The following is a 115343-nucleotide window of genomic DNA, read 5'->3' on the forward strand; positions in this document are numbered from 1 at the left end:
CTCAGTTCACCGAGGAGCAGTATTTCATCACTTTGCAGCGTGCCTGGGAGATGGAAGAACTCGTCACCAAACACGTAGCGATCATGGACAAGTACGATCCCGAAAAGAAAATCGACCTGATCGTCGACGAATGGGGCGGATGGTACGATGTGGAAGAAGGTACCAACCCCGGCTTCCTCTATCAGCAAAACACCATGAGAGATGCCATGATTGCAGGCATGACACTCAACATATTCAACAACCACGCGGACCGAGTCAAAATGGCCAACCTCGCTCAAAGTGTCAACGTGCTACAAGCCGTGATCCTGACGAAAGAAGAAAAAATGATACTCACACCGACCTACCATGTCATGAAAATGTACACGGTACATCATGATGCAAAACTGCTCCCGCTCAAAATCCAAAACAACGCCACTTACAAAAATGGGGCAAACGAACTACCCGCGATATCCGCTTCGGCGTCCGTCGATCAAGCTGGAATCACACATATTTCGCTAGTCAATATCGACGCTCGCCAGTCTCAGACAGTGAGCATCCCACTATCGGGAGTTAAAAAAGCAGATGTCTCAGGTAGTGTTTTGGCTTCTGCTAAAATCCAAGACCACAACTCCTTCGACAAGCCAAGCAAAATTCAACCTGTTGATTTCAAAGAATTCAAGGTTAAAGGCGGGCAACTTGAAGTGACGTTGCCTCCTGCCTCTGTGGTAGTATTAGAAGTAAAGTAGAGTATTGTCCCTCCAAAAGCGATCGTCTCAATTTTTGTCTGTTGATACCGATTGCTTTTGGAGGATTTCTCTATCAGTTTAGCTTTCTTACTCTGTGATAACTGCTTGAATTTTCGTTCTCATATCCGCCGATCTCGCTTGGCTGTTCTACCATTATGTAGAAATAGCACAACCAGAAAAATGCCTTACCCTAACCAAAACAAACCTAAAAACTGATTGAGAATATAATATTCACAGACTCCTATTAGCACCGTATGAGGATCACGAAACTATACATCTGAAAAAGTGCTCTAAACCGATAACCATGGAGTAATCAAGTCAATACATACTGCTATGTATATTTTATTCTAGGTATATCCACTAAAACGTTTTCTCACGAATGACTTTGCCGCGTTTATTGAAGTACTGCCAAGTACCTGAAGCTTCATTCTCCTCGTATTGACCTTGGGATTCTAGGTCGCCATTGTCACTGTAGTATTTGGCAGGACCGTTCGCTTCTCCTCCGACGAAGGTCTCTTCGGACTGAAGTGTTCCATCAGCGTAGTAGGTGTACTTGACTCCATTGCCATTGCTAAATGTGCCTTTGGGCAGTTTTGCCCCCTTCCCTGTATAATAGTCACTCACCTCTAGCAAATAGCCGTTCTTCCAGTGTTCATCTTGCTTCAGTTGGCCGTTTTGGTAGAAGTGCCCCCATAGCCCGTTTTTCAAGTCCAACTTGAAGCTACCGATGGATTTGAGTTTACCTGACTCATAATACTCCATCCATTGATCATTTTTCTGATCATGTAGATATTGCCCTTCTAGTTCCAGCGCACCCGATGGATAGAAATACTTCCAATGCCCATGCTTCAAATCATTTTTGTAATCTCCGATAGAGTAGACGCTACCCGTTTCGGTCATGGTCATCCACACATCGGTCTTTTGCCCCGATTCATATTTTCCTTTGACACTCACTCCCCCAGTCGGAAAATACTCCTTGTACTGACCGTTGAGCGAGCCGTACTGATACGTTGCCCTTATATAGGGCATGCCACTCTTATAGTTTTCTTCATAGGCACCATCGAGATAGCCATTGGTATAGTGCTGACGAATCTCTACTTGTCCATTCGAATGATAAAAAACCCATTCCCCAGCGGATAGTCCGTTTTTGTATCGCTGCTTAAAAGTCGGTCTGCGGTACTCATCAAACTCCACCCATAAACTGTCCTTTTTTCCATTGGCATAGTACCCTTGCAGCGAAGGACTACCATCAAAGTGATACTCTGTGTACTGTCCTTCTAGTTTGTCGTTTTTGTATCCTGCTTGTAACAGCGCCAGCCCAGTACCTTGTTCGTAGATGATGAAAGCACCATTCTTTTGCCCATTTCTGAGCATGATCACTTCGTCCACCTGATTGTTTTTGTAGAGATACCACGTACTGTCAGGGACGCCATCCACATAGTACCCACTGGCTACATAGGCTCCCTTTGGACTTTTGAATATCCAAAGTCCTTGCTTGAATCCTTTGATCACTTTTCCTGATTTGATCAAAGTAGTGTCATTGATCACCTTCTTATAAAAGTCCTGGGCGAATGAAGATTCTGCTACGAATAAAAGTGCCACTAATACGGCGCGCTGAATGATATGCATATAAGCCAATTGATTTATTACTCCCTATACGAGCAAATTGTATGCTAGGGTTAAACAGTTCTTCATTACCACCGGATCAGTGCTGACGCCCAAGTAAACCCACTACCGAATGCTGCTAGACAAATCAAGTCCCCATCCTTCACTTTGCCAGCATGCATGGCTTCACTAAGCGCTAGTGGTATAGATGCCGCTGTAGTATTGCCATACTTTTGGATGTTGTTAAAGACTTTCTCATCGGGTAGATTCATTTGCTTTTGGATGAACTGACTGATGCGCAGATTGGCCTGATGAGGAATCAAAAGATCTATTTCATTCGCTCCAAGATTATTAGCGATCAAAGCTTCATGAATCACTTCCTGAAAACGTACCACAGCATTCTTAAAGACGAAATTGCCATTCATGTGTGGATAGTAACGAAGATCTTCTGGGTCATTTCTTTCGATATAATTAGGAATCCAGTCAGTAGTCGCAGGCCCTATCAAAGCAAGCTCTTCTGCAAACTGCCCTTCGGAATGAAGGTGCGTAGATAAAACTCCTTTGTGTTTTTCATCTGTGGACTGCATCACGACCGCTCCAGCACCATCTCCGAATATCACCGACACCCCTCGACCTCTGGTCGTCATGTCCAGCCCACCACTGTGCACTTCGCTACCTACTACGAGTACAGTTCGGTACATGCCTGTCTTAATAAACTGATCTGCGACCGATACCCCGTAGATAAAACCCGAACACTGGTTACGAACATCCAGAGCACCTATTTCTTTTTTGAACCCCAGCTGCTGCTGCAACATCACTCCTGGGCCAGGAAAGTAATAATCAGGACTCAGTGTAGCGAATACGATAAAATCTATATCATCCACTTCGATCCCTGCCTGCGATATCGCCATCTGTGCAGCTCTGGTCCCCATCCGAGAGGTCGTGTCTTCACCTCCTGGCACCACATGTCGGCGCTCTTGGATTCCTGTTCGCTCTTGGATCCACGCATCATTGGTATCCATAAGTTTTTCCAAATCGGCATTTTTGACAACATGGTCAGGCACATAATGTCCCGTTCCTATGATCTTTGATTGCTTCATATCGATATATCTATTGGCCTAATAATCTAGTCTTATGCTTAAGTTAGTTCAGATTTGGGCAATAGCCAACTGTCCTATTCGAAGAGCGTATAGTTACCGAGTTGATCCACCTGTGCCTGAGGCTTGATCAAATCCGCAGAGTTATTGGTCAAAGAAGTGATGTGTGGTGAAACGGGATGATTGGTCAGCTTCGGAATATTCGTCAGCATGTCCATCAGTTCATCAGGAGAGCTATAGTCATCGAGCCATTTTTTCTCCATATCCTTGGACAGCACGGCAGGCATGTTATCACCGAATTCCGTCACACCAGAATAGTTAGGCACTTCGATAAACTTAAAGGTATAGTTGATCTTCCCATCCATATCTTCGTATTCCTCCCAGATGCCTGGTAAACTAATCAGCTCCTCATCGGTAGCATAAAAATAATGAGGTGTCATGCGCTTCTTGCTGTACTGCTTCCATAGATAAAAACCATTGACAGGAATGACACATCGTCTGTCCATCAGAGCAGTTTTCAAGGTCGTCGATTTGGTAAGTTTATCTCTTTCGGCAGACAGCAGTTTTGGAGAAATGCTCTTGTTGTTAGACCACTGCTTGTTTGTTCCCCAAAAGAAAAAAGAAATTCCTTTCTTGGACTTATTGGCAATGATAGGTAGCTGCTGCGCTGGTGATGCATTGTAGTTAGGGACGGTAAACTCCTCTCCCTCCAGACCATAGCGCTGGTTGATATCTTTAAAATCTGAAAATATGGCGTACCTATCGATCATGAATTAAACTTGCTTAGAAATAAAGTCAAATGCGCGCTGTTCGGACCAGTAGACACCCTGTGTACCTTTGGTACTAAAACCCACATGACCACCAAATTTAGGCATCTCAAAATAAACATTGTCTGATGTTTCGAAATTTGTTGTGTTGTAGCAACTCTCGGAGAGAAAAGGGTCGTTCTGTGCATTGACCACTAAGGTCGGGATTGTGATATCTGGCACAAAATGTATCGCACTGCAACTTGAATAATAGTTGTCTGCCGTCCCAAAACCGTGCAATGGAGCCGTCAAGAAGTCGTCGAATTCATAGACACTCTTAGATAAAGCTACTTTGTCCAGATCTACCAAACCGGCGAGTAAGTTCGATTTCAATCGTACTTTTTCTTTCAGTGATTTCAAAAAACGAGCAGAATAAACCGTGTTGTGCGACTTGTCTATTTCCTGAGCACACCCTGCCAAATCCAATGGCACTGAAAACACCGCAGCTGACCGAATCTCCTCAGGCGTGTCATACTCCCCTAGATACTTCAAAGTCAAATTTCCTCCGAGACTAAAGCCAGACAGGCTAATCGCGTCAAACCCCAAACGTATTGCATACTGTACTACTGCATCGAGATCATCGCTAGCTCCACTGTGATAAAAACGCTCTTTTCGATTGGGAGAGCCACTACATCCTCTATAGTTCCATGCGATCACATCCCAGCCCTCAACATAGAATTTATTGACCATCCCCAAAATATAAGGGCGCTGACTATCTCCCTCCAGACCATGGGACACGATGAGTAACTTTCCCGAATCTCTACGATACCAGTCTAGATCCAAGAAATCTTCGTCCTGAGTAGCCATCCTCAAACGAACAGGCTCTACTACCGTCCGAACCCTACGCAGTGTGCTCGGTACGATTGTCTCCATATGTCGGTTGACGAGCCATCTTGGCTTTTTATAATCAGAATATAGAATTAGTGGCATTTGAAAAAACTACTTAGTTGCAAGCCTCAAATTTAAATTTTTTAAAATATAGGCTTTATGATTTCGAAAACTATACGAAATACCATTGCCCACAAGACGAAATCCAATTTTAGCCCATGATATATTTGAAATAAGGGGCTTTTAAAGCTAATTTAGCGGCTCGATTTTTAACTAATCAAAAACATGGCAGAAGTAATAAAAATGCCAAAGATGAGTGACACCATGGAAGAAGGTGTGATCGCGTCTTGGCTCAAAAAAGTAGGAGATACAGTAAAATCAGGAGATATATTAGCAGAAGTGGAGACCGACAAAGCTACCATGGAACTAGAATCTTACGATGATGGTACTTTATTGTATATCGGAGTTGAAGAAAAAGCTTCTGTCCCTGTCGACGGTGTGATTGCAATCATCGGTGACAAAGGCGAAAATGTAGACGACTTGGTAGCATCTATTGGTAGTGGCGAAAGTGCTGCGAACCAAGAAGAAAAATCTGAAAGCACTGAAGAAACTAAAGCCGAAGCACCTGCTGCTGAAGCGATAGACACCTCTGGCATCAACGCTACAGTTGTCAAAATGCCAAAAATGAGTGACACCATGGAAGAAGGTGTGATCGCAGCATGGATCAAGAATGTAGGTGATGACGTCAAATCTGGTGATATTCTAGCAGAAGTCGAGACTGACAAAGCAACTATGGAACTAGAGTCTTATGACGATGGTGTCCTACTATATACTGCTGTAGAGGCAGGCAAAGGCGTACCTGTAGATGGCGTGATTGCTATCATAGGAGAAAAAGGCGCTGATTACGAGACCTTATTGAAAGCTGAAGAAGCTAACTCGGCAGCACCTGCAGCTGAAGCTGCTCCAGCAGAAAAAGAAGCTCCAAAAGCCGCTGCTCCAGCAAAAGCAGCAGCTCCTAGTGCGGCGCCCGCTCCTGCTCCATCAAACACTAATGGCAGAGTGATCGCTTCTCCCTTGGCAAAGAAAATGGCCGAGGAAAAAGGATTTGATATCGCCAAAATCCCTGGATCAGGTGACGGAGGACGTATCATCAAGAGAGACGTAGAAGCTTATGTACCTGCTGCTTCTCCAGCCATCGCTGGTGCAACTAGCGCAGCAGCTGTAGGCGTAGAAAGCTATGAAGACATCCCTGCTACGCAGATGAGAAAGGCGATTACAAAAAGTCTCAATGCAAGCCAATTCGGTGCGCCTCACTTCTACCTCACCATGGAAATCGACATGGACAAAACGATGGAAGCCAGAGCAAGCATCAACGAGATCGCTCCAGTGAAAATCTCATTCAATGATATCGTGATCAAAGCAGTCGCTGCAGCCCTCAGAAAGCACCCAGCAGTCAACAGCTCATGGATCAGCGAGACCAACAGCATTCGCATGAACCACCACGTCAGTGTAGGAGTTGCGATGGCAATCGAAGACGGTCTGGTTGTACCAGTAGTGAAATTCGCTGACAACAAATCTCTTGCTCAGATATCTGCTGAGGTCAAAGAATTTGGTGGAAAAGCAAAAGCGAAAAAGCTCGGAATGGACGAAATGCAAGGCAACACCTTCACCGTGTCTAACCTCGGTATGTTCGGTATCTCTGAGTTCACTTCTATCATCAACGCACCAGAATCGTGTATCCTCGCAGTAGGTGCGATCAAGGCGACTCCAGTCGTGAAAAATGGTGAGATTGTACCTGGCAACATCATGAAAGTGACGTTGACATGTGATCACAGAACGGTAGATGGAGCAGTAGGATCAGCATTCTTGCAGACACTCAAAGGCTTCATCGAAGACCCCGTTAGAATTTTGGTGTAAACCATAAGTATAAAATTGTAAGCGGCTGTTTCGATCACCATCGTGTATTTGAAACAGCCGCTTTTTTATTTCGTTCACTTAGATCTAAACACAAAACACATGTCAAACTATCCCAAAATAAGATCTACCACAGTATGCGCCATCAAGCACAACGGCGAAGTAGCCATTGGCGCGGATGGACAGGCTACACTCGGTAATACAGTAGCCAAAAGCAACGTCAAAAAAATTCGAAAACTCCAAGACGGCAAAATCGTCACAGGGTTTGCTGGCTCTACGGCTGATGCATTTACACTCCTAGAGCGGATGGACGAAAAGCTCAACTCCTACGGTGGCAACATGAAGCGTGCCGCCATCGAACTCGCCAAAGACTGGCGCACCGATCGCTACCTCCGCAAACTAGAAGCCATGCTGATCGTCGCTGACAAGGAAGAAATACTCATCGTATCAGGAACAGGAGATGTCCTAGAACCCGATCACGATATCGCAACCATCGGGTCAGGTAGTATGTATGCGCAATCTGCTGCCCTCGCCATGAAAAAACACGCCGGCGACAGAATGACCGCCGAAGAAATGGTCAGAGAAAGCCTCAACATCGCCGCAGACATCTGCATCTATACCAACCACAACCTTGTGGTAGAAAAAGTAGGTTAACCTGATCCTCAAATCAGAGCGAAAAGAAAGGAAGTCAAATTGGCTTCCTTTCTTTTTTGCGTTAATTTGGTAAGGATGAAACTCCAGCTCAGATCGATAATAACCCTCCTGCTAATCTTACTGCACGGTACTGCATTGGCCCAATCGGTCGCTAGGCAGTGGAATGAACTACTCCTCGAATCGATCAGAAATGATCAGGCACGTCCTACTGTCCATGCACGAAACCTGTTTCACATCTCTGCCGCGATGTATGATGCATGGGCTGCTTACGAAACCAGTGCTTCGACCTACTTTTTAGGCCATGAGCACAGGGGTTTTTACATCTCTTACGAGGGAACTAATATTCCATCAGGGATGACTCAAAAAGAAGCACAAGAGATTGCTCTAAGTTATGCAGCTCACCGTCTCATCACGCACCGCTTCAAAAACTCTCCAGCAGCCTCTACCACCCTACAGCGACGATACGATCAATTGCTTAGCCAAATAGACTCAAGTAACCCGAACAACCTAGAAGACTACAGTACAGAAAGCTACACCACCGATCCGCACGACTTAGGCAACTATATCGCCGAACAGATCATCGCTCATGGACTAAATGATGGCTCTAATGAAGCGCATAACTATGCCTGTAGATTCTACGAAACAGCTAACCCAGCCATGTTCCCGGATGGCTATGGAACCAACCGCATTGCAGACCCCAATCGATGGCAACCGCTGAGTTTCGACGAGTTCGTCGGTCAATCTGGCCTGAGCGAAGGAGCCAGTACACCAAAGTTCGTCGGTCCTGAGTGGGGACAGGTGATCCCCTTTTCCTTGGACGAATCAGACCTAAATATAAAAAGACGCGATGGTCACGAATACCTCGTCTATATGGATCCTGGCAATCCAACCTACTTGAATTTAGCTCCGGACGATACCGCATTGCAAAACTACCAATGGGGGTTTGGTCTAGTTGCACAGTGGTCGTCACATCACGACCCTACTGACAGTGTCCGCTGGGATATTTCGCCAAATTCCATAGGTAACATTCCTCTAGACCAGCTCCCAAAAACTTTAGCAGATTATCCCGGTTTCTATGATTTTGAAAATGGAGGAGATATAAGTCAAGGCTACTCCACCAATCCAGTCACAGGTCTACCCTACGAAACACAGACAGTATTACGTGCAGACTATACGCGTGTATTGGCAGAGTTCTGGGCAGACGGTCCAGACTCAGAGACACCACCTGGTCACTGGTTCGTTCTGCTCAATCACGTCAATGACCATCCAGATTTCGAGAGAAAATACAAAGGAGAAGACCAGCCCATGGATGCATTAGAGTGGAATGTAAAATCTTATTTTGCACTAGGAGGAGCCATGCATGACGTAGCGGTCACCGCTTGGGGAATCAAAGGCTACTACGACTACATCCGTCCTATCTCCGCCATACGATCCATGGCCGAACGAGGACAGAGCAGCGACGCATCGCTCCCTAACTACCACCCCGCTGGGATACCGCTGATACCTGACCAAGTAGAGATCATCGCTGCATCGGACCCCATCAATCAATTTGGGAATTTTGAAAATGAGATTAAAATCAAGGCTTGGAAAGTCCCTGGGAACTACTACGAAGGAGCTGACGAAACCAAACGTGTCGATTGGATACCTGCGACCAGGTGGCAACCTTACCAGCGCCCTTCTTTTGTAACACCTCCGTTTGCAGGATATGTTTCTGGACATTCTACGTTTTCAAGAGCCGCAGCGGAGATACTTTCTTTACTCACTGGTAGCGAATACTTCCCCGGTGGCATGGGAGAGTTTGTCGCTCGAAAAGACAATTTCTTGGTATTCGAAACTGGCCCTAGCGAAGATCTCACACTCCAATGGGCACGATATCAAGATGCCTCAGACCAGTGCAGCTTGTCTCGCATCTGGGGAGGAATCCATCCTCCAGTAGATGACATAGCCGGCAGACGGATCGGTTACCGCATTGGTCACCAAGCTTTCGCTTTCGCCGAACGGTATTTTAATGGAGAGATTCCTACTGAAGAGCAAACCAGTTCTTCGCGTATCTCGTATGGCCCCAACCCTGTCCGTAGTAGTGACAGAGTACTGACAGTATATTTCGAACATCCTGACGAGCTTCAAAAAACTATTTCGCTCTACGATACTTATGGAAACACCATCATGACGCAAAAAAAAGACTATATCCAAAGCCTCACCCTTCGTACAGATGGTCTGACCGAAGGCGTTTACATCCTAGCCATAGCCACCTCTGACTATACCGAGAAAGTTAAATTGGTGATCGCTCCATAAAACGTTATGACAAGAAATCCTCTCGTACTGGACTAAACGCATCGATGAGAATCCCCTCTTCAAGACACTCCACCCCGTGTGGCGTATTGGGTGGGACGAAAAAAGAATCTCCTCCATGCATGATTTTGATCTCGTCTCCCATGGTGAGCTCAAAGGAACCGCTCTCTACATAAGTCACCTGGGTGTGTGGATGATCATGAATGGCACCTATCCCGCCTTGTTGAAACGCCACCTTCACCATCATCAATCGGTCGTCATAGCCCGTAATTTTCCGACGAATCTTGTCATCGATCACTTCCCAATCTTGCTCTTGATCAACGATGAATTTATCACTTTGAGTTTTTTTCATACTCAAAGATAGCATGACTGTAGAGTATCACCCTTTTATAAACATCAAAAAGGAGAACCTTACATGGATTCTCCTTTTCAAATCTATTGACACCAAAATTTATTTCTCAGAAATAGAGATGGCTCTTGGGATCCCTTTTCGAACAGCATTGTATTGTTCCTTTTCTTCGGGAACTTCTTTGTTCAAATCCATAAAGTTCTTGCCAAACATGGATTGAGTTCTCTCTTGATAGATTTGATTGAACCCTTCTTGTATATAGGCTAAGTTCTGAAGATATGATTTGTAGCTGTCTTCATCCTGAAATTTTGCCTGAACCACATAATTACTTCGTTCCTCGGCAACTTCACTCGTCACGAAATCATAGACCTCCTGCTGAACTGTCACTCCCCTGTCCTCTCCCATTTCTACTCTCAATATATGGAGGTCATGCTTAGCGATATAGGCCGCATCTATCTCTGGCAACTTAACCCCATGCTCATTAGGTGCTCCTGGGAGTGGGGGCAACAGCATGGCGGATTCCATGATTTTTCCCGTAGTGGTCTGCCCAAGATATAGAACCTTTCTTCTATTAGCCCTTCTGAGTTCTGTCTGCACATCTCTCACCAGTTTCATAGGTTGCTGTGCATCTACGCTTAAAATGATGATCCCCTGCTCGGTTATTTTTTCGGCAACCGAAAGAGCCATGTCAACTACCTGAACATCCTCATCATCAAGGGTGATTTTATCCTCGACAATCGTAATTTCTACTGCGTCCTCACTGGGTAAATAGGAATAAAAAGGAACATCTGGAAGTATAGGCAAGTTGACACCTTTTGCCTCTATGCTTGCCACTGAACTTTCATTCTCTATGATGCTTGTTTCATCCATTGTGGAATTGCACTGGACGATCAGTACGCTAAAAACAATTGTACTTGCGATGGCTAGGGCTACTTTTACTTTGCCCGACCAGCCTGATTTTTGATTTTTCATCATGGTTATTCTTTTTTTGATAAATGATAAATTGAAATTGTGTACCAACCCGTATGAGTTGTTGCTGATCAATTGTCTCAAAAGCAAAGACTGGTACTCAACCAAGGAATAACCCGCATTCATTATTTTGTTATCTGCTATATATTCATGTGTTGTTTTTAGGGATTTAATCAGCTGCCAGATCACAGGGTTGAACCAGAGAAAGGCCGCCAAAAGTTGAACAATAATTAAATCTATGGAGTGTCTTTGATGGACATGCGTACGTTCATGTGCCAAGATCTGGTCAAACTCCGTCGAGCCGATCATAACCTCGTGTACAAAGACAAATTTCAAAAACGAAAAAGGTGCGATAGGATAGGCGACTTTGACCAGTGTCAAGTCATCCATTTTTTGGAGTGGATACTGCCTGATCAAACCAAAGACCCATCGAAAAGTCCAGAAAGTTCTAGAGAGACAAACCACTACACCAATCAAATAGATGACAACAAAGACCTGCTGAGACAGTTGCCACCAATTGATACCTGACCAGATGCTTACTGAAGTCACTTCTGACACGACATTGCCTGATAGATGATCAAAAGACCACAACTCAAAAGCATCATAATAAGCCTTTCTGGCTTGACTAACTTCTAATATTGGTGCTTTGACCGCAGGCAATTCATCTGTACCAAAATCAAAACTAAGTAATGGAAAAATGAGGCTGACCAGAAGTATCGTAATCAAATAAAATCTATTGAGTGAAAAAAAGGTCTCAGGCCTCAACACCAAATGGTAGAGCAGATAAAACCCGACCAAAATCAAGCTAGACTCCAGTAGATATATTAAAAACCTATCCATTTTTCTTGGCCTTTAGTTCTTCCAGCATCCGCATCGCTTCATCCAGTTCCTTTTCGTCCAGTTGTTTACTCTCCGAGAAGAAACTCAGCACTTTAGAAAGGGAGTTGTTGTAATAATCAGAAACCAGACGTGACATCTGGCCTTTGCTATAGTCTTCCTTACTGATCAATGGATGATACTGGTGTGAATTGCCATAAGCTGTAAACCCAACAATTTCCTTTTGTACCAAGACCCTAACAATCGTCGAAACAGAGTTGTAAGGAGGTTTTGGGTTGGGGTATTCATCGATGATATCCTTGATAAAACCTTTTTCAATACCCCAGAGAATCTTCATGATTTTCTCTTCTGCCTTAGTTAAAGTCGTCATTGCTTTATGCGTTTGTTTGAATCAGCTAAACAATGATACAACTTATTTTTAAGTTAACAAACTTACTTTTACGTTTCTCAACTTAAAAGTAAGTTTGTTACAGAGATTAGGACAGAAATAATTAAAAACCTTATGCTGAATATCGTGTCATAAAAGAAAAAAATGACAGCTTAAAACCTGTCAACAAAACATTTTTGTTATAAAACACATTTAAAAACAAAGCAATAAGTATCTTAAAGAGATAGTTTAGACTAACCAAGAAACCATGCTATACGAAAATGAAGTCTTGATGCTTCTAATCAGTGTCATAGTCCTAATATTTGCTATCATCTATTTCAAAACCCTATCAAGAATACCCCATTGGAGGTACTTAATGGGTAGCTACGCATTGCTCATGCTTGGTTGGTTGTTCACCATACTCGAAGGTTTCTTGTTCCATCTCCTATTTGATTACCTAGAACATATCTTCTACATGCTAGGATCACTTTGCATCTTCTTGTGGATTTGGAAATCCACCCAATCATCATCCAAAGCCTAACTTGATCATGACGCATGTAATAGATTCCATATCTCTAATTTTGATCACTATTTCATTTATTATCCTCATTAGAGAAAGGAAAAAAATCACTGAAATGGACGGTCTCCTTTTCGGTTCACTTTTAATTCTACTGCTTGCTTATTTTGCTCTATTATTCTTTTATATAGAAGAGTTCGAAGACATCCTCGGTGCATTGATTCCTGTCCTTTTTGCTTTCGTATTTTATTCCATTATTCAGAAACAAAACGCGGCTAAAATTGAACAAAATGAAGAAAGGTTAAGGCTTGCCATAGACGCTACTAGAGCAGGGCTGTGGGATTTAAATTTCGCCACGGGTCGACTCATCATATCCGATGCATGGTTTGATATTATAGGATACCATCCTTCTGAACTTCGCCCCCTAAATCAAGCCAAGTGGAAGAAACTTGTACATCCTGAAGATTACGCTGCGGCACACCCTCTTTTTGTCCAGCATCTCAAAGGGCTCAACGAATTACACGAAGCTACCCTCCGCATCCAACACAAAAATGGAAACTGGCTCTGGTTTCAGTCTAGGGGTAAAGTCATAGCGCAAGACCAAAGCAACCGTGCCGTCAGAATGACAGGAACCCTCATTGACCTGAGTAAGCAAAAAGAACTTGAAATCTCGCTAAAAAATCAGCTAGCAGAGAACCAAAAACTCTTTGATGAAAACGTAACACAAACTACCCAACTCGCTGACAATGAAGAGAAATACCGTGTATTATACGAGAGCTCTCTCGATGCTATTATCCTGATCAAAGACAGGTGCTATGCAGCATGCAACCCCAAATCCTATGAAATGTTTCAATGTGAGCCGGGGTATCTGATCGGTCGATCACCTGACAAATTCAGTCCAGAGTTCCAGCCCGATGGCCAAAGATCTAAAGACAAGTCAGATGTGATCTTTGAAAAAGTTTACAAGGGTGAACCACAAATTTTCGAATGGGTACACCAGCGACCAAATGGGGAGCTATTCGATGTTTCTGTCCGACTCAATCTCGTCGAGCTAGACAATGAACAGTACATCCAAACCGTACTCCATGACATCACCGAAAAGAAAAAAGTCGCTTCTGAACTCGAAAACTACAGGGAAAATCTCGAAATACTGGTCGAACAACGTACCGCCGAACTAACCCAAGCCATGAACGACCTCCAGAACACGCAAGCGCAACTGATCCAGTCCGAAAAAATGGCATCCTTAGGGATACTTACCGCTGGTGTAGCACACGAAATCAACAACCCTCTCAACTTCATCATGGGAGGGTATCGTGGACTAGAAATCTACCTCAACAACACAGAACTACATACAGACCCAGATCTCAAAAAGCTGATGGGGAGTATCAAAATAGGTGCAGACAGAGCAATCAAAATCGTCAAAGGCTTAAACCAATTTAGCCGAAGCAAAGAATCCTTTGACGAGAAATGTGACCTACATGCCATCCTCGAAAATAGCCTCACCCTCCTCACCAACGAACTGAAAGATCGGGTAGAAATAGAAAGAAATTTTAACGAACAACCGCTCATTATCCTCGGCAATATTGGAAACCTACACCAAGTCTTCATCAACATCATCCACAATGCCAGTGATGCCATCGCCGATACTGGAAAAATTATCCTTAACACACGACAAGAAGCCGATCAAGTCATCATTGAGTGTATCGACAATGGTGATGGTGTCAGCGAAGAAGACCTCCCTCAACTCACAGTCCCATTCTTCACCACCAAAGAACAAGGAAAAGGCACAGGACTTGGGCTCTCCATCAGCTATGGTTTCATCCAAAAACACAACGGCACCCTAGCGTTCGAGTCAAAACTTCATGAAGGTACCAAGGTGACTATTACGCTACCGTATCCATCTAAATAAGCGCCGTATATAAAACCTAGCTTCTTAAAAAGAAAAACGAAACGACGGTTTCACGATAAACTGATAGCTGTCGGGCAGTGTCGTATCGTTGAGCCGCCAGACAAAATCCACACGCGCAATCTTAAAGATATTTTCCAACCCAAACCCTACCTCGTAGTAGGGGTCGATGATTCCTACTGTCTGCTGTGGCAAGTCATAGGAACTGCTCCTGTTTTGAGCAGACAGGCTACCCCAGTAGCCCTTAGCAAAAACAAAGCTGCGCCACTTCAATCGATTGATCAGCGGTATCTTGTCCATAATCAATCCGTCAAAGTGCTGCTGAATATGGGCAGTGACATAGCGATCGGCCACATATTCTAGGTAGTGCATTAGGTTGAAAGCCATGTCGTCATATAGCACGAGCTGATTAGCAAATGGCGTATTGAGATATGGATAGGGAACAGTTCCCTCGGTCAGCCCTACCTCTACTCGGTAGTGAAAATAGCCCAGGCTTTTAGTTCGCAGATATTGGCTGAGTTGGCCTGTCAACTTATGATAAGAAACATTCCCTCCAAAGCCACGATCAGCATACAGCCACTGTAGCCCAAGGTCTGGAAACCTCCTAAACTCCTTTTTCATATCCGGCCGACTGTAAAAATCCCCGTCCAGGTTATCATTGAGCCAACTCATTTTGAAGGTCACCTCTAGACCACTGGCACGATAGTGCTGCGCTGTATGCGTCTGTCCCATTTCATAAAACTGCACGGTATCCGTAGGACTCATCATAGCATCAAAATACCCCAAACGCGCCACCATTCCTGTCATCAGATCTCGCTCCAAATAACCAGACCATCGTTGCTCATAGACACGAGAGACGGTATTGCCAATCTGCACGAAAGAGGTCAAAATGTGATCGATAGGTAGCGCATTGACACTGCGACCGAGCTGAATGATGTCGTCCTTGAAACGAAACCCGACTCGTGTATCGTCCGCCTGCCCCAAACGCCAGGCTGCTTGTAGACCATACTTCCACCGCTCATCACGAAAACCATAGGCACCGTACACCGAACCGGACAAAGGGAAATCAAGCTTTTCTCTAGTTCTAAAACCGAACTTCAACCGAGAATCCTCTACATAATTATTGCTGTAGAAGGTATAAAAATCTCCAATTTCCATCCACCGCCACGGCACATAACCTGTCGCTACTCCTACCACGATATTCTTTCGGGAGACAAAAGCGGGGTCTTGCTTCAGCTCCTTCACCATCTGCTGTACGCCTTCCTCTTGCAAGCTAAGTGTACCGACTCGGTTGGCCGCCCAATAGGACTCGTCATAGTCCCCAGCACCCGCCTGCTCTTCTATCACCTCTACTCCATCGTAGGCCTTTTTGTACGCTGCTGTATCGATCACATAGTGATCAAACACCGCTCGTTTCCTCCCAAAAAACCCGGTCAGGTCAGACGAATTTTCCACAACTGTATAGTCTCCCAGCACATTGGATTCGGCTAACATCCACTGCCCACTACCCACCTCACGATAATTCTGCTCTACCTGATAGCTCCGCACAAAATTGACATTGGCCATGATGTCAAAGCGCAAAGAGATCGACTTGATCGCATAACTCGCAGAGTCCACCGTCATCTGGCCTTTAAAGGCTAAATCTCGTGCACGCTTCGGCAGAAACTGTAGCGTGTATTCTTTGTCCTCTCCAGTTCCTGTACTGTCCAGGTAGTACTCATAGTGCAGCTGATAGTTATCAATCAGCGGACTGGGAAAATTCTTCTCCAAAATCACCATATAATTCTCGTAGACATTGGGGGTAAAGTATAGTTCTTCCACAAATTCAAGAATTCTAGGCCCAGGTAGCCCTGTGACCTGCTTGGCTCTGACCAAACTTTTGCGTTTGAGCGGAGACTGTCGGTAGTAGTGTTCGGATTGCTTTTCGACCAATAGCACGGGCAAGAAGCTCACACCATCTCCAGTAGTGTCCGCTTTGTCCCAGATGTAATCAAAAGGCCGCAACAAGAAATTATTTTTCACCTTCTCGGTGAGATGGTTTAGGTCAAAACGAATATTAGAATACTCTTCGCAGCGATAGTTTTGGAGTCGGTCTGGATTGTTCGAATTCTTATGTGCAATAATTTGATCCATGACGATGTATGCTGGATTCTCACCAGCGGTCACGACCAAATCATCCATGACTTTCATCTCAGGCTCTAACATCACTTCGATTTCGGTATGCTGCGTGACTACCACCTGCTGCGTTATATAACCCAAGGAAGAAACGACCATCGTATCGGTAGGTAAATGATCACTTTTGACCTGCAATTGAAACTCACCATCCAGCCTGCTAGACGTTCCAATTTGCGTTCCCTTCAGGAAAACATGAGCAAAAGGGACTGGCTCTCGTGACGTTTGCTCCAGTACTCGCCCACTGATCGCGGTAGTTTGCCCCAGCAGACACCATGACTGACTGATCAGGCCTAGAAACAAAGCAAGAGGACGTAGATAAGTTTTCAATTGGATCAAGTAGATTTTAAAAACAAGGATCGGTTAGTTTTACCAAAAAATAAATCTATGCTGATAAAACACCAGGTCAAAGATTACTTTCATATTTTCAAGCACACAGCTATGGGGATGGATATCAAAACTTGGATTAGGGTGCTCGCTCAGTATCGTTTTGCGATCAACTGGTATTTGCTACCCAAAGCGTTATTCATCACACTGATTGCTATCCTAAATACCCCATTTCAGCTGATCGAATATTTGTTTTTTGATCGAAAAATCAAAGCTACGGTTGTCAAGCGACCTATTTTCATCCTAGGGCATCACCGCAGCGGCACGACCTACCTTCACAACCTCATGAGCACGGATCCACAGCTAGCCTTCTGTACGACCAATGATGCTCTGGTGCCACACCTCATGCTAACTACTGGCAAGATCACAGAAAAAATCGTAGACCTGTTCATGCCCGCCACACGTCCTCAGGACAATGTGAAAGCAGGTGCTAAACTCCCTACGGAGGAAGAATTCGGGATGGCCAATATGAGTACCACATCCTTCACCCATGCGTTTTATTTTCCGAAATATATTCAGGAGATATTTGACCGCACGGTCACATTCGAGGGGGACTATAATGATAATGGCAATCAATGGAAAAATAATTTACACTACCTCATCCAAAAGCTGACCTACAAAAACCAAGGCAAGCAACTCGTCCTCAAAAGCCCCTCCAATACCGCCCGAGTCAAAGAAATTCGTGAGCTATATCCCGATGCACTTTTCGTACATATCCACCGAAACCCTTATGAGGTATTTCAGTCCAATACTGCACTCTACAACAAGATTTTGCCCATTCTCAGTTTTCACACCACGACTACTGAGGCAATCGAAGCATTCATAATCCGCTCCTACACTCTGCTTCACCGAAAATATCTAGCAGACCAATCTGATATACCCGACAGTCAAATCATAGAGGTGGCTTACGAAGATTTTGTGCGTGACCCGATGGAGCAACTACAGTCTATCTATCAACAATTACGTTTAGAGAATTTCGATCAAGCAAGAACCGTGATCAAGCGGGAAGTAAAACAATCCAACAACTATCAAAAAAACCAACACCTAAGCCTCTCTCCTAGCCAAATCAAAGCCATCAATACACAGTGGCAATTCTTCTTTGAAGCCTATGGATATGAAATGATTTAATCGAGCCTTCTCTTTGACACCTTAGAAGAAACTCAGCTCATCTTCTTCTCACGCACAATCTTCCCACTCGCCGTATGTTCGATTTCTTCCACGATTTGTACACGCTGTGGCACTTTATAGGATGATAATTTCTGACGGCAGCTGCTCAATAATACTTCGATATTCAAGCCCTCACTAGCCACTACATCTGCCACGACGACCTCACCAAATAACGGATGCTTCTGACCATAAACTCTAGACTGATGAATCTGTGTATGCGTATTGAGTACCTCTTCCACTTCCGTGGGAAACACCTTGTTGCCATGCACAATGATCACATTTTTTTCTCGGCCTTTGATCGTCACGACTCCTCGCTTATCCTTTATCGCTAGGTCTCCAGTCATAAAATAGCCATTTTCTAACCGTTCAATTTTACTATGGGGAGATTGAAGATAGCCATCAAACATACCAGGCCCTTTGATACCCAATCGACCGATTACATCGACTGGCAGTTTTTGCCCCTCTTCGTCAAGAACACTAACTTCATACGCCGCTAACGCTTGACCGACCGCATCAGGGTGCGCAGAAGCATCCACAGTGTTGACCATCGGTAGCCCTACCTCTATAATCCCAAAAGCCTGATGGACGGGCAAGTGATATTTGTCCTCGAAGGCTTTACAAACAGCATAGGAAGCACCTGTCGTCGTGGACACCACATAGCGCAGTGATGGCAACTCTCGTGGTTCGGGATAGGCCCCCAGCAGCTTAAGATGCATTGGCGCACAGTAGAAAAATGTCACTTCATGTTTGGTCACGCTATCGAGTATCTCCTCTGCTAAGAAATCATTGTTGATGATGATCGTCGCGCCATGCCGAAGATACAGCACGATGGAAACAATGAAATGATACGCCATCGGGAAGACCCAAAGAACACGATCATCCTTCGAAATCTGGAGCGCTATATTGGCCGCTTCTATTCTATCCCAAACGGCCTCATGACTAATCACCACGCCCTTGGCAAGACCTGTCGTACCAGAGGTAAAACGCACAAAGGCAGGATTGGCAAACCGAGCCAACTGCTCCGAACGAATTCCTTTTTGAATCCAAGTCAAGGAAAAAATTGTATCACCAGCAACTGGTTCAGCTGTGATTCCTTCCTGAGTCCAGCGATTGTTTTCGTCACTCAGTACGACTTCTATTTCTGCCGTCACTATTGACTTGTTTGTCTCGGCAGTCTTCTGCTTATGAAATATCGGCATAACCACCGCATCACATGCGATAGCCGCATATAGACCGATGATGAAATGACGGTTATTATCCGTCAACAAGCCTACGAATACACCTTGACCTATACCTGCCTGACGCAGCAGCACAGACAGTTGGTCCGTCGTCTGTAATAACTCCGCATAGCTGAGCGCACCATATTCATCCATGATGGCCGTCTGGTTTGGGTAGCGAGTAGCGGTCTCTTGTAGCGATTGATATACGTTGTACATGGGGGTCAATACTAACTAAAAATACGATGGACAGAAAACAGATGCGGTTATAGTTGCTGAGAGGCTAAAGTTCCCGCCTCAAATCCAGTCTGCAGACAGGTGCCAATCACACGTGCACTGGCGATGGCACGGTCGGTGGCGGATATGTTTTTTCCTCCGAGGAATAAATTATCCAAACGATAAGAGCGCAAGCACTCAACGGGAATCTCAAAATAACCATGATCCGAAATATGGGTCAAATCCACCCGACTATCTTGATTCCACTCCTCTATGGGCCAAGTCCCTTTGATATTTGCAGAATCAAATTTCCGTCCTGACAATACATCTTCCTCTGTCAAAACATACTGTCCTCTGGATCGCTGCTGTATCCGAATACCCACCTGCGGATAAATCTTCTCCAACTTAGCCGCTGCAAAACTAGGAACACACTTCACCAGCCAGTCAAACAATCGCACGGACCATTCACTGCCCTTTTGGTTCAAAGCATGCTGAGAGACCTCATCAGTAATCTCATGAGGCAGCGTAAACTTGACACTGGCAGTGCCATCCTGCAAAGAACCTGGCACGAGCGAAATCGTTTTGAGTACAGCTGCATAGGCAGCGTTCTTGTCTTGCACCACAGATTTTTTGATGGAAAACTCTAACGAATATGCTTCTGATGACGTCAACCCCGATACCGCAAAAACCTGAGAAGCCATCTGATACCGCTCCGATTTGAGCATCTCCAACCCCGACAAATCGGAGAGCACCCCACGTCCACTGCAGTCTACATACTGATTCGCATGGATTTCGAACTGCTCCCCCTGACGATCAATCCTCACATGAGTAAGCTCTGTCTCGTTCGTTTCGGTAGCAATTACTTCGGCTTCTGTCCAAACTTTCACTTGCTGACTTGCTAATGTTTTTTGAAGGTATGCACTGAGCTGTTCCACACGATAGGGTGCGACAACTAACCCCTGATGGTAATCCATCGGTTCTAATTTTAGCGCCGCTACTACTTTCTTTAAGAATGGGTGATCGACAGGTAAAAAGTCTTGCCCCTCTTTGTGATGATGGTATGCACCGCAGATCGTGCCGACGTTGCTATGCACAGCATTGCCCCCTACTGCCTCGTGTCTATCAACGAGCAGGATATCAGTCCCTGCTCTGCTAGCAGCCATCGCCGCTGCAAATCCCGCTACGCCTCCCCCTACGACCAATATGTCCGTTTCTATCTTTTTCATCCCTGCGATTCATCCATCAATAGCTCTTGCTGGAGCTGTTTTGCCATCCCCGAATACTCAGCATCTGAGAGTGCCTGTGTGTGATACAAGATCATCAATTTCAGTGATCCACGAAAATTCATCATCGCAAAAGTCAGACCTGGTGGGTAAGCATTCGCAGGTAGACTCAGGGCATTGATGACACGCTGCCCCATAATCGTCTCTAGGTCTGAAGGATGATCCGCCGCTACGGTAAACAAAAAACTGGCAATAGCATTGCCTCCACGACGCTTGACCAAATAATAATAGAGACTCAGCGGCAGCCATTTCATGAAATCCATGAGATGGTTATAAGACTCGTGAGACTTGTGTTTGATCTGATCTCTCATTTGATTATTGATCGCATCAACACAGCTCTCAATGCTACTCATCTGTTTCTTTTTCAATCGATAAAAAAGAAAAGATAGCCGATTGCCGATGATCGGGCCTAATGCGCCCTTTCGTCTATTGTCTCGAGGGACGGGAATCCAAAAATTGTGAACCCCATCCCCTCGCTGTACCAGCACCGACTGCACCGCTCGTGCGATACATGCCAAAAAGAAAGCACTCCGCCCAAACCGTGCACCGCTATGCAAAGCAGCTGCTTCTATCTGTCTCACCTGTTTCGGATCAAAATCCAACACGCTCACACGCTCTTGAGAATTTACATCATACAACGGAGGACTAATCATGGAGAGCCTCGGACGAGAAGTATAATCGATAAAGAATTTAGCCTTCGTTGCTTTCCAAAAAGCAGACAAGTTATAAACGGGCGCTTGATAAGACATGAGCAATGCTGGATCAAAAGAATCATCCGAGCCCAAGAGCCTCTTCAAAAACAACACCGCTCCATAACCATCCATCAACAGGTGATTCCAAGAAAGTATCACCGTCGAGCGACCATCACTACGTGCAACAGTATCGAGAGACAAACAACCTACATCCGCACCCAGCCTTCTGTCCAAAACCACCTGAGGAATCAGCTGATCCGTTACGAAATGTTCGATTCGGGTAGTATCCTTACTTCGGAGGTGCCACTTAGGGATACCCAAAGCCTTTTCCTTTTCGTAGCGGAGACTAGATAGCACTTGAAAATACTCGTTGGAAATAATACGATCCGCCAAGGCTTCATGATCTAACACTCCCTCCAGATCGATCACATAGTAGCAAGTGTTGCCAGCAATATCATTTTGGTTGTACTGCTGTTCTAGTGCTAGAAGGAAAGTATCAAAACCAGTAAGCGGAAAGGTCTGCATCGGTCTATTGGGAGTTGCTAGCGCACGTGGCTAGTGTCTGAACCGTACGGAAATTTTGAGGCAACATACTCTTCTCTCCTATAGTAATCCCATGTTTTCGCTCCAAAAACAACACCAACTCCACCACAGAAAATGAATCAACCCCTGCCTCTGACAAAACTGTGTTTTGATCTAGCTCCACCGACGGGTCGACGATCTCCTTTTTGATAAACTTGATTAAATCCTCTTTGATTTGCTCCTCAGTAATTCTTCCCATCTCGTCGTGTCGTGTTAGGCTAGGCTTCTTTTGATTTTGTGAAAATAGTAAGAAAGCGAAACGGATAAAACAAAAAACAAAGTCAATTTAAGCACCTGCCATTGAATCTCTGCCCAACCACCCGACTTGATAAATAACTCGTAGTACCCCTTGAGTGCCCAGTTGAGTGGAGAGATATTGGCGATCTGTTGCATGTGTTCTGGCATGATATTGAGCGGCACCCATATCCCGCCTAGCGCCGACATGATCAGTACCGATATCCCACCAAATATCGCCGACTGCTGCGGCGTATCGAATACCGTCCCGATCAAGAAGCCATAGCCCACTGCGGTGACAGACACGGCCAGTGTTAGCACAGCCAGCGCGCCCCAATGCGTCCCGATATGCAGAATAGGCAGCCCCATCAGCGGCAATAGAAATTTGCCCAATGCCAACACGATCAGAAACTGTAGCAATGCGATACAGATATAAGTGATAATCTTGCCAGACAGGATCATAATATACGAGCCGGGAAAAGTGTGCATCCGCACATAAACGCCCGTCGTGCGTTCGCTAATCATACTACCCGCCAGCGGTAGCACGATGAAAAAGATCGAGAATATAGCCCAAGCCGGTACATTGTGCTGTACAGCATTCGGTTCGTAACTCTCCGCTGCACCCGCCGCTGCACTAGACTCCTCAAATACAAAGAAATCATCGTCTGGGAACTTCACTTCATTGCTAGTACCGAGTACGCCATTAATTTTGCTCGTCACGATCTGAAAAAACACCTTAGTTTTGATACTCGCGATGACTTCTTTGAGTCCGCTCGACATGGCCATCACGAATGATTCTCTCGCCAATGGGTCGGTGATGATCTGAAACTCTACTTGGCTAAACGCCTGCTCCACACTAATCGCCGAATCTCCATCGAGATAACTGTCCATCATCTGGCCTAGTTCAGTCCTGAGTCGCTCTGTCGCACCCGATGGGATGATCAGCGCAATGAGGTACTCCCCATGCAGCACCTTTTCTCTGACCTTATCGATACTAGCAAATTGCTCACCGTGATCCAGCGTCAGATCACACATTGGATTCTCCGCAAAACCTCGCTCTATCGCATAGCCCAGGCTATCCAAATCATAGTTGACTAGGAGCACAGGAATACCTGACTCGTTGAGACTTTTATACGCTTCATTTTGAATCAAAGTCATAATGACCACCAGCATCATCGGCATTAGGAATAGCACCGTGATCCCTGTGCGGTCATGCGCAAGTAGCTTCAACTCTTTGATACAGGTAGCTATCACTCTATTCATCAGTCCCTAATTTTCTTCCCTGTATGTTGCAAAAACAACTCTTCTAAACTACGACAGTTGGCAACCGACACCATCGTCTCTGGTACCCCTGTGGTGATGAGTTGCCCCTCGTCTATGATAGCCACCCGGTCACAAAACTGCTCTGCTTCTTCCATGTGATGTGAGGTATAGATAATCGTCGTGCCTTCTTGTTGATTGAGCTGTCGTAGTTGAGCTAGGATTTCCTTGCGAGCATGCACATCTATCCCCACTGTAGGTTCGTCTAGCAGCAGCACCTTTGGCTGATGCAATATACCAGCGATGAGATTGATCTTCCGCTTCATCCCTCCTGAGTAATTTTTCACAGCTTGTCGACGGTTTTGATCGAAACCAAAGTCATCCAGACAAGACTGCACACGTTCTTTGAGTTTCGTCCCTTTCAGTCCATACATCCGACCGATAAACAGTAGATTATCTTCCCCTGACAAAGTGGGATACAAAGCGATCTCCTGAGGCACTACTCCAATGATCTGCTTGATACTTTTCAGATTCGAGGCAATGGACATACCCGCTAAAGAAACCTCCCCATCACTGGGATAGATCAACCCACATAGAATAGAAAAAAAAGTCGTTTTACCTGCTCCATTAGGCCCTAACAAGCCGAATACCTCGCCAGAGGATATCTTCAGATTGATCGCACGCAAAGCATCCTGACTCGTGCCTCGGTAGTGTTTCGATAGGTTTGATATGACAATACTGTGGGTATCTAACATGAAAATGCATGGGTTCACTTGCGTTTCACCACGAACATAATAAAACCCCAGCTGAGTAGAAACAAATATTTTGCTCCGCAATAATTTAATCGCAGTATCATACACTAATGACTATGGTACTACGATCGTTATTGCTCCCTTGATGACCTTGGCGTGTACCTCCGTCACGGCATCTATCACCTCACCATCGACTTGTAGCGTCTCGGGCTTTTGGGTCGTTATAGTCACTTCACTCGTTTGGTAAATGGCAAAATACTCTGAATCTTCCAACTCCCCCACAAAACTGTGCCATGTGAGGGCGAGCAGCTTGTACCACGGAAGGGGCTTGAAAACACATACCTCCAGTAGCCCATCACTCAAGTCACATCGCGGATTGACCACTGCACCTGTACCATAACGAGAAGCATTGGCTATCACCACCATTTCGGCTTTATGCCTACTACTAGTACTTTCTGTCACGATTCTAAAACGACCGGCTCGACGATTTGCCATTTTTTTAACAAACGAACGAGCATACCCAAGCTTCCCTCGCTGACCTTCTCTTTCAAATTCCTTGATCAAGTCTGCATTGAAGCCTAAATCACAAAGGTGAAGAGACAGATGTTCATCATTGATTCGAATGGCATCTATCGTGATCGTTTTGGGATCAAGGAGTAGCTTTAGGTTTCTATCCCATTCTTCAGGAATCTCAAATTCGGATGCCAATCCATTAGCTGATCCTAGTGGAAGAATGGCCAACATCCTAGTAGAACCGATCAGTTGCTCGGCAACTAAAGTGACCGTGCCATCGCCACCGCCCGCCACTACGATCGATGGCTGGTATTGGTCAATGGCTTCTCGAATATTCTGCGCATCGGACTCTCCAGTCGTCTTCATGATATCGAAAGACAATTCATTCCTTTCACAAAAACGGGCAATGACACGATCCAAGTCATCTTTGTCAGACGCACCTGAAATCGGATTGATCACAAACAAAATTGAAGCTTTACTCATAAGAGTTAAAAACGTTTTATTTTCGTATTAATAGGAAACCAAACTACATCCACATCGCAATATTCCACAAAATCGGCATTCGCTTTACGCTTTGGCTCAAAAAAAAGCTAGGGATTATTCACCCCCCGACGATTGTCCCTTATCGTGGATATGGCACACGTCACCTCGTCTACATCAAAGGACAGGTGTTAGAAAACCGTCCCGAAATGCTATCTCATGTGATGGACAAAAAACGAAAGAATCTACGCCACATGATTGCGCGCTATCTCAGTACAGCCATTCCAGATATTCAAGTAGAGATCTCTTTCTCAGGCCAAAAAAAGATCATCAAGACTGACGAGTGCGGCTATTTCATGAACTGGTTCGAGGTAGATCATCCTTTAGATCATACTGGCTGGCAACCCGTAGATTTTTGCATCCATGATACGTCTGAGACGAAACAATGTATCAAAACTGGTGAAGTCCTGATCGTAGATACCGATGCTCCGTTTGGTATCATCTCGGATATCGATGACACGGTATTGGTATCCCATGCCACACAGTTGCTGCGCAAGCTCCGACTGATCCTCACTAAAAATGCCAAAACCAGATTGCCATTTGTTGGTGTCAAAGAATTCTATCAGGCACTCACAGGGAACAACAGTGCCAATCCCATCTTCTACGTCAGTAGCAGTGAGTGGAACCTCTATGACTTCCTCGTGGATTTCTTCGCTACCAAACACTTACCTAAGGGGCCTTTCTTATTACAAGAGTTTAAATCTGGGATCAAAGACTTAATCAGATCTGGTGGCGGCAGCCACATGCACAAAACGCAAAAAATTCATCGACTGATGAAACTCTACCCTAGTTTATCTTTTGTACTCATCGGAGACAGCGGGCAGCGTGACCCAGAGATCTACGCAGATATCGCAGCGCAATATCCTGCAAGAGTCAAAGCCATTTACATCAGGGCTGTGGGCAAGAAAAAAGAACTGGATAAAAAACTGGTTAAACAAACAGCCAAAGAGGGAGTCGAAATGGTGCTAGTACATACGACCGAAGAAGCTTATACACATGCTCTAAAAGCAGGACTGATTCAATCAGAGGTCAATGAATGATAAATAAATAAGAAGAAAAAAACAGTCCTACAGCTGCACCATTCCTTGGTCAATTCTAACAGTTTTCAGCTTGCTATAGTTGTACACTAAGAGAACCGTAGAGGATTTGGCTAGTACTGAATCCAAGTCCGTATCCCGACATCTGTCAACTACCTGAGTTGTACTAATTCAAGATACCAAACATATAACCTTCAATATCTGTTCCTCTTTGCTCTCTTCTATACTTCTATGCTGTTTAAGCCAAGAATGAATCGAAGACCGGGTACAAAAACACTATTTAAACGCCCTAGAGAAGCTTTTTTCATGCACTTCGCAAACACCTGTAGTTGACGCTCCAAACACAGGTGTTTGGAGCGTCAACTACAGGTGTTCAAGCGGGCAATCACAAGTGTTTGTTTTGAAGACCACGTGTCTCCTTTGGTGCCATCTAGTTTTTGACCGCAATTAGGCATATTACCCCCTCAAAAACACCACCTGAATCCTCCACCAAAAATTGAACTATTCAAAGAACCCAACCCCTATTACTGATAAAAAAATGTAAAATGTACCCAGAGGTGATAGTCCTTATATAATAAAAAGTCACCATGAACTTATTTATCCATTTTCCTTCATCTCCCAGTCTTTACTCATTCACCATGTGGCTTGATGAGCCGTGCTAGAATCATACGCCTATTTTAATAGCCTATTGTTTCCGAATAGATACTATACTTCCTTGCGTATTGAGTCCATTTTTTAATATTTGAGATTCTCGACCAAACACTCCATCTACAGCCACTCAGTATAATTCTACTTTTAGTTTAACCAAATACACTGATCTGTTCAATAATCTTCGAACCAACCTATCCAGAAGCTTTGGATTACATTTGAAAATCTCGAGTTGTACTGTCACGTTGGTGGCTTCTATTAAACCAGGCTGCCTTAAAACAAAAAAGGGTCGAATTCAAATGAATCCAACCCTTTGGTGACCTTGTCAGGATTCAAACCTGAAACCTCCTGAGCCGTAATCAGGTGCTCTATTCAGTTGAGCTACAAGGCCATTTATTTTTAATGAACCAACGACCTAGGCCGCTTTCCATTTTTTCGAGGTGCAAATATACTTGCTCTATTAAAAACAATCTTTATTCTGTGATAAATTTTATCAGGAAACTTAAAATTGCTAATGAACCATAATGCTGTAGCACCATCCATCGGTTTTGTTTATCCATCCACCATAGTACAACCCATGGTTTATAAAACAACCCCACTACTATAGTAACAATCGCTAGGTAAAAAAAGAAGCTAGCCAAGTAATGGATTGCTTCCATGACTCCTTATTACAGCGAACGTTTAACCTCTCGCTGCTCATAGCCCTCTATCACATCGCCAATCTTGATGTCATTGAAGCCTTTGATACTGATACCACATTCGTAGCTATATTTCACTTCTTGAACATCATCTTTGAATCGCTTCAATTGACCAATCTGTCCTTCGTAGGTCACGATACCGTCTCTAATCAGTCTGATATTGTTAGCACGTTTCACATAACCATCCGTCACATAACATCCCGCTACTGTACCTACTTTAGATATCTTAAAGACATCTCTTACTTCGATATTACCGGTAATGATTTCCTCAACGGTTGGAGCCAATAGACCTTCCATCGCATCTTTCACGTCGTTGATCGCATCGTAAATGATAGAGTATAGTCTGATCTCGATTTCATCTTTCTCAGCAATCTTCTTCGCCCCACCAGATGGTCTCACTTGGAAACCAATGATGACTGCATCAGAAGCAGATGCTAATAATACATCCGATTCGGAAATCTGACCTACACCTTTGTGAATGATATTCACTTGTACTTCGCTCGTAGAGAGTTTCAAGAGTGAATCTGACAATGCCTCTACAGACCCATCCACATCACCTTTCACAATCACGTTCAACTCCTTAAATGATCCAATAGCCAAACGACGACCGATCTCATCCAAAGTAATATGTTTCTTCGTACGGATGCTTTGCTCTCTCACGATCTGCTCACGCTTGGTCGCGATCTCACGCGCCTCACGATCCGTATCCATGACGTTGAACTTGTCACCCGCTTGGGCTGCTCCATCCAATCCTAGCATCTGCAACGGAGTAGAAGGGCCTGCCTTTTTCAATTTTTTCCCTGTATGGTCGAACATCGCCTTGACCTTTCCGAAGAAAGAACCTGCTAAAACAACATCTCCTACATTCAAAGTACCTGACTGAACCATCATCGTCGTGACATATCCACGTCCTTTATCCAAAGTCGCTTCGATCACAGACCCTACAGCTTTCTTATTTGGATTAGCTGTCAATTCAAGCACTTCTGCTTCAAGCAATACTTTCTCCAACAGGTCTTCAATACCTTGCCCTGTCTTCGCAGAGATTTCTTGACACTGATATTTACCACCCCAGTCTTCGACCAAGATGTTGTTTTGAGAAAGTGCTTCTTTAATTTTATCTGGGTTAGCTTGAGGCTTATCCACCTTGTTGATCGCAATGATAATCGGCACACCTGCGACTTGCGCATGGTTGATCGCTTCCTTGGTCTGAGGCATAACGTCATCATCTGCCGCTACCACGATGATTACAATATCGGTAATCTTTGCTCCCCTAGCACGCATCGCGGTAAACGCTTCGTGACCCGGTGTATCAAGGAATGCAACACGCTTGCCCGATGAAGTCATTACGTCATAGGCACCAATATGCTGAGTAATCCCCCCTGCTTCGCCTTCGGTCACACTCGCATCCCGGATATAATCCAGCAATGAAGTCTTACCGTGATCGACGTGTCCCATAATCGTCACAATCGGAGCTCTATCTATAAGCGTACCTTCTTCATCCTCCTCTTCCGCAACGTCTACTTCATCGTCATGCGTCGTAAACTCAACCGCAAAACCGAATTCGTCCGCAATAATCGTGATCGACTCTGCATCCAAACGCTGGTTAATAGAGACGAACATCCCTAGAGACATACATGTGGAGATAATATCATTGACTGACACTCCTAACAAACTCGCCAAGTCATTTGCAGAGATAAACTCCGTCACTTTCAGTGTCTTAGAATCCTCCTGCTCTTGCAATAGCCTCTCTTCAGTAGCTTCGGCTACCGCACTACGCTTGTCCTTTCTATATTTTGATCGACTAACATTAGCGTTGGTCTTGCCTCCACTCAGCTTAGCGAGTGTAGCCTTGATCTTATCCTGAATCTCTTTATCGGTAAGCTCTTCCTTGACAACTTTTTTCTTGTCTCTACTGAACTTTCCACCACCACGCTGAGGACCTCCTCCTTGCCCTGGGCTACCGCCTCTTTGCTGTGGAGCGCCTGGCCCACCACCTGGCTGTGTCTTAGACCTACTGATACGTTTTCTAGGACGTTTTTTATCGCCATCCTTCTTGGCATCAGAGGATGCCACAGGCTTGTCTGATTTCTTTCTAGTCTCTGGCAATTCAATTTTACCAAGTACCTTCAGACCTCTTAATGAATCGGCTTTCGCAGCTATCGTTTTGTTTTCTTCAGGCGCAGCTTCCTCTGCTGGCTTTGGAGCACCCTCCTTAGTTGTTTCAGCAGCTGCTTTTGGAGTTTCAACTTTAGGTTCTTCCTCTTTCTTCTCCTCAGCTTTTGGTGGTTCCACCTTAGCCTCTTCTTTCTTCTCCTCGACTTTTGGTGCTTCCACCTTAGGCTCCTCTTTCTTCTCCTCGGCTTTTGGTGCTTCCACCTTAGGCTCCTCTTTCTTCTCTTCGACTTTTGGCGCTTCGGCCTTAGGCTCCTCTTTCTTCTTTTTGCCTTTATCCAAATCGATCTTTCCTACGACCTTGAACCCTTGAAGTTTCTCTGCACCTGAAAGAGTAGCAGGTTCTTCTTTCGGTTTTTCCTCCGCCTCAGGCTCTTCTTTTTTCACCTCTTCCTCCTTAGGAGCAACTGGTTCAGGCTTAGTATCGGCCGTATTATCTTTGATTAGGATTTCTTCTTCGCGTGATTTCTCCTCAGGGACAGAAGGAGACCCCGCCTTGATCACCACGTTTTCGGTAGATTTAGTACCTATCGTTAGCGTAGAAGCCTCTTCCTTTTCATTCGCCGAGTCGGCGTATTCTTTGGATAGTATATCGTATTGCTCAGACGATATCTTCGTGTTCGGGCTACGCTCCACCTCGAATCCTTTTTCATTCAAGAATTCAACGACCGTGTCTATTCCCACGTTCAGTTTTCGAGCCACTTGATTGAGACGAATCATTTTACCTTCTGCCATATGCTAATTTACTATCCTTCTATTCTTAATCCTTAACTTATTGTTCAAATTCCTGTTTTAGGATATCGAGTACCGCCTGAATTGTTTCTTCTTCTAGGTCAGTTCTTCTTTGAAGCTCTTCAACAGTCAAATTTAAAACACTCTTAGCAGTGTCCAAACCTATCTTTCTCAATTCCTCGATCACCCACTCTTCGATTTCGTCGGAGAATTCGGTCAATGCCACATCCTCGTCTTCTACACCGTCAAGTTCTCTGAACACGTCGATTTCCATATCTACCAGTCTACTCGCCAGCTTGATGTTTTGACCACCTTTACCGATTGCAAGAGATACTTGATCTGGTTTTAGATATACAGAAACTCTTTTACTTTCTTCCTCTATCTTAATAGAGGAAATCTTAGCTGGGCTAAGCGCTCTAGCTATATACAAATCCATGTTTTCAGTATAGTTGATCACATCGATATTCTCGTTTTGCAACTCACGCACTATACTGTGGATTCTTGATCCTTTCATTCCTACACAGGCACCTACTGGATCGATACGGTCATCATAAGACTCTACCGCTACTTTGGCCCTTTCTCCTGGTTCTCTAACTACTTTCTTGATCGTGATCAAACCATCGTATACCTCTGGTACTTCACTCTCAAAAAGTCTCTCCAGAAATGTTGGAGATATTCTTGATAAGATAATCCTAGGGTTGCCATTGACAATCTCTACACGATCAACGATCGAGCGTACCGAATCTCCTTTTCTATATCTATCCTTGTTGATTTGTTCTGATTTCGGGATCGTCAACTCATTGCCTTCACCATCGATCAAAAGCACTTCACGTCCCAATACCTGATACACCTCTCCGACGATAATTTCGCCTACGAGATCCTTGTACTTTTGGAACAGAATATCTTTTTCTAAATCCTTCACCTTTTGAATGAGGGTCTGACGTGCAGTCATCACCATTCTCCTACCAAAATCGATCAATTTCACCTCTTCGGCTACCTCTTCTCCGATTTCAAAATCAGGTTCTATCTTCTTAGCTTCGCTCAAGCTGATTTTATCATGATCCCAGATATCTTCAGAGTTATCGTCCACGATCTCTCTAAACCTCCATATCTCAAGGTCACCTTTATCGGCATTAATGATAATGTCAAAATTATCATCATATTCAAATTTCTTTCGGATCATCGTCTTGAATACGTCTTCCAGTATTCTGATCATGGTTGGTCGATCGACGTTTTTGCTTTTCGCAAAATCCGAAAATGATTCAATTAATATAGAACTATCCATCTTTTTATTTGAATGAAACTAGAACAATAGTTTTACTTATTTCACTAAACTTTATCTCCCTGTTTTCTACTACTTTTTTCTTCTTATCAGTAGTCACTACCAATGTAATGGCATCCTCGCTAACCTCAGTTAACTCTCCTTCTACCTGTGACTGATCATTCAGGTTTACACGAACAGACTTGCCAATGTTCTTGACATACTGTCGGTGCATTTTGAGTGGATGATCCAATCCTGGCGAAGAAACCTCCATCGTCAGTGGATCTTGCAAATCCAGCTCCTCATCTATGCGACGAGATATCGTTCTGCTAATCTTTGCACATACTTCGATCGGTACACCTTGATCCCCATCGATCAAAATAATCACTTTGCCCACTGCCGACGATCCTTTTTTGATGATATCAACAATAAAAAGATCCTTTTGATCTGCAATGCACTCCTGTGCCCAACCCTCTATATGTTTGACTGCCTCGTCCACTTATTATTTTTAGTATAAAAGAAGAGGGGACTGGTGTCCCCTCATTCCCTGAAAACGGTATTTCGATGCAAAAATAGCTTAATATTCCGTGAAATCAAATAAATAGTTCGATTATGAAATAAGGCTCTATGCTAAACTCTTCAGAGATTTTACTTCCAATAGAAGTTTTACCAAAACGAATGGTCTCGGTATCAATTTTGCTCGTACTTAGAGAGCAAGTCAATGAGCTTGGTAAGCAATAAATATTTACACGTAAGTAGCAGCTTGTATCCCGATAAAACACTATATTATATCTAGGACACCCAAAACTGCCTCTCGAAAAAATTCCCACTTACAGAAATGAAAGAAGTTAAAACAGACATCCTGATCACCGCACCTATCGAACTACTTTGGAAAATATTTACGGATTTCGACTCTTATAAAGACTGGAACACCGTCATGAGTATAGAAGGTCAAGCGCAACTTGGGGAGCATCTGAAACTATCTATCCAACTAGGTAACAAATTGTCAATCTTTAAAACAAAGGTCGTAGAAGTGAGTCACGAGCAGACATTCGAATGGACAGGTAACCTCGGCCACAAAAGGATATTTTCGGGTCAACACTACTTCCACTTTAAGCCCGAGGGAGAAGGTCAAACGCGTCTGACACATGGCGAACGATTCTCTGGCATCTTTAGTCATCCCATCGTCAAAAAAATAGAGACAGACACACGAAACAGCTTCGAAGCATTTAACCTCGCACTTAAAGAACACGCAGAAAACTTGGTCATTTAACATCTCTCCATTTATTATGCATGCCGAATAAACTTACGCTAGCTTCTTAATCAGACCCTCATTTTGTACATTTGGAGACTAATTAGCATGATTTATGACAACTTACGCCCAAGTTTTACTCATTGCTATCCCCATATTCATGGTACTGATGCTGATCGAGTGCATCTATGGATGGTTCATTAAAAAACAAACGTTTCGGAGTTTTGACACCATCGCTAGTCTCAGCTCTGGAATCACTAATCTAGTCAAAGACATCTTAGGGCTGACACTTATCATCGTTGGGTACAACTGGATGTACGAACATATTGCACTTACACACATCAAAGCCACTTGGCTGATCTACCTCATCAGCTTTATTCTCATAGATCTAGCGGGCTATCTGAAACACTACCTTTCTCACCGAGTCAATTACTTCTGGAACGAACACGTCATACATCACAGTAGCGAAGAGTTCAACCTAGCCTGTGCTCTGCGCCAGCCAATATCTAATGTATTCAGCATTGGTGCATTTTTATTGATACCAGCAGCCCTAATCGGTATGCCGCCAAAGGTGATCGCGACAATAGCTCCTATACATCTCTTTCTACAGTTTTGGTATCACACCCGTCATATAGGCAAACTCGGATGGCTCGAATACCTGATCGTTACTCCCTCTCAGCATCGGGTGCATCACGCCATCAACCCCATCTACCTAGACAAAAATATGGGGCAGATATTTCCATGGTGGGATCGACTATTCGGGACATTCCAAGAGGAACTCGAAGATGAGCCATGTTTCTATGGAATTAAAAAACCAGCAGAGACTTGGAATCCAGTCCTCATCAACTTCCAGCATTTCTGGCGCCTCGCGCAGGATGCATGGCGCACACATGATTGGAAAGCCAAATTCACCATTTGGTTTAAGCCCACAGGTTGGCGACCAGCGGATGTAACTCAGAAATACCCTATACATATCATCGATGATCCTCGTGAGCAGGTAAAACATGAAACAAATGCCTCACTAGCCATGCACATCTGGTCGTGGATACAACTAACTATCGGCCTTGCATTCTTAACCATGCTACTCATTCATTTTGAATCCATAGGTTTTCCTATGTTGTTTGTTTACGGGGGATTTATCGCCTTACACATCTTTGCTTACAGTATGCTGATGGATTTACATTCACTAGCACCATTCCTAGAGTTGGTTAAGTGCCTCACGGGACTTTATTGGATATGGGACACTGGCGATTGGTTTGGATTGAATGAAATCACTCCTCAAGGAATTTATCTGATATCCGCATATCTTTTGCTTTCACTTTTGGCAGTGTCCTATTTCGCAAATACCGAAACAAAACCAAGTACGCCACCAGTCAGACCAACTCAAATCGCCTAAGTGCTAATGCTTTGTAGCTTCGGATAGACTTATTGATCGGTTTTTGAATGATCCTTCCTAACTTCGGGGTTCGAAAGAACCTGAGAATAATGCGTAAAATAGCCTTTATAACAGGAGCAACATCTGGAATCGGCAAAGCCATAGCTGAAACACTGGCAGATGATTTCGCTCTAATACTATGTGGAAGAAGACAGGAGCGTCTAGACACCTTACAGCAAGCCCTAGAAAAGAAAACAGATGTGATCACCCTCTGCTTTGATGTTGGGATCAAAACCGAAGTGCAAGACGCCATCGCTACTCTACCCGAACCTTGGAAAAAAATAGATGCGCTGATTAATAACGCGGGTAACGCTCACGGACGAGCCCCATTACACGAAGGAGACATAGACGACTGGGAGGCCATGATAGACTCTAATCTCAAAGGTCTTCTTTACGTCACCCGAACGATTCTGCCCGACATGGTCACTAGAAATGCAGGGGACGTAATCAACATTTCTTCTATCGCCGGCAAAGAAGCGTATGAGAACGGAAACGTCTACTGCGCCACCAAGTTTGGCGTGGATGCCTTAACCAAAAGCATGAGACAGGAGCTCGTGACACACAATATACGGGTTATGTCCATCAATCCAGGACTCGTCCACACAGAATTCTCCAGTGTGCGCTTCAAAGGAGATGAAGACAAAGCAGAATCCGTATATCTAGGTATGGAACCACTACTCGCGCAAGATATTGCTGAAGTGGTTCAATTCGCACTGAACCGCCCTGCCCATGTCAACCTAGCCGATACCACAGTACTGGCTCGTGCGCAAGCCAGTGCGACCAAAGTCCATAAAAACAACTAAGGATGACCAAAATGAATTGGAAATCGCTGATGTCTGCACAGCGTTTGGGCGAAGCAAAAAAAGTCCCTTCTGTCACGGCCAACCAGCTAAGGAGTGCCTACGAAGCTGACTATGACCGCATCATTTTTAGCCGTCCTTTTAGAAACCTACAAGACAAGACGCAGGTATTTCCGCTACCCGATCAAGACTTTGTACACACCCGACTGACACATAGCCTAGAGGTATCCAGTGTAGGTCGTTCGCTGGGCAAAAATGTCGGTGCGAAAATACTCGAAAAGCACCCTGACTTGAATCACCTAAGCCCAAGCGACTTTGGTGCAGTCGTGGGTGCAGCGGCTCTTGCGCATGACGTGGGGAATCCGCCATTTGGACACTCTGGTGAGACTGCTATATCTGACATTTTCGCACATCATAGCCTATCCGAAACGCTCAAGTCCAAAATGACCACTGCAGAATGGCGTGATTTGACAAGTTTTGAAGGCAATGCTCAGGGATTTCGTCTGCTGACTAGAAATCAAAGACAAGGGTTGAAACTTACCATGGCTTCTCTAGCTGCATTTACCAAATATCCGTGCTACTCTTCTTTTGAGCAAAAAGAGAAGGGAAGAAAAAGCCAAAAAAAATACGGATACTTTCAGGCCGAGCAAGACATGTTCCGCGACATGGCACAAAGCGTTGGCCTGACTCAGTTGGACGACTATGTATGGGCACGACATCCTTTGGCTTTTTTGGTAGAGGCAGCCGATGACATATGTTACAGCATCATCGATCTGGAGGATGGCTTTGGACTGGGACTCGTTAGTTATACCGAAGCACGGGACTATTTAGCTCAGATACTAAAAGGTAAATACATGCCTGACAAGCTAGAAAAAATCCCTAGCGACAAAGAAAAAATCGGAGTGCTTCGTGCAGTAGCGATCCAAGTCCTAATCGAGGAAAGCACGCAGGTGTTTTTGGAGAACGAAGAAGCGATATTAGCAGGAACATTTGACCAAGCGCTAACAGACCTTATCCCATCAACTCCTGTTCTGCAAGAGATCAGTAACTTTTCGATCCAAAATCTCTACCAAAGTCGTCAGGTATTAGAAAAGGAAGCTGCAGGGTTTCAAGTAATCGATGGCCTACTAGAAATCTATATTCTAGCGGTGTATTACAAATACTACCAATCCGAATCCTACTCTGGTCGACACAAAAGCGCTTTCAAACTACTCCCCCAAGACACAATATACAAGCTCGATCATGAAGCAAATACGCCTTACGAATCTATGCTGCTCATTACTGATTTCATATCCGGAATGACAGACAGTTCTGCGATCAAACTGTTCAGGATTATCAAAGGAATTGATTTAAATTAGACGTAACGAACAAAGAGAAAAACCATGAATCAACACTGGCAGCGTTTCGCATACCCCGCTCTAGAAGACATTCGAGAAGCTCGTGACCAGAGTCATCAGGCTATCCAAAACGTCTCCGCAGTAGGTCGATCTTTTTTACCTCCAAGTGAACAGGACGAAAATGCGAACCTCGAATGGGACAACAAACTACAACGACTCGTGGGCAGGTGGGTGACTGGTGAACATACCTTTCGTTCATCCATCAGTATTCGAGACTTTATGGTATATCTGGTGAACGAGAATTTCGAAACGATCTCTTCTATCTCCATGCAAGGTGCCAAACAAACCGATATCATGGTCTGGCTAGAAAAGCAAATTGTCGATCTAGGAGCTGATTTCTCGAAAATAAATCTAGCCTACCCATACGAACTTCCAGCATATCCAACTGCAGCAGGAGCAGCCTTCGGTGTGAGCAATCCTATGGCCAGTGAAGAGCTCAGTCGACTCTATCACAATGCGGATTTGATGCTCCGTCACATTCTATCTAAAGAAAATAAAACCACGGAGATCAAATGTTGGCCTCACCATTTTGACATAGCAGGTTCTATTATACTACTAGACACTGGAGATCCCGAAACATCCAAACAAATCGGTGTAGGTATGTCTCCTGGAGATGAACACTATGACGAACCCTATTTCTACGTCTCCCCATGGCCCTATCCAGTCAAGGAACTGCCAGACATCTCTGCTACGCAAGGGCACTGGCACAGCAACAACTGGATCGGTGGAGTACTACGCTATTCGGAACTAAATCAGCACGATCTGATTCAAGATCAGATCAGAGTCATCAAGACATTCTATAGCACTACGATAGATATCCTTAAGAACCTTTAACCTTTTGAATCTACTTCATTGATCAAATACTCCGTCATCGTACCCGTCTATAATCGACCACAGGAAATGAAAGAACTGCTAGACAGTTTGGCTGTACAGCCTCGCTCGGATGTGGAGATTGTAATCGTAGAAGATGGCTCCTCCGACAAGTGTGATTTCCTTCTCGATCAATATGAATTGAACATTAGTTACTTTTTCAAACAAAACAGCGGGCCTGGTGATAGTCGCAATTTTGGGATGTCCAAAGCACAGGGCGAGTACTTCCTATTCTTTGACTCTGACTGCCTCATACCTCCAGACTATTTCGACAAGTTAGATAAGGGGATCAGAACTTATCAGCCAGATGCCTTCGGAGGGCCTGATGCAGCACATGAATCCTTCTCTGATGTGCAAAAAGCCATCAACTATGCTATGACCTCCTTCTTTACCACAGGAGGAATTCGTGGTGGCCAAAAACAATTAGACAAATACCAACCTCGCAGCTTCAACATGGGACTGACTCGTGAGGTATATGAACGTGTCGGCGGTTTTTCGGACATACACCCAGGAGAAGATCCTGACCTAAGTTTTCGTATCATGGCCGAAGGTTTTAACGTCATACTATTGCCAGAATTGATTGTCTATCACAAAAGGCGTATTGATTTTTCCAAGTTTGTCAAACAGGTGTACAAATTCGGAGTAGTTCGTGTGATTCTAAACAAGTGGTATCCCTACTCCAAAAAACTAGTGTATTTCTTACCCACTACCTTTCTAATTGGAGTCACAGGACTGCTACTACTCAGCATCGCATTCCCGGCATTTTTAATTGCTCCATTCATCTACAGTGGGCTGCTATGTCTAGATGCGCTTTCACGTGGCAACTCGCTTCGCGTAGCTGTCATGGCGGTTCCCGCCGCATGGATACAATTGTTGGGATACGGCTTTGGATTTCTAAAGTCTCTCTGGAAAGTAACTCTTTTAGGTCAACATGAACGCAGTGCCTTTCCTCATTTCTTTTTTGACAAAAAAAGCCTTGACTAAACAGTCAAGGCTTGTTATTGAAGCCGTTTTCCTATCGTCTACAGGAATCAAGCTATGAGAAAAATTATCTTAACTATTTTCGTATCACGAACTCTGTTTTCGCGACATTAAGCTCTTCTATTACTTTGTAGGCTAGGTGCTCCTTATCACTTGTGAACTCCATCAATATGGATAGTGAACTCGGGTCAGTACTAGCCGTTTTCAAAGCGCGGAAACTTGTCTTGCTACCATATTCGTATTGAGCAGTGGTTGTATTGTACCAGATAAGATGCATGGGATAGTGGTTTGGTGAGGTTAAAAAATGAATGATTAAATCGTATCAACTACTAGCCAAATACTCTTCCATTTCGTGGTTCACTAGGTTAAGCTGACGTAGCACCTTGCGTGCAAGGTTGGTTGAGTGCTGATTAAATTTCATCACGATAGCCAAAGACGAAGGCTCATTGACCTGAGACACTTCACTTATAAAATCCTGAGAGCTGCCGCAGTTGTATTTCTTACTTTCCGAATTGTACCAAATGATCTTCATAGGTTTTGCGTTTGAGTTTGATTCAAAGCAACACCAATCCTAAAAAAGAATCCTGCCAATAAAGTTAAATAAACTGCCAAAACTGATTTATTCACTCTATTGGCAGGAAATTGAAGGCTTAAACTAATCTTCGTTGAAATTGACCGTATCTACTACGTACTCACCATTGACTTTTTTCAGTAGTAGCACCACGCGGTAGCTCTTCGCTCTGGTGGTGTATATGCCGATATTATACTTGAGGCCTTCTGGCGAAGTGCCTTTGTGTATATACTCGAAACTGGTTGGTGGGTTTTGTTTGAAGAAATCTCGAAGCATAGGTTCTGCCTGTGCTCTACTATAGTTGGCGCCTACATCGTTAATCTTTACTTCTGTCACATGATTAAAATATTTGATCAACTCTTTGGCACTCCCTGCATTAAAAGCCTGATCCACATAATCCGTGGTAGTCTGTGCATGACTGCTGAGCGTAAAAAACAAAATAACAAATACACTTAGACAAAATCTAATTTGAAATACTGGTGATTTATAGCCTATAGCATTTGCTTTTATTGCTCTCACTGCCTCATGGCTTCCATGTAATAGATTCTTCATCATAGGGAAATTTCATCAGCTAATATAATGCCAATATAACGGATTCTTGATTTTATCACAGACACAAAAAAGGTGATAAGCGTATAGCAACTGTCCTTATCACCTTTTCCCAAAATCTACTTTACAGCGACCAAAGAAGTACCTTCCATCTTTGGCACCACGTCATACTCATCGATCTGAGTACAAAACCTGATATCCTTGGTAATGTTCAACTTGTTCAAACGCTTAGCATGCGCAGAGTCTGCTACAGTCTGTTGCAAATCATTTTTGACAGCCTCCCAGTACTTCAATGCCATGTGTGGCGTGTCACACCCCAGCGCATGAGTCGACTGGAGTCGCTCGATCAGCGCTCCTGCGTAGAGCGTATCCTCCATGTTCGTTTTACCTTTCCATCCAGCACAGTGCACGACGACATCTTTATTTTGCGTCTTGATATATTCTGCCACGCTGGTTAGGTTCAAGAAAGACCCTACCAAAATCTGATCTGCCACAGCAGATTTTTCGATCGCTACAGTACCATTCGTCGTGGTAATCACGATAGAAGCCCCTTTGATATTATCCTTCATGTAGTTAAACGGAGAGTTGTCCAACGGAAATCCTGCTATCTGCTCTCCTCCACGCTCTGCTGCACAGAGATAGCCTTCTTTGGTGAGGTACTCTTTGGCTACTTCCAGTTTTTCTACGGGAATAATCTCCTTAGCACCGTGCGCTAATGCGGTGGTCATCACAGATGTCGCTCTGAGAATATCCACCACGACTACAATTTTCCCTTCTAAATCATAGAGGTCTATCAGTTTCGGTGATAGACATACGTCAATACTATTACTCAATTTTCTACTGCTTATATAATGGAAGCTTCGTCACCTTAGCTTTTAATGATTTATTTCTCACTTGGATAAAAATCTCTGAATCAGCCTTATGATGTCCTACTGCGACATAACCCAAGCCAATACCAATATTCATCAAGGGCGACATGGTACCAGAAGTTACGTTTCCAATCACGTTTCCTGCTGCATCGGCAATCTCATATCCACCTCTAGGGATCCCTTTGTCTTCCATGATGAACCCTACCAATTTACGATCAACCCCCGACTCCTTTTGTAGAAGGAACGTGTCGCTGTTAGTGAACTCCTTGGTAAATTTAGTGATCCATCCTAGTCCAGCCTCTATCGGTGACGTGGTGTCATCGATATCATTGCCATAGAGACAAAATCCCATCTCCAGTCGGAGTGTATCGCGTGCCCCCAACCCAATTGGCTGAATATCAAAATCCTTCCCCGCTTCGAAGACTGCTTTCCAGAGTTTCTCTGCATCGGCATTTTTCACATAAAGCTCAAATCCTCCCGCGCCAGTATAGCCTGTAGCAGAAATAATAACCTCCGCTACATCGCCTATCTCACCAGTCATGAAGTGATAAAACTTAATATCCGAAAGATCAACTTCCGTGATCTTCTGTAGCGCTTCCACGGCCTTAGGTCCCTGCACTGCGAACAATGAATACTCGTCCGATGCATTGGTCATCTCTACACCCTTCGTATTGAACTGGCTGATCCAGTTCCAATCTTTTTCTATGTTAGAGGCGTTGACGACCAACATGTATTTCGTCTCTGACATACGATAGACGAGTAGATCATCCACGATACCTCCGTCTTGATTGGGCAGGCAGGAATATTGCGCTTGTCCGTCGACTATTTTTGAGGCATCATTGGTCGTGACCCGTTGGATGAGGTCGAGTGCTTCAGGTCCTTCCAAAAAGAACTCTCCCATATGGGACACATCAAATACGCCTACGCCTTGACGCACGCACAGATGTTCCGCCTTATCAGAGCTATATCTTACTGGCATGTTAAATCCTGCAAAAGGAACCATCTTTCCTCCTAAGGCAACATGCAAATCATTTAGGGTTATGTTTTTCACGTCCATGTTTGTCTCATTTTTAGACCGCAAATCTAATAGAATTCTGTAAGCCTCAGAATCGACAGTCTCAAAACAATCTCAGCGCTGCTTCAGCACTTGATCCATGATCTTCGCTGAGTTCAGACACATGGGTATCCCAGCACCAGGGTGCGCACTTCCTCCCACAAAATAGAGGTTTTTGACCTTCCTCGAGAAATTGGCATGACGAAGAAATGCCGCGAACATGCTATTGGAACTATTGCCATATACCGAGCCAAATGCACTAAACAAATCAGCCTCTATAGAGACAGGATCGATATGGTCTTCATACTTGATATGCGTTTCGATAGGCATACCCAGCATACGACTGAGTTTAGCTATCGCCGTAGTTCGTGCCTCTGCTACCATAGCTTTCCAGTCCTGGCCTTGGTTGTTGGGAGCTGTGATGAGTACGAACCAGTTTTCTTTTCCAACTGGTGCGTCACTCGGAACTACCTTGGAAGAGATGTAGAGATACAAAGAAGGGTCTTTGCTAATTTTATGATCCGAATAGATACTTCTAAATTCCTCTTTTTGATCCTCGGTAAAAAGCAAATTGTGCACATTGAGATCATCAAAGCACCTGTTCATCCCCCAAAAGAATGCAATCACCGAACTGGACTTAGGCTGAGACAACACATGCTTAGGTCCAGCGACCTTCGGCAACAAATATTTATAGGTCAGATAAACATCCATGTTACTCACCACAGTATCGTAGCGTATCGAGCGTCCTTGAACGATGACACCATTAGCCTTTCGGTTTTCTACTAGGATTTCGTCGACCTTTTGATTGAAATGAAAAGTCACGCCAATCTCTACCGCGAGTCGGTGTAGCGCCTCCACTATAGAATATATCCCTCGGTCTGGCATATACATACCTAACCCGATCTCTAGGTGCTGAATCACGTTGAGAGTCGCGGGCGCAACGAACGGATTAGCCCCTACATAGGTCGCATAGTTGTTGAACATCTTGACCAACTTGGGGTCTTTGAAGTGGTTGCGATTGGCACGGTCCATGGTCTTGAATGCTTCGATCTTAGAGAAACGAATCAATCCCAGCACGACGTTGTGATGCAAGATATCTTTGACACGATGAATAGATCGCTCGATAAACACTGGTCGGGTAATCGTATATTTTCGTTTGATGTTTTTGAGATACTTACGAAAGCGACGAGGCGTATCAATTGTTTTATTAGCTATCTCTTGGGAAAACCTATCAGTATCTGCATACGCCTGAATCACCGTGCCATCTTCATAAAAGTACTTGAACGGCTTCTCTAACAAAGTATAATCGAAGTAATCACGAGGATTTTTGCTATGGAGAGCAAACAGCTCGTCAATCAAATGAGGCAGTGTTACTATCGAAGGACCCATATCAAAGCGATAGCCCTGTGCAAACTGCTGTCTCATCTTGCCTCCTGGTGAGGCATTGGCTTCATAGACATCCACATGAAACCCTCTGGCCACTAACCGAATCGCCGAAGCAAGCCCTGCTATCCCTGCACCGATCACCACACTCCGCTGTGTTTCTTCTGCTTTTTTCACTGAGGACAAATTTGCACCCAGAGCCGATTAGTTCCAAGTAAACTGGCAGATAGTGCTGTAGGCTTTTATCCTTGGGGAGTCACCTGTATTAAGGAAAGTTTATTCCGCAAAAACCTCATAGTGCGTTACCGTGTCGGGGAAGTCTATCAAGTATTTTTTATCCTCGGGGTAGTATTTTGCTTTCTCAGGATCCTTCACATCCAAATTTTCCCAATAAGTCACCAGCCTAAAATAAGCATGGGCATCATCTATTCGACTCAGGAATGTCAATTTGATAAATCCATCTGCCTGTTTATAATCTGGTATGGCGCGAGCCTTCATAAATGCTGAGTACGCCTCCACGTATTCTACCTTCGTTTTCCCCTTCCAAATTCGCGCTATCATAATGTCACTTTAATGTTCGTCTCCGGCATAAATCCACATAGATTCTGTTTTGCCAGCCTTTTCAAACCCCATCTTTTGGTAAAAATCAATGGCTCTACCGTCAGCAGTAAGCATCTGCATATGAAAGCCCTTGTAGGTTTCGAGCATTCGACCTACGATCATCTGCCCAATCCCTTGGCCTTGATAGTCGGGATGCACGAGTAAATGCGGATAATATACTACCATAAAACCATCAGATATGGCATTACCCAGACCTATCAATCGCTCCTCCTCCCATGCGCTCACGACGCGATGCGAATGCGCAAGTGCCTGACACAGCTGCTCTGGCTTAGTGGCAGCACTCCATCCGTTGGCATTATAAAGTGCAATAATTTGTTCCTGAGGTAATTTTTTGGTCTCCCTGATCGTGATGTCCATACCTAATCTATTCTCCTACAAAACAGGAAAAGCACGATCTCGTGCTTTTCCTATCTTAAGCATTAATTCAAATCAATCCAGTCCTAAAATATTTCTCAATTCCTTTTCATCTGTGTCTTTCCCAGCAAAATCATCAAAAGTCTTTTCAGTCACTTCGATGATGTGATCGGCGATGAAAGGTGCGCCTTCTGCTGCCCCTTGCTCTGGTGACTTGATGCAGCACTCCCACTCTAGCACTGCCCACCCGTCATACCCATACTGACTTAACTTGCTAAAAATGCTTCTGAAATCTACCTGTCCATCCCCCAGCGATCTGAAACGCCCCGGTCTGTCTACCCAATCTTGATAGCCGCCATATACGCCTGATTTACCATTCGGATTGAACTCCGCATCCTTGACATGAAACATACGAATGTACTCATGGTAGAAATCGATATACTGTAAGTAATCCAGCTGCTGCAGAACAAAGTGACTCGGATCATATAAAATTTTCGCGCTGCTGTGGTTGCCCGTAGCAGCTAGGAATCGCTCGAAAGTCACCCCATCATGCAAATCTTCGCCTGGATGAATCTCATAGCAAACCTCCACACCACAGTCTTTGGCATGGTCAAGGATCGGTAGCCACCTGTCTGCCAGCTCTTTGAATCCTGCCTCCACTAATCCGGAAGGACGCTGTGGCCAAGGGTACACAGTATGAAAGAGCAATGAACCCGAAAAAGTACCCATCACATCTATCCCTAGATTTTGACTAGCAGATGCTGCTGACTTCATTTGGTCGATCGCCCATGCCGTACGTGCTTTTGGGTTGCCATGTACTTCTTTGGGAGCAAACCCATCGAACATGCTATCATAAGCTGGGTTCACAGCTACCAACTGTCCCTGGAGATGTGTCGATATCTCCGATATATCCAAGCCATATTTGGCCGCTGTACCTTTCAGTTCATCACAGTAGTCCTTGCTCTCTCCAGCTTTTTTGATGTCTATCAGTCGGGTGTCCCATGCGGGAATCTGCACCGCCTTGTATCCTAAGCTCGCTGCCCACTGGCACATATTATCTAGTGTATTGTATGGCGCTTCGTCTCCAGCAAACTGCGCTAAAAATATCGCTGGTCCTTTTATAGTTTTCATCGTTATCTCGTCTTCAGTTATCAATTATTATTTCAATACTACGTCTGTCCAGGCATTGCCCGCCTCGGTAGAGGCTACCATCGCATCGATCAATGCCATACCTCGTACACCGTCTTCTATCCCAGGGTAATCATGGATCGTGAGATCAGCCTTTCGTCCCGCAGCATGTGCTCGCATCGACAGGGCGAAATTTTTATAAATATTCGCAAATGCTTCCAAATAACCTTCGGGGTGACCTGCAGGAATTCTACAAGCCGCCAAGGCCATTTCGCTCAAGTAGTCATTGTCTCCACCAGCTCTCAAGATTTGTTTGGGCTGTCCCAGCATCGTGACGGCTAGTGAATTGTTGTCTACTTGCTTCCATTCTAGTCCACCTTTCTCTCCATAGACACGAACCTTCACACCGTTTTCCTCTCCTGTAGATATCTGAGAAGCTGATAATAATCCATGAACTCCTCCCTCGAACTCTAGCAATACGTCCGCATCGTCATCCAGCAAACGCCCGTCTACGACCGTTTTCAATCGAGACAACACCTTAGTTATTTTCAATCCACTCACGTACTCAGCCATGTTGGCCGCATGAGTACCGATGTCTCCAAAACAACCACTCTTGCCACTGCGCTTCGGGTCGGTTCGCCACGCTGCTTGTTTTGCACCTGTGTCTTCCAGTTTTTCGGACAACCAACCCTGAGGATATTCTACATTGATTTTTTTGATCTTCCCTAGTGTACCGTCTTTGACCATAGATTTGGCCTGCTTGACCATGGGGTAACCTGTATAAGTGTGTGTCAGGGCAAAGGGTAGTCCTGTACGTCCAATAATCTCCTGCATCTGTAGTGCCTGATCAAAATCAAAACACATAGGTTTATCCAATATCACCGGAAATCCCGCTTCTAAAGCCAACTTGGTCGGTTCGAAATGCACATGATTTGGAGTCACGATGGAGACAAAATCCATTCTTTCTCCTTCTGGCATAGTTGCTTCTTTTTCGATCATCTCTGCGTAGGTCGCATAGCACCTATTCTCGGGAAGGAATAGCGCCTGACCAGAAGCCTTGGACACCTCTGGTTTGCTGCTAAAAGCTCCACAGACTAACTCAATCTGTCCGTCCAAATTAGCGGCCAATCGGTGTACCTCGCCAATGAATGATCCTTGGCCGCCACCGATCATTCCCATGCGTAATTTTCTGCCTTTCATAAAAAATTGTAATTGTATATTAGATAATAGCTGACTCTGAAATCAGCTCATTTTTTTCAATCCCTAAGGTAATCAACCTCCCTTCAGTGACAAAGGGGATATATGCTCAAATCCACGGGATATTTTGTTCACATGTAGAAAATTTAGGAACCAAAATCCCATCATGGAGTCTAATCAAGCTCTAATGATCACAAAAAATAAGTTGAACAGCCTCTCTAATCCTCTCCTGCTTCTGTGCTCACAGGATGCTTTTCTATAAAATCGAGTATTCGCTGATTGATCAACTGTGGTTGATCAACGGAGAGAAAGTGTCCGGCATCTTTCACGGTCTCCGTTTCTACCTGAGGCAAAATTTTCTTTGCCTCCTTGATCGTTTTGGAGCTATTCATTGCATCATCATCTCCGATGAGCAATAAGACAGGCAGGTCTAGAGTCTCCAATTTTTCATCAGAGAATGGTCTCATTTTGACTATCAGCATATCCTCCTCTGAGTTTTTCGTCCCTAGGAGATATTGGTTCTTGTAGGCCTCTGCGATCAGGTCAGCATTAACAGACATACCGGACATCATTTCGTTAAGGTCTTCTTTGCTCGGTGAGATCGCATAGCTGAGATTAGATACCATCTCTAATCCTGGTTTGATCCACGCAAACGCTTGTACAGGACTGAGTAATATGAGTCTATCGACACGATCACTCTGCGCCAACGCATAGTTGATGGCGAGCCATCCTCCCTTAGAAGCCCCCACTAGCGTGAATCTCTCCAATTTCAATCCATCCACTACCTGAGTGTACCAGTCCATCACCTGCTCCATACTACCTACTTCACCTGTTACTTTGGACTTCCCTGGTTCGAGCAGGTAGTCTATTGCATAGATTCTATATTTTTTAGACAATGCCTCGGCATTAGGGTACCACATCGTCGAGCTGGCGTTCATACCATGCAGAAGCACCAATGGCTCAGCATCCTTTGGTCCACTAACCACCACATGCGCCTCGCCGTAGCTCGTCGGGACGTAGACCTGATGATAGACCGTTTGCCATAGACCCAAGGTCTTGTCGTAAGCTTTGTAGTACGCTTCATTTTCTGGTGAAACCCCCTCTTCATAGACTCCAAACTCTTCTACCAGCTTCTCTTTTCTATCCTCCATACTTGTGCTTTCTTGTTTATTGTCTGTGCTACAACTCCCGCAAGCCAATCCCAACATTAACCAAACCATGTATCTCATAAATCCCTCATTAAATAGTCAGATGAAAGTTACGCTCAAAACGAACGTATCTTTCATGAAGTTCGGGATATTTCCAGAGTGGGGTTACAAGACAATCCATCTTATCATGCCTATTCTGGAAATTCTCCTTTCAGGACTTCTTGATACGAAGCTTGAACCCCACCCCGTGGATGTTCTCAATGTCTACATGCTCTTCTACGGAGAGATATTTTCTCAGTTTGGATATGAACACATCGAGACTGCGCCCTTTGAAATAATCATTGTCTCCCCATAGCGCAATGAGTAATTCGTCACGCTTTACTACGGTGTTGACTCGCTGATGGAGATAGTGCAAAATTTCCGCTTCGCGCCGCGTGAGCTTCTTCATCTCTTTACCTAAGGATAATTGGAAAGATTCGGGATCGAAACGATAGCTACCGATCTCTACCTGCTGCTGATAGCCATGCATCACCTGACTTCTTTTCATGAATACCTCCACACGGTAGAGTAATTCTTTGATAGAAAAAGGCTTGGTGATATAATCATCCGCACCGATTTCAAAGCCCGCCAACTTATCCTCTTGTAGTGACTTTGCCGTCAAGAAAATAATCGGGACACTTGGGTTCACTGTCCTGACCTTACGTGCCAAAGTCAATCCATCCATCTTCGGTAGCATGATATCAAAAAGACAAAGCTCATAGGCGCCTCTCTCATAAGCTAGCCACCCAGCATCACCATCAATACAGAGATCTACCTGATACCCTTGGATAGTCAGGTTATCCTTGATCACAAAACCTAGATTTTGATCATCTTCTACGAGCAGTATTCTCTTGTTCATGGCTTGTCTATGGGTAATGTTACCGTCATCTGTGTCCCTTCTCCTAGCTGGCTCGTTACTTCTATCTTCCCTCCATGTGCCACGACAACCATTTTGACATAATACAGTCCTAGTCCGAAACCTTTGACATCATGTCTATTGCCAGTCGGTACACGATAAAACTGATGAAAAATCGTTTTCAAGTGTTTCCCATCTATCCCCTTTCCCTTATCAGCGACTACTATGACCAGATGGTTTATCGAGGCTTTTAATGACACTGCTACCTCTCGCTGATTGTCACTGTATTTGATGGCATTGTCGATAAGATTGCTCGCCACATTGCCAAGATGCATCTTGTCACCATAGATAAGTGGCAGGTCATCTGCTACGCTCATCTCTAGTCGTGCCGACTCATAAGAGATACGGTAACTGCGCAGCTGCTCTCCAACCAAAGCCTCCATATCCAAAAATTCTTTCTTCAGGACAATCTGATCTTTGGATGCATTGGACATTTGTAGTACTCGGTCCACTTGGCTTTGCAAACGATAAGCTTCTCGCTCGACGATCTCAGCATAGGTGCTGAGTCGCTCGGGCTGTGTCACGATCTGTGGAGTCTTCAAAACCTCCGCAGCGATGGCCATAGTGGAGATGGGTGTACGAAACTCGTGAGTCATGTTGTTGATAAAATCCTTTTGTACCTCGGACAATCGTCTTTGTCGAAAAATAATAAAAAGGCTAAGCGCAAAAAATATCACTACGACCAGTACGAGGAGCGAGGAGAAAATCCAAATCCCCATCTGACTGACTAATCCTGTGACCTTATGCGGGAAATACACGCCAAAATAGTACTGATCCTTGTTGAGCTGAGGGAATGTCTCAATCCCCGTGGAAGTTTCTACAGATTCCCCTAAATCAATATACTGGCCATATACCATATCACGGTTGCGACAGTCAAAGATGCCATATTCAAATCCTTCGTGAATCGCACGTGTCCCAAACTCTCGCTTCAGCAGTGACTCTAGTGTCTTTGGTTCTATCTTATTGTTGACGTAGACAATGAAGTAATTAGAAGAGACCTGTTCGATCGCATCGGTGCGTGGAACTTCTTGATTGATCTCGCAAAGGCTCTCTGTGATATTGAGCAGTGCACTTTTGACATTGTGATCGAACTGCTGGTTACGCACATCAAAGGCCTTCTTCATCCAAAAGAACTGCACCGCCAGTGTCCCCACTATAGACACGGCTGCCATCACTACCAAGACCTGAAATGCTCGTCTATTCATTTAACTAAGTAAGGAAACGCCTGCTTCATGGATTAAAAATCAATCTTTATCTCCTAAATCTAACCAGATCACAAAGTTTTAACATCCCGTTAACAATGAATAGGATTTCATTAACAGTCCTTTCTATCCTTAAAACACACCTTTGATCAAACAAATTTATAATCATAAACTATACAATTATGAAAAATGTAATGCTTGGCCTAGGGCTAATCGTGGCACTCAGTGCCTTTCACATGATAAAAGAAACTGCTTTTGTCTGGACAAAAACAATGCATGACTATGGGCAGATCAAACAAGGAACACCAGTATCTGCATCCTTTGAATTTTTGAATGAAGGAGACGAGCCTCTCATGATTCTCTCTGCCAAAGCTTCGTGTGGATGCACAGTAGCTGACTATACCAAAGGTGAGATTCAACCTGGCAAAAAAGGCACAGTTCGCACTACTTATAATGCAGCTAAAGTCGGTAGCTTCCAAAAGAGCGTCACGATACAACCTAGCGTAGGTGACCCGATTAAGCTCAAAATCAAAGGTGAGGTGATATAATAACTACTACGATTGTCTTTTGGTCTGACACTAGAGCAAAAGACAATTAATCTCTTCTGATCCCTCTGGTCGTGAAAGATATCCCCTGCTGACCAGAAGAACGAATCATGACAGCCTCTATGAATGGCTCTTTGCCTGCCTCCGCAGACCAATCAAATATAAAATTGCCTCCAGTCCCACCATAGTCATCTTCCTCGTCGATGATGATCTCCAGAGTCTCCAGCGGCAGGATGTAAATATCCTGTGAGATGTAGTCTGTCAGCATGTGCCCCTCTGTGTCATAGCTACGTATCCCATGCATATATAGCGTGTCTTCATCATAGATATTTCTCATACTCACAGTGACGGTCAGTCCATGTTTGGTCTCTTCATCGTAGCTATTGATCTGGCTATATATGGACAGGTATGTGCTACCCGACGACAATGAGTCGAGGCTAGCTTCAACAGTGCGCTGTTTCCAGTCCATGTTGACCTGAGGAAGGCGTGACTCGTCCTTTTTACATCCAAAAAGCACTGCTAGTAGTAAAAACGGAATGAAAATTTTCATAGGGCTAAATGCTTAGGTAGGCTACAATTTAACTTTTAGCTGAGAGAACATCTGTCTATATTGCTGGTTATTTGGTGCCATTTCGATCAATTGCTGACAACTACGCAGTGCGGCCTCATAATCCTCCGCGCCCATTTGTGACAACAGTTTCACATAGAGCATCTCCTCCGATAGCATAAAATACAATTCACTCTCCTGCGCGACTATTACAGCCTCTGCAAAATTCTGCTGCTGATAGAGCAGCGTTGCATAGTTGTAGAATGCACGCGGGATTGGAGGTTGCTTTTGTGTAGCAAGAGAGAGATGTTTCATTGCCTTAGGAAGGTCACCTTGCTCGTTGTACAGCAGACCGAGCATGTAGTAAGAGTAACTATAATCTGGCTCTTGTCTGATGACATCCAGATATAGCGCAATGGCTTCTTCAGTCTCTCCTTGGTTGTACAAGATCAGTGCAAGGTTCATTTTGGCTTGGTTGTAATGGTCATCGATATCCAGTGCTCTTCGGTAGGCCGTGATGGCCGCTGGGGTATTCCCGATCCCTTCATAGTAGATACCTAAGGCATGCTGCCCTGACGCAAAATCAGCTTGCATCTGCATAGAAGCTAGGTTTTCCTTCATAGCTTCTTTATAAGCAGGATTATTGGCCGCCTGAGGATCCAAACGTGCCATATACTGTGCTGCTGTGATTCTAACCAAGCGAACCGAATCCCTAATCAATGGTTGGATCAACTGATGAGCTGGGACATCTGGACGGTTACTCAATGCCCGTACTGTCTCACCTCGTATCAACGCAGCGCTATCTCTGAGAAAACGTGTGATCTGCTGTAGTTCCTGAGCGGAAGCACTCTGCCCATAATAGTTGACCGCTGTGGCACGCGCCACCACAGGGTATTTAGAGTTCATAATCAACTGAAGCAAATCATCATTGTTGCCATGATACCCCGCTAACAGTAAATCTGAAAAGTGATCAGGACGCTCCGTACCGTATTCTTTCACGATTATATCACTGGCCCATTTGGCAGACTTGTCAGCATGACAACTATTGCACGCGTTTGGTGTCCCGTATTTCACTGTCTGATCGGGTCTCGGGACTCTAAAACTATGGTCTCGCCTAAAGTCATTGCCCATATAGGTCTTTCCCGTCATGTGACAATTGATGCACTGACTCGCTTCAGTGTTTATTTTATGTTTGTGATGTGTAGGTGAGTCATACTTCGGCTCATGACACTGCAGACACAATGAGTTCCCCTGCTTTTTTAATTTAAGGGAATGCACATCGTGACAGTCTCTACACGACACATTGTTGTGATACATTTTGCTCTGGATAAACGACCCATAGACATAATCTTCGTCTTGAATCTGTCCATCTAGTTCATAGACATTCTCAGTCAACAGAGCGGGTTGGTAGTGATCCAAATATGACCCTTCGTAATCAAAATACGGGGTGATCTGTCCACGCCTGGAATGACATCTTGCACATTTATCTACCAACTCTTTGCTCCCCATATCGGCAGACATGTAAAATTTCGGCTTAGGACCATCTTGACTCTCTTTATAATAGTTGACATGCGTGCTCCCTGGCCCATGACAACTCTCACAGGCGACATTGATCTCACTGAATGTTGTATGGTAGCTATCCTCCTTTGCGTTGTAGTTTTTGTGCACATTGGTGCTATGGCAATCTGCACACATCGTGTTCCAGCGGGCAGCTCCTCGTGTCCAATGCAACCATTCGGCAGTATCTATTTTGAAACGTGACTGTACGTCGAACCATTTATTTTCTTGGTCGTCCCATGCGGCTTGTAGCGTTTGATAGGCCCCATTCGGGAAAGGGATTAAATACTGCTGGAGTGGGGTGACGCCAAAAGTATATTCGACTTTAAAATCTTTATACTCACCATCGCCATCCTGCGTATTGACATAGTAGTCATTGGATTTCTGAAAGAAGTAATAGTCTACTCCGTTCGAAGAATACTTAATGTTGTTAAAGTCACCTTTAACCGTAGACGAATCTGCAATTTTCATCGCATCATCGTGATGGGAACCTTGCCATGCATGGTATGCTTCTTCGTGACAAGCCTTACATGCATCTGCCCCCACAAACTCTGCCTTCTGCACTGGTGTTACCGATGTAGGGGCAGAGGGCTGATACCCTTCCTGTTTTTTACCACATCCAACCAATAGCAAAACAATACCCGAGACCAAGTAAATCACATTCTTCATAAGCCTTGCAATTTGAACCATTTTCATCAAAAAAGGGAGCAATTGCTCCCTTGATATCTTCCTAATATTATAGATCCTGGACTCGCTCTTTATGTCCACAATGTGAGCATTGGTAATGTTTACTTTTGATCATGGTCTCTTCACTAATCTCTTCTTTGATCAGTTTGAGTGTACGGAAATGGCACTTGTCACACACACGATTGGTCGTTCCTTTGTAAGTCTCAATGATGGTCTCTCCTGATATATCATCTAACCAAACGTCAAAATCATAAGCCAATTGCTCTTCCTGAATCATCATCTCTTCTGACAAATAATCATCCTCTTCTTCCTCATTGAGCAGACGCATTGATCGCCCTGACTTTGGACTTTTTCGTTCTCTAAAGCGAATATCTGCCAATCGAGCATCTAGTATAAACGGATAATACTGGCTCAGATAGACATGAAACGCATACGCAAGCGTAATTCCTATCCCAACGGGCAAACCAGACTTCAAGGAGAAGACAAACAAATGACTAAAGTCCCTCTCGTTGAGCATAAACACATTCAAAACCAATGCTGCGGCAATAGACAAACCAATGGCGGAAATAAACATTACTTTCGTCTCATTGTTGAGCACAAAACTATACTTACCCGATCGGTTGCCCATAATCGAGACGATAAGCATATAAACAATGTAGTTGATACATGCCATGAGAACCAGTACCAAAGCAATCAAATGCGCAATGCTAGCCCAGGTCTCTAAGTAATTGGTAGGATCTTGATTCATACAGGAGAATTTAGATTTTCAATAAATATAAAAGTAACTAAAAAAGGATAAACCAATTTTAAGATAGATTAGATCGCACTGGTCTTTTTCAACGCCTCTTCGATATAGCTAAATGTTGACAGTACTTCAGGTTTTCCATCGACTACCGCTACATCATGTTCGAAATGCGCAGAAGGCTTATTGTCTCCTGTAATAATCGTCCAGCCATCAGACAGTTGGCGGACTTCTTTTGTTCCGAGATTAATCATCGGCTCTATGGCGATCACTAATCCTTCTTTGATCACCGGTCCGCGCCCACGCTTCCCGAAGTTCGGCACCTCTGGACCTTCATGCATTTTCTTGCCTAATCCATGTCCAACCAGCTCTCTGACCACACCATAGCCATGTTTCTCTGCATGTTGCTGGATAGCAAAACTCACATCTCCGATTCTGTTCCCTTTTTTGACTTGAGCAATACCTAGATCGAGACATTCCTTGGTGACTTTGAGCAGCTCCCGGACTTCTGGTGCTACCTCGCCCACCTCAAAAGTATAAGCATGATCACCATAGAAGCCATTTTTTAATGCGCCACAGTCGATACTAATAATATCGCCCTCTTGAAGAGGTGTTTTGTTTGGTATGCCATGTACGACCTGCTGATTGAGCGACATGCAAAGTGTATTGGGGAAATCGTAAAGCCCTAGAAAGCCAGGTATGGCACCATGGTCTCTAATACATGTCTCCGCTATGGCGTCTAGTTCTAATGGTGTCACGCCAGGTTTGACCTCAGCAGCCAATGCACCCAATGTCTTGGATACGATCTGCGCACTCTCACGCATTAACTCAATCTCTTCTCTTGTCTTATAATGAATCATAGGAGCTCAATTTTTCTGATTCGCAAAAATATACAAAAAGCGATAGCTACATATAAAAAAACCCTGATCTAGAACGACTGTTGTCGATTCTAGATCAGGGAAATAATTTATAAGATATAGGAGTAATTAAATCACTCCTTCTAATACTTGCTTGATAGGCACTCTATTGCCGTCTTTGTAAGCTACGATCCAAGCGTCTTTAACACCCATCTCTCTTAAATACTTTTTGAAGGTATCAGCCTCCCAGTAATCCTTGAAAGTACCAATAGTGTACCTCATCGTTCCATCTTCACCATCAATTTCGAAAGAAGGGTTGTTTTGAGAGAACTCAGACAAATCCTTTTTCTTGAAAGCTCCGATTTGAACCTTGAAGAAAACGCCGTTTTTAGGAACAGAAGAACGAGAAGCAACTTGACCTTCATCGCTTGGCTTAGAAGCATTTTTCTTAGCTTCTGAAAGTTCCTTTCTCAAGGAAGATACCTGATCTTGGTAATCTGCAATTTGATCATCTTTTTCGCTGATTCTGTCATCGACTCCAGCTACTTCTTTTTTCAAACTACTCAATTGGCCTTTTAGCGATTTGTTTTCTTCCAAAAGGGCTTTGTATTGCTCTGGAGACAAGGCTTTGATTCTTTTTTTCCATTCCTTGCTTTCCTGTTTAGACATCTGAGCAGAAGCATCCACAGACATACCTAGTGCAAATATTACAGCGAAAATTGCTATTATACTCTTCATAATTTTATGATTTAATCCTATTTATAGTGACTAATGTACAAAAATATTGATCTAATTAAAGTATTAATTATACTTTTTTGAGCTATCTCATAAAAGATCAAGCCTTTAAACTACCAACCATGTCGGCAGGAATGACCCATTCGTCGAACTGCTCATTGGTCAATAACTCTAATTCTAGTGCTGCTTCACGAAGTGTTTTTCCTTCTTTGTGTGCCTTTTTTGCAATTTTTGCAGCATTCTCATAACCAATATGTGGGTTGAGAGCAGTTACTAGCATTAGCGATTTTTCTAATTTCTCTTCGATTACTGGGTGATTAGGCTCTATACCTACAGCACAATTGTCGTTAAATGACTCGCATGCATCGCCAATCAATCGCGCTGAATTTAACAGGTTATAGATCATCATCGGTTTAAAAACATTGAGCTCGAAGTGCCCAGTCATACCACCAGTCGATACTGCCACATCGTTACCGATTACTTGTGCACATACCATTGTAAGTGCTTCGCATTGCGTAGGGTTAACTTTCCCTGGCATGATGGACGAACCTGGCTCATTCTCAGGGATCATGAGTTCCCCGATACCACTTCTTGGTCCAGACGAAAGCATACGTATGTCATTACCAATTTTCATCAAGCTAACTGCTAGTTGCTTCAGTGCGCCACTTGACTCTACGATCGCATCATGTGCCGCCAGTGCTTCGAATTTGTTCGCAGCAGTCACTAGTGGTAACCCAGAATGTTTAGCAATCTTCTCTGCCACCAACTCTGCATACCCTTCTGGGGTATTCAAGCCAGTACCTACAGCTGTACCACCTAGTGCCAATTCGGATAGATGCGCCAGCGTGTTTTTTAAAGCTTTCAATCCAAAATCCAGCTGTGCTACATATCCAGAAAATTCATGTCCTAAAGTCAATGGAGTGGCATCCATGAAGTGAGTACGACCGATTTTTACTACATCTTTAAACGCTTGCGCTTTGGCATCCAGTGTATTTCTTAACTTCTCTACCTTTGGGATGGTCGTCTCGACGATCATCTTGTAACCTGCGATATGCATCGCGGTAGGGAAGGTGTCATTAGAGGACTGTGATTTATTCACGTCATCGTTAGGATGGATGAACTTCTTGTCATCCGAAAGGTTACCACCATTAATGACATGAGCACGGTTGGCGATCACCTCATTAGAGTTCATATTAGACTGTGTTCCAGAGCCCGTTTGCCATACTACGAGTGGGAACTGATCGTCCAAGTCTCCAGCTAGAATCTCGTCACACACCTTACCGATCAAATCTGATTTTTCTTGATCCAATACACCAAGCGCCGTGTTGGCCTCTGCGGCAGATTTTTTCAAAATAGCAAAAGCATGGATGATCTCCATAGGCATCTGCATGCTAGCGCCTCCTATTTTAAAATTCATCTTTGATCTTTGGGTTTGGGCTCCCCAGTATTTGTCAGCAGGGACTTTCACTTCCCCCATGGTGTCATGTTCTATGCGGTATTCCATTTGCTTTGGATTTTATTTTTGATTCGAGTCAAAATTACTAACAGAACATGGAGAAACCGATTAAAAACGTGTGCAAAAAAGCACTAATCATTAACAAAATTCACTGCCAACAGTGAACTTTCGGGTCGATCCCGAATCAGAATAGGACATCCTCCATAGGTACCGCCTATCCTGAATCCGTGAAACATGTCTGTTTTCGACTTGTGCCCTAACAGCCTATTTTAAAGAACTCTTGAGGACATAATCCCAGAGAACTACTCCTATAGTGACGGAGATATTGAGAGAATGTTTGGTACCATACTGAGGGATCTCTAAACAACCATCACATGCAGAGACGACCTCTTGCTCTACACCAAAAACCTCGTTTCCAAACACATAGCAAACTTTCTCATCAGTCTCAGGCGAAAAATTCTGAAGCATCGTCGCACCCTCGGCCTGCTCTACGGCATAGACTTTCCAGCCTTCGGACTGTAGTCTCTCGACCAGTGTTTTGGTATCCTTGACGTACTCCCAGTCTACCGAGTCAGTTGCGCCGATAGCCGTCTTATTGATGTCACGATGTGGAGGAGTCCCAGTAATCCCACAGAGATAGATCTTCTTGACATTGAAGGCATCCGAACTGCGAAATGCAGAGCCGACATTGTTGAGACTCCTGACATTGTCCAGTATGACGATTACTTCATTTTTCTTTTGCTCCTTAAACTCTTCAACACTTGGACGGTTGAGTTCCTCATTCTTCAATTTGCGCATCGCTCTTCTTTTTTGCTACCACAAAGAAAACGATCCTAAATCATTTACATGGGTTTAGCGAGATATTTGCACAGACAAGAGTTTGGGCATGTAGCGCAACGCTTAAATCTAGCTGCTTTTCAAATTAGACTTTAGATAATCCAAAAAGAAATGAGAGCATCCCATACTAAAAAGCTGCTAGTTCTTAAATTCGTGCTTTGATCCTATCACCATGGCAGCAAGTAAGAAAGAAACCCCTTTGATGAAACAATACAATGCGATCAAGGCCAAGCACCCTGATGCATTGCTACTATTTAGAGTAGGTGACTTCTACGAGACCTTCGGAGAGGATGCGGTGCGTGCCAGCAAAATCCTTGATATCGTACTAACCAAACGCGCCAATGGATCAGCGTCCCACATCGAGCTGGCAGGATTTCCTCACCATTCGCTGGACACTTACTTGCCCAAATTGGTACGAGCAGGAAATAGAGTGGCGATCTGTGATCAACTCGAAAACCCAAAAGATGTCAAAGGAATCGTCAAACGCGGTGTGACAGAACTGGTCACTCCTGGCCTGACGCTCAATGACAATGTCCTCGAACAAAGAAAAAACAACTATCTCGCCTCGATTTCATTTGGGAAAGAAATGCACGGGATCGCGTTTCTCGATCTCAGCACAGGTGAGTTTATGCTCTCACATGGCACTGACGACTACATTGACAAACTGATCCAAAGTTTCAACCCATCGGAGATCATTTTCTGCAAGAACCACCGATCGCATTGCGAAAAACTCCTCGGTTCGGATCACAACATCTTCTGTCTGGAGGAGTGGATTTTTGGTTTTGATTTCGGATATGAAAAACTCAACACGCACTTTAAGACCAAAAATCTAAAAGGGTTTGGCATAGAACAGTCCAAAGAAGGAATCGCTGCTGCTGGCGCGATACTCTACTACCTCGAAGAGACCGAGCACAAACAAATCAGTCATATTTCGTCCATCTCTAGACTGGATACCGACAAGTATGTTTGGCTGGATAAATTCACCATCCGTAATCTTGAACTGGTTTATCCTCAGCAAAATGATGGCGTAGCGCTGCTATCGATCCTAGACCATACCTGCACGCCTATGGGCGCACGATTGCTCAAAAAGTGGCTTGTGCTTCCATTAAAAGAAAAGGCGATCATCGAAGCGAGGCTTTCGGTCGTGGAATCACTATTAGAGGCAGAGGAGGTTGCTGAGACAGTAGAAAGCCACTTATCACAAATCTCAGATATCGAGCGACTGGTATCCAAGGTAGCTGCACTTCGCATCAACCCTCGTGAGTTGCTACATCTCAAAAAAGCACTGGCACATATCCAACCGATCAAGGAGCAACTAGAGAAGTCGGGAATCGAAACTTTGTCCAAATATGGAGACAAACTAAACCCATGCGCACAATTACTCGACCGCATCAATACCTATATGAAAGATGACGTGCCGCTCAACGCCACCCAAGGAGGAATCATCAGCGACGGGATAGATTCGGAACTCGACGAACTAAGAAAAATCGCTTTCTCTGGCAAAGACTATTTGCTCCAAATCCAAGAAAGAGAAAAAGCCAAAACAGGTATCTCATCACTCAAAATCGCCTACAATAAAGTATTTGGGTACTACCTAGAGGTATCCAATGCACACAAGGATAAAGTTCCCACCGAGTGGATCAGAAAGCAAACGCTCGTCAACGCAGAGCGTTACATCACGGAAGAGCTCAAAACATACGAAGAAAAAATACTGACTGCAGAAGACAAATTAGGCAGCATAGAGTTTCGCCTCTACAACGAACTCGTGAGCTTCACTGCCGACTATGTCAACGAGATCCAGGTCAATGCTAAATGTATCGCTGAGATAGACTGTCTACTATCCTTTTCGCAGGTCGCTAAAAAACAAAACTACTGCCGTCCATCGATCCAAGAAGACCCGATCATCGACATCAAAGAAGGCAGGCATCCGGTAATAGAAACCCAGCTGCCCGCTGGTGAAGAGTACATCCCTAATAGCGTCATGTTAGACGATGTATCACAGCAGATCATGGTCATCACCGGCCCTAACATGGCGGGTAAGTCTGCCCTACTGAGACAAACCGCACTAATCGTACTCATGGCACAGATGGGATCTTTCGTCCCTGCTGCCTATGCTAAAATCGGGATCATTGACAAGGTATTCACCAGAGTGGGCGCCTCTGATAACCTATCCAAAGGCGAATCTACCTTCATGGTCGAGATGACCGAGACCGCTAGTATACTCAACAACCTGAGCGACAGTAGTCTGGTTCTCATGGATGAAATTGGTAGAGGTACAAGCACCTATGATGGGGTATCCATCGCTTGGTCCATCGTAGAGCATCTGCACAATCACCCAAAGTTCAAAGCAAAGACGATGTTTGCGACACACTACCACGAACTGAATCAAATCGCCACAGATTTCCCGAGAGTCAAAAATTTTAACGTATCCGTAAAGGAGCTAGACAACCGTGTGATCTTTATGCGTAAGCTCAAGGAGGGCGGCAGTGAGCACAGCTTTGGTATCCATGTTGCTAAAATGGCAGGCATGCCCAATGAAGTAGTCTTACGTGCCAACGAAATCTTGGGTCACTTAGAAAAAGACAAGATCAAAGAAGGAGATGCGGAGCGAATAGAATCTATTCCAAAGAATAACTTTCAGCTCAGTATGTTCGAATCTGACCCACACTTCGAAGAGGTAATTGGTCTACTCAATAAACTAGATATCAATACGATTTCGCCTGTAGAAGCTTTGCTTAAACTCAATGAGGTAAAGTCGATTTTGAAAGGGAATAAATAATAAAAGAAGACACTAGGCCCAAGATTGTCTTGACTCTAGTGTCTTCTTTTATTATTTCTCCAGCCAGTTCAGAAACTCCGGCACTCTGACTCGACTGATCAGGATTTGATCCTTGGTCTCTGGCTGTAGAATGACCTCTAGTCTACTGTTGAAGTATTTGTTGACCAGTTTGATCGAATGGATATTGGCGATATATTTTCTAGATAATCTAAAGAAATCAGAAGGATCAAGCTGCTTGACTAACTCATCTAACTTAAAGGAGATAATGAATTTAGCCCCTTCCTTCGAGACCAAATAGGTGTAGTCATCCTCGGCATAGAAATACGCAATGTCCTCAACAGACACGTGTCTCAACCTGTCTCCAGACTTAATAATAAAACGCTTTTTGTAATCGCGCTGCTCGTCAGATAGTTTGAGCAACTGCTGCACTTGATCTATGCTCAACGCGACACTACCTTCTTCCTCTTCGCTTTTGTTGTCATTGAGATCAGCATACTTTTTCAATGCAGCTTCTAGGTCGTCTTTCTCGATGGGTTTGAGGAGGTAATCTATACTATTGACCTTGAATGCTCTAATGGCATAGTTCTCAAAAGCCGTCGTAAAAACGATGGGGCAGCTAACAGCCGTCTGCTGAAATATCTCAAAGCTCAACCCATCAGACAGCTGAATATCCATGAAGATCAAGTCTGGATCTTCATTGTCTTCATACCATTCGACTGTTTCTTCTATAGATTCAAAACAATCAATAATTTCTACGTCAAATGACGTCTCAGCCAAAAGTCTTTTCAGCTCGTCCTGAGCGAATTGCTCATCCTCTATAATCAATACCTTCATAATCAGGGCTTAATAGTGGTAATAATACTATAAAACTATCTTCTGTTTGTTTAATTTCTACATTTTTATCTGTCACTATATCATAATGACTGATGATGTTATCCAATCCGATTTTGGATGAATACCCTTTAGAGGACTTTAGCCGAAGTGAATTTTTGATCACAATCTGGTCGCCCTCATGGTACACCCAGATAGATAGGGGGTATTTGGTAGATACCACATTATGCTTGATGGCGTTTTCGATCAACAACTGCAAAATCAATGGAGGCACTTGACACTTTGCTACCTCTTTCATCGGATCTATCTCGATCACTAATTTCTGTCCAAAACGCATTCGAATCAACTCGACATAGGACTCAATAGCTTGTAGTTCTTCTTGAATTGATACGAGACCTTTGTTGCGATGTTCCAGTACATTTCGATAAACATTAGAAAGTTTTCGGATGAAACTATAGGCTGTATTCGGATCTGAATAGACCAAAGATGAAAGCGTGTTGAGACTGTTGAACAAAAAATGTGGGTTCACCTGTGTTTTGAGCATTTCATGTCTAAACTCAAGTCCCTCTTTTTTGAACCTTTCGATCTCTATCATCGAGACCTTCCACTTGTTCAAGAAAAACATTCCCATCTCGATCGCTACCACTAGTATGGTCAGAGACAGCGCCGTGGAGATCACCACGATTTCATCAAACAACGGCCTAGAATGGTGATCACTGACAAAACGATAAAGGAAGGCCCCAAAAAAAGCTATGACTACCGAGGCATAGACGGTATTGGAGCTGAGCTGGATGATAAAGCGGCTTTTCGCACCATGCTCCCAAGGGAGGATTTTATCTAACCGGCGATTTATAAAGCGAATCCCCTCTAATACAAAAAGAGCCAAAACGATCGCATAGATGTATTCATTGGGATCCCAAGAAAGGGGTAAGTCCGAATAAAAAACACTATAAATGATATCAATAAACAAACGAAGACCAGCTCCCATGAAAACGACACTTAGCCATCTCCACCAGTTCACACTGTACCCTCTAAACGGACTTATAAATTCTGACATGCAAAAAAAATTATACACGAAGTACGCGTATAATATCTAATATTAAAACTGGCTAAACACAAAAAAAACCTCAGACATACATATAGTCTGAGGTTACATTCCTTGGCAGTTATCCATTAGTCTTTTGTGATTACTTTTTTGACAGTATACATTTCATTGGCTACCATATAAGTATAGTCACCTGCTGGTAATGCTGATACGTCAAATCTTTTCAAAAAAGCTTTACCTTCTGACTGCTTTTCTGTGTGCATCAAAACTCCATAAGCGTCAAAAATCTTCACTTTCACGGACTCACCTTCTAGCTTGGCAAAAGTCACAGCAACACTAGACTCGTTCAGTTCCACGATTCTAACATCGAGCTCTGGGCTCACTTTCACTTCCTTTTCTGACTTTTCACCTTTGTTGCCTGCAAACGAAAGTGTGGACATGGCTACTAAACCAGCAATTGCGATTGTTTTAATTGTAGTTTTCATGATAATAGTTGTTTTGTTGAAATTGATTACGATACAAGTTTACGATGATCCTGAGGGGAGTAAAACCTGATTTCGGTGAGCTTTAATTTTATTCAGGTGAAGTGTAGAAAATTTTCTATGGGCATTTGGATCAAATCAAGATGAGACGAGACAATTCTAATAGTTATTTTGGTTGCATATGAAGTAGAGCATTTGCTACGGGGCGAGTGTTGTTTGGCATCTAGCCGAGTCAAAGGATGAATTCTGAAGTAAGTAAGGCTGTCTTCCCTGTGCAAAAATATAATTTGGTGCAGATTAGTCTTTATGTTCATTGCGGTTCGCAATAGTGCTCCCGCTTGATCGCATTTCCTAATGCGACTGAAACCTTCTTGGCATTTATAATGCAATGAACATACCCCGCTCCCTTCTCCTAAACCTAAGTTACCGTTTCCAAAACTTACCTTTTTGGTTTTACTCCCAATAAGTATAATCTCCAATCTAAACCATGTCCTCATTAGGGTATAAAATCAGAGGATAGAAAAACCTACTCCTCTAGTCTCAGTGTCTGCTAAGACCGACTAAAAAAGAAAAAGCTGCTCACCCCGTCCGGGCCAGCAGCTTTTAAGCATGATTATGAAAGACTAAATTACTATTCTATTATTGGTGGAGCTTTTCAGCTCATGTAGTCACTTCCTCTTTTCTTCTCTTCGTTTCTCTGTAACTACAATACAATAATATGCATGCAGCGTATTGTTTTAAAGCAGAAATCGGTGAACTGTATTATTTGACAGGTGAACTTCATCATTATATAGGAGAGTGGTTTTGGATAGATCGATAGTTAGTATTGAGAGCCCAATAAAACTAGAGAGGTCGCCGATAGTTGTTTCCTTCCTCAGGCTTTTCGATCAACGATGAAGGATCAGTCTGTAAAGTTGGAGGGATAAACTCGGTAGACAGGTTCGATATTTTTATTCAAAAAAACCTCAAGAACTTATAAGGGATGGTTATTCACAAAAAACAATCATGAATTTCGAACAATGAATCTTGAATCACGAAGTGATCTACTACCTCTCCCCCAGAAATACGGATTGATCCACAATGAAGAGTGGCTTTCTATAAATAGCAACGTAGATTGACACCATTGCCTCTAAAAAAAGAAAAGCTGCTCACCCCGTCCGGGTCAGCAGCTTAAGCATGATTATGAAAGACTAAATTACTATTCTATTTCGGTGGAGCTTTTCAGCTCATGTAGTCAGTTCCTCTTTTCTTCTCTTCGTTTCTCTGTGACTACAATGCAATAATATGCATGCAGCGTATTGTTTTAAAGCAGAAATCGGTGAACTGTATTATTTGACAGGTGAACTTCGTCATTATATAGGAGAGTGGTTTTGGATGGACCGATAGATGAAGTCGTTTTGATTGATGGTTAGTATCGAGAACCTAATAGAGCTAAAGAGGTCGCCGATAGTTATTTCCTTCCTCAGGCTTTTCAGTCAACAATGACGAGTAACTTTCTAAAATAGCAACGTAGATTGACACGATTGCCCCTAAAAAAAGAAAAGCTGCTCACCCCGTCCGGGTCAGCAGCTTAAGCATGATTATGAAAGACTAAATTACTATTCTGTTTCGGTGGAGCTTTTCAGCTCATGTAGTCACTTCCTCTTTTCTTCTCTTCGTTTCTCTGTAACTACAATGCAATAATAGCAGCCAGTACTTGATCCTAAAACTAGAAATCGGTGAACTGTATTATTTGATAGGTGAAAGAAAGAATAAACCAAGCAAACTAAAAAGTGGCTATGGGATTGATTTAGGGCATATTCTACCTCCGTATACAAAGCCATACAAAACATTGCATATACCCTTTCTAAAACCTGTCATTAGACATGAAACAAACCTAAACCACTATGAGAATGACAGAACTGCTACAGTTGGCTTACGATTCAAGAAAGGAAAAGCCTAATCAAAAAAAACTTATGACCGACTAACCTGAATACGGCTCTAAAACAAGCTCAATAGCAGTATTAAAGCCCTTTTTATCCTGTCATTTCGACAATAGGCGAAATAAAAGCCTATTTAGGTTAGAAGTATGATGACAACTTGCTCAGATAACCAAAACAACAATTATTAATCGAACTCAAGTTACTAGCTATATCTACCAATCTTGCGATATTTGGCTTTATGACAAACACTACCCCAATGATCAAAATCGGCATTCTAAAAGAAGGCAAAATCCCCGTCGATAGACGTGTTGCCATCACACCGGAACAAGCCAAAAAAATACAAGAAACACACCCAGAGGTTTCACTTGTCTGTGCGCATAGCGACATTAGATGTTTCTCGGATCAGGACTATATAGATCTAAACATCCCCCTGACAGATGATGTGTCGGACTGTGATATTTTATTTGGAGTCAAAGAAGTGCCGATCGCAGCATTGATACCTAACAAAACCTACTTTTTCTTCTCACACACGATCAAGAAACAAGCCTACAACAGAACACTGCTCCAAACCATACTGGACAAGAACATAACCTTGATCGATTATGAAACACTGACGAATACTGATGGGCAACGCATCATTGCCTTTGGTCGGTATGCAGGAATCGTAGGCGCGTACAATGCGTTATGGACTTATGGAAAGCGCTATAACCTATTTGATATCCGACGTGCGCATGAATGCTTTGATTTGGACGATCTAAAAACAGAGTTTAATCTAATCAAACTACCCAAAATCAAGATCGTTATCACTGGAGGTGGTCGAGTAGCCAAAGGAGCTATGGAAATCATGAATCAGGTTGGTATTCGTCGCGTATCACCTCATCAGTTCATTACCCAACTATTTGATGAACCCGTGTATTGCCAACTAAATAACCGAGACTATCACAAACACAAAAACGAAGACAAAGTCTTCAATCGTGCTGAATTCTTTCAGTCACCAGAAGATTTCGAATCTGATTTCGCTCCCTATGCCCAAGTTGCCGACATCTTGATCGCATGTGCTTTTTGGAATCCCAAAGCCCCTGTTCTATTTACTCGGGAAGATATGACTCAGCGTAACTTCAGCATCAAAGTGATTGCGGATGTAACTTGCGACATAGAGGGATCGATCCCTTCGACACTGCAGCCTGCTACCATAGATGATCCCATCTATGATTATGACCCGACACAAGGCATACTAGCACCACCACTCTCAGACGAAGGCAATGTCACAGTGATGGCTGTAGACAATCTCCCATGCGAACTACCCAGAAATGCGTCAACAGACTTTGGGAAAGAGCTCCTCAATAATGTACTACCCAACCTCATCGGAGAAGACAAAGGAGGTATTATAGAGAGGGCTACCATAGCCAAAGGAGGTCATTTGACTGAGAAATATTCCTACCTCCAAGACTATGTAGATGGGCGTGACTGAGTAGGCTAAAAAACATATTGTCAAATCTTATATCTTCGATTGAATTCCTATCTTTGCAAACCTCCAACGACTTAATTTCACGTATTTGGGGAGGAATGAAAAGTTAATTATGGCTTGGTTTAAAAGAACAAATAAGGGCATACAGACCCCCACAGAATCTAAAAAAGAAGCACCAGATGGACTTTGGTACAAGACGCCTAGTGGCAAGATTGTCCACATGCGCGAGCTTCGTAACAATGCATACGTAAGTCCAGAAGATGACTATCATGTTCGTATTGGCTCTAAAGAATATTTCGAAATTCTTTTTGATGACAATAAGTTCGAAGAGCTCGACGCAGAGCTTTCTTCAGGAGACCCACTCAAATTTGTGGATTCTAAACCTTATCCAGCTCGTATCGAAGCAACTCAGAAAAAATCTGGATTGACCGATGCACTGAGAAGTGCAGTAGGCAAAATCAACGGTACGCCCCTAGTCATCGCTTGTATGGATTTTGGGTTCATCGGAGGATCTATGGGATCAGTGGTAGGGGAGAAAATCGCAAGAGCTATCAATCACTCTTTAGAACATAAAATCCCGTTTTTGATGATCTCCAAATCAGGTGGTGCGCGTATGATGGAGGCTGGTTTTTCGCTCATGCAGATGGCCAAGACTTCAGCTAGACTTGCTCTACTGAGCGAAGCAAAAATCCCATACATCTCGCTACTCACAGATCCTACGACTGGAGGAGTAACGGCATCCTACGCGATGCTAGGAGATTTCAACATCTCAGAACCAGGGTCATTGATAGGGTTCGCGGGTCCAAGAGTTATTCGTGAGACCATCGGTAAGGATTTGCCAAAAGGCTTCCAAAGTGCTGAGTTTGTAAAAGATCATGGTTTCTTAGATTTCATCGTAGATCGTCGTAGTTTAAAAAACAAACTCTCGACACTTCTCAAGATGCTAGAGAATTAAGAAGAGAAGCGTTAAACCAAAAGAAGCCGAGCGATATCGCTCGGCTTCTTTTGGTTTAACGCTTCTCGTGCTAAATATTAAAATTTTACTCTGTCTCTTGCTCCTTTGTATGCGCAAAAAACCGCTTTTGAAAGATGAGAATAATGGCTACCCCTATGAAGATAGATGCATCCGCTACATTAAATACAGGCCAGAGAGACATGTATTTCCCTCCCATGAGCGGCAACCAGTCCGGTAGACGCCCTTCCCAGATATCGATGTAGAACATATCCACTACCTGGCCATAAAACCATGGAGTCGGCGCATCATAGGGAGCATTATCCAAGAATACTCCGTAGAAGGTGCTATCAATCACATTGCCTATGGCTCCACCTAATATCAATGCGATACATACGAGTAAACCAGTAGAAACTTCTTTTTTGATCAGCGTGTACAAGTAGTAGCCAATTCCAACCATCGCGACCAATCTAAACAAAGTCAAAAACAGCTTGCCATACTCCGTACCCAGTTTCATCCCGAAAGCCATACCTGGATTGGTCAAATAATGGAGTTTAAAATATTCGCCTATGATCTGAATCTGTCCATTGACGCCCATATCCATATTGAAATGAACAACCAACTTCACTACCTGATCTAGTAGGATTACACCCAGACTGATCAAAAAGTATTTATAATATTTCATCGATTACCGCTAAAAGTGACAACTAGCAAACCTCTATTTGCGCGCTGATTTTCAATTCATCTATATCTAATTCCTGTCCCGCAGACAAACTGTCTACAAGTTTTAGTTCGTTAGCCTGTGTCTCTTCACAGATGTAGCTATTGAAAGCCTGCACTGCTGCAGTTACTACTTCCTCATCACTACGCAGACTCACTTTAATTTTATCTTGAACCTCTAAACCTTGATCTTTTCTCAGATTTTGGATTCTATTGACTAGGTCTCTCGCGATCCCCTCTTGTCTCAACTCATCCGTCAGGTTGATATCTAGCGCGACAGTGATGCCGCCTTCGCTTGCTACCAACCACCCTGGGATATCCTGAGAAGCAATCTCTACATCCTCCAGCGTCAAAGTAATCGCCTCACCATTGAGATCAACAGTCAAGCTGTTATTTTTTTCTATCTCAGCAATTTGATCTTGATCAAAAGCATTGATAAGGTTGCTGACATCCTTCATCTTAGGACCAAACTCCTTACCCAGCTTTCTAAAGTTAGGCTTGATGGACTTGACCAATACACCCGATGTGTCATCTAAGAACTCGATCTCTTTGATGTTGACCTCATTCAATATCAAATCTTTGACTGCACTCACACGAGACACCGTGTTTTCGTTCATCACAGGAATCATGATTTTAGCCAAAGGCTGACGTACTTTCAATCTTTCCTTCTTTCTCAACGAATGAACCAAAGAAGAGATCTTCTGTGCCATATCCATACGTGCTTCTAGCTCTATATTAATAGCTGCTTCGTCTGCTACGGGAAAGTTGGATAAGTGTACTGATTCATGATTTTCGCTACCTGATACCGCATTCAAATCAGAATACAACCTATCTAGGAAGAAAGGTGCAATTGGAGCACCGAGTTTAGCCACTGTTTTGAGACAAGTATAAAGAGACTGGTACGCTGCTCGCTTGTCCTCGTTATACTCCCCTTTCCAGAATCGTTTTCTGTTTAGACGAACATACCAGTTGCTCATGTCATCGATCACAAAATCCTGAATCAATCGAGCTGCTTTGGTAGGTTCATACTCGTCGTAGGCCTCATCCACCTTTTTGACTAGCGTGTTCAACTTAGAGATAACCCATTGATCACTCTCCGTTCGCTCAGCCAAAGGAATAGCCTTTTCAGAGAAAGTAAATCCATCCAAATTCGCATACAGCGAAAAGAAGGAATACGTATTATATAAAGTGCCAAAGAATCTACGCTGAGACTCAGCGACTCCTTCGATATCGAATTTCAAATTATCCCAAGGGTTAGCATTGGAGATCATGTACCAACGCGTCGCATCTGGACCGTATTTTTTGAGTGTCTCAAATGGGTTAACTGCATTGCCCAATCGTTTTGACATCTTATTGCCTTTTTTATCTAAGACAAGACCATTCGCTATCACATTTTGGAAAGACACTTTGTCAAAAAGCATGACCGATATCGCATGTAGCGTAAAGAACCATCCTCTCGTCTGATCCACCCCTTCGGCAATGAAGTTTGCTGGATAAACTTCCTTAAGGCCTCCTTCTTTAACAGGATCGGCCTTCGGGTCATCCCCCATGAAGTGGAACTGTGCATAAGGCATAGCTCCAGAATCAAACCATACATCGATCAAGTCTGGCTCTCGATACATTTTCTGCCCTGATGCACTGACCAAAAACACATCGTCCACATACGGCCTGTGCAAATCGAAATCTTCACCAATCTGCTCAGTCATATATCCTGCAGTAATAGACTTTTCGATCTCTACTTTCAGCTCAGCAATAGATCCGATACAAATCTCTTCTGTTTTGTCCTCAGACACCCAGATAGGTAGTGGTGTGCCCCAGTATCTAGAACGTGATAGGTTCCAGTCTACCAGATTCTCCAACCAGTTGCCAAATCGACCTGTACCTGTTGATGCTGGTTTCCAGTTGATCGTCTTATTGAGTTCGACCAATCTATCCTTGTAGGCCGTGGTTTTGATAAACCAAGAATCTAACGGATAGTAAAGGATAGGTTTGTCAGTTCTCCAGCAGTGTGGGTAACTGTGCTCGTATTTGGTGACATTAAATGCCTTATTTTCTTCTTTGAGCTGGATGGCAATTAGTACATCCGTTGGTTTAAAATCCTTCGCGGAATTCTCTTCGTCGCTATAGTACTCTGCCTTGACATACTTGCCAGCATAGTCAGTGACCTCTGCTACGAACCTTCCCTGCTTATCTACTAAGGGGACGTCCTTGCCCGTTTCGTCTTTAACCATTACACCTGGTACATCCGCCAGCTTGGCAGCCAAGAAATCGTCCGCACCAAAAGTCGGCGCGATATGTACGATACCTGTACCATCCTCAGTCGATACGAAATCTCCTGGAATCACCCTAAATGCCTTTGCTTCGAGTTCGTCATTGGTCACATAGGGCATCAACTGCTCATACGGCATACCTACCAAATCCTCACCCGAAAATTCTCCCGTCACTTCCCATGGGATTAATTTATCTCCTGATTTGTAGTCATCAAATGCAATTTCTTTTGCCTTCTCAGAGAAGTATTTTCCCATCAGATCCTTCGCAACGATCACAGAGACCGGCAAGAAAGTATAGGGGTTGAAAGTCTTCACCTTGACATAACTAATTTTCTTTCCTACTGCTAGCGCAGCGTTGGACGGTAGCGTCCAAGGTGTAGTAGTCCATGCGAGGAAAAACACCTCCTCGTCTCCGTCGAATAACTTAGCCGTAGCATCCGTCTTTTTGGCTTTGAACTGCGCCACGATAGACGTATCCTTCACGTCACGGTATGTGCCAGGTTGGTTGAGTTCGTGAGAGCTCAGCCCTGTACCAGCCGCTGGAGAGTAAGGTTGTATCGTGTAGCCTTTGTAGAGCAGATCCTTGTCATAGAACTTTTTGAGTAGATGCCATAGCGTCTCCATGTAGTTCTTGTCAAAAGTGATATAGGGATCGTCCAAATCAACCCAGTACCCCATTTTCTCCGTTAGGTCATCCCATTCATTTTTGAATTTCATGACCGCTTCACGACACTTTTGATTGTACTCTTCTACAGAGATTTTCTTCCCAATATCCTCTTTGGTAATTCCAAGTTCTTTTTCTACTTGGAGCTCAACAGGTAGGCCGTGAGTGTCCCAGCCTCCTTTACGGTTGACCTGATACCCTTTTAGGGTTTTGTATCTACAAAAAATATCCTTGACCGCACGAGCCATTACGTGATGAATACCTGGCGTGCCATTCGCGGAGGGAGGCCCCTCGTAGAACACAAATGACTCTGCACCTTCTTTCTCATCCACAGATTTTTTGAAGATGTCGTTCTTTTTCCAGAACTCCAATACTTCGTCGGCAACCTCCGCGTAGTTGATGTTTTTATATTCTCTGTATTTCACAGTCTCAAAAATAGTCTTCGATTATTTACTTTCTTCTCCCTTATCGGTTGATGGGGGGTCGACCTCTATCAATCCTAAATCTATCTCTTCATCCTCCTCCTCATCATAGAACTCAGGGTACTGTTCTATCAGGGGGTGTTGTGTCGCGTTTCGTTTCCCATTGTCAAATCGTAACAGCAAAGCAGGCAATAGAGTTAAGTTCGTTAGCATTGCCATGAGCAAGGTAGTAGACGTCAATACACCCAGTGCTACTGTGCCACCAAACTCCGATGCGGCAAAAATCACAAAGCCAAAAAATAGAATGACCGATGTATAGATCATACTGGCACCAGTCTCTCTAATACTTTTGCTGACTGCTACAGGAACGAAAAAATTATTTGCGAATAGCTCTTGTCTGTACTTGGCCAAAAAGTGAATAGAATCATCCACTGAGATGCCAAACGCGATACTGAAGATTAATGCGGTACTCGGTTTGAGCGGAATACCCACGAGCCCCATCATTCCACCAGTGATCAAGAGAGGAATGACATTAGGGATTAAACAAATCACAATCATTTTGAAGTTCCTAAACAAGAGCGCCATAATGAATGCAATAATTACAAACGCGATAACCATACTCATGATCAAATTGTCAATCAGAAACTTGTTCCCTTTGATGAAAAGTAATGTCGTTCCTGTAATGGCTACATCAAACTTCGTCTCTCCAAAAATAGAGTCTATCCGAGGCTGTATGACTTGATTGACAAGGGAGTCCATTTTGACAGAACCTATATCAGCCATTTTGAGTGAGATACGAATTTTTTGACCCGTAGAGTCTATGAATCCTGAAGCTAAATCGGACTCATCCGTTTCTTCTTTCAGGTATCTAAGGATGAAATTCTTATCTCGGCTATTTGGCAAGCTATAGTAGCTTGACTTATCGTTGTAAAATGCCTGACGAGTTGCTTTGATAAAGCTCACAACAGACATGGGCTTAGACACATACTCTATAGAATCTAAGAAAGACTCAAACTCATCGATCTTACGCAGATTGGACAGATTCTGTACGCCTTTCTTTTGTTTCGTATCTACGACGATTTCGAGCGGCATCACTCCCGCAAAATTCTTCTCAAAAAACTCTAAATCTTTTTTAGTCTGACTCTCCTCGGGTAAGTCATCTACCATAAAAGAGACTGCTTCTATTTTGGTAATCCCATAACAGCACACAATCGCAACGATTGCTGTCGCAATGAACACATACTCCTTATATCTATGTACCAAGTTGTCCAGTGCCGTGAGGACTTTATCTAATGCCTTAAATTCTAAATGCTTGAGATGTCTACGTCCTGGAGGCTTCAGGTAAGAAAAGATACATGGAATCATAATCATGCTCACCACGAAGGTGGCCAAAATATTGATTCCTGCTACTATCCCGAACTCCTTTAGTATCACGATGTCCGTCAGTGCCAGTACTAAAAAACCCACAGCAGTCGTCACATTAGTAATAAAAGTAACGATGCCTATTTTTTGGATAATGGTTCGGATGGCCCTTTCTTGATCCCCATGTGCAAAGTACTCTTGGTGGTACTTATTGATCATATAGACCGTGTTCGGGATGCCTATCACGACGATAATCGGTGGCAACAAGCCAGTCAATAGCGTGATTTCATAATCTAGGAGCACCAAAGTACCAACAACCCAAAGCACCACCATCCCAATGATAGCCAACGCGACTAACAGTACTTTGAAAGACCTAAAGAACAAGAATAAAATAAAACCCGTGACAATCACAGACAATACTAAAAACATCCTTAACTCGTCTTTGAGCTTTGATGTATTAATGTAGCGAACGTATGGCAGCCCTGCATATCGCAGCTTGATGCCTGTGTCTTTCTCAAAAGATTCTGTTACAAATAGGATGTCTCCAATAACACGGTTACGTGCATCCGAGTCCATGAGCTCTTTTTGAATAGTCACTAATACGACACTGGCTCCATTGTCGGGGTTGATAAGTTGCCCACTGTAAAACTTGATATCTTGGGCATATTTGATCAGTGAATCCAAGTCATCTTGATCAGCTGGTATTTTGTCAAAAACTGGAACAAGTTTAAATTTCTTTTCCTCTTGATCCTTGACAAGTTTGCTCAAGGACGGCAGACTGACCACATCATTGACACCATTGACTTTCATCAATGCATCCGACATATAACTGAATTTACGAAAATTATCCACCTTGTAGACCGCACTGTCCAACACTCCTAGTGCCAAAATGTTGCCGTCTTCGCCAAAAACCCGTTTGAACTCCATGAAATCCACCATATCGGGATCATGGTCGGGCACGACATTGGCCAATACAAATGACCATTTGACAAACTGTCCCTGATATGCCATAAAACCAGTGATAGCCACCAGAAGTATGATCAGGTACAGACGAAATTTTATAATGATGTTAGAAATTTTATACCACATGCTTGAAAAACAAGGTGCAAAGGTAAGGATTTTTGCATACTAATGAAGCGGAAAAAATCATGTGTAGAGATTCATTTTAGTAGTGCGTAAAAAAAGGGGCTACACCCCTTATTATTAACTTTTTAAACCAGAAATCAATGGGTATCAATTTTGGTATTTCATCACAGCTTTTTTCAACGCTTCTTTGTTAGATGTAATCGCCGGATTAGAATATATCTTAGAAGAGAGCTCCGCTATCACAGCTTTTTTAAAGCCTAATTTTACTGCTACATCTTCACAATATTTCACCTCACTCAAGAAAACTTCTTTGTCTATTTTCATCAACTGAACAACATTAAACAGATACTCAAATTTTTCGTCATCCATCATCGTGTTAAGATCGGGTAATGGGACGGGGTTTTTGAGGAGGTCTTCGATCTCACTTTCGGCTACTCCGTTGGCCTTGCCTACCATGTAGATCATGTCTTTTTCGTCATCGGCAAAATCATTGTCAATATTTGCCAACCCGATGAGCATACTGAGTTGTGATTTAATATTCATGCGGTTCTAGTTTAAGGGGTATCTGTTTTCAGGATTAAGAAAACGCTTTCTTTATTATGCTTTATGTTTTTGAATCAGTGTCTTGAGGTAATCTCTATCAGATGTGACCGAAGGGTCACTGAATATCCCTCCACTGAGCTCTGATACGACTGAAGCCTTGTAACCTAGTTTCTTTGCCAACTTTTGACAGAATCTAATCTCACTCAAATAAACCTTCTTGTCCACCTTCATGAGCTGAACAATGTTATATAGGTACTCAAACTTCTCATCTTCAGATAACTGCCCCAAATCGGGCATGGCCATCTTCTTGCTACTCAAATGATCTTCAAAAACTTGATCTATTTCACGCTCTGGAACAGCGTTCGCTTTACCCAAGGCGTAGATGTATCTTTTTTCAATATTGGACAACTTATTATCTACTAGAGAAAGCTGTACCATCACACTCATCTGAGCTTTAAAATCCATAGGTTCGTTTTTATATACTTCGAATTTAAAGATACAAAAAAATCGAACATTAGCGCATTATACAAATCATTCTTAAAACAAAGCGTTAGATAAGGCTGCCCATCCTTTAAAGAAGCCTCTCCATTTCATTAATTTTTATACTAAAAATCCAAATTCAGGTATTGCAACGTAGTTATCCTATACCCAAAAAACGGTAGATCAAGTTCTTATTTGATTTACGTGAATATTGATATAAAAAAAATAGCGTAATTTAGTTTTTGAATCAGCGCTATACATCTTTTGAATAATTCACAAGATGTAAAACTCAACAAACTACCAAGCCAAAAAAACTTAAATAATGGGCATAATAATACCGCTAATACTAATTGCAATCAGTTGTGTAGTCATCTGGAGAGCTGGAGATGGTTTCATGACCGCATCGGAGTACATAGGTAGAAATCTTTCTGATGGTGTGAGAGGAGCGTCTATCAATGCGATTGCCAGCTCTATGCCCGAGGTGTTCACTTCTATGTTCTTTTTATTCGTACTCAAGGATGCTTCTGGTTTTTCTGGAGGGATCGGTACTACTGCGGGTAGCGCAATCTTCAACGGCATGGTCATCCCTGCAGTCTCTGTTATCGCAGTGATTGGGATCGGACTTGCCAAACGCATAGAAGTATCTAAAAAAGTAATGCTCCGTGATGGTATTGCACTTATCCTCACAGAACTAATCTTCTTGATTTTGATTAGTGGTTCAGAGCTAGATTGGTATCATGGCCTAATCCTCATGGGCGTTTACTTGGTGTACATTGCCTATATGTTTTTATCAATGGGGAAAAATGCATTGTCTGATGATTCCAATGAAGATATTGCCGAGGAAGAGGATGAAGATGATGAACCAAAACCATCTTTTCTTAAGAGTGTTTTAACCTTTGACCTTGAGAACACTTTTATTAGAAGAAAGATCACGGGATCAAACGCTTGGCCATTACTCTTTTTCTCAACTTTAGCGATCGCATTGGTCTGTTATCTTTTGGTGGTGGCATGCGAATGGATGGGAGCTGATACTTATGTGGTTCCTTACTTAGGAACTTTTAATGGGTTGAATATCCCGTTAATGTTTGTCGCATTGATTTTGGCATCTGCAGCTTCTAGTTTTCCAGACACAATTATCTCTATTAAGGATGCGCAACGTGGACAATATGATGATGCTATCTCGAATGCTCTCGGTAGTAATATCTTTGATGTGTGTTTTGCTTTAGGGTTTCCGCTATTCTTGTTCACAATTATTTATGGGCCTATTCATATGCCACCAGAGCTCGTAGACCTCAGTAGCGAGCTAAGATTGCTGTTGCTAATCTTGACAACTATAGCAGTGATTATTTTTACCTCCTCTAAATATATAGGTAAAGCAAAAGCGTTTACGCTATTGACGATATACATTCTATTCGTACTCTACATTATAGGTAGGGGTTCTGGAAATGAGTTTACCCAAGGTATTGCTGATTTCCTTGTGGAAACGGTCAGAATATTTAGTATTAGATAATACATGAACCCTCAAAATCTAAAAGGTCATTTCTTAACTTCTTTTAAAGAAATTAAGAAATGACCTTTTTTATAGGTTAGTTGAGCCTAAACACGATCGGCACGATCATCCTCACACGAACTGGTTTCCCTCTTTGTTTGCCTGGGTTCCATCGAGGCACGGTGGCTAACACACGTGCGGCTTCCTCATCACAGTCAGTACTTATTCCTTTGATAACTTCTATCTCAGCGATAGAACCATCCCTATCTACTACAAACTGCACAAATACGCGCCCTTCAACACCATCTCTTCTGGCGCGATTCGGGTATTTCATTTCTCTCCCTATATGACTATAAAAGCTAGCCATACCACCGACAGGTTCTGGCATCTGCTCGACTACACCTATATATACATCAGGTTCTTCCTCTTCCAACTCCTCATCTACCACTACTACATCATCAATATCGATGGTCAATTCTTCAATCTCTACGAGTGCCTCTATCTCCTCCTGCGTTTCGACGAAGACAGGTGCTTGCACAGATTTTCGTTCAATAGGTGCCTTAGGCCTTTCGGGTGATTTGATCACTGCAGCTACTGGTTCGATGACATAGAACACATCATACTCTACCTCTGGTTCAGGCAGGTGAGGCACGACCTCCTCTGTTCGCCAGTTGAAGGCCATTAACACCAATGACAGGCTCGTCACTAACCCTATACTAAAAAACATACCTCTTTTGCGTTCCAGGTCGATTGCTGGATTTTTCCTCAATTCCATAATTGTAAATTTTAATGGTTAAAACATCTATTCAATCACAGAATTAAGACTACTCCCGGGATGAGCCTTAATTACAGTTTATTCGCTTTTGAATTCGTCGAAGAGCATCTGGTCGACGTTTTCTTGTTTCGGTTGCTTTGAGTGAGTCGTCACACGGATGAGCCCCATTACGAGCATACCGAAGATCAAGACTGCCGCAACTAACAGCAACCACATTCTGCGCGACGAAGTGGATTTTTTTTCACGCTGTACGAGATCACTCAAAGATTGAAAATCTTTGTGCTTATCGATCTGGCTTTTTTTCACCGATCCCCTCCTCAATCTGATATCATATTTGGTCATGACTCCTTTTTTAATGAATCAAACTTCTCCTTTAATTTTTCCAAAGACCTGTATAGTCTCATTTTGATTCCACTTTCCTTTTTATCTAAGATAAAGGCGATCTCTTTAAAATTCTTACTTTCAAAAAACTTGAGTTCCAAAATCTGAATCTCATCGTCACTCAACTCTGCGATCAACTGCATCAGTACAGTCTGCTTTTCTTCTTGATCCTCGATTTGCTCGCAGCTCATTACGAGATTGACCTTTTCATCTTCGAGACTCAAATGTTGCCGCTTTTTCGTCTCACGAAAATACTTATTGGTCTCATTGGTCGCGATCTTGTACAGCCACGCACCAAATCCCACTTCACGCACTTGATATTTAGGTAAGGCCTGCATCGCATTCATAAAAACCCGCGAAGTAACATCCGCAGCGGCACTCTCCTCATCAGTACGCCGATACACAAAGCGGAAAATTGACTCATAGTACCGATTATACAATGGCTCAAAATGCTTAATGTCTGCTTTTGCACGCTGGATGATATCTGCTTCTGAATAGTCCAATGATCAAGTCGTCGCTTTGTTAGTTTACAGTTATAATCCTAAGATGGACATAAAGTCACATTTTTCGAGCGAAAAAATATTTTCTCATGGTCAATTGCTCCCGAATGGCTTTATTTGAACTCCCATGAGCACCATTGACAAAGCCAAACTGAGAACGGTCTATCTCCGAAAACGTAAAATGCTCTCTGCTGAAATGTCTGCAGAGATAGCCTCTAAGATACTGTGTCAGTTTAAAGTCTTTTTGACGCAAGTAACTGTTCGAAATGTGCATGTTTTTCTACCCATCACAAAGCAGAGCGAGATCAACACTTGGTTGATTATCGATCACCTGATCTCTGAAAGTATTGATACCATCATCTCTAAGTCAGACCTCTCAACGAACCAACTCACACACTACCGCTACGAAAATAAAGAACAGCTTCAGTTCAACAAATGGGGCATTCCAGAACCTACTAGTGGTCAGATTGTACTGGAGGATGATATAGATATGGTAATCGTGCCATTGATAACTTTTGATAGACGGGGACATAGGATTGGCTATGGCAAGGGCTACTATGATCGGTTTTTGAGTAGCTGTCGTCCCGACTGTCTAAAAGTCGGGCTAAGCATGTCTCCACCTTTAGATATCATTCCTTATGTAGATTCGTATGATGTAGCTTTGGACTATTGCATTACCCCGCTAAAGAACTACAAATTTTAATCCATGAGTGAAAAGAAAATATATGACGTCATCATCATCGGTGGCGGCCCGATAGGTCTAGCCTGCGGTATCGAAGCGAAGAAAAAAGGGCTAAGCTATGTCATCATCGAAAAAGGCTGCTTGGTCAACTCACTCTACAACTATCCGATGAACATGACCTTCTTTTCTACCTCCGAGAAGTTAGAAATAGGGGGAGTTCCGTTCATCTCTCACAACAGTAAACCAACCAGAGCCGAGGCGCTCGAGTATTACCGAAGGGTCACCACCACCTGGGAACTAGACATCAAGCTGTACGAGAAAGTCAAATCGGTTCAAAAAACGGACACTTTCGCCATCAAAACAGATAAAGGCAACTACCAGTCTAAACATGTTGTTTTATCGACAGGTTTCTATGATTTACCTTTTTTGCTGAATGTCAAAGGAGAGAATTTATCTAAGGTCAAACACTACTACGATGAGCCTCATCCCTATTTTGGACAAAAAATCGTCGTGATCGGAGCGGCTAACAGTGCTGTCGATGTAGCCTTAGAAACCTATCGAAAAGGTGCAGAAGTCACGATGGTCATTCGTCATGAAGCCATCAACCCACGGGTCAAGTATTGGGTACTCCCAGATATAGAAAACCGGATCAAAGAATCGTCTATCAAGGCATATTTTAGTTCGTCGATCGCTGAGATCCGTGAGCATGAGGTGGATATCATGACGCCCGAAGGACTGGTAACGATAGAAAATGATTTTGTATTGGCTATGACAGGATACCAGCCTAGCTTTCCATTTCTAGAAGGCATGGGCATAGAGATCGGAAAAGACAATATGAAGACCCCTGTCCACAACCCCGAAACCATGGAAACCAATGTGTCAGGTCTCTACCTAGCAGGCGTAGTATGTGGTGGATTGCAAACCAACAAATGGTTCATCGAGAACTCCAGAGTGCACGCCGAAGTTATAGTAGAAAATATTGTATCTGGGTGAGTAAATTGCACTTTTCCTAGTACCACCCCCCGAAAACGATAATGTTTTTACCTAAAACATAAAATACAAGAGTTTATTGATCCTATATTAGAAATCATTTTTATACTTTAGCCTTTAAATGCCAAGTAAAATAGTCAAATATATACTATCGCCACTCGCGTTATTCGTTCTACTGCTGAACGGATACAGCCAGTCGTATGCGCATACGTTTGACGAAAACATCTTTACTTATCATGATAATGCTTTACTAGCCTCTGAGCGTAAAGAAGGCGAATCGCTACGCAATGAATGTAAGATTCAAGCCGCTACTCCTGACAAAGAGAAACATCACCGTGATGCCAACGATGATGCTATAGAGAAAGTCGAAGAAGAAAAAGAAGAAGATGACAAACTGCATGCTTATAAAAAGCATATCGTGCATGGCAATTTCTTCAACTCGATATTTGATACACCAACCTTTGGTCATTTCTTCATCGCGCTGAACAAACGCTTACTCTCCTACACGGAGACTACTTATTCTACCCCCAGTAACAATATTCTTTTTCAGGTATTCATCCTATGATCCTGTCGATGTAGATAGTTAAGTTTATCTACTCCCTCCCTTTTTTGTCATACTCCCTCCAGTGACTGGCAGCCTATATGTCTTTTATACCCTTGAATCACTCCGTCTATTTTACACTGCGGACATAATTCTATGGATATAAATCACAATGAAATAGATGTCTATAAACACATTTTTATTTTAGTTAAAGGTGCTGTTCATTTAATGGAAACGGAGCATATCATGTGAGGTGAGGAAACAAGCTAATCCTCCTAGGAAATAATCAATAACACCTATTACAAAATAAAACCATGAATAAAATGCTCATTCTCATGGCTCTGTGTGCGTCTATATACTGCACGAGTTGTGAATCACACAAAGAACACAAGAAACTTGAAACAAAGTTCTTGGTCACTAGTCCAATAAAAATGGACACTTCGATTACCAAAGATTATGTTTGTCAAATCCGCTCCATTCGTCACATCGAACTAAGAGCACTCGAAAGAGGTTATCTGCAAGATATTTTCGTAGATGAAGGGCAGTTTGTCAAAAAAGGGCAGTTGATGTTCAAAATTATGCCCCTACTCTACAATGCCGAGCTCCAAAAAGCAGAAGCAGAAGCAGAGTTTGCTAAAATTGAGTATTTGAACACCAAGTCCCTCGCTGATAGAAATATCGTAGCGCCAAATGAACTGGCACTCACGAAGGCCAAGTATGACAAAGCCAAAGCAGCCTTATCACTGGCTCAAATTCATTTGGGTTTCACGGATATCAAAGCTCCTTTTTCGGGTATCATGGATCGCTTTCACAAGCGACCAGGAAGTTTAGTAGACGAAGGGGATCTACTCACCGACCTCTCGGACAACAGCAAAATGTGGGTCTACTACAACGTCCCAGAGGCAGAGTATCTAGACTATAGACTCAACTTAAAGAAAGACAGCAGTCTGATGAAAGTCAATCTACTGATGGCCAACAACAAGATGTTTGACCAAACAGGTGTAGTAGAGACCATAGAGGCGGATTTCAACAACCAAACGGGCAACATCGCCTTTAGAGCGACCTTCCCTAACCCAGACCGTCTGTTGAGACACGGTGAGACAGGCAATGTTGTCGTGAGAGTAGACCTCAAGGACGCATTAATCATACCTCAAAAAGCAACTTTTGAAGTCCTAGACAAAAAATACGTCTATGTCGTCGACAAAGACAATAAAATACAATCCAGAATCATTACCATCGGTGCTGAAATGTCCGATCTATTTGTCATCGATAGCGGCCTAGACGAAGGTGACAAAATTCTTCTTGAAGGTTTGCGCCTCGTGCGAAACAATGACAAGATCAACTATGAGTTCAAAGAACCCAAAGAAGTCATTTCTCATTTGAGATTGCACGCAGAGTAATCCTATATCAAGCACTAAAAGAAAATAACAATGTTTCAGCAATTTATACGTAGGCCTGCACTCGCCATCGTGATCTCTTTGGTCATTATGTTTATGGGGGCACTCGCCATCAAAACACTACCTAAATCCCAATTTCCCGATATCGCCCCACCTATGGTTGTGGTGTATCTATCTTACCCAGGCGCTAGTTCGACAGTATTGACTAACTCGGTGCTAATCCCGTTAGAACAAGCAATCAACGGTGTACCGGGGATGAAGTACATGTTCTCCACCGCAGCGAGCTCTGGGGAAGCCAACATTCAGATTGTGTTTCACAAAGGAAGTGACCCGAACCAAGCGGTAGTCAACATCAACAACAGGGTGCAGCAAATGAAGAACCGACTGCCAGCGATTGTACAGCTGGAAGGTCTACGAGTTCAGCGACTGATGCCAAACATGCTGATGTATGTCAACCTCTATGGTAAAGATACAACCAATGTAGACATGAAGTACATCTTCAACTATGCCTACATCAACATGCTTCCCGAGCTACAACGGATCAATGGGGTCGGCCTGGCTCAGATCGTAGGTAGTCGTCAGTACGCCATGCGAGTCTGGTTAAATCCAGACCGAATGCGGGCCTATAATATCTCGTCCGAAGAGGTCATGGATGCACTCAACGAACAAAGCATCATAGGATCTCCAGGTCGACTCGGTCGTGCCGATAGTAAAAGATCTGAAGCTATCGAGTATGTACTGACCTATAAGGGTCGCTATAGTGATGCCGACCAATACAAAAATGTAATCATTCGTGCCAATGATGATGGGGAAATCCTCCGACTGAAAGATGTCGCCGATGTAGAGCTCGGCAGTGAGTACTACGACATCTACTCTAACAAAGATGAATACCCGTCAGCAGCGATTACTCTGAATCAAGCCTATGGAAGTAATGCGACTGAAGTAATCGAGGAAGTGAAAGCCAAACTGGAAGAAATGAAGAAAGATTTTCCTCCAGGGATAGAATACGAAATCAGCTACGACGTATCCAACTTCTTAGATGCATCAATCGATGAGGTGATTCACACCTTGAGAGACGCATTTATTTTAGTGTCTATCGTGGTGTTTATATTTCTCGGAGACTGGCGATCTACGCTGATCCCGACACTGGCGGTACCTGTATCGCTGATAGGGGCATTTTTCGTCATGCAGGTGTTTGGACTCAATATCAACATGATTACGCTTTTTGCATTAGTACTTGCCATCGGTATTGTCGTCGATGATGCGATTGTCGTGGTAGAAGCCGTCCATGCGAAGATGGAAGAAAAACATCTCTCGCCGTTTAAGGCAGTAAAGGAAGTGCTGGGAGAAATCAGTGGAGCAATTATCGCGATTACACTGTTGATGACAGCAGTATTTGTACCCGTAGCGTTTATGTCTGGACCCGTCGGGATTTTCTATCGACAGTTTTCCATCACTATGGCTTCATCCATCGTGATATCGGGGGTTGTTGCTTTGACTTTGACGCCTGTACTCTGCGCAATCATTCTCAAGAATGATCATGGCAAACCAAAGAAGAAAAACATGTTTACCAACGCGATGGATGGTTTCAATAGTGGATTTGAAAAGCTCACAGGTAAATATGTCGGTCTACTCAAAGTCATCGCCAATCGTCGTGTCGTGACCTTCGGATTGTTAATTGCCTTTGCTGTCGGTACGTTAGGGATTACCAAATACTTACCGTCAGGTTTCATTCCATCCGAGGATCAGGGGATGATCTACGCTGTACTGCAAACACCTCCAGGGTCTACCTTGGAGAGGACGTATGCTATCAGCCGTGACCTCCAAAAGAAAGCGCTCCAGGTAGATGGAGTCAAATCAGTCTCTTCGCTAGCAGGATATGAAATCCTAACACAGGGTAGAGGGTCCAATTCTGGTACATTGCTGATCAACTTAGACCCATGGAGCGAACGACACCATGGTATCAAAGAAGTCATCGAAGAGTTGGAAGAAAAAGCCCAAAGTATTCCAGGTGCGAAAATCGAGTTTTTCGATCCACCAGCCGTGCCAGGCTATGGTGCAGCAGGAGGGATTGCACTACAGCTATTGGACAAAAATACAGACATAGATTACGAGCGATTGGGCAAGGTCAATGAGGCCTTTATGGACGAGCTAGCCAAAAGAGAAGAGCTAACCTCTTTGTTTACTTTTTACCGAACAGACTACCCTCAATATGAGCTAGAAATCGATAACGAACTAGCCATGCAAAAAGGAGTCTCAATCGGTAAAGCGATGGACAACCTCTCCATCATGATAGGTAGTACCTATGATCTGGGCTTTATCAAGTTTGGTCGTTTTTTCAAAGTATTTGTGCAGTCTGATCCGTCATTTAGAAAACTACCCACGGACATCATGAAGCTCTATGTCAAAAATGATGTCGGTGAAGAAGTGCCCTATTCGGCTTTCATGCGGATCAAAAAGACGCAAGGGATCTACGAGATCAATCGCTACAACATGTACACCACAGCGTCGATTCGTTGTGCACCAGCAGAAGGGTACAGTAGTGGCGAGGCGATCAAAGCGATCCAAGAAGTGGCCGCTGAGAAACTGCCAAGAGGCTTTGATATAGACTGGGCTGGACTCCAAAAAGATGAGGTTTCTCGTGGTAACGAAGCAGTTTATATTTTCCTCATTGTATTGATCTTTGTCTATTTTGTATTGTCTGCACAGTATGAGAGTTTCATCCTCCCACTAGCTGTAGTACTCTCACTACCCGCTGGGGTATTTGGATCTTTCCTATTCATCAAAGCGATGGGCTTGTCCAATGATATCTATGCGCAGGTTGCACTGGTCATGCTGGTAGGGCTATTGGGTAAGAATGCCGTATTGATCGTCGAATTTGCCGTGCAAAAGCATCAAGAGGGCATGACGGTACTGGATGCTGCCATAGAGGGAGCCAAAGTACGTTTCCGTCCTATCCTGATGACTTCCTTCGCCTTCATCGCAGGATTGATACCATTGGTACTGGCACATGGTCCTGGGGCCATCGGCAACAAGACCATCGGCGCATCAGCACTGGGAGGTATGCTGTTCGGTACAGTATTCGGGGTGATTATCGTCCCAGGACTGTACTACATATTCGGATCATTGGCAGAAGGACGTCAGATGATCAAAGATGAAGATTTCGAGCCATTAACTGAAAACCATTCGCACCATGATTAAAAGAGCCATGAAGAAGAGTTTGGTAGCAGCAGCAGTCGCATCTGGCCTATGGGCCTGTGCGCCTGACCTAGCCACTACCAAAACCGAAAACACAGAGGTAGTTCCTGACCGTTTCAACGACGTGCAGGACTCTACCAACACTGCCGATATAGCATGGCAGGATTACTTTAACGATCCCTACCTCACAGCACTGATCGATACCGCACTGATCAACAATCAGGAGTTGAATATCATACTGCAAGAGATAGAAATCGCTCGGTTCGAGGTGAGAGCGAAAAAAGGAGAGTACCTCCCTTCTGTAGGCGTAGGGGCTGGTGCAGGTTTTGAGAAAGTCGGACGCTATACACCTGAAGGAGCAAGTGAAGCTACGACAGACATCAAGCCAGGCAAGGCTATGCCAGACCCAGTACCAGAGCTAGGCATAGGCGCCTATGCGACCTGGGAGATTGATGTCTGGAAAAAGCTGCGTAATGCTAAGAAATCTGCGGTCAAAAGATACCTGTCTACTATCGAAGGCAAAAACTTCATGGTGACACATCTGATTGCAGAAATTGCACATTCCTACTATGAGCTTTTGGCCCTGGACAATCAGCTGGCTATAGTCCGGCAAAACATCGAGATTCAGAGCAATGCCTTGGAGATCGTCAAGCAGCAGCAGCTTGCTTCACGTGTCACGGCATTGCCCGTGCGAAAATTCGAGGCAGAAGTACTCGGGACGAAAAGTCTTCAGTATGGTATCCAGCAGCAGATCATCGAGATGGAAAACAAGATCAACTTTCTGGTCGGACGGTACCCACAGCCTATCGAAAGAAACGCTGAGGTATTTAATGGTCTCGTGCCAGACATGGTCTATGCCGGGATCCCTGCTCAGATGCTAGACAACCGACCGGACATCAAGCAGGCAGAACTAGAATTAGCAGCAGCTAAACTAGATATACAAGTAGCCAAAGCACGGTTTTATCCATCGATAGGTATCTCAGCGGGCATCGGTTTTCAAGCCTTCAATCCGAAGTATCTGATCAAGTCACCAGAGTCGCTGCTCTACTCATTGGTCGGAGATGTCTCCGCGCCACTGATCAATAGAAATGCCATCAAGGCTACCTACTTCAGTGCAAACGCCAAACAAATCCAAGCGGTATTCAACTACGAACGAGCGATCCTAAAAGGCTACATCGATGTGATCAATCAGCTCTCCAATATTAGCAACTTGGAACAAAGCTATGCTTTGAAACAGCAAGAAGTAGAAACACTAAATGAGTCCATCGTCATCGCTACAGACCTATTCAAATCTGCCAGAGCAGACTATATGGAAGTACTGATGACGCAGCGTGATGCACTTTCGTCAAGGTTCGAATTGGTAGAGACCAAAATCAAACAACTAAACGCCAAGGTCAATGTATACCAAGCCTTAGGCGGTGGATGGAAAGAATAAAAGACCCCTTTTTACCCCTGTTTTAATTGTAAAAGCCAATTCACGAGTGTGTGGATTGGCTTTTCTTTTGCCCTCAAATGATCACTCCACTTTCGCGAAGTACACTTTAGCGGCCTGCATCACTTTGGGTGCAAGGTAGATCGCAGACACCATCGTGGGGATCGCCATCAGACCATACATCACGAAGATCAAGCTCACCACTCCGTCTAGACTCCATACCGAACCAATCAAAATGATGGCTACATACCAGTAGTTGAAGAACTTCGCGTACTTGACGCCCACCAAAAAAGAAAGACATTTCTGTCCCAAGTACGAAAAGCCAAACACCGTCGTAAAGGCAAAAATCAGCACACAAGCAAGGAGTATATAATGCCCCAGGTAAGGAATCGACACGTCGAAAGCCTTGGCTGTCAAAGAAATCCCATCCAGGCCAGTCTCCGTCCAGACCCCAGTCGACAGGATACACAAAGCCGTCATCGTACAGATCACCAACGTATCAATGAATGGCCCCAGCATGGCCGCAAGCCCTTCCCGCACGGGTTCGTCGGTCTTGGCTGCTCCGTGCATCATCGGTGCGGTACCAATACCTGCCTCATTGGAAAACGCCGCTCGTTTGGCACCCTCTACCACGATCGCCCCTACAGCACCACCCAGCACTGCGTCCGCATGAAACGCATCTTCGAATATCAAAAAGAAACTATCAACCACACCACTCCAGTTCACAACCATAATCACAAGTACGCTCAGGATGTACACTACGACCATGAGCGGCACCAAGCGTGACGCTACTTCACCGATCCGTTTGATCCCACCAAAAATCACAAGTACCGCAAAAAACACGATAACCATCCCTAGCGAAAGATCCACCAAGAACTCATTCCCCTCTACCCAACCGAGTGGACGAATGAGCACCTCACGTGTGACCTGCACAATCTGATTGGCTTGAAAAATAGGTGTAGCACCAAAGAACCCCGCTACCGCAAAAAACACGGCCAGCGGTTTGAAATATTTGGGCATCCCCTCTCGAATCACATACATCGGGCCACCCTGTATCTGTCCCTCACTATCATAGCCACGGTACATCACCGCCAGCGTACAGGTAAAAAACTTGGTCGCCATACCTACAAAAGCACTGACCCACATCCAAAATATTGCTCCTGGCCCACCTGCTACGATCGCCAGCGCTACGCCGCTGACATTACCCATACCTACGGTAGCAGCCAGATGGCCAGACAAGGCCTGAAAGTGAGAAATCTCACCCTTCTCTTCTGGGCTATCGTACTTGCCTCGAAGGATATTGATCGAATGCCCGAGGTAACGAAAAGGCAAAAACCTAGAGTAGAGCATAAAGAAGAGCCCTCCTCCGATCAACAAAAAGAGCAAAGGCTTGCCCCATACAAATGATTCTGCTTGCTTAAAAAAATCTTCTAACGTGTATAAAAAATCCATAAAGGAGTGAAAATAGTAAAGTCCAGAGTCCTCCTGACCCCAAACTGTGTTCATTGTAAATGATTTACAGCAAAGGCTGTAGCACAGCCCATACATTCTCGGCTAAGATTGCATGCCCCTCAGCTGTAGGATGTATTCCATCTTCCAAGTTCAGCTCGGGTATACCTGCTACACCTTGCAGGATAAATGGAATCAACGGCAATTCGTACTCCGCAGCGAGCTCTGGATAAATGCGCTGAAAATCTTCCGCATAGTCCGCTCCCATGTTCGGCGGGATCATCATGCCAGCCAATACCACTTGACAGGTTGGGTATTTGGCTTTGACCTTGTCAATGATCGACCGTAAGTTTTTTCGAGTCTCCTCCGTACTCACGCCTCTCAGTCCATCGTTTGCGCCAAGCTCTAGGACGAAAATATCGATCGGATTCTTCAGCACCCACTCCACCCGAGCATCCCCGCTGGCAGTAGTCTCTCCACTCAAACCTGCATTGATCGTTTGATAGGGCAATTCCATTGAGTCCAATCGCTCCTGAATCAAAGCTGGAAACGCTTCGGTCAGGTCCAATTTGTATCCTGCGGTGATGCTGTTGCCAAAAAAGAGTATGGTCTTCTTCTCTTCATCTGCGACTTGCTTGGTCTCTTCAATTTCTGAAGTAGATGCTGTTTTTTGCTTTTGATCTGAACTACAACTGGTCAGGATCGACAAAAAAAAGATCGTCAGAAAAACCGTCGTGGGTATCCGTAAGTTTCTAATGCACATGATTTTCGGGTGTATTTCGATAAGAAACCAAAATTAACTTTCTAATCCTAAATGGTTTGAAATAAATTAATAATTAATTTTGCGTTTCGTAAACAACATTGCATTAGGGCACAACGTAAGTGCTGAACCATACAAGAACGACTTGATTATGAGATGGATGATGAGATCAAAGATTCACAAAGCGGTAGTCACCGAAGCGAATCTGAATTATGTGGGGAGTATTACTATAGACAAGGATTTCCTCGATATGGTAGGGCTCAAAAAGGGCGAAAAAGTCCAAATCGTGAGCAACACTTCAGGTGCTAGATTAGAAACCTACGTGATCGAAGGAGACCGTGGTTCCAAAGAAATCTGTATGAATGGTGCTGCCTCTCACCTTATCGGTGAAGGCGAAGAGATCATCATCATCGGGTACGAACTCACCAATGAAGACATCACTCCAAGTGTGATTCTACTGGACAAAGACAACAACTTCGTAGAATACCTCGAAGAATCCGTAGAGCTCAACCGCTTTCTCTAAGCCAATGAACCTATCGTAGAAAAAGGATGCTGGAAATGACTCTCCAGCATCCTTTTTTTATCCCTCATCAAACAGCCTGTCTCGCTATCATTTTGGCACTAGCCATCTTGAGACCAAACCACAGCAGGTAAGAAATCAAGCATATTACGATCCCATACATACTGGTGATCGAAGACACCTTCAATCCCCCGGCCAACAGAGCCTGAGATACTTGTCCCACTTGCTCTATGGACTGAAAAGCCGAATACAGACCAATGAACTGCCCCAGCACGCCAAACACCAAAGCAAACAACCCTATAGACTTGACCCAACTGACATCCACAGCTTTCCCGTTGAAAAGAGCAATAAATTGAGCTATTGTTATCGCCACTATCCCCATCAGCAACAATGTCAACACGCCCATAAAAAGGCTTCCGCCCATGTAAAATAATTCTACCATGATCATTTAAATTTAAGTGAAAAATATAAAATCAAAGGTAGAGTCAGCCACAGCCTGATGTCAATGCAGAATCCAGTCCTAAACCTGCTACTCGTCGACAAAAGTTCGATATTCGGTATTAATTCAACATTTTAGCGACATGAAAATCACTCGACATGTTTTCTTTTGGATCGTCATCGTCCTGCTGCTCACCTTGATCTTTGGCAAATCCTATCACAGCTTTTCAGAGTCGTTTTACTTCGTCTGCTTGCTACTCCCGATGACAGTCGGTACGGCTTATTATTTCAACTATTATTTAGTCCCTAAGTACTTGTTCATGCAGCGCTATGGCAAGTTTGTACTTTACAGCTTTTATCTACTAATCATATCGCTCAACCTTGAGATGCTCGTCATCACCACCGCCTTCATTGTACTCGCCGAGTATGACTTCACCAACATGAACCCCATCACCACAGACGTGTCCATATTGACCCTAGCACTATACTTTGTCGTTTTTGGTTTTTCCTTCGTTCGTTTGGTTCGGTTCTATTTTCAAAACCAACAATCCATTTCTCGGTTCGAAGAAGAAGTCAAAAAAGCAAGTACCACCACCATTACCATAAAAGAAAATCGCAAAAATCGCCCTGTCAACCTCGATGACATCCACTACATCGAAAGCCTCAGCGACTATGTCACGATTCACCTCTCGGGTGAAAAAATCACCACCAAAGAAAAAATCAGCGTACTCGAGTATCGCCTACCCAGCCAGTTCATCCGTATCCACCGTTCCTTCCTTGTCAATCGTCATCACGTCACGGCATTCGCCAAAGATCAAGTTCAAATCGGTGAACTCACCCTTCCCATCAGCAGAACCTACAAACAAAAGGCAATTAGGAGCCTCGAAGCTTAAACCCTTTGGTTCATATCCCGTAAATTGTGACTTATAGTATCCTTTATGTCACAGATTTTAGAAGTTCACAAGCTCTCCAAAACTTACCAAAGCGGAGAAAAAAACCTTACCGTATTAGATCAAATTTCCTTCAGTCTAGAAGCAGGAAAATCCCTTGCGATCGTAGGCCCCTCTGGCAGTGGCAAAACCACTCTACTCGGACTCTGCGCAGGACTAGATCGAATCGATACAGGCAGTGTCAGCATAGCAGGGCACGCCCTTGATCAACTCAGCGAAGATCAAAAAGCGCAAGTACGCAACGAAAACGTAGGCTTTGTCTTTCAGAACTTCCAACTGATCCCTACGCTCACAGCACTAGAGAATGTAATGATCCCCCTCGAACTCCTCGGTGACAAAAATGCACTTCAAGAAGCTACAGCTCTCCTCGATCAAGTCGGGCTGGCAGATCGAAAAAACCACTACCCGTCCCAACTCTCAGGAGGAGAACAACAGCGAGTAGCACTGGCACGCGCCTTCTCCAACCGTCCCAAAATCCTCTTCGCCGACGAACCCACCGGCAACCTAGACGAAGAGACAGGTGCTAAAATCGAAAAATTGCTCTTCGACCTCAACCGAGACAAGGGCACTGCCCTCGTACTCGTGACCCACGACATAGAGCTCGCCCACAAAACCGACCACCTCATTCGTCTCAAGGGCGGAAAAGTATTTGAATCCGATCTCCTCAGCCAAACACACGCTCAATCTTGAAATCACCGCATTTAGTTCCTAGACAAATGTCCCACACCTGGCTACTCCGCATGGCCTGGAAAGACAGCCGACGCAGCAGATCCAAACTCCTACTATTCACACTATCCATCACGATAGGCATAGCGGCACTAGTTGCCATCAACTCCTTCAAAGAAAACCTCAACTACGAGATCAACAACCAATCTAAGTCCCTATTAGGTGCAGACTTAGAGGTCTACTCTCAGCAGCCTTTTACGGAGGAACAAATGAGTTTTATAGATTCCTTGGGGTCGACACGGTCTTTACAAAGTCGCTTTTCTTCGATGATCTACTTTCCGCAGACTGGTGGCACGCGATTGATACAGGTTCGAACACTGGAAGGTGACTATCCTTACTATGGCGAGATTGAAACCTTACCACTTTCAGCAGCGACAGACTTTAAAACTGGTGCATTCGCTCTAGTAGATGAGACACTGATGATGCAGTACAATGCCAACATCGGTGATCCTGTCAAGATAGGGCAACTAGAATTCCAGATCATAGGGAAACTCCAAAGCATCCCCGGTCAAAACAGCATCAACACCGCTGTAGCTCCCGTCGTTTATATCCCTCACCAATACCTCGTACAAACTGGACTCGTAGAGCGTGGCAGTCGCGTATACTATTCGTACTTCTTCAAAACAGATCAAGAAATTATCGAAGAGGAATTCGATGAGACCTACGAAACACGATTTGAAGAATTAGCACTGCGCTACGAGACGGTAGACAAACGAAAAAAGAACACCAGTATCGCCTTTAACAATACGACTGTATTCCTAAACATGTCGGCCTTCATTGCGCTCTTGCTGGGCAGCATCGGTGTAGCAGGAGCAGTCTACAGCTACCTTGGAGAGAAACGCAGATCCGTTGCGATCTTGCGCTGCTTGGGACTGAGCGGGCGCCAAGCATTCTATATATACTTCTATCAAGTGCTAACCATGGGGCTGTTAGGCTCACTAATTGGCACCACCATTGGTACAGGACTACAATTGTTTCTACCAAGGTTGGTAGAAGGTCTGATCCCATTTTCAATACAAACACGATTTTATGCCTTAGTCGCTCTAGAAGGTGTCGCCATTGGCATGATTGTCACCGTACTGTTTTCGCTCCTACCGCTCCTATCCATACTCAAAATCTCTCCGCTCAACTCCATCAGAGCAGAGTTTGAGTCAGGTGGGGATGATCAAAAAAATCTAATTCTGAAAAGTAGTTTATTTGGTGTGATCACGCTATTCCTCTTTTCGTTTTCTTATCTACAAATCCAAGAGTTGGATCAAGCAGCGATTTTCATCGGAGGTCTCTTTGTTACTTTTCTGATTCTCTGGCTTTTTTCTAAAGGGCTTATTTACCTCGCCAAGACTATGGTTTCCCCTAAATGGAGCTTTTTGCTCCGTCATGGGATTGCCAATCTACACCGACCCAAAAACCAAACAGGCCTGCTCATCATCACCGTCGGTATGTGTACCATGTTGATCTCCATCATGTACTTTTCTCATCATGTGTTATTGGATCAGATCACGATGGCAGGTAGCGAAGAGCGTCCTAATATGGTTCTATTTGATATCCAATCACACCAAAAACCCGCCTTGGAAACACTCGTCACGGACTTTGACTTACCCATCGTACAAGATGTACCTGTGGTGACGATGCGCCTACTAGAGTACAACGGGATCACGAAAAAACAGGCTAGCCAAGACTCTACTTTGGAAATCCCAGACTGGCTCTATAACCGAGAATACCGCGTGACATTCCGGGACAGCCTCATCAGTTCCGAGACCCTCACCGAGGGTGCCCTGCATCCCTACCAAGCCAATGACTCCATCTTCATATCAATCGCTGAAGGGTTTGCAGAGCGACAAGAATGGGAACTAGGTGATGAAATCATTTTCAATGTGCAAGGGGCTCTTATGAAAACTTATATCGGAAGCTTTAGAAAAATCGACTGGCGCAGAATACAGACGAACTTCCTCGTGCTGTTCCCCTCAGGGCTACTAGAAGAAGCGCCACAGTTTCATGTACTCGTAACCAAAGTCAAAGACAACCAGCAGTCTGCCACCTTCCAACAAGCCATCGTACGCCAGTTTCCTAACATCTCCATCATCGATCTCGAGCTGGTACTGAAAACAATCGAAGAAGTCCTCGTCAAGATTTCTTTCGTCATCCGCTTCATGGCACTGATCAGCGTAATGACAGGATTACTTGTCTTGATCAACTCCATCATGCTGAGCAAATCACAGCGTGTCAAAGACAGCGTTCTACTACGCACACTCGGTGCAAAAGCCAAACACATCATTGCCATTATCACTATCGAATACCTCGCCCTAGGATCAATTGCATCACTGACGGGGCTCATCACCGCTCATCTATTGACTTGGGTGCTATCCGTGACGCTCTTTGATGCAACCTATAGCATAGATTACATGTCTACTGTGTATATATTCATCGCTGTGATCATTGCCACTTTGGTAATGGGTTTACTCAATATGAGACCAGTCCTCCGAGAAATGCCCTTAACGATTCTCCGAAGAGAAAACTAAAAACACAATAAAATACTGAAAATCAATAGGTAACAAAAATAATTTATAGCACAATCCTAGTGGTGGCACTTCGTTTGTTTATCAAGAAATAAAATCACAAACAAATGAAAGTATTTAAAATCATAACGATCATTACCCTGATCAGCTGCTCACTGATGGCGTTTGCCATATAGGCCCCATCTAGGTTTAGTAATAAAATCAAGGCCTCTCGTGCCTGTACTTTATGATCACCTAACCCTAGAGGGGTCAGCCTTATAATAAGACTTCCCTGTCTCCAGCCCCTTTGACGTAGATTGTCTTGGATTTTAGCAGATGCTTGGTCATCTTCATAGCATGATAAAATTGTTATTATTCCCTGCTGCTATACTCATCTGCATGATGAGTAGTTGCTCCTCTCCTGAGCCGAATAAGACAATGTCGGCTGAAGAGATGAAGGTCCGTCAAGTTATTTTGAATTTATTCCAAGCGATGTATGACGGAGATAGCAGCGCAATCCGACCACTATTCGACGACTCTCCCCTACTCTACACCATCTATCAGCGCAACGACTCCACATTCAAGGTAGAAGGAGGACTGAATCAATTTCTTCAGTCCGTAGGTACTCCTCATCAGGTCAAATGGATAGAAAAGTCTTGGGATTACAAAATATCAATAGACGGTGGACTAGCACAGGTTTGGTGTCAATATGCTTTTTTTGCTGGCGAGCGGTTTAGTCACTGTGGTGTAGATGCTTTTCAACTCGTTAAGTCCCCACAAGGATGGAGAATCTTTACACTAGCAGACACGCGAAGAAAAGACGGTTGTTTGTTTCCTACAGGAAAATTTTTCGAACCCGAATAAGATACTATTCAAAAATTTGAAACAAAAAAAGGGCTACCTAATTGGCAGCCCTTCTCATAAATTTATTGCTAATTTCTTATCCTACAGTTTTCACTGTTTTGATAATTCTTGCTGCTACTTTGTACGGATCAGCGTTAGATGCTGGTCTTCTATCTTCTAGGTATCCTGACCATCCCTTGTTCTTAGTGTAAAGAGGGATACGAATAGATGCTCCTCTATCAGACACACCGTATGAGAAATCAGTGATCGCAGCAGTCTCGTGCAATCCAGTCAATCTCTGGTCATTGTATGCTCCATAAACCTCGATGTGCTCAGCAACTACATTTCTGAATGCCTCACATACTTTCTTGATTTTCTCTTCAGATGCTGCGTTTCTCAAGAATGAATTTGAGAAGTTAGCGTGCATTCCTGAACCATTCCAGTCCGTAGCACCTAGTGGTTTCGGGTGGTACTCGATGTACAATCCGTACTGCTCAGACAATCTTTCCATCAAGTATCTTCCGATCCAGATTTCATCACCAGCTTGTTGTGCACCTTTCGCAAATATTTGCCATTCCCACTGACCAGCAGCTACTTCACCGTTAGTCCCTTCGATATTCAAACCAGCAGCGATACATAAATCTAAGTGCTCGTCTTTGAAATCTCTACCGAATACATTTTGTCCACCTACACCACAGTAGTATGGTCCCTGAGGAGCAGGGTATCCACCAGCTGGGAATCCAACAGGTAGTTTAGTTTCTGGGTCCATCAAGAAATACTCTTGCTCAAATCCGAACCAGAAGTCGTCATCTTGATCATCGATAGTTGCTCTACCGTTAGTTTCATGTGGCTCACCATCAGCGTTCAATACCTCAGTCATCACCAAGTAACCATTTTCGATTGCTGGGTCTGGGCAAATATAGACTGGCTTCAAAATACAATCAGAAGAACCACCTTCTGCTTGTTGCGTTGATGAACCGTCAAAAGACCACTCAGGACAATCCTCTAGCTTGCCACTAAAATCTGATACAACTTTGGTTTTACTTCTAAGAGATTGAGTAGGCTGGTATCCATCTAGCCAGATATACTCTAATTTTGATTTTGCCATTTTTCTATAAGTATTTAATAATTTTCTAATTCTAAGCTCTTTTCAGTTTTTGGGGAAATGTTGTATTAGGAAGTGTTGTCAGATAAAATGTGGTCTACCGAGAACAAGTACGTATTATTACGGAAACCAAAGGTAGCAACTTTTTTTAAACCCTCCATGTCATAAGACAATCAATTGGTTATAAATAGTGTCTGGAGTGGCAGCTTACCTCCCCAGACACATAAAATTGCTTAAACACTTAATAAAGTCTTACTGTTTAGAAAGAGTAAACAGCTGCAAAAACAAATGATGCTAACGAATTTTGTGTATCTGTAGCATCTGCTGATCCTTGAATAGTATCCTCTGCATATAAGTCCACTCTAACCTCTGGTATGAGAGTCAATGCACCAATTGAATAGTTAGCAGACAAAGTTAAATCAATGACCGCATCCCCTGGCGCTGTATAAATCAATGAAGACATGCTGTCTGGATCTTCAAATCCTGCTGCATCTTCAGACATTACCAAGTACTCTCCTCTTAGTCCTAATGAAAAATCATCCGAGAATGAGTTTTGCAAATACAAGGCAGCACCTGAGAATGATTCTTTAGCTGTAGTAGCATTCACACCCAAGTAAACAGTCTCTGTCAAGTCCCATCCAGCAGTCAAATCAAACTGGTAGAAATCTTCTGACAAAATAGCATTCAAATATGCTCCTCCATAACCAATCTGTGCTCCAAACACATAATCAGCAGACGGGTTGAAATCAGTAGCGTCAGTAGGGTTAAACACACCCGCCATGATAGATACATCGCCCAATGAAACATCTGCTTTCAATCCAGAGTGAGAGAAAGGTCCATAAGAAAACATATATGAAGTAGAGTAGTTAAAGTTAGCTGTTGGAGAGATTACTTCATATCCTAAAAAAGTATTGAAGTTACCTACAGTCAATGTAACCGCATCACTTACCATCCAATAAGCATACAGCTGATTGACGATGCTAGATGACGCTGTTGTAGAACCAAAAACTGCATCAGTACCTCTAGGTCCAAACACCAAGTCTGCAACGAATCCTGTTTTCTCGCCTTCAAGACCTATAACCAAATTGGCCATACCTAATGCAAAACCTGGTTGATTAGCAAAGGAAGAACCTGGTGCCATTACGCTACCGTCCTCTGGGTTGTTTGATGCGTTCAAATTGGCTCTGTAATAGGTGTCTACGCTACCAGATATAGATAGAGCTGGAGAAGAATCCTCTTCGTCCTGAGCAGAAGCTGCAAAAGAAACTACTAGCAATGCCGCCAATAATATTTTTGTAAAATTTTTCATTATTACTTTATTTTAGAGTTGAAATTTTAAAGTTGAAAAAAAGACCTGTTTTACTGTGTTCGCACCACAGTGTGAACAGGTCTTCTCTTTTATATCTAATTGGGAAATAATCAGTCGTCGAAGATGATAGTATAACCTCTGATACCGTGCTCGTGACTATCTAGACCTTCTGTTTCGTGTTGTTCAGAAACTCTTACACCGATAGTTTTCTTCAAGATGAAGAATAACAAGAAAGCGATAGGGAAAGCAGCACCTGCATAACATAGTACTCCGATCAACTGAGTCATGAAAGAGAACTCACCGATACCGAAGATACCTACAGCTAGCGTACCCCAGATACCACACGTCAAGTGAACAGATACAGCACCTACTACGTCATCTAGTTTGAATTTGTCCATAGTCACAGCAGAGAACACTACCAAGATACCCGCTACTGCACCAATGATCAATGAAGAAGTCACAGACACTACATCTGCCCCAGCAGTGATTCCAACTAGACCAGCAAGGATACCATTGAGTACCATTCCCAAGTCCATTCTCTTAAATACCACTTTAGCAGTGAAGAATCCAAATAGACCTCCGGTACAAGCAGCCATACATGTCGTCACCAACACATAAGAGACTAAATCTGGATCAGCAGACAATACAGAACCGCCATTGAAACCGAACCATCCTAACCATAGCAAGAACACACCGATCACTGCCAAAGGCACAGAAGCACCTGGCTTGTCGATTACTTTTCCATCTACGTATTTACCTAGACGTGGGCCAATGATCATGATACCTGCCAATGCACCCCATCCACCTACAGAGTGAACCAAAGTAGAACCAGCAAAGTCATAGAATCCCATTTCGTCTAGGAATCCACCACCCCATTTCCATGAGCCTAAGATTGGGTAAACCAACCCTACATACACTACAGTGAAGATCATGTAAGCGGACACCTTCACACGTTCAGCGATCGCACCTGATACGATAGTCGCAGCAGTCGCAGCAAACATTCCTTGGAACAAGAAATCCGTCCAGTAAGTATACCCTGCACCAGCATAGTCAATAGATGCGCCATCAGTAGCTGCATCGAAACCAATACCTAATCCAGCGAACCCTAAGAAACCGTTGAATTCACCAGGGTACATCAAGTTGAATCCACAAACCAAATAAGTCAATAGACCGATGATTGGGGTAATTGTGTTTTTAAACAGGATATTAACTGTGTTTTTGGATTGTCCAAAACCAGCTTCTACACCTGCAAAGCCTAAGTGCATAATAAACACTAAAGCTGTAGCCAACATCATCCAGATGTTGTTTGCCGTAAAAAGCGCAACAGCTCCTTCGGTAGCCTGTGCAGCTGCCTCAGTTGTCATCTCGCTCATTACATTAGTCAAAATTGTCATAGCAATAATTTTAAGTTTAAAATAAATTTATAGTCCTAAATCGGTAGTAAATGCTTGCTTGCTGCGGGCGCACATCACCGAAAAAATCCTTAATTTAGATATCATCTTGTGTCAGTGAAAAAGAACTGAACTACTGATGAATTCGGGAGTTTTTTAATTTCCTCAGCTGCTAAAGTAGCAAAACCAAGTAGAACTACTTAGTAGGCGCGCAGAAATTATCCTGATTTACTTAATATTTATACCATTCACATTTTTTAATGATTTTATTGAATTTTATTCAACAAACACTTGAAAACACACCAATACAGTATGATTTTTTCAACAAAACAGGAGATTCTTTGATTAAAACAATAGTTATATGCGCTATACACATTTATTTTACTGTGATTTCGCAGGTTTATTACTTGGAAATTTGATTAAGTAGTAAGTAAAATGCTCTACTAAATACGCAACAAAATACGTACATACGTAAACACATAAACCAACAACCCGATGACGCACTATAAAAAAGCAGGAGACAAGGCCGAAAAACAGGCAGAAGACTACCTAACAGGTCTAGGGTTTGAAATTTTGGAAAGGAACTACAGGCACAAAAAGGCAGAAATAGACCTGATCGTATCGCATGAAAACTTATTACTATTCGTAGAAGTGAAATACCGAAGAACAGCCACTTATGGATACCCAGAGGAGTTTGTCTCCGAAAACCAACAACGCAACATCATAGGAGCAGCTCAGTATTACCTAGAAAGGTTGAAATGGAAAGGCCGAATTAGATTTGACATCATAGCGCTAGACGCCTCCATGTCGATCACTCATTTTGAAGACGCCTTTTACTAAGGAGGTTTAATCGTACATAGCTTCTATTAACGCTGCATACTTGTCCAAAAGTACACGTCGTTTCAGTTTGAGCGTAGGCGTCAGTTCGCCGCTATCGACACCCCAGACATGATCCATGAGCTCTATTTTTTTGACCTGCTCCCAGTGCCCAAACCCTTGATTGTATCGTTGGATCACCTCATTATAGAATTTTATAATCTCGGGGTTCTTGATCAACAGGTCTGGCTCTTGCACCTTGATACCACGACTTTGACACCATGTCGCTAAAGTCTCAAAATTAGGCACAACCAGCGCAGAAGGGAATTTACGCCCCTCACCAAGCACCATGATTTGCTCTATAAACTTAGACTCCTTGAACCGATTCTCCATCATCTGTGGTGCGATATACTTACCACCAGAGGTCTTGAACATTTCTTTTTTTCGATCAGTAATCCTGAGAAAACCTTCATTGAGCTCTCCAATATCCCCCGTATGAAACCAGCCATTATTCATCACAGCCTCTGTCTGTTCCTGATCCTTGTAGTACCCGATCATAACATTAGGTCCTTGACATAATATCTCGCCATCTTCTGCAATACGAACACTAATCTGATCTAGAATTTTACCCACCGTACCAACGCGCACACCTCCCTCAAAGGGCGTGTTAAACGCAATACCTGGTGAAGTCTCTGTCAAACCATAACCCTCACATACTGGAATCTGTGCTGCCCAAAAAATCCGTGCCAAACGTGGCTGCAATGCAGCTGCACCAACGAGAACATAGGACAACTCACCACCAAGAGCCTCCTTCCACTTAGAGAATACCAACTTACGCGCTAGTGCCAACTGAGCATTATACCAACTCCCTTGTTCAACAAATGGCGTAAACTTCAACCCCAAATTAACCGCCCAGAAAAACAATTTTCGCTTCAACCATGGCAATTCATAGCCTTTGGCAATGATTTTATCATAGACCTTCTCCAGCAGGCGAGGTACAGTCGTGAACATGTGGGGTTTGACCTCTTTGAGATTATCTCCAATGGTATCCATGCTCTCCGCATAATAAATCGAGATACTGCTATAGAAATAGAAGAAAGAAGCGGTTCTTTCTAATATGTGGCAGAGAGGTAGAAAACTGAGTGCACGCCCCCCTTGATCTAACAAGCCTTTGAGTGCTACACGAACGGCGACAGAGTTACTGACAACATTGTGATGTGACAGCATGACGCCTTTAGGCCTCCCAGTCGTGCCCGAGGTATAGATAATGGTAAACAAATCCTCAGGCTTGATTGCACTGCTAATCTTCTCGACTTGGGCAACATCTCCTTGCGGATCCAAACTCAACACTTGTTTCCAGTTATCTACACCCGCTATATCATCAAAGGAATAGATATGCGCCAACGCATACTCTTTATTTGCCGCAGTGATCTTATCTAAAATCTCCTGATCTGCACCAAAAACAGCCTTAACCTCTGCGTGCTCGAAGATGTAAGCGTAATCTTCTTTGGAGATCGTGGGATACATGGGGACAGAAATCACCCCTGTTTGGGCACAGGCCAAATCTACAAAATTCCATTCTGGACGGTTCGTAGATACAATGGCAACTTTATCACCTGGTACCAGTCCCATGCGCAAAAGCCCCAAACTAAGTTTGGAGACTATGTCCATTACTTCTTGGGTAGAATACTTTCTCCAGTTTCCCGCTTCAGAACACGCCAAACAGTCCTCGATCGGGTGATGAGTAGATTGATACTGTAAAAAATCAAAAACGCGTGTCGGTTTTTCCATAATCAAGCCTTTAGACCTTTAAGATAGTAAAAAGGAAGCAGGAATAGAGAGGGAAAACTACTGAGTTTTGTCAGGCAGATGGAGTTAAAGTCTCTCTAGGACTTTTCTAATAAGAGAATCAATCACACGGTCAGGGTCTTTGGAGAACTTATTTTTGGCGCGATTAGCAATGATGGCATTGAGGCTTAGCATTTCGTGCCCCATGAGTCTTCCCAGAGCATAGTATCCTGCAGTCTCCATTTCGAAATTCGTTAACCAAAAATCTTCTTCATGAAAATACATGAGATCCTCCATCAGGTGTGGGAACTTTAGGTCCAACCGAACATTTCGCCCTTGCGGACCATAAAATCCTGGACAAGTGACCGTATTGCCACGCACCATATCAAAAGCAAATTTTTCTCTAAGCATCGTAGACCCTTCCACACAGTAAGGCTTGAAAGGAAAGTCTAGGTAATCTCTCAGTTTGTTAGTCACTGTGTTTTCCTGTCCTGTCTGTCTCAGGTTGTAGAAAGTCATCAACGTATCCAACCCGACTCCAAAATCAGACACCAAATGAGACCCGAGACGCAAATCTTCCTGCAAACTACCCGAGGTGCCTATACGGATAATATTGAGCTTCTTTTTCTTTTCCTTAACCTGACGTGTTTTCAAGTCTACGTTAACCAAGGCATCTAACTCAGTCATGAAGATCTCTACATTGTCTGTCCCCATCCCTGTGCTAATCACGGTGACTTTCTTCCCTTTGTAGGTCCCCTTGTGCGTGATAAACTCCCGACGATTCATCTCAAAATCAATGGTATCAAAGTACTGACTCACCCGAAAGACACGGCTAGGATCTCCTACAGTCAAGATAGTATCGGAAATATTCTCAGGCTTCAGATTGAGGTGATAGACACTTCCGTCCTTGTTTAGGATCAGGTCTGTTTCGGAAATAGTTTGCATCAATTAGTAAATCTCTAGGTCAGATTTGAATTTAGTGAAAACTAATAAAATGACAAACTACGACAGGAATGAAACCCAAGTCCTTCATTATTTTTTCACCTCGACGGCAGGGTTACCAAACACGGTCTGCTTAGCGGGCACCTCTGCGATCACGACAGACCCAGCCCCTATACGAGCCCCTTTACCTAGCTTGACTCCAGAGACGATCACCGCTCCTGATCCGATGAACACTTCGTCCGCAATCTCCACACCAGCTCCAATCACAGAACCTGCACCGACCTGCACAAAATCTCCCAACTTAGCCGAATGATCTATCGTAGCACCGCTATTGATCAGGCAGTGGCTACCTATCTGCACCCCAGCACCTAATTTCGACCCGCTATTCACAAAATTACCATGACCGATCTCACAAGACCTGGACATCACCACGCTATTATGGATCGCATTGACAGGCATTTTTTTACGCTTATCGATCAACACTTTCGCAAAGCTCTTCTTCTCCTTGTTGTCATCCGTAGCGACGAAAGCCTCACACTTTTTACCAATCAGCTTTAAGAAACCATCGTCTGAGGTCTCCCCCAAAACGGGCACATTATCAATCTCGGTGTTATGTAGTGATTTATTATCATCTAAGAAGCCATAGATGACATTGCCGTTGGATTCAAAAATCTCTAATGCTGCGCGACCTAAGCCACCCGCGCCGAATATTATTACTGGGTTGTCCATGGCGCAAAGTTATCCATATTCGAATAAGTTTACCATGCTCGTCCAAGAAATGAAAAAGGAAGGGAAACCTCTTTTCAATGCGGACTTATTTTTGACTCCCTAACCGAAAACTCCCCACAGTGGCAGAAGCCAGAAGCAATATCAGGACAGGGAAATAATACACTTTGTATCTTGCGATCGTACCGAGGTTGGGCACACTGTAAGACAGTAAGGCCGCACAACTCGCCACGTAGACTATCGCAATGATGCACTCGATCTTGAAGAGTTTTTTTACCCCCCCTTTACGAGACAAAGCAAAAAAAGTGATTAATAGCAGTAGCGTATTTTCTATCGCACTTAACCAAACAGGAAAAGCCCATGACTCAAACAAAAAAGGTCGAAACAACCCCGAAAAAATATAGTAAATCCCGTTAATACCCCAGTCCAAAAACGTGCCTGTGACTGTCAATACTTCCAAAGTACTAGTAGTCGACTGTGACAAAATCAGTTCATGGTTGAACTGAATCACAGCAATCAACCTGCTCATTTGAAAATTAGGACTCAGCCAAGTCAATGCTACATACACGGGAAAAGCCAACATCCCAACAATCAAACTAGCCCTTTGCCATTCTGACCAATAAGGCAACCACGATTTAGAAAATTGAATCAGGAAAAGAAAAACTACAGCGGGCACTAACATCGCCGCGATATAATATTTAAAAATCCCCAGATAAAGTATCGATAGAACCATGAAAAACACGTCTCCAACTCCGTGTTGACGGGACGACCGAAACACTGCATAAAATCCAACAATACTACACAATGCTGCCCCCCCCAAGCTCTCCTTGAGTAGGCCTGATGACCAAAAAACCACTGAAGGCACGAACATAAATGCCAATACCGCAGGCCACTTAAAAGTGCGATCCCAAAGACTAAACGCTCGAACCACATATACTGTCCCTAAAAAGCTCACCACAGAAAAAACCACTGTAGTCAACCAATAATCCGCCCCTGTCACATAAATAAAAACTGCCACCAAACGCATGAACCAAATCGCTCGAACAGGCTCACTGACCAGTGTAGATGCTGTAATCTCCGACCAAAAAGCAGAAGAATCCAGAGAGGCTAACCCAACTGCCTCATCGAAATACGCAAACGTATCCCCTCCTGAGCAGTAGTAGTGGCTATAGAGTAACCCTAACAACACTCCCGATACGACTTTGAGTCCCAAAGCCATAAAAAAAACCTGTGGACTGAGCATATCACGCAGCGCGCCATAGACTAGTATGACAATACCCGCTAGAAATAGGAGTACAAAAAAATAAACGAGGAGTATCTGCAAAATCAACTAGATAAAATCTTGAGCCCAATTTTACAGGAAAGGCATTTCTTTTTCAAACAAAACTCATTCTTCAGCTCGATCAGTGCCTGCGTATCAAAAGCACTCGTCACCTCCATGCCCAATGCTTCCCAATCCGATATGATACTATTCTGCTCCGGCTTTAGCCCTTGTAACAGGTCTACCGCTCGATCAAGATAACGCGTCTCTCCCACCGATGTCCCATAGGCCGTCAACAGTGTCACCACACCATTGATCAGCAGAACATCCACACTACTTTTGCCTATCCCTGCCGTCACACGTTTCGATGTTTTACCAAAATCATAATGCAGTTGCCAGTATGCAGACACTTTCATGTCAAAAAAACCACGCACCTCCATACCACTAGTCCCATGAACAATCAGGTCAAAAAACTTAGCATGAGTACTGACAAAACATACCAACTGCGCCAATCGAACCGTAGGAAAATTGGATGGCCGCATCCTCAAGAAATCCCACTCGACACGCAGCATCTCTTGCTCTTGCAGATTGTATTTTTTCGCCAAGTAGTCGTAGCGCCGTTTGAGTTCAGCATGATGCTGATCCCTCGCTTCTCCTTCCAAAAATCCCGCCACGCCAAACACCAAAGCCTCTACATCGAGTGGCTCAGACTGATGTTTGAGCAACAGTTTATGTGGCAGTCTCGTAGCTAACTTAAGCATCGCCTCGGCGTTCTTCTTGAATCCAAAATGCTGTGCGATCCATTGGTAAGCCGTCTCCTCCCACGAACCTACGTTGCTATCTAGCATATCGAGTAACAGCGCAGACTTTCGCCTCAGGCGTTCCACACAGGCATGATCTAGCATGGAGACCTTATCAATGTTGCGCACTTGCGAAAATTGTTCTTGACACGGAATCGCCAAAGGACTGTTGATTAAACTGTTCGATTTGGAGAGGAGTTGTAAATCGACACGGTCGGATAGCTGCAGTACAGGTAGCCGTTCACCGTCTTCACGACAGCATTCCTTATCGTGATTCCACACCACATGGAGGATCACACTGTTGTATTTGGTATCCGATTGATGATCATGTCTATCCCAGTCCGATGAGTTGATATGAATCTCTACACTACCATACCAGCAGATGTCTCCTATTCTTAGTTTAGCTTGAAGAAAATCTGGACCCGCATCACTATTATGATGTCCGAGGTTGTATATCTCTATCGGTTGATCCTCAACTGTCACGAGATGTGCGCTAGCAAAGCGCTGATAGTTCCAGACGAAATGTAAAAAAGTTTCTTGCACAGTATCACGAGTTGCTTCCCATACTGCTGCTACCAAATAAAGCGAAAAGTCTCTAGCTATGCAAGACTAAACCAACCCAAGCTTCTGTCGATGATCAGCCTTAGTCGCTTCGAATGACCTCAGGTCCTCCAAAAGCTTCTCCACGTCATCATTGATTACAAACAAATCCATATGCGCTTCCTTGATCAGTCCTTGTGTCAGCATGTGATCAAAAAACGTCATTAGCGGATCATAATAACCATTAACATTCAATATCCCAATTGGTTTTTGGATCAATCCCAACTGACTCCAAGTCAAAACCTCCATCAACTCCTCCAGTGTACCAAAACCACCTGGCATAGCAACAAAAGCATCCGCTCTATCAGCCATACTCGTCTTACGCTCGTGCATTGATTCAGTCAATACAATCTCGGTGAGCTTATCATGCGAAATTTCTATTTCGTCCAAAAACTTAGGAATTACACCAACGACAGAACCTCCACCATCAAGACACGAATCTGCTATCGTCCCCATCAAACCAAGTGCGGCACCTCCGTAGACCATAGTGATTTCGGCTTCTGCCAGTTTCTTTCCTAATTCTTGAGCTGCAGTCACAAACGCCGAATTATTACCCGTCGAAGAACCACAGTAAACACAAATACTGTTCATATTAAAATCCAATGTTGTAGCACAAATATCTTAAATCTAGCCCGGCGATGCACAAAATTGCCAAATAATAAATAACGATTGTACCGTAAGCATTAGAAGCTTACTTTTGCCCAAATTATCAAGGAAATAAATGGCAAGAGAGAAGTTAAAGGAAGAGGATAAGAGAAAATTGAATGGTGAAAATTTCAAGAAGCTTTACAGCATCTTCCAGTACATCGTCCCTTACAAATCCAAATTCTTAGTCGGTCTGGTATTTCTCGTGGTGGGTAGCTTCCTATTGTTGGCGTTTCCATTGGTCGCAGGCAAACTCATCGATGTGGCAGGTGGAGACCAAAGCTGGTACCTCACCGATATCAATCAAGTCGCTCTAGCGCTCATGGGCATCCTATTCCTACAGGGTATTATCTCCTATTTTCGGGTTTATCTATTCGCTCAGGTGAGCGAAAATGCCATGGCAGATGTTCGTACAGGGCTTTATCAAAAACTCATTCATCTCCCAATATCATTCTACGACAAGAACAGGACAGGAGACCTTATGAGTAGGATCACGGCCGATATTAGTATGCTACAGACTACTTTTTCGACGACACTAGCAGAGGTGATTCGTCAGATCGTTACGCTGGCAGTTGGGCTGACGATGATATTTATCACCACTCCTGCACTTAGCCTCTTTATGCTCTGTGTGCTGCCTGTCATCATTTTTGCAGCGATGCTATTCGGGAAAAAAATCAGAACACTCTCTCGCAAATCTCAGGACGAACTAGCGGTATCTTCTACGATAGCAGAAGAGACCTTTCAGTCCATCCTAGCGGTCAAATCCTTTACTAACGAAAGCTTCGAGAAGAATAGATTCGACGGAGCAATGGGCAAGGTTATTACGGCAGCCATCCATGCAGCCAAGTATAGAGCTGGTTTCATTTCATTCATCATTTTTGCTCTCTTCGGTGCGATGGTTGCCATCATCTGGTATGGTGCAGTACTACTCCAAAACGGAGAAATGAGCATCGGTGATCTAATATCTTTCGTGCTTTACACCTCCTTCATCGGCGGGTCTATTGCGGGCTTGGGCGATTTATTTGGTCAGATTCAGCGTGCCATTGGTGCCTCTGAGAGAGTACTGGAGATTCAGGACGAAGAATCTGAAACCGACAGCACAACGACCGTTAGCACCCCTATCAAAGGCGCCATAGCATTCGATCAAGTATCATTTGCTTACGAAAGCCGCCAAGACATCCAAGTACTGAATAGGCTGTCACTTCAAATCAAACAAGGGCAGAAGGTCGCCCTTGTTGGGAAAAGTGGCGCAGGTAAAACTACCATCGCTCAACTCCTCATGAGACTATACAACGGCTATGAGGGCACCATCGCTGTGGATGGCAAAGAAATCAAAGAATACAGTCTCAAAGACCTCAGAGACAGCATAGGTATGGTTCCTCAAGAAATCATTCTCTTTGGTGGGAGCATCCGCGAAAACATCGCCTATGGCAACCCAGCAGCTAGCGAAGAAGAGGTTATCGCTGCTGCACGAAAGGCTCACGCGATGGATTTTATCCAATCCTTCCCTGAGGGACTCGACACCCTAGTAGGCGAACGAGGCGTCAAACTATCTGGCGGACAAAGACAAAGAATTGCGATCGCTCGAACCATCCTTAAAAATCCATCCATCTTGATATTGGATGAAGCGACCAGCTCACTAGATGCCGAGTCGGAAAATCTGGTCCAGCAGGCATTCAATGAACTGATGAAGGAGCGGACGACACTCATCATTGCACATCGTCTCGCTACGATCAAGGCTGTAGATCAAATATTCGTACTAGAACATGGGCAGATTGCAGAATCAGGCACACATGACAGCCTACTCTCTAACCCGAACAGTACCTACAACCATCTGGTCAACCTGCAGTTGGTCGAATAATTAACCACATTAACCCCCTGATAACCATCACTTATCTAAAGAGGTCAAAAGTGTTGCTTGAATCTGACATTTTATACTATATTATGACTTTCTTTGCGGCTCTGACAATTTAGCAAAAGCAGCATTTAACGACTTGATTGAATGAACCTTATACTTAATAATATTTTTTCTGGAACGAATGAATTTCTTCTGTTCGGTGTTTTTGGGGTAGTTATCGTACTATTCTTAGTCGTAGATTTAGGACTCGTTCATAAAGGGCCTAAAAAAATTACGCAAAAAGACGCGCTCATGCAGACTATATTCTGGATTGTAGTCTCGTGCATTTTTGGAGGTTTAATCTATTTTTTTGGAGGTGGGTCACAGAACGCCATAGAGTACTTCTCTGCCTACGTGACGGAAAAAGCGCTTTCCGTAGACAACATTTTCGTCATTCTACTCATCCTACGCTACTTCAAGGTCAAGGACGAATATTACCATGATATCTTATTTTGGGGTATTCTAGGTGCTATCGTTTTCCGCGCTGTGTTTATATTCCTAGGTGCATTATTGATAGGTGAGTTCCACTGGATTCTATACATCTTCGGCATATTCCTAATCTACTCTGGTGTCAAAATCTTCAATGAAGATGAGGACATGGATATCGAACCAGAGAAAAACATCCTTTTGCGATGGGCTAAAAAAATACTCCCGATCTCTAAAGATGAAAGAGGTGGAAAATTTGTTTTCAAAGAGAAAGGAAAGTTATGGTTCACACCACTTTTCCTAGTCGTACTCCTGATCGAATCTACAGACCTGATCTTTGCAGTTGATTCCATTCCTGCAGCCTTTGCTATTAGCCAAAATGAATTCATCATTTACACCTCGAATATCTTTGCGGTCATGGGACTCAGAGCGATGTTCTTCTTGCTAGCCAATGTTCTTGATAAATTTTACCTGCTGCAAAAAGGACTTTCCATTGTTCTAATCTTTATTGGTGCCAAAATGCTTCTAGAATGGAGTCTTGTTCAGTCTGCGTTTCAGCTCGTGGGGATCGAAGAGCATGTCCATATCCCTGTGATCTGGTCTTTCATCGTGATCATAGCAGCGCTGACCTTGTCTATCGTTTTGTCGGTTATTTTCCCACAAGCAGAAGAAGCGGTAGAGCCCGCAGAAACAGTTGAGGAAGAAGTGTAGCTTTTTCCTCTCCATTTCGTAGGAGTATAAAAGTCAATTTTATGATAGTACCTTTCGATCAATTGCCCGACAATGCTAGAGTCTGGATATATCAAGCAGACAGGATTTTAAATACTGAGGATGTCCAAACGATAACCGAAGAATCTAATCGCTTTCTCGAAGGATGGGCTGCTCACGGCGCGGCACTCAAAAGCAGTTTTAAAATACTCCACAACAAATTTCTGATCGTATCTGTGGATGAAAGTTTCAACCAAGCTAGCGGTTGCTCTATCGATGCGTCTGTAGGTCTTGTCAAAACATTAGAACAAAAACTAAAACTGAGTTTCTTCAATCGGTCACAGGTCTGCTTCATCATCAACGACGAAGTATTCGAGAGCACCATCACAGAGATAAAATCACTCATCCAAGAGGGGAAAATAAACAGAAAGACCTTAACTTTCAACAATCTAGTCCCTACTATCAAAGGACTGCAAGAGGACTGGGTCGTGCCTGCAGAAGACAGCTGGCTCAAAAGATATTTTTAAGACCCAAATCTTTGACTAGATTACTGATAGATGAAAAAGATTGATCGGTACATATCCATTCTTTCGTGGCTAGCCGCCCTAGCCATTGTCTCCTGTAGCCCGCTCAAAAAGGCTAACAAGAGTTTCGAAGCAGGCGAGTTCAGCACTGCAATACACCAATATAAAAAAGCGGTCAAGCCCAACGACCCCACCTCCAACTACGCCCTTGCTGAGGCGTATCGTCAGTCCAATCAGCTCAAGAAAGCCGAACCCTACTATAAGGTAGCCATAGACAATAACATAGCGGAAGAAAAAGCATACTACTACTATGCCCAAGCCCTCAAGTCCAATGGTAAAGAGACTGAAGCTAAAAAAATCCTCACCCAATACCTAGACAAAGGCGAAGACAAAGACGTAGTAATCTGGGCACAAAACGAACTAGACAACCTCAACAGAATGGAAGAAGTTCGTAGCATGGTCAATTACTTCCGTGTCAAAAGCCTAGACGAAATCAACACGCCCTATGCGGAGTACTCTCCAGTCTACAACAATGGATATCTTTATTTCACCTCTAACCGAGACGGCGGCAAAACCTACAAAGGAACAGGCACACCGTTCACCGACATCTACCGTGCCCGCACCAAGGGCGCAAAAGTGGATATAGAAACGCTACAAGCACTCGATGAGAACATCAACACCTCTGACATCAACGAAGGCTCTATTACCCTATCCGAAAATGGAAGAACCATGATCTTTGCCAAGGCCAACAGCGGAAAATCCAGTGGCACTAATGAGGTCAACCTCTATTTTACCCGATATCGTAATGGAAAATGGAGTGAAGCCAGACCACTATCTATCAACAAGCGCGACGCATGGGACTCGTGCCCTGCACTAACGGCCGACGGCACAACGCTCTACTTCGCCTCCAATAGAGAAGGTGGCTATGGCGGCATAGACATCTACACCGCCAAGCTCAACCGCCGTGGCAGATGGGTAGACGTCCGAAACATGGGCGCTCACATCAACACTCCTGGCAATGAATTATTTCCATATGTAGGCGGTACTGGTGTCCTCTATTTTGCATCCGACGGACAACCAGGCTATGGCGGACTAGACCTATTCGAAGCAACACGTGGTGGAGGAAAGGAGATCATAAAAAACCTCGGCGAACCAATCAACTCTTCGAGTGACGATTTTGGTTTATACCTTTTCAATCCATCGAGAGGCTTTTTCACTTCTAATAGAAAGGGAGGAAAAGGAGATGACGATATCTACACCTTCGTCAATGACGATCCCAACCTGAAGATCGTCAACTACTATCTCTCAGGCAGCACCTTAACGCCAGACGAAAACAAAAAACTACAGCCCCTTCCTAACACCAAAGTCCTACTCGTAGACGAAGAGGATGGAATCATTGATGAGCAATTCACAGAGGTAGACGGCCGTTATCGTTTTCGTGTATATTCTGAAGAAAACTACTACTTGATCGCCGAAAAAGAAAACTACTTCACCACTCGAATAGACTTCTCCACAATAGGCAAGTCCATCGATAAATCCACACTCACCGAAATGGTCACCAATGTAGAATTCAAACAAGATTTGCCTCTCAATCAGATCGTGATCGAAAAACCAATAGTTCTCAACAACATCTACTACGACCTCAACAAGGCCAATATCAAACCCGCAGCTGCCAAAGAACTAGACAAACTGGTCGTGATCATGAAAGACAACCCAGAGATCACCATCGAACTAAGTTCTCACACCGATGTCCGAGCAGATCATGACTATAATATGGATCTATCACAGCGTAGAGCTGAATCAGCTGTCAATTATATCATCTCACAAGGCATAGAAAAAGACAGAATAGTAGCCAAAGGCTATGGTGAGACCAAATTAATCGTTGAAGATGCCGAGAATGAAATAGAGCACCAACAAAACCGTCGCACAGAGTTTAAGGTGATTAAATACAATGCTAGACACGTCGATGAGGAAGAAGGTGACGAGGAAGGAGATGACGAAGACACAGATGATACTGATAGATTTTTCTCTGATTTAGACGAAGACACAGAAAACTAGTTGGAGTTATAGGAATTTTTCCTAATTTGTACTGCCGCAACAGGAATGAAAAATATTCTTTCGGCTATTTGACCTACTAGAATCCTTGTATTTTGAATGAGAATGAAATCCTTCTCTCCAAATCAACAATTAAGAGATTCCTGTATTTTAAATGTGCTAGGAATTTTTCATTTTTGATTAACCAGTTTTAAGAGAAAAATAGATTTATTCACCATGAAAGGATTTTTTATACGCGCTACTCGAATCACGCCATCCATCTACTTTAATCCACAAAAAGGATTGTTAGACATTAGAGGGAAATCAAGCCCTGAAAATCCCTTAGCTTTTTACAAACATCTCCACGAAAGCATTGATCAGTTTGCGAATGCAGATACGCCTTCTCTTACTTTGAATATCGCCTACGAATACTTCAACACGAGTTCCTCTAAGTGTATTTACATTCTGTTCAAGAAAGTAAACGACCTCAGGGTAGACAAAGGCAAAAATGTCAAAGTCAACTGGTACTTCGAAGATGGTGATGAAGACATGCAGGAAGCCGGAGAAGATTTAAGCTCATTCTTCAACTACGAATTCAATTACGTGGAAATCCCCGAGATCAATGTACTCGGAGAAATGAAGGAAGAAGAAAAATAAAATATCATGACTAGTCAAAAAAAGAGCCTCATATCAATGATATGAGGCTCTTTTCATTTCACAAAAACATTACAAAATTACTCCATCCCACTCCATGGCGGCTGGATTTCCATAAATCTAGCATAGGCGATCAATTGCCCTTTGTGTTCCGAACAGTGGCCTCCAGCAATCCCCATGATCGCTCGCTTAGTGAATGTACCGAAAGGCAATTCCACTTGCGTCAATAGATCATCCTTCTCTACAGCAGCAGATGCTTTGTTAATGAAGGCAAAAGAATCATTGATTGCTTTGAGTAAATCTTCTTTCTTGGTCAATGTCTTCTCCATAGACTGCCAATCGACTCCTTCAGGCAGAGGAGTGCCCAAAAAACTTCCAAACATATAATTAGTCCCTGCAATATGAGCGATGACTTCCGACACGCTACGCACATCTTCACTACTTCTCCAACTCATTTTGTCTGCAGGAATCACACCGATCAACTGCACAAGTTGTCCTTGATTGTACTCCGTAGCACCTGCAAATTCTTGCTGAAGTGTGGGGACTTGTGCCCATGACAGCATCGGCATCAATACGATTAGGTAGATTAATTTTTTCATAGTTTAATTTGTTTGTTCTCTCATCACATAACCTATCGACCAATAGGTGTGGATGCTAATCTAAGGTAGCTAGACTCTTAAACACTTCCACGATATTGGACACAAAATGAATTTTGATTTTGTATTTAGCAGGCTCTAACGATTTTTTATTAACTGCAGAAACATAGATCGCCGAGAAGCCTAATTTTTCTGCTTCAGAGATGCGGTTCTCTATGCGGTTGACCGCACGTACCTCTCCTCCTAACCCTACCTCTCCTGCAAAGCACACATCTGACGACACAATTTGCTCCTCGTGCGACGACACCACCGCAACGCAAATACTTAAATCCAAGGCGGGATCATCTATTTTCAATCCCCCAGCAATGTTCAAAAACACATCCTGATTACCTAGGCGCAAACCTCCACGCTTTTCCAATACTGCCAAAAGCATATTGAGACGTTTGGCATCATACCCAGTCGTAGATCGCTGTGGCGTACCATAAGCAGAAGTACTCACCAGTGCCTGTGTCTCTATTAGCAACGGGCGATTCCCTTCGATAGATGCCCCTATGGTCACCCCACTCAATTCATTATCTTTGTTTGAGATCAAAATCTCCGATGGATTCGTGACCTGACGCATGCCATTGCCCAGCATCTCGTAGATACCGATTTCTGAGGTAGACCCAAAGCGGTTCTTTATCGTTCGCAGTATGCGGTAACTTAGGTGTCTATCTCCTTCGAACTGAAGTACTGTATCCACCATGTGCTCGAGTACTTTTGGCCCTGCAATTGTCCCTTCCTTGGTGATGTGCCCGATCAAAAACACCGGTACATCGGTAGATTTAGCAAACTGTAAAAGCTCCCCAGTACACTCTCTCACCTGACTGACACTACCTGCGGAGCTATCTACCTTCGAACTATACAGCGTCTGAATCGAATCTACAATCAGTACATCGGGCTGCACCTGTCTCACCTGCTGAAAAATCTGACTCACAGAAGTTTCGGCCAATAGAAAACAGTTGTCAGACGAGAGAGGAGCCATCCGCTCTGCACGCATCTTGATCTGCTGAGGACTTTCCTCTCCCGACACATAGAGTATCTTTCGGTCATTCATCATCAGCGCCATCTGCAAAAACAAGGTGGACTTACCGATCCCTGGCTCTCCTCCTACCAATACCAGTGACCCTGCAACAATTCCTCCGCCCAGCACACGATCAAGCTCGATATCATGTGTCCCCATGCGTTCGCTTTTCTCCGTTTTGACTTCATGGATTTTAACTGGCTTATTGGGCACTCCTTTGGTTTCCTTATCCGTCCATATTTTGGCATTCTTTTCGGAAGACTCTATCACCTCCTCGACATAGGAGTTCCATTCACCGCAACTCATACATTTACCCACCCATTTGGGAGATTGGGCACCACAGTTTTGGCAGAAAAAAACAGTTTTTGCTTTGGCCATAATTCTATTGATTATCAAGGACGAAAATACAAGGATTCCCTTTCATAGAGAAATCTAGTCTTCTCGACACCCTATTTGGTACTCCTTACGTCTACGCACATTTTGGAGCCTAACCATCAAAAGAGACATAGATGACATATCTCAGCTGCGGTTACTTGCAGCCCTTGCCCAAAAAGGATAGATTTGCCTTATTAAAAATTATTCTAAATAAGAAGAATGGAACGGTCAGCGGCAGATTTAGTACCTGGGCAAAAAGGTATGGTCAAGGATTTTACGGACGAGTATATCTCACTAAAGCTCATGGAAATGGGTGTCCTACCCGGTACAGAAATCGTCATGAAATTCGCCGCACCCCTAGGAGACCCTATCTGTGTAGACGTATCTGGCTATGCACTATCGCTGAGAGTCGAAGAGGCCAAAACAATTATTCTTTCTTAATCCATAGCATGAGCAGAACGATCAATGTAGCCCTCGTAGGCAATCCTAACGCGGGCAAAACATCTGTATTCAACCTACTGACGGGGATGAACCAAAAAGTGGGCAATTTCCCAGGTGTCACCATGGACAAAGTCTCTGGCCTGTACAGTTACAACAATAGCCCCATCAACGTACTAGACCTCCCTGGCACTTACAGTATCTATCCACGATCTATGGACGAGCGCGTGGTATTTGACTTTCTTAGTGATGAAAATGCCCATGACTTCCCTGACACGATCATCGCAGTAGCAGATGCGTCCAACCTCGAAAGAAACCTACTACTATTCTCTGAGATCAAAGATCTCGGACAGCCTACCATCCTCGTATTGACGATGCTGGATATCGCCAACAAGCAAGGGCTAAATATCGATATCTCAGCATTAGAAAAAGAATTCAACACGACCGTTATAACGGTCAACGGACGAAATGGAGAAGGGCTAGAAGATCTCAAAA

Annotated in this window: 100 protein-coding genes and 1 tRNA gene (2 of these 101 running past the window's edge); 37 read left to right on the top strand and 64 right to left on the bottom strand. The window is 43.7% G+C overall.

The window, feature by feature from the left end:
• On the top strand, window positions 1-725 hold the end of the coding sequence (locus tag BUB99_RS06875) for an alpha-N-arabinofuranosidase (protein WP_073120862.1). 808 nt of this gene lie to the left of the window's left edge; 725 of the gene's 1533 nt are visible here — the last part of the coding sequence; the start codon falls outside the window, past its left edge; the stop codon is at window positions 723-725.
• Between the two features lie 360 nt (window positions 726-1085).
• On the opposite strand, the gene BUB99_RS06880 is transcribed toward BUB99_RS06875, so the two are convergent.
• From BUB99_RS06880 to BUB99_RS06895, 4 genes are all read right to left on the bottom strand, one after another.
• A complete protein-coding gene (locus BUB99_RS06880; protein ID WP_073120864.1) occupies window positions 1086-2354 on the bottom strand; it encodes a toxin-antitoxin system YwqK family antitoxin in 1269 nt (422 codons plus the stop codon).
• Between the two features lie 65 nt (window positions 2355-2419).
• The gene (locus BUB99_RS06885) at window positions 2420-3430 is read right to left on the bottom strand and encodes a 3-oxoacyl-ACP synthase III family protein (RefSeq protein ID WP_073120866.1); all 1011 of its coding nucleotides are present in this window, start codon (window positions 3428-3430) and stop codon (window positions 2420-2422) included.
• Between the two features lie 74 nt (window positions 3431-3504).
• Entirely contained in the window at window positions 3505-4197 is a 693-nt protein-coding gene (locus tag BUB99_RS06890; protein ID WP_073120868.1) for an SOS response-associated peptidase, read from the bottom strand.
• Between the two features lie 3 nt (window positions 4198-4200).
• Window positions 4201-5163: a YheT family hydrolase gene (locus BUB99_RS06895; RefSeq protein WP_073120870.1), complete on the bottom strand. Its 963-nt coding sequence runs from the start codon at window positions 5161-5163 to the stop codon at window positions 4201-4203.
• 183 nt (window positions 5164-5346) lie between these two features.
• On the opposite strand from BUB99_RS06895, the gene BUB99_RS06900 reads away from it, so the two are divergent.
• The 3 genes from BUB99_RS06900 to BUB99_RS06910 all read left to right on the top strand — a co-directional run bounded on the left by BUB99_RS06900 (window position 5347) and on the right by BUB99_RS06910 (window position 9924).
• Window positions 5347-6978: a pyruvate dehydrogenase complex dihydrolipoamide acetyltransferase gene (locus BUB99_RS06900; protein ID WP_073120872.1), complete on the top strand. Its 1632-nt coding sequence runs from the start codon at window positions 5347-5349 to the stop codon at window positions 6976-6978.
• A 99-nt stretch (window positions 6979-7077) separates the two neighbouring features.
• Window positions 7078-7629, top strand: coding sequence for an ATP-dependent protease subunit HslV (hslV, locus tag BUB99_RS06905; RefSeq protein ID WP_073120874.1), 552 nt, complete (start codon window positions 7078-7080; stop codon window positions 7627-7629).
• 75 nt (window positions 7630-7704) lie between these two features.
• Window positions 7705-9924, top strand: coding sequence for a T9SS type A sorting domain-containing protein (locus BUB99_RS06910; RefSeq protein ID WP_073120876.1), 2220 nt, complete (start codon window positions 7705-7707; stop codon window positions 9922-9924).
• 4 nt (window positions 9925-9928) lie between these two features.
• Here BUB99_RS06910 and BUB99_RS06915 read toward each other — a convergent pair whose 3' ends face one another.
• From BUB99_RS06915 to BUB99_RS06925, 3 genes are all read right to left on the bottom strand, one after another.
• On the bottom strand, window positions 9929-10273 hold the full coding sequence (locus BUB99_RS06915) for a cupin domain-containing protein (protein WP_073121776.1): 345 nt from the start codon (window positions 10271-10273) through the stop codon (window positions 9929-9931).
• Window positions 10274-10372: 99 nt separating this feature from the next.
• Window positions 10373-12079, bottom strand: coding sequence for a M56 family metallopeptidase (locus BUB99_RS06920; protein WP_084190417.1), 1707 nt, complete (start codon window positions 12077-12079; stop codon window positions 10373-10375).
• Window positions 12072-12446: a BlaI/MecI/CopY family transcriptional regulator gene (locus tag BUB99_RS06925; protein WP_073120882.1), complete on the bottom strand. Its 375-nt coding sequence runs from the start codon at window positions 12444-12446 to the stop codon at window positions 12072-12074. Before BUB99_RS06925 ends, BUB99_RS06920 begins: the two co-directional genes overlap by 8 nt.
• Window positions 12447-13078: 632 nt before the next feature.
• On the opposite strand from BUB99_RS06925, the gene BUB99_RS06935 reads away from it, so the two are divergent.
• A complete protein-coding gene (locus BUB99_RS06935; protein WP_170863748.1) occupies window positions 13079-14869 on the top strand; it encodes a PAS domain-containing sensor histidine kinase in 1791 nt (596 codons plus the stop codon).
• 24 nt (window positions 14870-14893) lie between these two features.
• On the opposite strand, the gene BUB99_RS06940 is transcribed toward BUB99_RS06935, so the two are convergent.
• A complete protein-coding gene (locus tag BUB99_RS06940) occupies window positions 14894-17368 on the bottom strand; it encodes a DUF5686 and carboxypeptidase-like regulatory domain-containing protein (RefSeq protein ID WP_170863749.1) in 2475 nt (824 codons plus the stop codon).
• Window positions 17369-17425: 57 nt separating this feature from the next.
• Here BUB99_RS06940 and BUB99_RS06945 point away from each other — a divergent pair, with 57 nt between their 5' ends.
• Window positions 17426-18553 carry a sulfotransferase family protein gene (locus BUB99_RS06945; protein WP_073120889.1) on the top strand — a complete coding sequence of 376 codons (1128 nt, stop codon included), beginning with the start codon at window positions 17426-17428 and terminating at the stop codon, window positions 18551-18553.
• Between the two features lie 32 nt (window positions 18554-18585).
• Here BUB99_RS06945 and BUB99_RS06950 read toward each other — a convergent pair whose 3' ends face one another.
• The 7 genes from BUB99_RS06950 to BUB99_RS06980 form a co-directional block, all read right to left on the bottom strand.
• The gene (locus tag BUB99_RS06950) at window positions 18586-20028 is read right to left on the bottom strand and encodes a class I adenylate-forming enzyme family protein (RefSeq protein ID WP_073120891.1); all 1443 of its coding nucleotides are present in this window, start codon (window positions 20026-20028) and stop codon (window positions 18586-18588) included.
• Window positions 20029-20075: 47 nt separating this feature from the next.
• Complete coding sequence (locus tag BUB99_RS06955) at window positions 20076-21251, bottom strand: FAD-dependent oxidoreductase (protein WP_073120893.1); 1176 nt, start codon at window positions 21249-21251, stop codon at window positions 20076-20078.
• Window positions 21248-22525, bottom strand: a complete 1278-nt coding sequence (locus BUB99_RS06960) for a hypothetical protein (protein ID WP_073120894.1) — start codon at window positions 22523-22525, stop codon at window positions 21248-21250. The genes BUB99_RS06955 and BUB99_RS06960 overlap by 4 nt, the downstream gene beginning before the upstream one ends.
• 4 nt (window positions 22526-22529) lie before the next feature.
• Complete coding sequence (locus BUB99_RS06965; protein WP_073120896.1) at window positions 22530-22781, bottom strand: acyl carrier protein; 252 nt, start codon at window positions 22779-22781, stop codon at window positions 22530-22532.
• Window positions 22782-22795: 14 nt separating this feature from the next.
• Window positions 22796-24079: an ABC transporter permease gene (locus tag BUB99_RS06970; RefSeq protein WP_073120898.1), complete on the bottom strand. Its 1284-nt coding sequence runs from the start codon at window positions 24077-24079 to the stop codon at window positions 22796-22798.
• Entirely contained in the window at window positions 24079-24831 is a 753-nt protein-coding gene (locus tag BUB99_RS06975; RefSeq protein WP_073120900.1) for an ABC transporter ATP-binding protein, read from the bottom strand. The genes BUB99_RS06970 and BUB99_RS06975 overlap by 1 nt, the downstream gene beginning before the upstream one ends.
• Window positions 24832-24942: 111 nt before the next feature.
• Window positions 24943-25824 (bottom strand): diacylglycerol/lipid kinase family protein, encoded by an 882-nt coding sequence (locus tag BUB99_RS06980; RefSeq protein WP_073120902.1) that lies wholly within the window; start codon window positions 25822-25824, stop codon window positions 24943-24945.
• Between the two features lie 185 nt (window positions 25825-26009).
• Between BUB99_RS06980 and BUB99_RS06985 the strand changes: the two genes are divergently transcribed.
• On the top strand, window positions 26010-26921 hold the full coding sequence (locus tag BUB99_RS06985) for an App1 family protein (protein WP_139280932.1): 912 nt from the start codon (window positions 26010-26012) through the stop codon (window positions 26919-26921).
• Between the two features lie 959 nt (window positions 26922-27880).
• Here the strand turns inward: BUB99_RS06985 and BUB99_RS06990 are convergent.
• The 4 genes from BUB99_RS06990 to BUB99_RS07005 all read right to left on the bottom strand — a co-directional run bounded on the left by BUB99_RS06990 (window position 27881) and on the right by BUB99_RS07005 (window position 32928).
• Window positions 27881-27957: transfer RNA gene (locus tag BUB99_RS06990), tRNA-Arg, on the bottom strand.
• 277 nt (window positions 27958-28234) lie between these two features.
• Window positions 28235-31171: a translation initiation factor IF-2 gene (gene infB / locus BUB99_RS06995; protein ID WP_073120906.1), complete on the bottom strand. Its 2937-nt coding sequence runs from the start codon at window positions 31169-31171 to the stop codon at window positions 28235-28237.
• Between the two features lie 37 nt (window positions 31172-31208).
• Window positions 31209-32453 carry a transcription termination factor NusA gene (nusA, locus tag BUB99_RS07000; RefSeq protein ID WP_073120908.1) on the bottom strand — a complete coding sequence of 415 codons (1245 nt, stop codon included), beginning with the start codon at window positions 32451-32453 and terminating at the stop codon, window positions 31209-31211.
• 4 nt (window positions 32454-32457) lie between these two features.
• On the bottom strand, window positions 32458-32928 hold the full coding sequence (locus BUB99_RS07005) for a ribosome maturation factor RimP (RefSeq protein WP_073120910.1): 471 nt from the start codon (window positions 32926-32928) through the stop codon (window positions 32458-32460).
• Between the two features lie 339 nt (window positions 32929-33267).
• Here BUB99_RS07005 and BUB99_RS07010 point away from each other — a divergent pair, with 339 nt between their 5' ends.
• The 6 genes from BUB99_RS07010 (at window position 33268) to BUB99_RS07035 (ending at window position 39167) form a co-directional block, all read left to right on the top strand.
• Window positions 33268-33702, top strand: coding sequence for an SRPBCC domain-containing protein (locus BUB99_RS07010; RefSeq protein ID WP_073120912.1), 435 nt, complete (start codon window positions 33268-33270; stop codon window positions 33700-33702).
• Window positions 33703-33796: 94 nt separating this feature from the next.
• Window positions 33797-35077 carry a sterol desaturase family protein gene (locus BUB99_RS07015; RefSeq protein ID WP_073120914.1) on the top strand — a complete coding sequence of 427 codons (1281 nt, stop codon included), beginning with the start codon at window positions 33797-33799 and terminating at the stop codon, window positions 35075-35077.
• Window positions 35078-35166: 89 nt separating this feature from the next.
• A complete protein-coding gene (locus tag BUB99_RS07020) occupies window positions 35167-35919 on the top strand; it encodes an SDR family NAD(P)-dependent oxidoreductase (protein WP_073120916.1) in 753 nt (250 codons plus the stop codon).
• 2 nt (window positions 35920-35921) lie between these two features.
• The gene (locus tag BUB99_RS07025) at window positions 35922-37274 is read left to right on the top strand and encodes a deoxyguanosinetriphosphate triphosphohydrolase (RefSeq protein ID WP_317041710.1); all 1353 of its coding nucleotides are present in this window, start codon (window positions 35922-35924) and stop codon (window positions 37272-37274) included.
• A gap of 24 nt (window positions 37275-37298) precedes the next feature.
• Window positions 37299-38147, top strand: coding sequence for a hypothetical protein (locus BUB99_RS07030; protein ID WP_073120918.1), 849 nt, complete (start codon window positions 37299-37301; stop codon window positions 38145-38147).
• A gap of 18 nt (window positions 38148-38165) precedes the next feature.
• Window positions 38166-39167, top strand: coding sequence for a glycosyltransferase (locus BUB99_RS07035; protein WP_139280934.1), 1002 nt, complete (start codon window positions 38166-38168; stop codon window positions 39165-39167).
• Between the two features lie 73 nt (window positions 39168-39240).
• On the opposite strand, the gene BUB99_RS07040 is transcribed toward BUB99_RS07035, so the two are convergent.
• The 13 genes from BUB99_RS07040 to BUB99_RS07100 form a co-directional block, all read right to left on the bottom strand.
• Window positions 39241-39441, bottom strand: a complete 201-nt coding sequence (locus BUB99_RS07040; protein ID WP_073120921.1) for a hypothetical protein — start codon at window positions 39439-39441, stop codon at window positions 39241-39243.
• Window positions 39442-39486: 45 nt separating this feature from the next.
• Window positions 39487-39696, bottom strand: coding sequence for a hypothetical protein (locus tag BUB99_RS07045; protein WP_073120923.1), 210 nt, complete (start codon window positions 39694-39696; stop codon window positions 39487-39489).
• A gap of 123 nt (window positions 39697-39819) precedes the next feature.
• Window positions 39820-40290 carry a DUF4783 domain-containing protein gene (locus BUB99_RS07050; protein ID WP_073120925.1) on the bottom strand — a complete coding sequence of 157 codons (471 nt, stop codon included), beginning with the start codon at window positions 40288-40290 and terminating at the stop codon, window positions 39820-39822.
• A 113-nt stretch (window positions 40291-40403) separates the two neighbouring features.
• Window positions 40404-41117, bottom strand: a complete 714-nt coding sequence (locus tag BUB99_RS07055; protein ID WP_073120927.1) for a 2-phosphosulfolactate phosphatase — start codon at window positions 41115-41117, stop codon at window positions 40404-40406.
• Between the two features lie 4 nt (window positions 41118-41121).
• The gene (gene gcvT / locus BUB99_RS07060) at window positions 41122-42210 is read right to left on the bottom strand and encodes a glycine cleavage system aminomethyltransferase GcvT (RefSeq protein ID WP_073120929.1); all 1089 of its coding nucleotides are present in this window, start codon (window positions 42208-42210) and stop codon (window positions 41122-41124) included.
• A gap of 72 nt (window positions 42211-42282) precedes the next feature.
• On the bottom strand, window positions 42283-43767 hold the full coding sequence (gene crtD / locus BUB99_RS07065) for a 1-hydroxycarotenoid 3,4-desaturase CrtD (protein WP_073120931.1): 1485 nt from the start codon (window positions 43765-43767) through the stop codon (window positions 42283-42285).
• 99 nt (window positions 43768-43866) lie between these two features.
• A complete protein-coding gene (locus BUB99_RS07070) occupies window positions 43867-44151 on the bottom strand; it encodes a hypothetical protein (RefSeq protein WP_073120933.1) in 285 nt (94 codons plus the stop codon).
• A 9-nt stretch (window positions 44152-44160) separates the two neighbouring features.
• Entirely contained in the window at window positions 44161-44568 is a 408-nt protein-coding gene (locus BUB99_RS07075) for a GNAT family N-acetyltransferase (protein WP_073120935.1), read from the bottom strand.
• 72 nt (window positions 44569-44640) lie between these two features.
• Window positions 44641-45696 carry a sugar phosphate isomerase/epimerase family protein gene (locus tag BUB99_RS07080; protein ID WP_073120937.1) on the bottom strand — a complete coding sequence of 352 codons (1056 nt, stop codon included), beginning with the start codon at window positions 45694-45696 and terminating at the stop codon, window positions 44641-44643.
• A gap of 27 nt (window positions 45697-45723) precedes the next feature.
• A complete protein-coding gene (locus BUB99_RS07085) occupies window positions 45724-46893 on the bottom strand; it encodes a Gfo/Idh/MocA family protein (protein WP_073120939.1) in 1170 nt (389 codons plus the stop codon).
• A 215-nt stretch (window positions 46894-47108) separates the two neighbouring features.
• Entirely contained in the window at window positions 47109-48041 is a 933-nt protein-coding gene (locus BUB99_RS07090) for an alpha/beta fold hydrolase (protein WP_170863750.1), read from the bottom strand.
• Window positions 48042-48249: 208 nt separating this feature from the next.
• Window positions 48250-48936, bottom strand: coding sequence for a response regulator transcription factor (locus BUB99_RS07095; protein ID WP_073120944.1), 687 nt, complete (start codon window positions 48934-48936; stop codon window positions 48250-48252).
• Window positions 48933-50198 (bottom strand): sensor histidine kinase, encoded by a 1266-nt coding sequence (locus BUB99_RS07100; RefSeq protein ID WP_073120945.1) that lies wholly within the window; start codon window positions 50196-50198, stop codon window positions 48933-48935. Before BUB99_RS07100 ends, BUB99_RS07095 begins: the two co-directional genes overlap by 4 nt.
• A gap of 179 nt (window positions 50199-50377) precedes the next feature.
• Between BUB99_RS07100 and BUB99_RS07105 the strand changes: the two genes are divergently transcribed.
• The gene (locus BUB99_RS07105) at window positions 50378-50743 is read left to right on the top strand and encodes a DUF1573 domain-containing protein (protein WP_073120947.1); all 366 of its coding nucleotides are present in this window, start codon (window positions 50378-50380) and stop codon (window positions 50741-50743) included.
• Between the two features lie 46 nt (window positions 50744-50789).
• On the opposite strand, the gene BUB99_RS07110 is transcribed toward BUB99_RS07105, so the two are convergent.
• The 7 genes from BUB99_RS07110 to BUB99_RS07140 form a co-directional block, all read right to left on the bottom strand.
• Window positions 50790-51290 (bottom strand): DUF3124 domain-containing protein, encoded by a 501-nt coding sequence (locus tag BUB99_RS07110; RefSeq protein ID WP_073120949.1) that lies wholly within the window; start codon window positions 51288-51290, stop codon window positions 50790-50792.
• Between the two features lie 21 nt (window positions 51291-51311).
• Window positions 51312-53513, bottom strand: coding sequence for a tetratricopeptide repeat protein (locus BUB99_RS07115; RefSeq protein WP_073120951.1), 2202 nt, complete (start codon window positions 53511-53513; stop codon window positions 51312-51314).
• A 67-nt stretch (window positions 53514-53580) separates the two neighbouring features.
• On the bottom strand, window positions 53581-54279 hold the full coding sequence (locus BUB99_RS07120) for a hypothetical protein (RefSeq protein ID WP_073120953.1): 699 nt from the start codon (window positions 54277-54279) through the stop codon (window positions 53581-53583).
• A 68-nt stretch (window positions 54280-54347) separates the two neighbouring features.
• Window positions 54348-55133, bottom strand: a complete 786-nt coding sequence (gene map / locus BUB99_RS07125) for a type I methionyl aminopeptidase (protein WP_073120955.1) — start codon at window positions 55131-55133, stop codon at window positions 54348-54350.
• A 126-nt stretch (window positions 55134-55259) separates the two neighbouring features.
• Window positions 55260-55868: a hypothetical protein gene (locus BUB99_RS07130; RefSeq protein WP_073120957.1), complete on the bottom strand. Its 609-nt coding sequence runs from the start codon at window positions 55866-55868 to the stop codon at window positions 55260-55262.
• 97 nt (window positions 55869-55965) lie between these two features.
• The gene (gene fumC / locus BUB99_RS07135; RefSeq protein WP_073120958.1) at window positions 55966-57369 is read right to left on the bottom strand and encodes a class II fumarate hydratase; all 1404 of its coding nucleotides are present in this window, start codon (window positions 57367-57369) and stop codon (window positions 55966-55968) included.
• Window positions 57370-57585: 216 nt separating this feature from the next.
• Window positions 57586-58119 (bottom strand): RNA methyltransferase, encoded by a 534-nt coding sequence (locus tag BUB99_RS07140; protein ID WP_073120959.1) that lies wholly within the window; start codon window positions 58117-58119, stop codon window positions 57586-57588.
• Window positions 58120-58330: 211 nt separating this feature from the next.
• Here BUB99_RS07140 and mutS point away from each other — a divergent pair, with 211 nt between their 5' ends.
• Window positions 58331-60937, top strand: coding sequence for a DNA mismatch repair protein MutS (gene mutS, locus BUB99_RS07145; RefSeq protein WP_073120960.1), 2607 nt, complete (start codon window positions 58331-58333; stop codon window positions 60935-60937).
• Between the two features lie 51 nt (window positions 60938-60988).
• On the opposite strand, the gene BUB99_RS07150 is transcribed toward mutS, so the two are convergent.
• The 3 genes from BUB99_RS07150 to BUB99_RS07160 form a co-directional block, all read right to left on the bottom strand.
• Window positions 60989-61771, bottom strand: coding sequence for a LytR/AlgR family response regulator transcription factor (locus BUB99_RS07150; RefSeq protein WP_073120961.1), 783 nt, complete (start codon window positions 61769-61771; stop codon window positions 60989-60991).
• Window positions 61746-62825 carry a sensor histidine kinase gene (locus BUB99_RS07155; protein ID WP_073120963.1) on the bottom strand — a complete coding sequence of 360 codons (1080 nt, stop codon included), beginning with the start codon at window positions 62823-62825 and terminating at the stop codon, window positions 61746-61748. Before BUB99_RS07155 ends, BUB99_RS07150 begins: the two co-directional genes overlap by 26 nt.
• Window positions 62826-62941: 116 nt before the next feature.
• Entirely contained in the window at window positions 62942-63298 is a 357-nt protein-coding gene (locus tag BUB99_RS07160; RefSeq protein WP_139280935.1) for a hypothetical protein, read from the bottom strand.
• A 2175-nt stretch (window positions 63299-65473) separates the two neighbouring features.
• Here BUB99_RS07160 and BUB99_RS07175 point away from each other — a divergent pair.
• Together BUB99_RS07175 and accD are read left to right on the top strand one after the other, a co-directional pair.
• Window positions 65474-66688, top strand: coding sequence for an NAD(P)-dependent oxidoreductase (locus tag BUB99_RS07175; protein WP_073120972.1), 1215 nt, complete (start codon window positions 65474-65476; stop codon window positions 66686-66688).
• 109 nt (window positions 66689-66797) lie between these two features.
• The gene (gene accD / locus BUB99_RS07180; protein WP_073120975.1) at window positions 66798-67640 is read left to right on the top strand and encodes an acetyl-CoA carboxylase, carboxyltransferase subunit beta; all 843 of its coding nucleotides are present in this window, start codon (window positions 66798-66800) and stop codon (window positions 67638-67640) included.
• A gap of 85 nt (window positions 67641-67725) precedes the next feature.
• Here accD and BUB99_RS07185 read toward each other — a convergent pair whose 3' ends face one another.
• From BUB99_RS07185 to BUB99_RS07205, 5 genes are all read right to left on the bottom strand, one after another.
• Entirely contained in the window at window positions 67726-68322 is a 597-nt protein-coding gene (locus BUB99_RS07185) for a lipoprotein signal peptidase (RefSeq protein ID WP_073120978.1), read from the bottom strand.
• 22 nt (window positions 68323-68344) lie between these two features.
• Window positions 68345-71716 (bottom strand): isoleucine--tRNA ligase, encoded by a 3372-nt coding sequence (ileS, locus tag BUB99_RS07190; RefSeq protein WP_073120980.1) that lies wholly within the window; start codon window positions 71714-71716, stop codon window positions 68345-68347.
• Between the two features lie 21 nt (window positions 71717-71737).
• Window positions 71738-74086 (bottom strand): efflux RND transporter permease subunit, encoded by a 2349-nt coding sequence (locus tag BUB99_RS07195; RefSeq protein WP_317041711.1) that lies wholly within the window; start codon window positions 74084-74086, stop codon window positions 71738-71740.
• A 222-nt stretch (window positions 74087-74308) separates the two neighbouring features.
• The gene (locus BUB99_RS07200) at window positions 74309-74704 is read right to left on the bottom strand and encodes a hypothetical protein (RefSeq protein WP_073120984.1); all 396 of its coding nucleotides are present in this window, start codon (window positions 74702-74704) and stop codon (window positions 74309-74311) included.
• A gap of 54 nt (window positions 74705-74758) precedes the next feature.
• Window positions 74759-75169: a hypothetical protein gene (locus tag BUB99_RS07205; protein WP_073120986.1), complete on the bottom strand. Its 411-nt coding sequence runs from the start codon at window positions 75167-75169 to the stop codon at window positions 74759-74761.
• Window positions 75170-75506: 337 nt separating this feature from the next.
• Here BUB99_RS07205 and BUB99_RS07210 point away from each other — a divergent pair, with 337 nt between their 5' ends.
• Window positions 75507-76694, top strand: coding sequence for a sodium:calcium antiporter (locus tag BUB99_RS07210; RefSeq protein ID WP_073120988.1), 1188 nt, complete (start codon window positions 75507-75509; stop codon window positions 76692-76694).
• Between the two features lie 76 nt (window positions 76695-76770).
• On the opposite strand, the gene BUB99_RS07215 is transcribed toward BUB99_RS07210, so the two are convergent.
• From BUB99_RS07215 to BUB99_RS07225, 3 genes are all read right to left on the bottom strand, one after another.
• Window positions 76771-77448: an energy transducer TonB gene (locus tag BUB99_RS07215; protein ID WP_073120990.1), complete on the bottom strand. Its 678-nt coding sequence runs from the start codon at window positions 77446-77448 to the stop codon at window positions 76771-76773.
• A 78-nt stretch (window positions 77449-77526) separates the two neighbouring features.
• Entirely contained in the window at window positions 77527-77790 is a 264-nt protein-coding gene (locus tag BUB99_RS07220) for a hypothetical protein (protein WP_073120992.1), read from the bottom strand.
• Window positions 77787-78332, bottom strand: a complete 546-nt coding sequence (locus BUB99_RS07225) for an RNA polymerase sigma factor (RefSeq protein ID WP_073120994.1) — start codon at window positions 78330-78332, stop codon at window positions 77787-77789. The genes BUB99_RS07220 and BUB99_RS07225 overlap by 4 nt, the downstream gene beginning before the upstream one ends.
• A gap of 124 nt (window positions 78333-78456) precedes the next feature.
• Between BUB99_RS07225 and BUB99_RS07230 the strand changes: the two genes are divergently transcribed.
• From BUB99_RS07230 to BUB99_RS07255, 6 genes are all read left to right on the top strand, one after another.
• Window positions 78457-79032: a 5-formyltetrahydrofolate cyclo-ligase gene (locus BUB99_RS07230; protein WP_084190423.1), complete on the top strand. Its 576-nt coding sequence runs from the start codon at window positions 78457-78459 to the stop codon at window positions 79030-79032.
• Between the two features lie 3 nt (window positions 79033-79035).
• The gene (locus BUB99_RS07235; RefSeq protein WP_073120997.1) at window positions 79036-80004 is read left to right on the top strand and encodes a YpdA family putative bacillithiol disulfide reductase; all 969 of its coding nucleotides are present in this window, start codon (window positions 79036-79038) and stop codon (window positions 80002-80004) included.
• Between the two features lie 118 nt (window positions 80005-80122).
• Entirely contained in the window at window positions 80123-80566 is a 444-nt protein-coding gene (locus BUB99_RS07240; protein ID WP_073120999.1) for a hypothetical protein, read from the top strand.
• Window positions 80567-80856: 290 nt separating this feature from the next.
• Window positions 80857-81942 carry an efflux RND transporter periplasmic adaptor subunit gene (locus BUB99_RS07245; protein ID WP_073121000.1) on the top strand — a complete coding sequence of 362 codons (1086 nt, stop codon included), beginning with the start codon at window positions 80857-80859 and terminating at the stop codon, window positions 81940-81942.
• A 30-nt stretch (window positions 81943-81972) separates the two neighbouring features.
• The gene (locus BUB99_RS07250) at window positions 81973-85140 is read left to right on the top strand and encodes an efflux RND transporter permease subunit (RefSeq protein ID WP_073121002.1); all 3168 of its coding nucleotides are present in this window, start codon (window positions 81973-81975) and stop codon (window positions 85138-85140) included.
• A complete protein-coding gene (locus BUB99_RS07255; RefSeq protein ID WP_073121004.1) occupies window positions 85133-86572 on the top strand; it encodes a TolC family protein in 1440 nt (479 codons plus the stop codon). The genes BUB99_RS07250 and BUB99_RS07255 overlap by 8 nt, the downstream gene beginning before the upstream one ends.
• An 81-nt stretch (window positions 86573-86653) precedes the next feature.
• Here the strand turns inward: BUB99_RS07255 and BUB99_RS07260 are convergent, their stop codons facing one another.
• Complete coding sequence (locus BUB99_RS07260) at window positions 86654-88075, bottom strand: alanine/glycine:cation symporter family protein (RefSeq protein WP_370453803.1); 1422 nt, start codon at window positions 88073-88075, stop codon at window positions 86654-86656.
• A 10-nt stretch (window positions 88076-88085) separates the two neighbouring features.
• Window positions 88086-88781, bottom strand: coding sequence for an arylesterase (locus BUB99_RS07265; RefSeq protein WP_073121007.1), 696 nt, complete (start codon window positions 88779-88781; stop codon window positions 88086-88088).
• A 157-nt stretch (window positions 88782-88938) separates the two neighbouring features.
• On the opposite strand from BUB99_RS07265, the gene panD reads away from it, so the two are divergent.
• A complete protein-coding gene (gene panD / locus BUB99_RS07270) occupies window positions 88939-89301 on the top strand; it encodes an aspartate 1-decarboxylase (protein ID WP_289847948.1) in 363 nt (120 codons plus the stop codon).
• 67 nt (window positions 89302-89368) lie between these two features.
• On the opposite strand, the gene BUB99_RS07275 is transcribed toward panD, so the two are convergent.
• The gene (locus BUB99_RS07275) at window positions 89369-89740 is read right to left on the bottom strand and encodes a MotA/TolQ/ExbB proton channel family protein (protein WP_158233436.1); all 372 of its coding nucleotides are present in this window, start codon (window positions 89738-89740) and stop codon (window positions 89369-89371) included.
• A 139-nt stretch (window positions 89741-89879) separates the two neighbouring features.
• Between BUB99_RS07275 and BUB99_RS07280 the strand changes: the two genes are divergently transcribed.
• The 4 genes from BUB99_RS07280 (at window position 89880) to BUB99_RS07295 (ending at window position 94771) form a co-directional block, all read left to right on the top strand.
• Window positions 89880-90629, top strand: a complete 750-nt coding sequence (locus tag BUB99_RS07280; protein WP_073121011.1) for a LytR/AlgR family response regulator transcription factor — start codon at window positions 89880-89882, stop codon at window positions 90627-90629.
• Between the two features lie 45 nt (window positions 90630-90674).
• The gene (locus BUB99_RS07285) at window positions 90675-91376 is read left to right on the top strand and encodes an ABC transporter ATP-binding protein (RefSeq protein WP_073121013.1); all 702 of its coding nucleotides are present in this window, start codon (window positions 90675-90677) and stop codon (window positions 91374-91376) included.
• 26 nt (window positions 91377-91402) lie between these two features.
• The gene (locus BUB99_RS07290) at window positions 91403-93931 is read left to right on the top strand and encodes an ABC transporter permease (protein WP_073121015.1); all 2529 of its coding nucleotides are present in this window, start codon (window positions 91403-91405) and stop codon (window positions 93929-93931) included.
• Window positions 93932-94264: 333 nt separating this feature from the next.
• The gene (locus tag BUB99_RS07295) at window positions 94265-94771 is read left to right on the top strand and encodes a nuclear transport factor 2 family protein (protein WP_139280936.1); all 507 of its coding nucleotides are present in this window, start codon (window positions 94265-94267) and stop codon (window positions 94769-94771) included.
• Window positions 94772-94847: 76 nt separating this feature from the next.
• Here BUB99_RS07295 and BUB99_RS07300 read toward each other — a convergent pair whose 3' ends face one another.
• From BUB99_RS07300 to BUB99_RS07310, 3 genes are all read right to left on the bottom strand, one after another.
• The gene (locus BUB99_RS07300; protein WP_073121017.1) at window positions 94848-95858 is read right to left on the bottom strand and encodes a glutamine synthetase beta-grasp domain-containing protein; all 1011 of its coding nucleotides are present in this window, start codon (window positions 95856-95858) and stop codon (window positions 94848-94850) included.
• Between the two features lie 256 nt (window positions 95859-96114).
• The gene (locus BUB99_RS07305; RefSeq protein ID WP_170863751.1) at window positions 96115-97164 is read right to left on the bottom strand and encodes an outer membrane beta-barrel protein; all 1050 of its coding nucleotides are present in this window, start codon (window positions 97162-97164) and stop codon (window positions 96115-96117) included.
• A 110-nt stretch (window positions 97165-97274) separates the two neighbouring features.
• Window positions 97275-98537, bottom strand: a complete 1263-nt coding sequence (locus BUB99_RS07310; protein ID WP_407691730.1) for an ammonium transporter — start codon at window positions 98535-98537, stop codon at window positions 97275-97277.
• Between the two features lie 513 nt (window positions 98538-99050).
• Between BUB99_RS07310 and BUB99_RS07315 the strand changes: the two genes are divergently transcribed.
• Complete coding sequence (locus tag BUB99_RS07315) at window positions 99051-99395, top strand: YraN family protein (protein WP_073121023.1); 345 nt, start codon at window positions 99051-99053, stop codon at window positions 99393-99395.
• Between the two features lie 6 nt (window positions 99396-99401).
• Here the strand turns inward: BUB99_RS07315 and BUB99_RS07320 are convergent, their stop codons facing one another.
• From BUB99_RS07320 to BUB99_RS07345, 6 genes are all read right to left on the bottom strand, one after another.
• Window positions 99402-101162 (bottom strand): AMP-dependent synthetase/ligase, encoded by a 1761-nt coding sequence (locus tag BUB99_RS07320; protein ID WP_073121025.1) that lies wholly within the window; start codon window positions 101160-101162, stop codon window positions 99402-99404.
• Window positions 101163-101246: 84 nt separating this feature from the next.
• Complete coding sequence (locus tag BUB99_RS07325) at window positions 101247-102104, bottom strand: nucleoside phosphorylase (protein ID WP_073121027.1); 858 nt, start codon at window positions 102102-102104, stop codon at window positions 101247-101249.
• An 87-nt stretch (window positions 102105-102191) separates the two neighbouring features.
• Complete coding sequence (locus tag BUB99_RS07330; RefSeq protein WP_073121029.1) at window positions 102192-102830, bottom strand: acetyltransferase; 639 nt, start codon at window positions 102828-102830, stop codon at window positions 102192-102194.
• An 85-nt stretch (window positions 102831-102915) separates the two neighbouring features.
• Window positions 102916-104151 carry a hypothetical protein gene (locus BUB99_RS07335; RefSeq protein WP_139280937.1) on the bottom strand — a complete coding sequence of 412 codons (1236 nt, stop codon included), beginning with the start codon at window positions 104149-104151 and terminating at the stop codon, window positions 102916-102918.
• 2 nt (window positions 104152-104153) lie between these two features.
• Complete coding sequence (locus BUB99_RS07340; RefSeq protein WP_073121789.1) at window positions 104154-105431, bottom strand: DUF2851 family protein; 1278 nt, start codon at window positions 105429-105431, stop codon at window positions 104154-104156.
• Between the two features lie 66 nt (window positions 105432-105497).
• The gene (locus BUB99_RS07345; protein ID WP_073121033.1) at window positions 105498-106079 is read right to left on the bottom strand and encodes an LOG family protein; all 582 of its coding nucleotides are present in this window, start codon (window positions 106077-106079) and stop codon (window positions 105498-105500) included.
• A gap of 130 nt (window positions 106080-106209) precedes the next feature.
• On the opposite strand from BUB99_RS07345, the gene BUB99_RS07350 reads away from it, so the two are divergent.
• The 5 genes from BUB99_RS07350 (at window position 106210) to BUB99_RS07370 (ending at window position 112379) form a co-directional block, all read left to right on the top strand.
• Window positions 106210-107994, top strand: coding sequence for an ABC transporter ATP-binding protein (locus tag BUB99_RS07350; RefSeq protein WP_073121035.1), 1785 nt, complete (start codon window positions 106210-106212; stop codon window positions 107992-107994).
• A 141-nt stretch (window positions 107995-108135) separates the two neighbouring features.
• Entirely contained in the window at window positions 108136-109167 is a 1032-nt protein-coding gene (locus BUB99_RS07355; RefSeq protein WP_084190427.1) for a TerC family protein, read from the top strand.
• 41 nt (window positions 109168-109208) lie between these two features.
• A complete protein-coding gene (locus tag BUB99_RS07360; protein ID WP_073121037.1) occupies window positions 109209-109691 on the top strand; it encodes a hypothetical protein in 483 nt (160 codons plus the stop codon).
• Between the two features lie 30 nt (window positions 109692-109721).
• Complete coding sequence (locus BUB99_RS07365; protein ID WP_073121039.1) at window positions 109722-111746, top strand: OmpA family protein; 2025 nt, start codon at window positions 109722-109724, stop codon at window positions 111744-111746.
• 213 nt (window positions 111747-111959) lie between these two features.
• Window positions 111960-112379, top strand: a complete 420-nt coding sequence (locus tag BUB99_RS07370; protein WP_073121041.1) for a DUF1987 domain-containing protein — start codon at window positions 111960-111962, stop codon at window positions 112377-112379.
• A 77-nt stretch (window positions 112380-112456) separates the two neighbouring features.
• Here the strand turns inward: BUB99_RS07370 and BUB99_RS07375 are convergent, their stop codons facing one another.
• Both BUB99_RS07375 and radA read right to left on the bottom strand, forming a co-directional pair.
• Window positions 112457-112975 carry a DinB family protein gene (locus tag BUB99_RS07375; RefSeq protein ID WP_073121043.1) on the bottom strand — a complete coding sequence of 173 codons (519 nt, stop codon included), beginning with the start codon at window positions 112973-112975 and terminating at the stop codon, window positions 112457-112459.
• 55 nt (window positions 112976-113030) lie between these two features.
• A complete protein-coding gene (radA, locus tag BUB99_RS07380) occupies window positions 113031-114413 on the bottom strand; it encodes a DNA repair protein RadA (RefSeq protein WP_073121045.1) in 1383 nt (460 codons plus the stop codon).
• A gap of 216 nt (window positions 114414-114629) precedes the next feature.
• Here radA and BUB99_RS07385 point away from each other — a divergent pair, with 216 nt between their 5' ends.
• Window positions 114630-114851 (top strand): FeoA family protein, encoded by a 222-nt coding sequence (locus BUB99_RS07385; RefSeq protein ID WP_073121047.1) that lies wholly within the window; start codon window positions 114630-114632, stop codon window positions 114849-114851.
• Between the two features lie 8 nt (window positions 114852-114859).
• Window positions 114860-115343: the 5' portion of a ferrous iron transport protein B gene (gene feoB, locus BUB99_RS07390; RefSeq protein ID WP_073121049.1), read on the top strand. The gene runs 1625 nt beyond the window's last position; only the first 484 of its 2109 coding nucleotides appear in the window; it begins with the start codon at window positions 114860-114862; the stop codon falls past the right edge of the window.

The organism is Reichenbachiella agariperforans, from assembly GCF_900142205.1.
GTDB classification, from domain to species: domain Bacteria; phylum Bacteroidota; class Bacteroidia; order Cytophagales; family Cyclobacteriaceae; genus Reichenbachiella; species Reichenbachiella agariperforans.

What these genes read in the sequence shown, in the direction of transcription:
- mutS (WP_073120960.1), top strand. Translation starts at nt 58,331, where the DNA reads ATGGCAGCAAGTAAGAAAGAAACCCCTTTGATGAAACAATACAATGCG.
- BUB99_RS07025 (WP_317041710.1), top strand. Translation starts at nt 35,922, where the DNA reads ATGACCAAAATGAATTGGAAATCGCTGATGTCTGCACAGCGTTTGGGC.
- panD (WP_289847948.1), top strand. Translation starts at nt 88,939, where the DNA reads ATGATGAGATCAAAGATTCACAAAGCGGTAGTCACCGAAGCGAATCTG.
- BUB99_RS07295 (WP_139280936.1), top strand. Translation starts at nt 94,265, where the DNA reads ATGATAAAATTGTTATTATTCCCTGCTGCTATACTCATCTGCATGATG.
- BUB99_RS07030 (WP_073120918.1), top strand. Translation starts at nt 37,299, where the DNA reads ATGAATCAACACTGGCAGCGTTTCGCATACCCCGCTCTAGAAGACATT.
- BUB99_RS07155 (WP_073120963.1), bottom strand. Translation starts at nt 62,825, where the DNA reads ATGTCAGAATTTATAAGTCCGTTTAGAGGGTACAGTGTGAACTGGTGG.
- gcvT (WP_073120929.1), bottom strand. Translation starts at nt 42,210, where the DNA reads ATGGACGTGAAAAACATAACCCTAAATGATTTGCATGTTGCCTTAGGA.
- BUB99_RS06935 (WP_170863748.1), top strand. Translation starts at nt 13,079, where the DNA reads ATGGACGGTCTCCTTTTCGGTTCACTTTTAATTCTACTGCTTGCTTAT.
- BUB99_RS06970 (WP_073120898.1), bottom strand. Translation starts at nt 24,079, where the DNA reads ATGAATAGAGTGATAGCTACCTGTATCAAAGAGTTGAAGCTACTTGCG.
- BUB99_RS07235 (WP_073120997.1), top strand. Translation starts at nt 79,036, where the DNA reads ATGAGTGAAAAGAAAATATATGACGTCATCATCATCGGTGGCGGCCCG.
- BUB99_RS07365 (WP_073121039.1), top strand. Translation starts at nt 109,722, where the DNA reads ATGAAAAAGATTGATCGGTACATATCCATTCTTTCGTGGCTAGCCGCC.
- BUB99_RS07250 (WP_073121002.1), top strand. Translation starts at nt 81,973, where the DNA reads ATGTTTCAGCAATTTATACGTAGGCCTGCACTCGCCATCGTGATCTCT.
- BUB99_RS07315 (WP_073121023.1), top strand. Translation starts at nt 99,051, where the DNA reads ATGACGCACTATAAAAAAGCAGGAGACAAGGCCGAAAAACAGGCAGAA.
- BUB99_RS07045 (WP_073120923.1), bottom strand. Translation starts at nt 39,696, where the DNA reads ATGAAGATCATTTGGTACAATTCGGAAAGTAAGAAATACAACTGCGGC.
- BUB99_RS07080 (WP_073120937.1), bottom strand. Translation starts at nt 45,696, where the DNA reads ATGAAAACTATAAAAGGACCAGCGATATTTTTAGCGCAGTTTGCTGGA.
- BUB99_RS07345 (WP_073121033.1), bottom strand. Translation starts at nt 106,079, where the DNA reads ATGAACAGTATTTGTGTTTACTGTGGTTCTTCGACGGGTAATAATTCG.
- BUB99_RS07370 (WP_073121041.1), top strand. Translation starts at nt 111,960, where the DNA reads ATGAAAGGATTTTTTATACGCGCTACTCGAATCACGCCATCCATCTAC.
- BUB99_RS07290 (WP_073121015.1), top strand. Translation starts at nt 91,403, where the DNA reads ATGTCCCACACCTGGCTACTCCGCATGGCCTGGAAAGACAGCCGACGC.
- BUB99_RS06925 (WP_073120882.1), bottom strand. Translation starts at nt 12,446, where the DNA reads ATGACGACTTTAACTAAGGCAGAAGAGAAAATCATGAAGATTCTCTGG.
- BUB99_RS07085 (WP_073120939.1), bottom strand. Translation starts at nt 46,893, where the DNA reads ATGAAAGGCAGAAAATTACGCATGGGAATGATCGGTGGCGGCCAAGGA.
- BUB99_RS06965 (WP_073120896.1), bottom strand. Translation starts at nt 22,781, where the DNA reads ATGGGAAGAATTACTGAGGAGCAAATCAAAGAGGATTTAATCAAGTTT.
- BUB99_RS07265 (WP_073121007.1), bottom strand. Translation starts at nt 88,781, where the DNA reads ATGTGCATTAGAAACTTACGGATACCCACGACGGTTTTTCTGACGATC.
- BUB99_RS07240 (WP_073120999.1), top strand. Translation starts at nt 80,123, where the DNA reads ATGCCAAGTAAAATAGTCAAATATATACTATCGCCACTCGCGTTATTC.
- map (WP_073120955.1), bottom strand. Translation starts at nt 55,133, where the DNA reads ATGATTCATTATAAGACAAGAGAAGAGATTGAGTTAATGCGTGAGAGT.
- BUB99_RS06960 (WP_073120894.1), bottom strand. Translation starts at nt 22,525, where the DNA reads ATGCAGACCTTTCCGCTTACTGGTTTTGATACTTTCCTTCTAGCACTA.
- BUB99_RS07015 (WP_073120914.1), top strand. Translation starts at nt 33,797, where the DNA reads ATGACAACTTACGCCCAAGTTTTACTCATTGCTATCCCCATATTCATG.
- BUB99_RS07320 (WP_073121025.1), bottom strand. Translation starts at nt 101,162, where the DNA reads ATGGAAAAACCGACACGCGTTTTTGATTTTTTACAGTATCAATCTACT.
- BUB99_RS07300 (WP_073121017.1), bottom strand. Translation starts at nt 95,858, where the DNA reads ATGGCAAAATCAAAATTAGAGTATATCTGGCTAGATGGATACCAGCCT.
- BUB99_RS07355 (WP_084190427.1), top strand. Translation starts at nt 108,136, where the DNA reads ATGAACCTTATACTTAATAATATTTTTTCTGGAACGAATGAATTTCTT.
- BUB99_RS06910 (WP_073120876.1), top strand. Translation starts at nt 7,705, where the DNA reads ATGAAACTCCAGCTCAGATCGATAATAACCCTCCTGCTAATCTTACTG.
- BUB99_RS07160 (WP_139280935.1), bottom strand. Translation starts at nt 63,298, where the DNA reads ATGAAAACTACAATTAAAACAATCGCAATTGCTGGTTTAGTAGCCATG.
- BUB99_RS06945 (WP_073120889.1), top strand. Translation starts at nt 17,426, where the DNA reads ATGCTGATAAAACACCAGGTCAAAGATTACTTTCATATTTTCAAGCAC.
- BUB99_RS06900 (WP_073120872.1), top strand. Translation starts at nt 5,347, where the DNA reads ATGGCAGAAGTAATAAAAATGCCAAAGATGAGTGACACCATGGAAGAA.
- radA (WP_073121045.1), bottom strand. Translation starts at nt 114,413, where the DNA reads ATGGCCAAAGCAAAAACTGTTTTTTTCTGCCAAAACTGTGGTGCCCAA.
- BUB99_RS07230 (WP_084190423.1), top strand. Translation starts at nt 78,457, where the DNA reads ATGAGCACCATTGACAAAGCCAAACTGAGAACGGTCTATCTCCGAAAA.
- BUB99_RS07205 (WP_073120986.1), bottom strand. Translation starts at nt 75,169, where the DNA reads ATGGATTTTAAAGCTCAGATGAGTGTGATGGTACAGCTTTCTCTAGTA.
- BUB99_RS06880 (WP_073120864.1), bottom strand. Translation starts at nt 2,354, where the DNA reads ATGCATATCATTCAGCGCGCCGTATTAGTGGCACTTTTATTCGTAGCA.
- BUB99_RS07070 (WP_073120933.1), bottom strand. Translation starts at nt 44,151, where the DNA reads ATGATAGCGCGAATTTGGAAGGGGAAAACGAAGGTAGAATACGTGGAG.
- BUB99_RS07385 (WP_073121047.1), top strand. Translation starts at nt 114,630, where the DNA reads ATGGAACGGTCAGCGGCAGATTTAGTACCTGGGCAAAAAGGTATGGTC.
- BUB99_RS07075 (WP_073120935.1), bottom strand. Translation starts at nt 44,568, where the DNA reads ATGGACATCACGATCAGGGAGACCAAAAAATTACCTCAGGAACAAATT.
- hslV (WP_073120874.1), top strand. Translation starts at nt 7,078, where the DNA reads ATGTCAAACTATCCCAAAATAAGATCTACCACAGTATGCGCCATCAAG.
- BUB99_RS07330 (WP_073121029.1), bottom strand. Translation starts at nt 102,830, where the DNA reads ATGGACAACCCAGTAATAATATTCGGCGCGGGTGGCTTAGGTCGCGCA.
- BUB99_RS07310 (WP_407691730.1), bottom strand. Translation starts at nt 98,537, where the DNA reads ATGAGCGAGATGACAACTGAGGCAGCTGCACAGGCTACCGAAGGAGCT.
- BUB99_RS07200 (WP_073120984.1), bottom strand. Translation starts at nt 74,704, where the DNA reads ATGAATATTAAATCACAACTCAGTATGCTCATCGGGTTGGCAAATATT.
- BUB99_RS07095 (WP_073120944.1), bottom strand. Translation starts at nt 48,936, where the DNA reads ATGAACAAGAGAATACTGCTCGTAGAAGATGATCAAAATCTAGGTTTT.
- BUB99_RS07130 (WP_073120957.1), bottom strand. Translation starts at nt 55,868, where the DNA reads ATGAAGAGTATAATAGCAATTTTCGCTGTAATATTTGCACTAGGTATG.
- BUB99_RS07100 (WP_073120945.1), bottom strand. Translation starts at nt 50,198, where the DNA reads ATGAATAGACGAGCATTTCAGGTCTTGGTAGTGATGGCAGCCGTGTCT.
- BUB99_RS07220 (WP_073120992.1), bottom strand. Translation starts at nt 77,790, where the DNA reads ATGACCAAATATGATATCAGATTGAGGAGGGGATCGGTGAAAAAAAGC.
- BUB99_RS06955 (WP_073120893.1), bottom strand. Translation starts at nt 21,251, where the DNA reads ATGAAAAAGATAGAAACGGACATATTGGTCGTAGGGGGAGGCGTAGCG.
- BUB99_RS07010 (WP_073120912.1), top strand. Translation starts at nt 33,268, where the DNA reads ATGAAAGAAGTTAAAACAGACATCCTGATCACCGCACCTATCGAACTA.
- BUB99_RS06975 (WP_073120900.1), bottom strand. Translation starts at nt 24,831, where the DNA reads ATGTTAGATACCCACAGTATTGTCATATCAAACCTATCGAAACACTAC.
- BUB99_RS07110 (WP_073120949.1), bottom strand. Translation starts at nt 51,290, where the DNA reads ATGAAAATTTTCATTCCGTTTTTACTACTAGCAGTGCTTTTTGGATGT.
- BUB99_RS06980 (WP_073120902.1), bottom strand. Translation starts at nt 25,824, where the DNA reads ATGAGTAAAGCTTCAATTTTGTTTGTGATCAATCCGATTTCAGGTGCG.
- nusA (WP_073120908.1), bottom strand. Translation starts at nt 32,453, where the DNA reads ATGGATAGTTCTATATTAATTGAATCATTTTCGGATTTTGCGAAAAGC.
- BUB99_RS06895 (WP_073120870.1), bottom strand. Translation starts at nt 5,163, where the DNA reads ATGCCACTAATTCTATATTCTGATTATAAAAAGCCAAGATGGCTCGTC.
- BUB99_RS07120 (WP_073120953.1), bottom strand. Translation starts at nt 54,279, where the DNA reads ATGAATCAAGATCCTACCAATTACTTAGAGACCTGGGCTAGCATTGCG.
- BUB99_RS07175 (WP_073120972.1), top strand. Translation starts at nt 65,474, where the DNA reads ATGATCAAAATCGGCATTCTAAAAGAAGGCAAAATCCCCGTCGATAGA.
- BUB99_RS07280 (WP_073121011.1), top strand. Translation starts at nt 89,880, where the DNA reads ATGAAAATCACTCGACATGTTTTCTTTTGGATCGTCATCGTCCTGCTG.
- BUB99_RS07090 (WP_170863750.1), bottom strand. Translation starts at nt 48,041, where the DNA reads ATGGAGGATAGAAAAGAGAAGCTGGTAGAAGAGTTTGGAGTCTATGAA.
- BUB99_RS06885 (WP_073120866.1), bottom strand. Translation starts at nt 3,430, where the DNA reads ATGAAGCAATCAAAGATCATAGGAACGGGACATTATGTGCCTGACCAT.
- BUB99_RS07285 (WP_073121013.1), top strand. Translation starts at nt 90,675, where the DNA reads ATGTCACAGATTTTAGAAGTTCACAAGCTCTCCAAAACTTACCAAAGC.
- BUB99_RS07260 (WP_370453803.1), bottom strand. Translation starts at nt 88,075, where the DNA reads ATGAACACAGTTTGGGGTCAGGAGGACTCTGGACTTTACTATTTTCAC.
- BUB99_RS07305 (WP_170863751.1), bottom strand. Translation starts at nt 97,164, where the DNA reads ATGAAAAATTTTACAAAAATATTATTGGCGGCATTGCTAGTAGTTTCT.
- BUB99_RS06890 (WP_073120868.1), bottom strand. Translation starts at nt 4,197, where the DNA reads ATGATCGATAGGTACGCCATATTTTCAGATTTTAAAGATATCAACCAG.
- BUB99_RS07020 (WP_073120916.1), top strand. Translation starts at nt 35,167, where the DNA reads ATGCGTAAAATAGCCTTTATAACAGGAGCAACATCTGGAATCGGCAAA.
- BUB99_RS07150 (WP_073120961.1), bottom strand. Translation starts at nt 61,771, where the DNA reads ATGAAGGTATTGATTATAGAGGATGAGCAATTCGCTCAGGACGAGCTG.
- infB (WP_073120906.1), bottom strand. Translation starts at nt 31,171, where the DNA reads ATGGCAGAAGGTAAAATGATTCGTCTCAATCAAGTGGCTCGAAAACTG.
- BUB99_RS07245 (WP_073121000.1), top strand. Translation starts at nt 80,857, where the DNA reads ATGAATAAAATGCTCATTCTCATGGCTCTGTGTGCGTCTATATACTGC.
- accD (WP_073120975.1), top strand. Translation starts at nt 66,798, where the DNA reads ATGGCTTGGTTTAAAAGAACAAATAAGGGCATACAGACCCCCACAGAA.
- BUB99_RS07105 (WP_073120947.1), top strand. Translation starts at nt 50,378, where the DNA reads ATGAAAAATGTAATGCTTGGCCTAGGGCTAATCGTGGCACTCAGTGCC.
- BUB99_RS07210 (WP_073120988.1), top strand. Translation starts at nt 75,507, where the DNA reads ATGGGCATAATAATACCGCTAATACTAATTGCAATCAGTTGTGTAGTC.
- fumC (WP_073120958.1), bottom strand. Translation starts at nt 57,369, where the DNA reads ATGGAATACCGCATAGAACATGACACCATGGGGGAAGTGAAAGTCCCT.
- BUB99_RS06950 (WP_073120891.1), bottom strand. Translation starts at nt 20,028, where the DNA reads ATGTACAACGTATATCAATCGCTACAAGAGACCGCTACTCGCTACCCA.
- BUB99_RS06920 (WP_084190417.1), bottom strand. Translation starts at nt 12,079, where the DNA reads ATGGATAGGTTTTTAATATATCTACTGGAGTCTAGCTTGATTTTGGTC.
- BUB99_RS07325 (WP_073121027.1), bottom strand. Translation starts at nt 102,104, where the DNA reads ATGCAAACTATTTCCGAAACAGACCTGATCCTAAACAAGGACGGAAGT.
- BUB99_RS07140 (WP_073120959.1), bottom strand. Translation starts at nt 58,119, where the DNA reads ATGCGCAAATTGAAGAATGAGGAACTCAACCGTCCAAGTGTTGAAGAG.
- BUB99_RS07215 (WP_073120990.1), bottom strand. Translation starts at nt 77,448, where the DNA reads ATGGAATTGAGGAAAAATCCAGCAATCGACCTGGAACGCAAAAGAGGT.
- BUB99_RS07050 (WP_073120925.1), bottom strand. Translation starts at nt 40,290, where the DNA reads ATGATGAAGAATCTATTACATGGAAGCCATGAGGCAGTGAGAGCAATA.
- BUB99_RS07275 (WP_158233436.1), bottom strand. Translation starts at nt 89,740, where the DNA reads ATGGTAGAATTATTTTACATGGGCGGAAGCCTTTTTATGGGCGTGTTG.
- BUB99_RS07255 (WP_073121004.1), top strand. Translation starts at nt 85,133, where the DNA reads ATGATTAAAAGAGCCATGAAGAAGAGTTTGGTAGCAGCAGCAGTCGCA.
- BUB99_RS07350 (WP_073121035.1), top strand. Translation starts at nt 106,210, where the DNA reads ATGGCAAGAGAGAAGTTAAAGGAAGAGGATAAGAGAAAATTGAATGGT.
- BUB99_RS07040 (WP_073120921.1), bottom strand. Translation starts at nt 39,441, where the DNA reads ATGCATCTTATCTGGTACAATACAACCACTGCTCAATACGAATATGGT.
- BUB99_RS07195 (WP_317041711.1), bottom strand. Translation starts at nt 74,086, where the DNA reads ATGGCATATCAGGGACAGTTTGTCAAATGGTCATTTGTATTGGCCAAT.
- BUB99_RS07375 (WP_073121043.1), bottom strand. Translation starts at nt 112,975, where the DNA reads ATGAAAAAATTAATCTACCTAATCGTATTGATGCCGATGCTGTCATGG.
- BUB99_RS07360 (WP_073121037.1), top strand. Translation starts at nt 109,209, where the DNA reads ATGATAGTACCTTTCGATCAATTGCCCGACAATGCTAGAGTCTGGATA.
- BUB99_RS07115 (WP_073120951.1), bottom strand. Translation starts at nt 53,513, where the DNA reads ATGAAGAATGTGATTTACTTGGTCTCGGGTATTGTTTTGCTATTGGTT.
- BUB99_RS06915 (WP_073121776.1), bottom strand. Translation starts at nt 10,273, where the DNA reads ATGAAAAAAACTCAAAGTGATAAATTCATCGTTGATCAAGAGCAAGAT.
- BUB99_RS07185 (WP_073120978.1), bottom strand. Translation starts at nt 68,322, where the DNA reads ATGAAATATTATAAATACTTTTTGATCAGTCTGGGTGTAATCCTACTA.